The sequence below is a fragment of the Limnohabitans sp. genome, from assembly GCF_017848645.1.
Classification (GTDB): domain Bacteria; phylum Pseudomonadota; class Gammaproteobacteria; order Burkholderiales; family Burkholderiaceae_C; genus Limnohabitans_A.
Genome location: NZ_JAFEIF010000007.1, coordinates 1 through 115,343, shown reverse-complemented (window position 1 = coordinate 115,343; position 115,343 = coordinate 1). Strand labels below are relative to the sequence as shown.

97 protein-coding genes (1 of these 97 running past the window's edge) are annotated in these 115,343 nt (G+C 60.8%); 46 read left to right on the top strand and 51 right to left on the bottom strand.

Going from position 1 to position 115,343, the window contains the following annotated elements; genetic code table 11:
- From QZ190_RS02520 to QZ190_RS02475, 10 genes are all read right to left on the bottom strand, one after another.
- Positions 1–304, bottom strand: the 5' portion of a protein-coding gene (locus QZ190_RS02520; RefSeq protein WP_291913119.1) for a Dabb family protein. The gene continues 2 nt to the left of window position 1, outside the view; the window shows 304 of its 306 coding nt (coding positions 1–304); it begins with the start codon at positions 302–304; the stop codon is cut by the window's left edge — 1 of its three bases falls inside, at position 1.
- The gene (locus QZ190_RS02515; protein WP_291913118.1) at positions 304–2,145 is read right to left on the bottom strand and encodes an acyl-CoA dehydrogenase; all 1,842 of its coding nucleotides are present in this window, start codon (positions 2,143–2,145) and stop codon (positions 304–306) included. Before QZ190_RS02515 ends, QZ190_RS02520 begins: the two co-directional genes overlap by 1 nt.
- Before the next feature lie 89 nt (positions 2,146–2,234).
- Complete coding sequence (locus QZ190_RS02510; RefSeq protein ID WP_291913116.1) at positions 2,235–3,410, bottom strand: acetyl-CoA C-acyltransferase; 1,176 nt, start codon at positions 3,408–3,410, stop codon at positions 2,235–2,237.
- 20 nt (positions 3,411–3,430) lie between these two features.
- A complete protein-coding gene (locus tag QZ190_RS02505; RefSeq protein ID WP_090139080.1) occupies positions 3,431–5,542 on the bottom strand; it encodes a 3-hydroxyacyl-CoA dehydrogenase NAD-binding domain-containing protein in 2,112 nt (703 codons plus the stop codon).
- A 157-nt stretch (positions 5,543–5,699) separates the two neighbouring features.
- A complete protein-coding gene (locus tag QZ190_RS02500) occupies positions 5,700–6,395 on the bottom strand; it encodes an ABC transporter ATP-binding protein (protein WP_291913113.1) in 696 nt (231 codons plus the stop codon).
- Positions 6,395–7,165 (bottom strand): ABC transporter ATP-binding protein, encoded by a 771-nt coding sequence (locus tag QZ190_RS02495; protein ID WP_090139084.1) that lies wholly within the window; start codon positions 7,163–7,165, stop codon positions 6,395–6,397. Before QZ190_RS02495 ends, QZ190_RS02500 begins: the two co-directional genes overlap by 1 nt.
- Positions 7,162–8,454, bottom strand: a complete 1,293-nt coding sequence (locus QZ190_RS02490) for a branched-chain amino acid ABC transporter permease (RefSeq protein WP_291913109.1) — start codon at positions 8,452–8,454, stop codon at positions 7,162–7,164. Before QZ190_RS02490 ends, QZ190_RS02495 begins: the two co-directional genes overlap by 4 nt.
- Before the next feature lie 3 nt (positions 8,455–8,457).
- Positions 8,458–9,492, bottom strand: a complete 1,035-nt coding sequence (locus tag QZ190_RS02485; RefSeq protein ID WP_291913107.1) for a branched-chain amino acid ABC transporter permease — start codon at positions 9,490–9,492, stop codon at positions 8,458–8,460.
- Between the two features lie 196 nt (positions 9,493–9,688).
- Entirely contained in the window at positions 9,689–10,921 is a 1,233-nt protein-coding gene (locus QZ190_RS02480; RefSeq protein WP_291913105.1) for a branched-chain amino acid ABC transporter substrate-binding protein, read from the bottom strand.
- A gap of 139 nt (positions 10,922–11,060) precedes the next feature.
- Complete coding sequence (locus QZ190_RS02475; protein ID WP_291913104.1) at positions 11,061–12,689, bottom strand: 3-(methylthio)propionyl-CoA ligase; 1,629 nt, start codon at positions 12,687–12,689, stop codon at positions 11,061–11,063.
- 123 nt (positions 12,690–12,812) lie between these two features.
- Between QZ190_RS02475 and QZ190_RS02470 the strand changes: the two genes are divergently transcribed.
- From QZ190_RS02470 to QZ190_RS02440, 7 genes are all read left to right on the top strand, one after another.
- Complete coding sequence (locus QZ190_RS02470; RefSeq protein ID WP_291913102.1) at positions 12,813–14,360, top strand: YdiU family protein; 1,548 nt, start codon at positions 12,813–12,815, stop codon at positions 14,358–14,360.
- Positions 14,354–14,764, top strand: a complete 411-nt coding sequence (gene msrB, locus QZ190_RS02465; protein ID WP_291913237.1) for a peptide-methionine (R)-S-oxide reductase MsrB — start codon at positions 14,354–14,356, stop codon at positions 14,762–14,764. The genes QZ190_RS02470 and msrB overlap by 7 nt, the downstream gene beginning before the upstream one ends.
- Before the next feature lie 43 nt (positions 14,765–14,807).
- Positions 14,808–15,350 carry a septation protein A gene (locus QZ190_RS02460; RefSeq protein ID WP_291913100.1) on the top strand — a complete coding sequence of 181 codons (543 nt, stop codon included), beginning with the start codon at positions 14,808–14,810 and terminating at the stop codon, positions 15,348–15,350.
- Complete coding sequence (locus tag QZ190_RS02455) at positions 15,347–15,619, top strand: BolA family transcriptional regulator (RefSeq protein ID WP_291913099.1); 273 nt, start codon at positions 15,347–15,349, stop codon at positions 15,617–15,619. The genes QZ190_RS02460 and QZ190_RS02455 overlap by 4 nt, the downstream gene beginning before the upstream one ends.
- Before the next feature lie 90 nt (positions 15,620–15,709).
- Positions 15,710–16,483, top strand: coding sequence for a peptidylprolyl isomerase (locus tag QZ190_RS02450; protein ID WP_291913097.1), 774 nt, complete (start codon positions 15,710–15,712; stop codon positions 16,481–16,483).
- 287 nt (positions 16,484–16,770) lie between these two features.
- Positions 16,771–18,753 carry a U32 family peptidase gene (locus tag QZ190_RS02445; protein WP_291913095.1) on the top strand — a complete coding sequence of 661 codons (1,983 nt, stop codon included), beginning with the start codon at positions 16,771–16,773 and terminating at the stop codon, positions 18,751–18,753.
- Positions 18,754–18,875: 122 nt separating this feature from the next.
- Positions 18,876–20,282, top strand: coding sequence for an ATP-binding protein (locus QZ190_RS02440; protein ID WP_291913093.1), 1,407 nt, complete (start codon positions 18,876–18,878; stop codon positions 20,280–20,282).
- Between the two features lie 34 nt (positions 20,283–20,316).
- On the opposite strand, the gene QZ190_RS02435 is transcribed toward QZ190_RS02440, so the two are convergent.
- The 8 genes from QZ190_RS02435 to QZ190_RS02400 all read right to left on the bottom strand — a co-directional run bounded on the left by QZ190_RS02435 (position 20,317) and on the right by QZ190_RS02400 (position 32,634).
- A complete protein-coding gene (locus QZ190_RS02435; RefSeq protein WP_291913091.1) occupies positions 20,317–21,273 on the bottom strand; it encodes a DUF808 domain-containing protein in 957 nt (318 codons plus the stop codon).
- Between the two features lie 34 nt (positions 21,274–21,307).
- Positions 21,308–21,835 (bottom strand): PIN domain-containing protein, encoded by a 528-nt coding sequence (locus tag QZ190_RS02430; RefSeq protein WP_291913089.1) that lies wholly within the window; start codon positions 21,833–21,835, stop codon positions 21,308–21,310.
- Entirely contained in the window at positions 21,832–22,086 is a 255-nt protein-coding gene (locus QZ190_RS02425; protein ID WP_291913087.1) for a CopG family transcriptional regulator, read from the bottom strand. The genes QZ190_RS02430 and QZ190_RS02425 overlap by 4 nt, the downstream gene beginning before the upstream one ends.
- Positions 22,087–22,136: 50 nt before the next feature.
- Complete coding sequence (locus tag QZ190_RS02420) at positions 22,137–25,544, bottom strand: DEAD/DEAH box helicase (protein ID WP_291913085.1); 3,408 nt, start codon at positions 25,542–25,544, stop codon at positions 22,137–22,139.
- A 12-nt stretch (positions 25,545–25,556) separates the two neighbouring features.
- The gene (gene purL, locus QZ190_RS02415) at positions 25,557–29,543 is read right to left on the bottom strand and encodes a phosphoribosylformylglycinamidine synthase (RefSeq protein ID WP_291913082.1); all 3,987 of its coding nucleotides are present in this window, start codon (positions 29,541–29,543) and stop codon (positions 25,557–25,559) included.
- A gap of 195 nt (positions 29,544–29,738) precedes the next feature.
- Positions 29,739–31,082, bottom strand: coding sequence for a Gfo/Idh/MocA family oxidoreductase (locus QZ190_RS02410; protein WP_291913080.1), 1,344 nt, complete (start codon positions 31,080–31,082; stop codon positions 29,739–29,741).
- Positions 31,079–31,951, bottom strand: a complete 873-nt coding sequence (locus tag QZ190_RS02405; protein WP_291913078.1) for a phytanoyl-CoA dioxygenase family protein — start codon at positions 31,949–31,951, stop codon at positions 31,079–31,081. The genes QZ190_RS02410 and QZ190_RS02405 overlap by 4 nt, the downstream gene beginning before the upstream one ends.
- Positions 31,948–32,634: a GntR family transcriptional regulator gene (locus QZ190_RS02400; protein WP_291913076.1), complete on the bottom strand. Its 687-nt coding sequence runs from the start codon at positions 32,632–32,634 to the stop codon at positions 31,948–31,950. Before QZ190_RS02400 ends, QZ190_RS02405 begins: the two co-directional genes overlap by 4 nt.
- A 132-nt stretch (positions 32,635–32,766) precedes the next feature.
- Here QZ190_RS02400 and map point away from each other — a divergent pair, with 132 nt between their 5' ends.
- From map to QZ190_RS02370, 6 genes are all read left to right on the top strand, one after another.
- Entirely contained in the window at positions 32,767–33,588 is an 822-nt protein-coding gene (gene map, locus QZ190_RS02395) for a type I methionyl aminopeptidase (protein WP_291913075.1), read from the top strand.
- Between the two features lies 1 nt (position 33,589).
- Positions 33,590–36,256: a [protein-PII] uridylyltransferase gene (locus tag QZ190_RS02390; RefSeq protein ID WP_291913073.1), complete on the top strand. Its 2,667-nt coding sequence runs from the start codon at positions 33,590–33,592 to the stop codon at positions 36,254–36,256.
- Positions 36,257–36,604: 348 nt separating this feature from the next.
- The gene (locus QZ190_RS02385; protein WP_291913071.1) at positions 36,605–37,762 is read left to right on the top strand and encodes an LLM class flavin-dependent oxidoreductase; all 1,158 of its coding nucleotides are present in this window, start codon (positions 36,605–36,607) and stop codon (positions 37,760–37,762) included.
- Positions 37,759–38,685: an aldo/keto reductase family oxidoreductase gene (locus QZ190_RS02380; RefSeq protein ID WP_291913069.1), complete on the top strand. Its 927-nt coding sequence runs from the start codon at positions 37,759–37,761 to the stop codon at positions 38,683–38,685. The genes QZ190_RS02385 and QZ190_RS02380 overlap by 4 nt, the downstream gene beginning before the upstream one ends.
- A gap of 90 nt (positions 38,686–38,775) precedes the next feature.
- A complete protein-coding gene (locus tag QZ190_RS02375) occupies positions 38,776–39,306 on the top strand; it encodes a flavin reductase family protein (protein ID WP_291913066.1) in 531 nt (176 codons plus the stop codon).
- Positions 39,303–40,082, top strand: a complete 780-nt coding sequence (locus QZ190_RS02370; RefSeq protein ID WP_291913064.1) for a sulfite exporter TauE/SafE family protein — start codon at positions 39,303–39,305, stop codon at positions 40,080–40,082. The genes QZ190_RS02375 and QZ190_RS02370 overlap by 4 nt, the downstream gene beginning before the upstream one ends.
- Before the next feature lie 9 nt (positions 40,083–40,091).
- Here QZ190_RS02370 and QZ190_RS02365 read toward each other — a convergent pair whose 3' ends face one another.
- The 3 genes from QZ190_RS02365 to aroC form a co-directional block, all read right to left on the bottom strand.
- Positions 40,092–40,967, bottom strand: coding sequence for an alpha/beta hydrolase (locus QZ190_RS02365; protein ID WP_291913061.1), 876 nt, complete (start codon positions 40,965–40,967; stop codon positions 40,092–40,094).
- A 102-nt stretch (positions 40,968–41,069) separates the two neighbouring features.
- Positions 41,070–42,251 (bottom strand): MFS transporter, encoded by a 1,182-nt coding sequence (locus QZ190_RS02360; RefSeq protein WP_291913059.1) that lies wholly within the window; start codon positions 42,249–42,251, stop codon positions 41,070–41,072.
- Between the two features lie 3 nt (positions 42,252–42,254).
- On the bottom strand, positions 42,255–43,352 hold the full coding sequence (gene aroC, locus QZ190_RS02355; protein ID WP_291913057.1) for a chorismate synthase: 1,098 nt from the start codon (positions 43,350–43,352) through the stop codon (positions 42,255–42,257).
- A gap of 296 nt (positions 43,353–43,648) precedes the next feature.
- Between aroC and QZ190_RS02350 the strand changes: the two genes are divergently transcribed.
- Both QZ190_RS02350 and QZ190_RS02345 read left to right on the top strand, forming a co-directional pair.
- Entirely contained in the window at positions 43,649–44,167 is a 519-nt protein-coding gene (locus tag QZ190_RS02350; RefSeq protein ID WP_291913056.1) for a GIY-YIG nuclease family protein, read from the top strand.
- An 89-nt stretch (positions 44,168–44,256) separates the two neighbouring features.
- Positions 44,257–45,195 carry a hypothetical protein gene (locus tag QZ190_RS02345; RefSeq protein ID WP_291913055.1) on the top strand — a complete coding sequence of 313 codons (939 nt, stop codon included), beginning with the start codon at positions 44,257–44,259 and terminating at the stop codon, positions 45,193–45,195.
- 187 nt (positions 45,196–45,382) lie between these two features.
- Here the strand turns inward: QZ190_RS02345 and QZ190_RS02340 are convergent, their stop codons facing one another.
- The 4 genes from QZ190_RS02340 to QZ190_RS02325 form a co-directional block, all read right to left on the bottom strand.
- The gene (locus QZ190_RS02340) at positions 45,383–46,591 is read right to left on the bottom strand and encodes an HlyD family type I secretion periplasmic adaptor subunit (RefSeq protein WP_291913053.1); all 1,209 of its coding nucleotides are present in this window, start codon (positions 46,589–46,591) and stop codon (positions 45,383–45,385) included.
- The gene (locus QZ190_RS02335; RefSeq protein WP_291913051.1) at positions 46,588–48,771 is read right to left on the bottom strand and encodes a type I secretion system permease/ATPase; all 2,184 of its coding nucleotides are present in this window, start codon (positions 48,769–48,771) and stop codon (positions 46,588–46,590) included. Before QZ190_RS02335 ends, QZ190_RS02340 begins: the two co-directional genes overlap by 4 nt.
- The gene (locus QZ190_RS02330; protein WP_291913050.1) at positions 48,764–50,011 is read right to left on the bottom strand and encodes a TolC family protein; all 1,248 of its coding nucleotides are present in this window, start codon (positions 50,009–50,011) and stop codon (positions 48,764–48,766) included. The genes QZ190_RS02335 and QZ190_RS02330 overlap by 8 nt, the downstream gene beginning before the upstream one ends.
- 181 nt (positions 50,012–50,192) lie before the next feature.
- Positions 50,193–50,651 (bottom strand): CBS domain-containing protein, encoded by a 459-nt coding sequence (locus QZ190_RS02325; protein ID WP_291913049.1) that lies wholly within the window; start codon positions 50,649–50,651, stop codon positions 50,193–50,195.
- A 111-nt stretch (positions 50,652–50,762) separates the two neighbouring features.
- On the opposite strand from QZ190_RS02325, the gene QZ190_RS02320 reads away from it, so the two are divergent.
- Genes QZ190_RS02320 through QZ190_RS02300 form a run of 5 tightly spaced genes read left to right on the top strand, consistent with a single transcriptional unit; the run spans position 50,763 to position 55,025 of the window.
- Entirely contained in the window at positions 50,763–52,058 is a 1,296-nt protein-coding gene (locus QZ190_RS02320) for an O-acetylhomoserine aminocarboxypropyltransferase (protein ID WP_291913048.1), read from the top strand.
- Positions 52,059–52,063: 5 nt separating this feature from the next.
- Positions 52,064–52,483, top strand: a complete 420-nt coding sequence (locus QZ190_RS02315) for a GNAT family acetyltransferase (RefSeq protein ID WP_291913047.1) — start codon at positions 52,064–52,066, stop codon at positions 52,481–52,483.
- Between the two features lie 13 nt (positions 52,484–52,496).
- Positions 52,497–53,315 carry an alpha/beta hydrolase gene (locus QZ190_RS02310; RefSeq protein WP_291913046.1) on the top strand — a complete coding sequence of 273 codons (819 nt, stop codon included), beginning with the start codon at positions 52,497–52,499 and terminating at the stop codon, positions 53,313–53,315.
- Between the two features lie 40 nt (positions 53,316–53,355).
- Positions 53,356–54,684 carry a cytochrome P450 gene (locus QZ190_RS02305; protein ID WP_291913045.1) on the top strand — a complete coding sequence of 443 codons (1,329 nt, stop codon included), beginning with the start codon at positions 53,356–53,358 and terminating at the stop codon, positions 54,682–54,684.
- Positions 54,685–54,701: 17 nt separating this feature from the next.
- Positions 54,702–55,025, top strand: coding sequence for a DUF962 domain-containing protein (locus QZ190_RS02300; RefSeq protein WP_291913044.1), 324 nt, complete (start codon positions 54,702–54,704; stop codon positions 55,023–55,025).
- Positions 55,026–55,049: 24 nt separating this feature from the next.
- Here QZ190_RS02300 and QZ190_RS02295 read toward each other — a convergent pair whose 3' ends face one another.
- Positions 55,050–56,303, bottom strand: a complete 1,254-nt coding sequence (locus tag QZ190_RS02295; RefSeq protein ID WP_291913043.1) for a YihY family inner membrane protein — start codon at positions 56,301–56,303, stop codon at positions 55,050–55,052.
- 21 nt (positions 56,304–56,324) lie between these two features.
- Between QZ190_RS02295 and QZ190_RS02290 the strand changes: the two genes are divergently transcribed.
- From QZ190_RS02290 to QZ190_RS02275, 4 genes are read left to right on the top strand one after another with little or no spacing between them, the layout of a single operon-like run.
- Positions 56,325–56,756 (top strand): DUF2069 domain-containing protein, encoded by a 432-nt coding sequence (locus tag QZ190_RS02290; RefSeq protein ID WP_346308572.1) that lies wholly within the window; start codon positions 56,325–56,327, stop codon positions 56,754–56,756.
- A gap of 54 nt (positions 56,757–56,810) precedes the next feature.
- Positions 56,811–58,253 (top strand): FAD-binding oxidoreductase, encoded by a 1,443-nt coding sequence (locus QZ190_RS02285; RefSeq protein WP_291913040.1) that lies wholly within the window; start codon positions 56,811–56,813, stop codon positions 58,251–58,253.
- Between the two features lie 26 nt (positions 58,254–58,279).
- Positions 58,280–59,119: a thymidylate synthase gene (locus QZ190_RS02280; protein ID WP_291913039.1), complete on the top strand. Its 840-nt coding sequence runs from the start codon at positions 58,280–58,282 to the stop codon at positions 59,117–59,119.
- An 11-nt stretch (positions 59,120–59,130) separates the two neighbouring features.
- Positions 59,131–59,619, top strand: a complete 489-nt coding sequence (locus QZ190_RS02275) for a dihydrofolate reductase (protein WP_291913038.1) — start codon at positions 59,131–59,133, stop codon at positions 59,617–59,619.
- 49 nt (positions 59,620–59,668) lie between these two features.
- Here QZ190_RS02275 and QZ190_RS02270 read toward each other — a convergent pair whose 3' ends face one another.
- Positions 59,669–62,014 (bottom strand): tetratricopeptide repeat protein, encoded by a 2,346-nt coding sequence (locus tag QZ190_RS02270; protein ID WP_291913037.1) that lies wholly within the window; start codon positions 62,012–62,014, stop codon positions 59,669–59,671.
- Positions 62,015–62,225: 211 nt separating this feature from the next.
- Here QZ190_RS02270 and QZ190_RS02265 point away from each other — a divergent pair, with 211 nt between their 5' ends.
- Both QZ190_RS02265 and xth read left to right on the top strand, forming a co-directional pair.
- The gene (locus QZ190_RS02265) at positions 62,226–62,825 is read left to right on the top strand and encodes a methyltransferase domain-containing protein (protein WP_291913036.1); all 600 of its coding nucleotides are present in this window, start codon (positions 62,226–62,228) and stop codon (positions 62,823–62,825) included.
- Positions 62,826–62,926: 101 nt separating this feature from the next.
- Complete coding sequence (gene xth, locus QZ190_RS02260; RefSeq protein WP_291913035.1) at positions 62,927–63,709, top strand: exodeoxyribonuclease III; 783 nt, start codon at positions 62,927–62,929, stop codon at positions 63,707–63,709.
- 108 nt (positions 63,710–63,817) lie between these two features.
- Here xth and QZ190_RS02255 read toward each other — a convergent pair whose 3' ends face one another.
- The 3 genes from QZ190_RS02255 to QZ190_RS02245 form a co-directional block, all read right to left on the bottom strand.
- Complete coding sequence (locus tag QZ190_RS02255; protein ID WP_291913034.1) at positions 63,818–64,795, bottom strand: alpha-E domain-containing protein; 978 nt, start codon at positions 64,793–64,795, stop codon at positions 63,818–63,820.
- 15 nt (positions 64,796–64,810) lie between these two features.
- The gene (locus QZ190_RS02250; RefSeq protein WP_291913033.1) at positions 64,811–66,274 is read right to left on the bottom strand and encodes a circularly permuted type 2 ATP-grasp protein; all 1,464 of its coding nucleotides are present in this window, start codon (positions 66,272–66,274) and stop codon (positions 64,811–64,813) included.
- Between the two features lie 76 nt (positions 66,275–66,350).
- Positions 66,351–69,008, bottom strand: a complete 2,658-nt coding sequence (locus QZ190_RS02245; protein WP_291913031.1) for a ComEC/Rec2 family competence protein — start codon at positions 69,006–69,008, stop codon at positions 66,351–66,353.
- A 303-nt stretch (positions 69,009–69,311) separates the two neighbouring features.
- On the opposite strand from QZ190_RS02245, the gene QZ190_RS02240 reads away from it, so the two are divergent.
- The 8 genes from QZ190_RS02240 (at position 69,312) to QZ190_RS02205 (ending at position 78,727) form a co-directional block, all read left to right on the top strand.
- On the top strand, positions 69,312–72,740 hold the full coding sequence (locus tag QZ190_RS02240) for a DUF2126 domain-containing protein (protein ID WP_291913029.1): 3,429 nt from the start codon (positions 69,312–69,314) through the stop codon (positions 72,738–72,740).
- On the top strand, positions 72,733–75,576 hold the full coding sequence (locus QZ190_RS02235) for a circularly permuted type 2 ATP-grasp protein (RefSeq protein ID WP_291913027.1): 2,844 nt from the start codon (positions 72,733–72,735) through the stop codon (positions 75,574–75,576). Before QZ190_RS02240 ends, QZ190_RS02235 begins: the two co-directional genes overlap by 8 nt.
- 22 nt (positions 75,577–75,598) lie before the next feature.
- On the top strand, positions 75,599–76,516 hold the full coding sequence (locus QZ190_RS02230) for a transglutaminase family protein (protein ID WP_291913025.1): 918 nt from the start codon (positions 75,599–75,601) through the stop codon (positions 76,514–76,516).
- A gap of 138 nt (positions 76,517–76,654) precedes the next feature.
- A complete protein-coding gene (locus tag QZ190_RS02225) occupies positions 76,655–77,113 on the top strand; it encodes a RidA family protein (protein ID WP_291913023.1) in 459 nt (152 codons plus the stop codon).
- 9 nt (positions 77,114–77,122) lie between these two features.
- Positions 77,123–77,389, top strand: coding sequence for a DUF2164 domain-containing protein (locus QZ190_RS02220; RefSeq protein WP_108362741.1), 267 nt, complete (start codon positions 77,123–77,125; stop codon positions 77,387–77,389).
- Entirely contained in the window at positions 77,386–77,586 is a 201-nt protein-coding gene (locus tag QZ190_RS02215; RefSeq protein WP_291913019.1) for a hypothetical protein, read from the top strand. The genes QZ190_RS02220 and QZ190_RS02215 overlap by 4 nt, the downstream gene beginning before the upstream one ends.
- Before the next feature lie 7 nt (positions 77,587–77,593).
- On the top strand, positions 77,594–78,172 hold the full coding sequence (locus QZ190_RS02210; RefSeq protein ID WP_291913018.1) for a flavin reductase family protein: 579 nt from the start codon (positions 77,594–77,596) through the stop codon (positions 78,170–78,172).
- A gap of 39 nt (positions 78,173–78,211) precedes the next feature.
- A complete protein-coding gene (locus QZ190_RS02205; RefSeq protein WP_291913017.1) occupies positions 78,212–78,727 on the top strand; it encodes a DUF1993 family protein in 516 nt (171 codons plus the stop codon).
- A gap of 50 nt (positions 78,728–78,777) precedes the next feature.
- Here the strand turns inward: QZ190_RS02205 and QZ190_RS02200 are convergent, their stop codons facing one another.
- The 3 genes from QZ190_RS02200 to QZ190_RS02190 all read right to left on the bottom strand — a co-directional run bounded on the left by QZ190_RS02200 (position 78,778) and on the right by QZ190_RS02190 (position 84,580).
- A complete protein-coding gene (locus tag QZ190_RS02200) occupies positions 78,778–79,950 on the bottom strand; it encodes a hypothetical protein (RefSeq protein ID WP_291913016.1) in 1,173 nt (390 codons plus the stop codon).
- 187 nt (positions 79,951–80,137) lie between these two features.
- The gene (parC, locus tag QZ190_RS02195) at positions 80,138–82,501 is read right to left on the bottom strand and encodes a DNA topoisomerase IV subunit A (protein WP_291913015.1); all 2,364 of its coding nucleotides are present in this window, start codon (positions 82,499–82,501) and stop codon (positions 80,138–80,140) included.
- An 87-nt stretch (positions 82,502–82,588) separates the two neighbouring features.
- Positions 82,589–84,580 (bottom strand): DNA topoisomerase IV subunit B, encoded by a 1,992-nt coding sequence (locus QZ190_RS02190; protein ID WP_291913013.1) that lies wholly within the window; start codon positions 84,578–84,580, stop codon positions 82,589–82,591.
- A 101-nt stretch (positions 84,581–84,681) separates the two neighbouring features.
- On the opposite strand from QZ190_RS02190, the gene QZ190_RS02185 reads away from it, so the two are divergent.
- From QZ190_RS02185 to bamC, 4 genes are all read left to right on the top strand, one after another.
- Complete coding sequence (locus QZ190_RS02185; RefSeq protein ID WP_291913010.1) at positions 84,682–85,893, top strand: MFS transporter; 1,212 nt, start codon at positions 84,682–84,684, stop codon at positions 85,891–85,893.
- 135 nt (positions 85,894–86,028) lie between these two features.
- Positions 86,029–86,574, top strand: a complete 546-nt coding sequence (locus QZ190_RS02180) for a bifunctional 2-polyprenyl-6-hydroxyphenol methylase/3-demethylubiquinol 3-O-methyltransferase UbiG (RefSeq protein ID WP_291913008.1) — start codon at positions 86,029–86,031, stop codon at positions 86,572–86,574.
- 113 nt (positions 86,575–86,687) lie between these two features.
- Positions 86,688–87,584 (top strand): 4-hydroxy-tetrahydrodipicolinate synthase, encoded by an 897-nt coding sequence (dapA, locus tag QZ190_RS02175; protein WP_291913006.1) that lies wholly within the window; start codon positions 86,688–86,690, stop codon positions 87,582–87,584.
- Positions 87,585–87,628: 44 nt separating this feature from the next.
- Positions 87,629–88,732 (top strand): outer membrane protein assembly factor BamC, encoded by a 1,104-nt coding sequence (gene bamC / locus QZ190_RS02170; protein WP_291913004.1) that lies wholly within the window; start codon positions 87,629–87,631, stop codon positions 88,730–88,732.
- A gap of 80 nt (positions 88,733–88,812) precedes the next feature.
- Here bamC and QZ190_RS02165 read toward each other — a convergent pair whose 3' ends face one another.
- Both QZ190_RS02165 and QZ190_RS02160 read right to left on the bottom strand, forming a co-directional pair.
- Positions 88,813–89,004, bottom strand: a complete 192-nt coding sequence (locus tag QZ190_RS02165; RefSeq protein ID WP_291913001.1) for a hypothetical protein — start codon at positions 89,002–89,004, stop codon at positions 88,813–88,815.
- Positions 89,005–89,203: 199 nt separating this feature from the next.
- On the bottom strand, positions 89,204–90,325 hold the full coding sequence (locus QZ190_RS02160; RefSeq protein WP_291912998.1) for a cupin domain-containing protein: 1,122 nt from the start codon (positions 90,323–90,325) through the stop codon (positions 89,204–89,206).
- 86 nt (positions 90,326–90,411) lie between these two features.
- On the opposite strand from QZ190_RS02160, the gene QZ190_RS02155 reads away from it, so the two are divergent.
- Entirely contained in the window at positions 90,412–90,945 is a 534-nt protein-coding gene (locus tag QZ190_RS02155) for an FKBP-type peptidyl-prolyl cis-trans isomerase (RefSeq protein ID WP_291912995.1), read from the top strand.
- Positions 90,946–90,985: 40 nt separating this feature from the next.
- Here QZ190_RS02155 and dut read toward each other — a convergent pair whose 3' ends face one another.
- Positions 90,986–91,435, bottom strand: coding sequence for a dUTP diphosphatase (dut, locus tag QZ190_RS02150; protein WP_291912993.1), 450 nt, complete (start codon positions 91,433–91,435; stop codon positions 90,986–90,988).
- An 83-nt stretch (positions 91,436–91,518) separates the two neighbouring features.
- The gene (gene coaBC / locus QZ190_RS02145) at positions 91,519–92,733 is read right to left on the bottom strand and encodes a bifunctional phosphopantothenoylcysteine decarboxylase/phosphopantothenate--cysteine ligase CoaBC (protein ID WP_291912990.1); all 1,215 of its coding nucleotides are present in this window, start codon (positions 92,731–92,733) and stop codon (positions 91,519–91,521) included.
- Between the two features lie 290 nt (positions 92,734–93,023).
- On the opposite strand from coaBC, the gene QZ190_RS02140 reads away from it, so the two are divergent.
- From QZ190_RS02140 to QZ190_RS02115, 6 genes are read left to right on the top strand one after another with little or no spacing between them, the layout of a single operon-like run.
- Positions 93,024–94,670, top strand: a complete 1,647-nt coding sequence (locus QZ190_RS02140; protein WP_291912987.1) for a CTP synthase — start codon at positions 93,024–93,026, stop codon at positions 94,668–94,670.
- A 20-nt stretch (positions 94,671–94,690) separates the two neighbouring features.
- Entirely contained in the window at positions 94,691–95,545 is an 855-nt protein-coding gene (gene kdsA, locus QZ190_RS02135; RefSeq protein ID WP_291912985.1) for a 3-deoxy-8-phosphooctulonate synthase, read from the top strand.
- On the top strand, positions 95,542–95,829 hold the full coding sequence (locus QZ190_RS02130; RefSeq protein ID WP_108362725.1) for a DUF1330 domain-containing protein: 288 nt from the start codon (positions 95,542–95,544) through the stop codon (positions 95,827–95,829). Before kdsA ends, QZ190_RS02130 begins: the two co-directional genes overlap by 4 nt.
- Positions 95,830–95,879: 50 nt before the next feature.
- Positions 95,880–97,166, top strand: a complete 1,287-nt coding sequence (gene eno / locus QZ190_RS02125; RefSeq protein WP_291912979.1) for a phosphopyruvate hydratase — start codon at positions 95,880–95,882, stop codon at positions 97,164–97,166.
- 10 nt (positions 97,167–97,176) lie between these two features.
- The gene (ftsB, locus tag QZ190_RS02120) at positions 97,177–97,452 is read left to right on the top strand and encodes a cell division protein FtsB (RefSeq protein ID WP_291912975.1); all 276 of its coding nucleotides are present in this window, start codon (positions 97,177–97,179) and stop codon (positions 97,450–97,452) included.
- 34 nt (positions 97,453–97,486) lie between these two features.
- Positions 97,487–98,167, top strand: a complete 681-nt coding sequence (locus tag QZ190_RS02115; RefSeq protein ID WP_291912974.1) for an ATP-binding protein — start codon at positions 97,487–97,489, stop codon at positions 98,165–98,167.
- A 77-nt stretch (positions 98,168–98,244) separates the two neighbouring features.
- On the opposite strand, the gene QZ190_RS02110 is transcribed toward QZ190_RS02115, so the two are convergent.
- The 11 genes from QZ190_RS02110 to QZ190_RS02060 form a co-directional block, all read right to left on the bottom strand.
- Positions 98,245–98,892 carry an HAD family hydrolase gene (locus QZ190_RS02110; RefSeq protein ID WP_291912972.1) on the bottom strand — a complete coding sequence of 216 codons (648 nt, stop codon included), beginning with the start codon at positions 98,890–98,892 and terminating at the stop codon, positions 98,245–98,247.
- A gap of 14 nt (positions 98,893–98,906) precedes the next feature.
- Positions 98,907–99,962 (bottom strand): ABC transporter ATP-binding protein, encoded by a 1,056-nt coding sequence (locus QZ190_RS02105; protein ID WP_291912970.1) that lies wholly within the window; start codon positions 99,960–99,962, stop codon positions 98,907–98,909.
- 17 nt (positions 99,963–99,979) lie between these two features.
- Complete coding sequence (locus QZ190_RS02100; RefSeq protein WP_291912968.1) at positions 99,980–102,181, bottom strand: iron ABC transporter permease; 2,202 nt, start codon at positions 102,179–102,181, stop codon at positions 99,980–99,982.
- A 13-nt stretch (positions 102,182–102,194) separates the two neighbouring features.
- Positions 102,195–103,211 (bottom strand): ABC transporter substrate-binding protein, encoded by a 1,017-nt coding sequence (locus QZ190_RS02095; protein ID WP_291912966.1) that lies wholly within the window; start codon positions 103,209–103,211, stop codon positions 102,195–102,197.
- Between the two features lie 93 nt (positions 103,212–103,304).
- Positions 103,305–104,171 carry an alpha/beta hydrolase gene (locus QZ190_RS02090; protein ID WP_291912964.1) on the bottom strand — a complete coding sequence of 289 codons (867 nt, stop codon included), beginning with the start codon at positions 104,169–104,171 and terminating at the stop codon, positions 103,305–103,307.
- Complete coding sequence (locus tag QZ190_RS02085; protein WP_291912962.1) at positions 104,168–105,271, bottom strand: branched-chain amino acid ABC transporter permease; 1,104 nt, start codon at positions 105,269–105,271, stop codon at positions 104,168–104,170. Before QZ190_RS02085 ends, QZ190_RS02090 begins: the two co-directional genes overlap by 4 nt.
- 11 nt (positions 105,272–105,282) lie before the next feature.
- Complete coding sequence (locus QZ190_RS02080; RefSeq protein WP_291912959.1) at positions 105,283–106,269, bottom strand: branched-chain amino acid ABC transporter permease; 987 nt, start codon at positions 106,267–106,269, stop codon at positions 105,283–105,285.
- Complete coding sequence (locus QZ190_RS02075; protein WP_291913234.1) at positions 106,266–106,991, bottom strand: ABC transporter ATP-binding protein; 726 nt, start codon at positions 106,989–106,991, stop codon at positions 106,266–106,268. Before QZ190_RS02075 ends, QZ190_RS02080 begins: the two co-directional genes overlap by 4 nt.
- Positions 106,992–107,002: 11 nt before the next feature.
- Entirely contained in the window at positions 107,003–107,767 is a 765-nt protein-coding gene (locus tag QZ190_RS02070; protein WP_090141865.1) for an ABC transporter ATP-binding protein, read from the bottom strand.
- A gap of 87 nt (positions 107,768–107,854) precedes the next feature.
- Positions 107,855–109,042, bottom strand: coding sequence for a substrate-binding domain-containing protein (locus tag QZ190_RS02065; RefSeq protein WP_291912955.1), 1,188 nt, complete (start codon positions 109,040–109,042; stop codon positions 107,855–107,857).
- Positions 109,043–109,251: 209 nt separating this feature from the next.
- Positions 109,252–110,769, bottom strand: coding sequence for a sigma 54-interacting transcriptional regulator (locus QZ190_RS02060; RefSeq protein ID WP_291912952.1), 1,518 nt, complete (start codon positions 110,767–110,769; stop codon positions 109,252–109,254).
- Between the two features lie 132 nt (positions 110,770–110,901).
- Here QZ190_RS02060 and QZ190_RS02055 point away from each other — a divergent pair, with 132 nt between their 5' ends.
- Complete coding sequence (locus QZ190_RS02055; RefSeq protein WP_291912950.1) at positions 110,902–111,552, top strand: response regulator; 651 nt, start codon at positions 110,902–110,904, stop codon at positions 111,550–111,552.
- A 12-nt stretch (positions 111,553–111,564) separates the two neighbouring features.
- Here the strand turns inward: QZ190_RS02055 and QZ190_RS02050 are convergent, their stop codons facing one another.
- The 3 genes from QZ190_RS02050 to QZ190_RS02040 form a co-directional block, all read right to left on the bottom strand.
- Positions 111,565–112,428 (bottom strand): transporter substrate-binding domain-containing protein, encoded by an 864-nt coding sequence (locus QZ190_RS02050; protein ID WP_291912948.1) that lies wholly within the window; start codon positions 112,426–112,428, stop codon positions 111,565–111,567.
- Positions 112,388–112,960, bottom strand: coding sequence for a hypothetical protein (locus tag QZ190_RS02045; protein WP_291912946.1), 573 nt, complete (start codon positions 112,958–112,960; stop codon positions 112,388–112,390). Before QZ190_RS02045 ends, QZ190_RS02050 begins: the two co-directional genes overlap by 41 nt.
- A gap of 170 nt (positions 112,961–113,130) precedes the next feature.
- On the bottom strand, positions 113,131–115,343 hold a 2,213-nt coding region (locus tag QZ190_RS02040), incomplete at its 5' end, for an Ig-like domain-containing protein (RefSeq protein ID WP_291912945.1).

The following is a 115,343-nucleotide window of genomic DNA, read 5'->3' as shown; positions in this document are numbered from 1 at the left end:
ATTCGACGATGAAATCCATGCAGCGGCGCTCTTGCACAACCGCTTTCATGAAGGGTTTGATGGCCAAATGATCGGGGTGATTTTGGTAAGCCGCTAGCACCTGCGCGTCATCGAGCAGCATGTGGAGCACCAAATCATTGGTGCAGTCCATGCCGGGGGTGGCGGTGGCGACTTCGAAGGTGCGGATGCCGGGGACCACTTGAGCGCATGAGAGCAACAGTGTTTTCGCTTTTTGCACATTGCTGGCCTTGTCTGCCCCATCGGCGTGGTCTTTCAAATTCCACATGACGATGTGGCGGATCATCAGAAGGCCTCTTCGGGCAAGTCGGCGCAAGTCGCGTCGCGGCTGCGCACCACATTCAGCCAAGCCCCGATCTTGGGCAGCTCGTAGCGGAAGAAGTAGCGGCAAGCGGCGCGACGGCCCTGCGCGGCAGGACTGTTGTCTTGGGCTGCGCTGCAGGCCACATCGAGCCAGATCCAGGCGATCACGGTGTGGCCAAAGGCCTGCAAATAAGGCACAGCGTTGGCCAGCGCCTGAGCAGGCTGGGCTCCGTCCCAAGCTTGTTGGGTGGCTTGGCCCACTTGCTGAAGCGCATCGCGCAAGGCGGCGGCCTCTGGGCCCCAGCTTGGTTCGGCTTTGGTGGCCGTGGCCAGCATGCGTTCGGCCAGCAGCTGCAGGCCCCGGCCGTTTTCCATCAAGACCTTGCGGCCCAACAGGTCCATGGCCTGGATGCCGTGGGTGCCTTCGTGGATCATGTTCAGGCGGTTGTCGCGCCAGTACTGCTCGACGGGAAAATCACGCGTGTAGCCATAGCCGCCGTGGATCTGGATGGCCAGGCTGTTGGCCTCCAGGCACCATTCGCTGGGGAAGCTCTTGACGATGGGCGTCAGCACCTCCAGCAGCAGGCGCGCCACATCGGCGTCTTCGGCCGTGCCCGTGTGTTGCTCGTCCACCAGACGGGCGCAGTACAGGGCCAAAGCCAGAGCGCCTTCGCTGTAAGCCTTTTGCGCCAGCAACATGCGCTTGATGTCGGCGTGTTCGATGATGCGCACCTGCGGCTGGCTCGCGTCCTTGCCCCCTGCCCCGGTGGGCCTGCCTTGTGGGCGGTTTTTGGCGTAGTCCAGGCTGGCGTAATAACCGGCCATGCCCAGCATGGTGGCGGCCATGCCCACGCCGATGCGGGCCTCGTTCATCATGTGAAACATGCAGCGCAGGCCTTCGCCGGGCTTGCCGACGAGATAACCCACGGCGCCGCTTCCGGCGCCGTCTAAGCCTGCGCCTGTATCGCCTCTCACCGGGTATTTGCCCTCGCCAAAGTTCAGCAGCGTGTTGGTCGTGCCGCGCCAGCCGCATTTGTGGTTCAGGCCGGCCAGCGCCACGTCGTTGCGCTCGCCCGTCAGCTGTCCATTCGTGTCCACCATCTTTTTGGGCACGATGAACAGCGAAATGCCTTTGACGCCCGGCACCAGCTGGCCATTGGCGTCGGGAATTTTGGCCAACACCAAATGGATGATGTTCTCAGACAGCTCGTGCTCGCCCGAAGAAATCCACATCTTGTTGCCCTTGAGGCGGTAGCGAGCGCCCAAAGCGTCGGCCTCAAAGTCTTCGCCATCGGGTGTGGCGCGGGTGGTCACGTCGCTCAGCGACGAACCCGCTTGCGGCTCACTCAGACACATGGTGCCTGAGAAGCGCCCCGAAAATTCATTGGCCGCAAACACCTGCTTTTGCAGATCGGTGCCGTGCACCATGAGCAAATTGGCGTTGCCACTGGTGAGCATGCCCGAGCCGATGCTGACCGAGGCCATGGCAAAAAAGGCGTTGGCTGCGGCTTCGACCGTGTAGGGCAGCTGCATGCCGCCGATCTCGTAGTCTTGCGCAGCGCTGAGCATGCCCGACTCGGCATAGGCCTTGTACGCGTCGTGTGTGGCCCGGGGCAGGATGACTTTTTCGCCATCAAAGTGGGGTTCTTGTGTGTCCACCAGGCGGTTGAAAGGGGCGTATTTTTCCCGCGCAATGCGCTCGCAGGTGTCGAGCACCGCGTCAAAGGTTTCACGCGAGTGATCGGCAAAGCGCTCACGGCTTTGCAGGTTTTCGACCTTCAGCCAGTCGTGCAGCAAAAAATCAACGGTGGGACGCAAACTCATGACACTCATCCAGATCCAGAACATAAAAAAAGGCGGCAGGCACAAGCCAGCCGCCCTTCGCGTTGATCAAGCGTCAACGCGCAAGCGCATCACAGCACTTCAAAAATGCCGCATGCGCCCATGCCGCCGCCGATGCACATGGTCACCGCCACGCGCTTGGCACCACGGCGTTTGCCTTCGATCAGGGCGTGGCCCGTCAGGCGCTGGCCAGACACACCATAGGGGTGGCCCACGGCAATCGCGCCACCGTTCACGTTCAGGCGATCGGCTGGAATGCCCAGCTTGTCGCGGCAATACAGCACCTGCACGGCAAAGGCTTCGTTCAGTTCCCACAGGTCAATGTCTTGCACGGTGAGGCCCAAACGCGCCAGGGCCTTGGGCACGGCATAAACGGGGCCAATGCCCATTTCATCAGGCTCGCAACCGGCCACGGCAAAGCCGAGGAAGCGACCCAGCGGCTTCAAGCCACGTTGCTCGGCCAGTTTTTCGTCCATCAGCACGCAAGCGCCTGCGCCGTCCGAGAACTGGCTGGCATTGCCCGCTGACACCAAACCACCGGGCAGCGCAGAGCGCAGGCCGCTGATGGCTTCCACGGTGGTGCCTTCACGCAGACCTTCGTCCACGCTCACGGTCACTTGTTTGGTGGTCATGCCCATGACCTTGTCGATCACGCCTTGCGTGACGGTGATGGGGGCGATTTCGTCGTTGAACAAACCGGCGGCTTGCGCAGCGCAGGCTTTTTGCTGGCTGGCCGCACCGTAAGCGTCCATCACATCGCGGCCGATCTTGTAGCGCTTGGCCACTTGCTCGGCGGTTTGCAGCATGTTCCAGTAGATCTCGGGCTTCATCTTGGCCAGCGCCAGGTCTTGCAGCATGTGGGTGTTCATCTCTTGCTGCACACAAGAAATGCTTTCCACGCCACCGGCCACATACACCTGGCCTTCGCCCGCGATGATGCGTTGTGCGGCCAGGGCAATGGTTTGCAGGCCGGACGAGCAAAAACGGTTGACCGTCATGCCCGAGACCGAGATCGGCAGACCGGCCTTGAGGGCGATCTGGCGAGCGATGTTGGCACCTGTGGCGCCTTCGGGTGTGGCGCAGCCCATGATCACGTCTTCGACTTCGGCGGCATCAATGCCTGCGCGGGCCACGGCGTGTTGCACGGCGTGGCCACCCAAGGTGGCGCCGTGGGTCATGTTGAAAGCGCCCTTCCAGCTCTTGGCCAGAGGGGTGCGGGCAGTGGATACGATGACAGCATTCGTCATGATGTTGAACCTTTAGTGAATCAGTTGAATGTCTTGCCTTCGGCCACCAAGCGCGCCAGAAGGGGCGCGGGTTGCCAGAATTGGGCGTCGTCGTGCGGGTTCTTGGCAAAGCGCTTCATGGCTTCGGCCACATTGAACAGACCCACCGTGTCGGCGTAGTTCATGGGGCCACCGCGCCAGAACGGGAAGCCGTAGCCGGTGATGTAGACCATGTCGATGTCGCTGGCCTTGCTGGCAATGCCTTCTTCCAGAATGTGCGCCGCCTCGTTGACCAAGGAGTACACCAGGCGCTGCACGATTTCTTCGTCCGAAATCTTGCGGGGCGTGATGCCCATGGCCGCGCGGTGCTTCTCGATCATCTCGACCACCACGGCGCTGGGGATCGCATCGCGCTTGCCAGCTTGGTAGTCGTACCAGCCTGCGCCGGTTTTTTGGCCATAACGGCCCATCTCGCAGAGCAGGTCAGCGGTTTTGCTGTACTTCATGCCCGGCTTTTCCTGGTAGCGGCGCTTGCGGATCGCCCAACCAATGTCGTTGCCAGCCAAGTCGCCCATGCGGAACGGGCCCATGGCGAAGCCGAACTTTTCAACAGCCTTGTCGACCTGCGCGGGAGTGCAGCCTTCTTCAATCAGGAAACCAGCCTGGCGGCTGTACTGCTCGATCATGCGGTTGCCGATGAAACCATCACACACGCCCGAGACCACCGAGGTCTTTTTGATCTTCTTGCCGATGGCCATCACGGTGGCCAGCACGTCTTTACCGGTCTGGGCGCCACGCACCACTTCGAGCAGCTTCATCACGTTGGCCGGGCTGAAGAAGTGCATGCCGATCACGTCTTGTGGACGCTTGGTGAAGCTGGCGATCTTGTTCACATCCAGGGTGGAGGTGTTGGAGGCCAAAATCGCGCCGGGCTTCATCACTTCATCGAGCTTCTTGAAGACGGCTTCTTTCACGCCCATTTCTTCGAACACGGCTTCGATCACCAGGTCGGCCTGGCCGATCTCGTCGTAGCTCAGCGTGGTGGACAACAGCGCCATGCGCTCGTCGTACTTCTCTTGTTTGAGCTTGCCTTTTTTGACCTGGGCTTCGTAGTTTTTGCGGATGGTGGCCACGCCACGGTCCAGGGCTTCTTGCTTCATCTCCAGCATCTTGACGGGGATGCCCGCGTTCAAGAAGTTCATGGAGATGCCGCCGCCCATAGTGCCCGCACCAATGACGGCCACGGACTTGATCTCGCGCTTGGGCGTGTCTTCGGGCACGTCGGCAATTTTGCTGGCGGCGCGGTCGGCCATGAAGATGTGGCGCAAAGCCCGGCTTTCGGGCGTGAGCATCAGGTTCATGAAGATGTCGCGCTCGATGACCATGCCCTCTTCAAACTTCTTCTTGGTGGCGGCTTCAACCGCGTCCACGCACTTGACGGGTGCGGGCAGGTTTTTCGCCATGCCCTTGACCATGTTGCGGGTAAATTGGAAGTAAGCATCACCTTGGGGGTGCTTGCAAGGCAAGTTGCGCACCATGGGCATGGGCGAACCGTCTGCGTGTGCTGCGGCCACTTTGCGGGCCATGGCCAGTGCTTCTTCAGGCAGGCTCTCAGCCGACTGGGCCATGGCATCAAACAGCTTTTGGCCGGGCAACATGGCCAGCATTTCGCTCTTGATGGCTTCGCCGCTGACAATCATGTTGAGCGCGGGCTCGACACCGATCACGCGGGGCAGGCGCTGCGTGCCGCCCGCGCCAGGAATCAGACCCAGCTTGACTTCGGGCAGGGCCACGCTGGTGCCGGGTGATGCGATGCGGTAGTGGCAGCCGAGCGCCAACTCCAGACCGCCGCCCATGACCACCGAGTGGATGGCTGCCACAACGGGCTTGGCCGAATTTTCGCAAGCGCGGATGACGCTGAGCAAATTGGGTTCCTGGATCGCCTTGGGCGAACCAAATTCACGGATGTCTGCACCGCCCGAGAAGGCTTTGCCCGCGCCCGTGATGACGATGGCTTTGACCGATGCGTCGTTGTTGGCCTTCTCCAGACCATCGGTGATGCCGATGCGGGTGGACAGGCCCAAACCGTTGACGGGCGGGTTCATCATCGTGATGACCGCGACATCACCGTGGACTTTGTATTCAGCTGTCATGCTGGACTTCCTTTGCGTGAAAAGTTAAAAAAGAACGACCGTTCGTTTTTGTGCATTGTAGACACAAAAACCGCCCGCAAGGCAAAAATCTTGTCGCAACAGGGACGGTGACATGGACGGTTGGTGAAGGGGCAAGTGGACAGGCCCCAAGTCCGAATCAGACCTCCAGCCATTCCTTGCGGATGTAGGCGTTGGCCCGCAATTCGTCAGGCGTGCCCTGGAAGACGATGGCCCCATGACCCATGACCAGCGCCCTGTCGGAGATGCTCATGGCAATGGTGAGTTTTTGCTCGATCAACAAAACCGAGACCCCTTTGGCTTTGAGGCTGTGCAGGAATTGCCCCACCAGTTCCACAATTTTGGGGGCCAGGCCCTCGGTGGGCTCGTCGATGATGATCAGATCAGGATCGCCCATCAGGGTGCGGCACAGCGTGAGCATTTGCTGCTCTCCGCCAGACAACACGCCAGCTTCGGTGTGCTCGCGCTCTTTGAGGCGGGGGAACATGGCGAACATGTCCTCAAAGGACCAGCGCCCGTTTTGTCCGCTGCGTTTTTGACCCAGTTGCAAGTTTTGGCTCACCGTGAGCTTGGGGAAAATCTCGCGGTTTTCGGGCACATAGCCCAGCCCCAAGTGGGCGATTTCATAGGCCTTTTTGCCCTGGATAGGCTGGCCTTTCCAGTCGATGCGCCCCTCGCACTCCACCAAACCCATGATGGCCTTGGCGGTGGTGGAGCGGCCCGAGCCGTTGCGGCCGAGCAAAGCCACGATCTCGCCCTGCCCCACCTCGAAATTGACGCCATGCAGCACATGGCTTTTGCCGTAAAAGGCATGAAGGTTGTCGATTTGCAGCATCAGTGGCCTCCTGCTTGGCTGTCTGCGACCGGAGAGCCCAGATAAGCCTCCTGCACTTTGGCGTTGGCCCGCACGGCTTCGGGGGTGTCGAAGGCGATGACCTCGCCATACACCACCACCGCGATCTTGTCGGCCAGGCCAAAAACCACGCCCATGTCGTGCTCCACCGTGAGCAGGGTTTTGCCCACGGTGACGTCCTTGATGAGCTGGATGAAACGCGAGGTTTCGCTCTTGCTCATGCCGGCCGTGGGTTCGTCCAGCAAGATCACGTCTGAGCCGCCCGCAATGGTCACGCCGATTTCCAGCGCACGCTGCTCGGCATAGGTCAGGTTGACCGCCAGCACGTCGCGTTTTTTGTCCAGATGGATCATGTCCAGCAGTTCGTCGGTGCGATCGTTGGCGTCTTTCAAGTTGGATAAAAACTTGAAGAAGCTGTACTTGTAGCCGAGGCTCCAGAGCACAGCGCAGCGCAGGTTCTCGAACACACTCAACTTGGGAAAGATGTTGGTGATCTGGAAGCTGCGCGACAGACCCATGCGGTTGATCTCGTAAGGCGTCTTGTTCTGGATGGCCTGGCCACCCAGCAAAATCTCGCCGCTGGTGGGGCCAAAGCGGCCGCTGATCAGGTTGAACAAAGTGGACTTGCCTGCGCCGTTGGGGCCAATCACGGCCACGCGCTCACCGGCTTGCACGGCCAGGTTCACGCCGCGGATGATTTCGGTCTTGCCGAAGTTCTTGCGCACGTCCTGGAGTTCGAGGGCGTAACTCATAAGGCAGCTTCCCTTCGCTTGATTTCTTTTTCGATGTCGGTCTGGATTTCACCCCAATCGCGGGCAAACTGCCTGCGGGCCAGCTCAAACAAGCCCAGGCCGGTGAGCATGACAAAGGCCGAGCCGAACCAGCTGTCCAGGCTCTTGGCGTTGAGCGTGGCGCCCATGAACTTGACGGTGTCACCCAAGGCCGAATTGAGCTGCAAGTGGTAGACCATCTCGATCATGGCCCCGGCGCCCGCCAGCATCACGATGGCTGTGAGGCCCAGTGCCAGGTAACTGGTCCAGATCTGGCGCAGTTTGCCGAACTTGGCCACCCGCAGGTTCATCATGATCAGGCTGGCAATGCCGCCCGGCGCGTACATGACCATGAACAGGAACACCAGCCCCAGGTACAAAAGCCAGGCCTTGGTCAGCTCGGACAGCAGCACAAAGGCGATGATCATCAAGATGGCACCGATGATGGGGCCAAAAAAGAAGGTGGCTCCGCCCAAAAAGGTGAAGAGCAAATAAGCGCCCGAACGCCCGGCCCCGACCACCTCTGCGGTGACGATTTCGAAGTTGAGTGCGCCCAAGCCCCCGGCAATGCCTGCAAAAAAGCCCGCGATGATGAAAGCCATGTAGCGCACGCGCTGCGTGTTGTAGCCGATGAACTCGACGCGCTCGGGGTTGTCGCGCACGGCGTTCAAAATCCGGCCCAGAGGCGTTTGCGTGAAGGCGTACATGAGCGCCACACACACGAAGGTGTAGGCCGCGATCAGGTAATACACCTGGATTTGCGGGCCGTAGGTGATGCCCAAAAATGGCTGACCCGCCACCCGGTTGCCCGAGACGCCCGCCTCACCCCCGAAGAACTCCGAAAACATGAGCGACATGGCGAAAACCAATTCGGCCACGCCCAGCGTGATCATGGCGAAGGGTGTGCCCGATTTGCGGGTGGTGACCCAGCCCAGCAAAATGGCAAAGCCCATGCCCGCCACGCCGCCCACGATGGGCAGCAGGCTGACCGGTATGTTGAGCTTGCCGCCACTCACGGCATTGAGCGCGTGAATGGCCATATAACTGCCCAGCCCGGTGTACACCGCATGGCCAAAGCTGAGCATGCCGCCTTGCCCCAACAAGATGTTGTAGGACAGGCAGGCAATGATGGCGATGCCCATTTGCGCCAACATGGTCACCGACAGGTTGCTGGTAAAGACCAGCGGCGAAGCCAGCAGGACCAGGGCGAACAGGCTCCAGATGACCCAGCGGCCCACGTTGTAAGGTTTGAATTTGTATACAGCAGCCATGTCTTAACCCTCGCGTGTGCCCAGAAGACCCTTGGGCCGGAAGATCAGAATCAGCACCAAAAACAGGTAGGGCAAGATGGGCGCAACCTGCGACAGCGTGAGCTTGGCAAAGGAGTTTTCCTGGGTGGCGGCCGACAGGGCCCAGCCCATGTCCTTGGCCAGCGTCAAGAAGGAGTAGTCAATGGCCACGGCAAAGGTCTGGATCACGCCAATCAGGATGGACGCCAAAAAGGCCCCCGACAGCGAGCCCATGCCACCCACCACCACGACCACGAAGATGACCGAGCCCACGGTGGCGGCCATGGCAGGTTCTGTCACGAAAGTGCTGCCGCCAATCACGCCCGCCAGCCCGGCCAGGCCCGTGCCCGCACCAAACACCAGCATGAACACACGGGGCACGTTGTGGCCGAGAGACTCCACCATTTCGGGGTGAGTCAGCGCGGCCTGAATGACCAAACCGATGCGGGTGCGGGTGAGCAAGAGCCACAAAGACAACAGCATCAGCAGCGCCACCAGCATCATGAAGCCGCGTGTGGCCGGAAACGGCGAGCACACCACGCGAACAGCCGCATCGGCGGCACTGCACATCTCGGCAGGCGCTGCGCCCCAAACCACGCTCAGTCCGTTGACCGAATGGTTGATCAGGGTGAAAGCCGAACTGCGCAAAATCTCGGGCGGCGGAAACTCGACCGCCGTGCGGCCCCACACCAGTTGCACCAACTCCAGCACCACGTAGGACAGGCCAAAGGTGACCAGCAATTCAGGCACATGGCCAAAGGGATGGACTTTGCGCAGCGTCAGGCGCTCAAATAAAGCGCCACAAGCCCCGACCAGCAGCGGTGCAATGACCAGCGCAGGCCAAAAGCCAACCCACTGGGAGATGGTGTAGCCGAAATAAGCGCCCACCATGTAGAAACTGGCGTGCGCAAAATTGAGCACGCCCATCATGCTGAAAATCAGCGTCAGCCCGGAGCTGAGCATGAACAACAACAGCCCGTAACTGAGGCCGTTGAGCATGGAAATGATGAAAAACTCCATCACAAACTTTCCAGACCCTGTGGGGTCTAAAGCATTACCAAAAGTGGGTTGACCATGGCCAACCCGGTCTCAATGGGGCCGAACAGCCCAAAAAAAAGCCCGATGAACCCTCAGGTGATCGGGCCTTGGCCCAGCCGCCAAACCCTGAGCGCCCCAGACGGGACGCTCACAGGTCGGTAGCGGCAGGGGTGTCGCCTCAGCCTGGACGCTTCATCTGGCAGCTGGTGGGCGTGCTGGAGACGTAAGACGGGAATTCCTTGACCGGGGCCAAGGTCATGCCAGTGTTTTCGGGGCTGTAGGGGAACTTCTTGTCAGCCTTTTGCCAGACGGTCATCCACAGCGGCTGCTGCAGCTGGTGGTCGGCTTTGCGGATTTCCACATCACCGTGGTAGCTCTTGAACTTCAGGCCCGACATGGCGGCGGCCACTTTGACCGGATCGGTCGACTTGGCTTTGGCCATGGCTTCACCCAAGGCGCTGTAGATCGAGATCACAGAGCCCGTGTAGAAGTCGTCGTTGAACTTGGTCTTGAACTCGGCCATCCACTTGCCCATGTCGCCACCCATGTTGTAGTGGTTGTACGAGATTTGGTAGACGCGGCCCGCACCGGTTTGGCCCAAGGCCGTGGGCGTGCCTGTGACGCCGGTGTAATAAGTGTAGAACTTGCCATTGAAGCCGCCTTCGTTGGCCGCCTTGACCAGCAAGGCCAGGTCAGAACCCCAGTTGCCGGTGATCACGGTGTCGGCACCGGAGGCCTTGATCTTGGCGATGTAAGGCGCAAAATCGCGCACTTGCGCCAATGGGTGCAGGTCTTCACCCACGATCTTCACACCCGGCATCTTGCGTGCGATGTTTTCCTTGGCGAATTTGACGACCTGGTGGCCATGCGAGTAATTCTGGTTGAGCAGATAGACGTTCTTGATGTCATTCTGGTCCTTCATGAAGGTGGTCATGGCCTCGATCTTCATCGAGGTGTCAGCGTCAAAGCGGAAGTGCCAGAAACTGCACTTGCTGTTGGTGAAGTCCGGGTCCACTGCGGAGTGGTTCAGGAAAATGATTTCCTTGCCGGGGTTGCGCTCGTTGTGCTTGTTCACGGCCTCGATCAGCGCACCGGCCACGGAGGAGCCGTTGCCTTGGGTGATGTAACGCACGCCTTGGTCCATGGCGGCCTTGAGCGCGTTCAGGCTTTCAGCCGGGCTCAACTTGTTGTCGATGCCAATGACCTCGAACTTGACGCCAGCGGGGTTGGTTTTGCTGAACTTTTCGGCAAAAAACTGAAAGCTCTTGAGCTGGTTGCTGCCCACAGGCGCCATCAGGCCAGACAGAGGATCGATCCAGGCGATTTTGACGGTTTCGCCCTTTTGCGCGTAGGCGCCCAGGGAACAAGCGGCCAATGCGGCTGCGGCGATCAAACGGTGGGTGGTTTTCATTCAAGGTCTCCTGCGTTGTGAATCTGAACCATGTCAGCGTAACCGCTGCGGGCGCAAATGCGCTCGGGGTTTGCACCTAAGGCATATCACCCGCGCGACTTGCGCGGGGCACTCTTGGGGTATGTGGGCTTGACCCACATCAAAGGCCCGGCAGCACGTAGTCGGCCAATTGCTCGCGCAAACGGGTTTTGAGCATCTTGCCGGTGCCCCCCAAAGGAATGGCGTCGACAAAGACCACGTCATCCGGGATCTGCCACTTGGCCGTCTTGCCTTCGTAAAAAGCAATGAGCTCTTCACGGCTGACGTCAGAGCCGGGTTTCTTGACCACGCACACGATCGGCCGCTCGTCCCACTTGGGGTGGCGCATGCCGATGCAAGCGGCCATGGCCACGGCCGGGTGGGCCATGGCGATGTTTTCCACATCGATCGAGCTGATCCACTCGCCGCCGGACTTGATCACGTCCTTGCTGCGGTCGGTGATTTGCATGAAACCATCGGCGTCGATCGTGGCCACGTCGCCGGTGGGGAACCAGCCGTCCACCAAGGGGTTGCCGCCTTCTTGTTTGTAATACGAGGCAATGACCCAAGGGCCTTTGACCAGCAGGTCACCCGCCGCCTTGCCGTCGTGCGGCAAGGTTTGGCCTTGCGGGTCCACGATCTTCATGTCGATGCCGAAAATGCAGCGGCCTTGCTTCATGCGCAGCTTCATTTGCGCATCGGCGGGCAAGCTCAGGTGCTTGTTTTTCAGGGTGCATACCGTGCCCAAGGGGCTGAGCTCGGTCATGCCCCAAGCGTGCAGCACATCCACGTTGTAGTTTTGACGGAAGGCGTCGATCATGGCCGGTGGGCAGGCCGAGCCGCCAATGACGGTGCGGTTCAGCGTGCTGAACTTCAGGCCCGCTGGGGCCATGTGGCCCAGGAGCATTTGCCACACGGTGGGCACACCCGCCGCAAAAGTCACGCCTTCGGCTTCGATCAGTTCGTAAACCGATTTGCCGTCGAGCGCGGGGCCTGGAAAGACCAACTTGGCTCCGGCCATGGCCGCGCTGTAAGGGATGCCCCAAGCGTTGACGTGGAACATGGGCACCACGGGCAAGATCGAATCCCGTGCCGAGATGCACATCGAGTCGGGCAAGGCGGCGGCGTAGGCGTGCAGCACGGTGGAGCGGTGGCTGTACAAAGCGCCTTTGGGGTTGCCGGTGGTGCCGCTGGTGTAGCACAGGCTGCAGGCGGTGTTTTCATCGAACTGCGGCCAAGCGTAGGTGCTGGGCTGCTGGCCCATCCACGCCTCGTAGCTCACCAGGTTCGGGATGCCGGTATCGGCGGGCAGTTTGTCCGCGTCGCACAAAGCCACATAGTGCGTGATGGTTTTGCAGTGTTTGTGTACGGCCTGGACCAGCGGCAAAAACGTCATGTCGAAGCACAGCACCTGGTCTTCGGCATGGTTGGCGATCCAGGCCAGCTGCTCGGGGTGCAGGCGCGGGTTCATGGTGTGCAGCACGCGGCCCGAGCCGCTCACACCAAAGTACAGCTCCAGGTGGCGGTACCCGTTCCAGGCCAGGGTCGCGATGCGTGCGCCTTGCGGTACCTGCTGGGCATCGAGTGCGTTGGCCACTTGGCGCGAGCGGCGGGCCACATCGGCCCAGGCGTAACGGTGGATGTCTCCCTCCACGCGGCGCGAGACGATCTCGCTGTCGCCGTGGTGTTTTTCAGCAAAGTCGATCAAAGAAGAAATCAGCAATGATTGCTGTTGCATCAATCCCAGCATGGGGTGGTCTCCTGTCAAGGGGGTTGTTCTTAAACGGATCATTGTGCACCCGCACACCGGCGGGTTCGGGCCTAAAACCCGCCAAACCCAGGGTGCTTGTCAAGGGCGTGACAATCAGCAACTATGTCATCTGCCCCTTTGGAAACCCACGCCAGCTCCCCCCACGACTTGCCCGTGCTGGACTGGACGCACCGCCTGACCCAACTGGGCCCCCGTTTTTTCACCCCCCTGCAGCCCTCGCCCGTGGCAGCGCCGCGTTGGGCCGCCCGCAACGACGCCTTGCGCAACGAACTGGGCTGGCCTGCCGAGCTGTTTGACGACGACCACCTGCAAGCCTTCGCGGGCAATGCGCTCATGGTGGGCTCCCAGCCGCTGGCCACGGTCTACAGCGGCCACCAGTTTGGCCAATGGGCCGGTCAGCTGGGCGATGGGCGGGCCATTTGGCTGGGCGAGGCCCAATCTGCGCAAGGCCCTCAAGAGATTCAGCTCAAAGGCGCGGGCCGCACGCCCTACTCACGCGGCGGCGATGGCCGTGCCGTGCTGCGCTCGAGCATCCGTGAGTATTTGTGCAGCGAAGCCATGCACGGCCTGGGCATCCCCACCACCCGGGCGCTGTGCCTGGTGGCATCGCCCGAACCGGTGCGGCGCGAAACCCTCGAAAGCGCCGCCGTGGTGGCGCGGGTGGCCCCCAGCTTTTTGCGTTTTGGCCACTTCGAGCATTTTTCTGCCCAGGGCGACACCGACAGCCTGCGAACCCTGGCCGACCACGCGATAAACCACCACCTGCCCGAATGCAAGGAGCGCGCCGCGCTGTGGCAGGGCAATGTTTACGCGGCTTTGCTCGACGAGGTTCAGGAGCGCACCGCCCGGCTGCTGGCGCAATGGCAAGCGGTGGGCTTTTGCCACGGCGTGATGAACACCGACAACATGAGCCTCTTGGGCTTGACGATCGACTACGGCCCCTTCCAGTTCATGGACGGCTTTGACCCCGGTCACATTTGCAACCACTCGGACCACCAAGGCCGCTACGCCTATGGCCGCCAACCGAACGTGGCCTATTGGAATTTGTATTGCCTGGCGCAGGCGCTGACCCCCTTGATCGATGACCACGACATGACACTGCAGGTGCTGGAAGGCTACAAGAGCCAGTTTCCGCGCTTTCTCGGCGATGCGATGCGGGCCAAACTGGGCCTGGTCGGCGACTTGGCCCCCGAGTCCGAACGCGAAGCCGACTGGACTTTGGTCGAAGACGTGATGCAGCTCATGGCGGCCGAAAAAGTGGACTTCACCTTGTTTTGGCGGCAACTGAGCCAAGCAGTGGTGCAGCAGTCGCAAGCGACCACGCTGACCGCTGCGGGCTGGAGCACTGTGACCGACTTGGTCCTGGACCGCCCTCGCCTACTGGCTTGGTTGGCTCGGTACACAGCTCGGGCGGGTCAGGCCAATTTTTCGGCCATGGGCGATCAGATGCTGCGCACCAACCCCAAATTTGTGCTGCGCAACCACTTGGCTGAAATGGCCATCCGCCAAGCCCACGCGGGCGACTTCTCGGAAATCGAGACCCTCTACAACTTGTTAAAGTCCCCCTTTGACGAGCACCCGGGCATGCAAGCCTATGCCGAATTGCCGCCCGACTGGGCGGCTCAACTGGAAATCAGCTGTTCATCATGAGCAAAATCACCAAAACCGACCAGGAGTGGCGCGAGGTACTGGCCGCCAAAGGCGCCGAGCCTGTGGCCTACGCCGTCACACGCCAAGCTGCCACCGAGCGACCTTTCACCGGCAAATACGAGGGCCACTGGTCCAGCGGCATTTACCGCTGCATCTGCTGCGACGCGGAGCTGTTCAAGTCGGGCACCAAGTTTGACGCGGGCTGCGGCTGGCCGAGCTTTTACCAAGCGGCCTCCGAAGGGGCCATCGAAGAACGCGTGGATACCAGCCACGGCATGCGCCGGGTGGAAACCGTGTGCGCCCAATGCGGCGCGCATCTGGGCCATGTCTTCGAAGACGGCCCCGCCCCCACCGGCTTGCGCTACTGCATGAACTCCGCTTCGTTAGACTTCGAGCCTTCCTGACCGACCCCGGCTGCGCCCTGCGCGCAGCCTTTTGGCTTTTTCCATGAAACTTCTCCTCGACTTTTTCCCCATCCTGCTGTTTTTTGGTGCCTACAAGATGGCCGACATCTACACCGCCACGGCGGTGCTGATGGGCGCGACCGTGCTGCAAACCGCCATCATTTACAAAATGGACGGCAAGCTGCAGACCATGCACAAGATCACGCTGGTGCTGGTGCTGGGCTTTGGTGCCCTCACCTTGAGCCTGCACGACGAGCGCTTCATAAAGTGGAAGCCCACATTGCTGTACTCGGGCTTGGCCATTGCCCTGGCTGTGGCGCACTGGTTCATGAAAAAGAACTTTTTGCACATGCTGCTGGGCACGCAGCTGCAGCTGCCCCACGCTGTGTGGAACCGCCTGAACCTGTCGTGGATGCTGTACTGTGTTTTCATGGCAGCCATCAACGCCTATGTGGCCCACTACTTCAGCACCGAAGACTGGGTAAACTTCAAGCTTTGGGGCTATGTGTTTCCGCTGGTCTTCATCCTTGGGCAGGGGCTTTACATCTCGCGCTATTTGCCCAAAGACGAAGGTGACCAAAAATGAGCACCGGCACCCTGCCCCTGAGCGCGCAGATTCATGCTCGCCTGACCGAGCGCCTGCAGCCGACTGCGCTGCGCGTGATCGACGAAAGCGCCCAGCACGCGGGCCACGTCGGGGCCAACGACAGCGGGGAAGGCACGCACATGCGGGTGTGCATTGCTTCACCTTTGTTTACTGGCATCGGACGCGTTCAGCGCCATCGCCTTGTGTATGATGCGTTGCAAGATTTCATTGACCAAGGCTTGCATGCCTTGGCCATCGAGCTGATCTGATCTGAACCCGGGCGGTCACCCATCGGTGACAGCCCCTTTTTTTGAACCCTTCATTTCACACCTGACCTTTGGGTCTTTGAGGAAAATACGATGAAAAAGCAAATGCTCAGCGCCGCTTTGGTGGCCTTGCTGGCGTCCCCCGTTTTGGCGCAAAACCTGGCCGTGGTCAACGGCAAGCCCGTTCCTTCTTCGCGCGTCAAGGCGCTGCAGCAGCAAGTCGAGGCTTCTGGCCGTCCGGTCACGCCCGAAGTGCTGGCCCAGATCAAGGAAGAGCTGATCGCCCGCGAAGTGTTCATGCAAGAAGCCCGCAAGCGCGGCTTGGACGCCTCTGACGATTACAAAACCCAGCTGGAGCTGGCACGTCAGACCATCCTGATCCGTCAGTTGTTTGCCGATTTCCAGAAGAAAAATCCGGTCACCGATGCCGACATCAAGGGTGAGTACGACAAGTTCGTTGCGGCCAACGGTGGCAAGGAATACCGCGCTCGCCATATCTTGGTTGAGAAAGAAGATGAGGCCAAGGCCCTGATCGCAGAGATCAAAAAAGGCGGCAGCTTTGAAGAGTTGGCCAAAAAGGCCTCCAAGGACCCAGGTTCTGGCGCCAACGGCGGTGACCTGGATTGGGCCGCAGCAGGCAGCTACGTGCCCGAGTTCTCGGGTGCGATGGTGAAACTGGCCAAGGGCGAGATGACCGATGCGCCTGTCAAGAGCCAGTTTGGCTTCCACATCATCCGCGTGGACGATGTCCGCGATGCCCAGTTGCCCAAGCTCGACGAAGTCAAACCTCAGATTTCTCAGCAGTTGCAGCAGCAAAAACTGGCCAAGTTCCAGGAAGACCTGCGCGCCAAAGCCAAGATCCAGTGATCTGGTCTTTGCACCCCTGAAAAACGCGACTTCGGTCGCGTTTTTTGTTTTCAGATGTCTTGATGTGAAGGACTGGGCTTTTAAAGAGGTCACCTGGGGTGCTGGGGCAAAAGGCTTGGGCGCGGGCTGGGGTTCAGAGGCGCTTCGCTTTGCCACATCACCCCATCCCGCGCCCAAGCCTTTTTCCGGGCGTCTCTGGAGATCGCACCAAAAACAGTCGGAGCCTTCAGCCCCGCCGCTTCAGGGCTCCCCAACTCGATACCAGCAAGCTGGGATAATCCCAGCCCATGCAGCCTCACCACCTCGAACTCCTCGCCCCCGCCCGCACCTTCGACATTGGCATCGAAGCCATCAACCACGGCGCCGACGCGGTCTACATTGGCGGCCCCTCGTTCGGGGCTCGCTCGACGGCCGACAACTCGGTGCAAGACATTGCCAAGCTGGTGCAATACGCGCACCGTTTTCACAGCCGCATTTTTGTCACGCTCAACACCATCTTGCGCGACGACGAGCTCGAAGGGGCCCGCAAACTGGCCTGGCAGCTGTACGACGCGGGTGTGGATGCTCTGATCATCCAGGACATGGGCCTGCTCGAAATCGACATGCCGCCGATTCAGCTGCACGCCAGTACCCAGACCGATATCCGCACGCCTGAGAAAGCCAAGTTCCTGCAAGACGCAGGCCTCAGCCAAATCGTGCTGGCCCGCGAGTTGACGCTGCCGCAAATCGCCGCCATTCGGGACGCGGTGGACACCGAGCGCACGGTGATCGAGTTTTTTGTGCACGGCGCTTTGTGCGTGGCCTACAGCGGCCAGTGTTTCATCAGCCACGCCCACACCGGGCGCAGCGCCAACCGGGGCGACTGCTCACAAGCCTGCCGCTTGCCCTACGAAGTCAAGGACGCGCAAGGCCGCATCGTGGCGCATGACAAGCATGTGCTGAGCATGAAAGACAACAACCAGAGCGAGAACTTGCGCGATCTGGTGGACGCAGGCATTCGCAGTTTCAAGATCGAAGGCCGCTACAAGGACATGGCCTATGTGAAAAACATCACGGCGCATTACCGCAAGCTGTTCGACGAGGTGTTGGCCGAGCGCCCCGAGCTGGCCTCGTCCTCACACGGCCGCAGCACTTTCAGCTTTGAGCCGGACCCGAACCAGAACTTCAACCGCGAGTTCACCGACTACTTTGTGCAAGGCCGCAAGGAAGACATTGGCGCGTTTGACACGCCCAAAAACCCCGGCCAGCCCATTGGTTGGGTCAGCAAGGTCACGGCTGAGCACGTCGAAATCACCACCGACGACCCCGCCACCGAGCTGCACAACGGCGATGGCCTGTGCTACTACGACCTGCAAAAAGAGCTGGTGGGCCTGCAGATCAACCGCGCCGAAGCGGCCAAAGCCAAAGGCGTCTGGCGCTTGTTCCCCAAAGACCCGATGGACGGGTTCAAGGACTTGCGCCAAGGCGTTCAGGTCAACCGCAACCGCGACATGAGCTGGGTGCGCACACTGGACAAAAAATCCGCCGAGCGCCGCATGGGCGTGTGGATGCAGCTGGCCGAAAACCCAAATAGCCATGGTGACGGCCTGCAACTGACACTGACCGACGAAGTGGGCCACAGCGGCTCAGCACATTTGGCCATCGCCTGGCAAGCCCCCAAAGATGCGGCTCAGGCCGAGGACAAACTCAAAGTCGCCTTGGGCAAGCTGGGCGACACCTTGTTCGAGCCGCTGGATGTGCAGCTCTCTCTGCACCGCCCCTGGTTTGTGCCGCCTTCACAGCTCAACGCCTTGCGGAGAGACGCCGTGCAAGCGCTGGAGGCCGCCCGCGCTGAGGGCCTGCACCGCCTGCCGCGCGCTGTGCCCGTGGAGCCGCCTGCGCCCTACCCCGAAGACACCCTGACTTACTTGGCCAACGTGTTCAACCAAAAGGCCCGTGACTTTTATGCCAAGCACGGCGTGAAGGTGATCGCTGCTGCCTACGAGGCGCAAGAAGAGTTGGGAGAAGTCAGCCTGATGATCACCAAACACTGCGTGCGTTTCAGCCTCAGCCTGTGCCCCAAGCAGGCCAAGGGCGTGACGGGCGTGCAAGGCACGGTGAAGGCCGAACCCATGCAGCTGATCAATGGCAAGGAAAAACTCACCCTCCGTTTTGACTGCAAACCTTGCGAAATGCATGTGGTGGGCAAGATCAAGAAATCGGTGTTGAACGCTGTGCCCGAGAGCCCGGTGCAGTTCTACAAAACGCGTCCGGTGGTGGGTCTGCACTGAACAAGCTCAATGCATGCTTGTGTATTCAGAAAATGATCAAATCTACAATCATGTAGATTTTTGAAATTTAGTCGGATAAACCCGTGCAAAATTGACGGTCAAATCCCTCTTGCCCAGGTTCCATGGCCGCCTATTACGTACAAAGTCTGTTCATTTTCTTTGCCATCTTTTCGCTCTTGGGCGGTTTGGTGGCGTCTTTGTACTTTGCACGCCTGGACAGCTCCGCGCGTTACTGGGTGGTTGCAGCGCTGATCGGCGGTGTGATCAACATGGCCACGGTCTTTCGTGAGGACTTGCCCCCCCTTTGGTCCTACAGCATTCCCATCGGATTGGGCGGTGCCAGTTTCGTTTTGATGGGGCTGGGCATTGCCCGCCTGTACAACAAGGGGCCGCAATGGCGCAGCTTGCTCGGACTCGTGGCAGGCACCTTGGTCTTCATTGTGGTCATGGAATGGGCCCGCGTCCATGCGGGGCCCAAAGTCACTTTGCTCTTGTCTGGCGGACTTTTTGGCTTGACCTCGTTGTGGGGGGCCTACTTCGCCCATGTGCACTACCAAAGGTCCAGCAACCAATTTTCCATGCACATGCGCTGGGTCATGGTGAGTCTGGGTCTGTTCCATCTTTTGCGCACACAAGGTGTCATCACGGGCTGGGGCGTGCACACCTTTGGCCAAGAAGCCTGGACCTACGGCATCTGGACTGGGGCGTTCGTGATGGGCATGCTGCGCTACTTCGCCTACGTGGCGATCCGAATTCAGGAACAAGCCGAAGAACGTCTGAAAGTGGTGACCGCCCTGACCCGCGAAGAAGAAGGCCGCCGCTTGGGAACCCGCCTGGCGCACCAGGACCGTCAGCACAGTCTGGGCGTCATGTCGGCTTCTTTTGCACATGAGCTGAACCAACCTTTGGCTACCATCCTCAATTACGCCGAACTCCTGCAAGAGCAGCTGAAAAACGGCAACTTGGAGCGCCAAACCAGCCAGCGCGTGCTGGACGACATCATCACCAACAGCGTGCGAGCGGGCGACATCATCCGTCGCATCCGCAATTTCATTCAGCCTGCAGCATTAAAAAAAGAACTGGTCGACCTGCGTGGGGTGATCAACGAGGTCTGCGCCCTGGTCGAGCCCGAAGCCCGCCGGGCCAACATTGACATCGTCAAACCCGCCCTGACCAGCACACCGCTTTGGGTGCTGGGAGACCCGGTACAACTGTCTCAGGTCCTGTTCAATGTGGTGCGCAACGCCATGGAGTCGGTTGCGAAGGTTCAGACCCGCCGCATTCGCCTGGACATCCGGCAGGAACACCGCGATATCTGGCTGGAGGTTCACGACACAGGACCAGGCTTGTCAGAGGTGGCGGCGGAACAAGCCGGAGACCCTTTCTACACCACCAAGATTTCTGGCCTGGGCATGGGTCTGTCGATCTCCAAAACCATCCTCGCGCAGTTTGGCGGGCGCTTGTCGCTGCAAAACACCGACAGTGGTGCATGCGCGCGGATTGCCCTGCCTTTTGCCGAGGTCACATAAAAGCCGGCCCCTTGCCAACGGCAGTGCGCTGGGCTCAGCGCCGACCAAGTGCAATCAGTTGCACACACCCGACCACCAAGGCCCCGGCGACCAAGCCTGCCAAGCCGCCTGCCAGGCTGTTGAGCAAGGACTCCGCCCAAGCCCACGATTGCGCCCAGTGGGCCACAGCATGGCCAAGAGCAGGCACGCCGTGCAGCAAGATGCCCCCGCCCACCAAAAACATGGCGGCTGTGCCCAACACCGACAGGGCCTTCATGAGCCATGGCGCAAAAACCAACAGGCCTCGGCCCAAGGCTTGCAACGTGGGGCTGGCTTTTTGGGTCAGGTAAAGACCCGCGTCGTCGAGTTTGACGATGCCGCCCACCAAACCGTACACCCCCACGGTCATGACCACCGAGATGCCCACCAGCACGGCCACTTGCTGCGCAAAGCTGGCCGCAGCTACGGTGCCCAGGGTGATGACGATGATCTCGGCCGACAAGATGAAATCGGTGCGCACCGCGCCTTTGATTTTGTCTTTCTCGAAAGCCACCAGATCCACCTGCTCGTTGGCCACGGCCTGAAGCAGCTCAGCGTGGCGGACATGGGCATCTTCGCGGCTGTGCACCAAGGCGTGCAACAATTTTTCGGCCCCCTCAAAGCACAAAAACAAACCGCCCAGCATGAGCAAGGGCGTGATCAGCCACGGCGCGATGGCGCTGATGGCCAAAGCGGTGGGCACGAGGATGGCTTTGTTGAGCAAAGAGCCTTTGGCCACGGCCCAAACCACAGGCAGTTCGCGGTCGGCCTTGACGCCTGTGACTTGCTGGGCGTTCAGGGCAAGGTCGTCACCCAGCACCCCGGCGGTCTTTTTCGCGGCCATTTGTGTCATGGCGGCCACATCATCGGCCGCTGCTGCGCTTTGGCGGGCGGCCACTTTGGTCATGGTGGCCACATCGTCCAGCAAGGTGGCGATGTCGTCGATCAGGGTCAGCAAACTGGAGGCGGCCATAGGGATGTGTTCTTAAAAATGATTGGGTGACCCATCAGCGCAAAAGGTTTTGCAGGGCATGGCCCTTGGCATCGCGGTAAATGTCAAAGTCCTGGTCGATGGACACCACATACCGGATGGCCAGGCGCTCGGCGGCCTCGGCGATCGATGCATCGGCCAAGTCCAGCGGCAAGCTGGCAAAGCGCTGACAGATGGCCAGCACGCTGGTGAGGCTCCAGTCGGCTGGGGCGTCCAGCTGCACCGCGCCGCGCTGCACCCACTGCAAAAAGTCGAGCGCCGCGTCGTTGTGGATGCGCCGGGCCAGCAAGGCGCACACCTCGGTCATCACAGGCCAAGTGCTGTGCAGGCGCACTTGCGGGTTCGCTTGCAGCCAAATCCTTGTGGGGGCGTGCCATTTGTCATTGCGGTTGAACAGAGCCAAGAGCGGGCCGCTGTCAATGAGTGCGTCTTGCACTGGCAGCTGACGCACAAACTGAGCATGAGGCTCTTGGACCGACAGGGATAGAGGCTGCATAACGTCTGCATCCACCGCCGCTGTTCCCAAGTGGCTTTGGCCGCTCATGCGCGGTGCTCGTGCTTGACTTCCCAAGCATCAATCAGTTGGCTTTTACGGGTTTCGGCCAGATCCTCCGGGCCACTGAATCGCCCAAAAACGCCCTCGCCCAGCGCAAAGGCCGATGCGGTGACCGCTGGCTGGGCCAGGTAAGCGGTCAGCGCATCGCGCATGACCTCGCTGATGCTGCGGCCTTCTTGCGCGCAGCGCTGGCGCAAGGATTTCTCCAGCGGATCAGGCAGTTTCACGGTGGTGGTCATGGCAGGCTCCCTGGGTAATACGTTGATTATTACCCTGGGGGTCATGCTTGTCAATCTCCGCCCAAGGGCTTGAACAACTCGTTCAGATCGGACTCGCCAAACAAGGGCTCTTTGCGCTTCACAGCACCCGCATACATGTCTTGCGCGAGCTGCGCTTTGCGCTCTTGCAGGGCCAGCATGCGCTCTTCAATCGTGCCTTGCGCCACCAGTTTGAGCACCCACACGCTTTGGGTTTGACCGATGCGGTGGGCCCGGTCGGTGGCCTGGTTTTCAACGGCAGGATTCCACCACGGGTCGTAGTGGATGACGGTGTCGGCCTGCGGCAGGTTCAGGCCCACGCCCCCGGCTTTGAGGCTGATGAGGAACAGCGGCACCTGCCCACTGGTGAACTGGTCAATGATGGTGTCGCGGTTTTTGCTCTGGCCCGTGAGCTTGACCCAAGGAATGCCCAAGCGCGGAAGTTCTTGCTCGATCAGGCTGAGCATTTGGGTGAACTGCGAGAACAGCAAAATCTTGCGCCCTTCGGCCACCATCTCGGGCAGCATGTCCAGCAGTTGCTCCAGCTTGGCCGATTGCTTGACTTGGCTGGCCGCGCCCAATTTGAGCAAACGCGGGTCGCAGCACACCTGGCGCAGCTTGAGCAGCGCATCCAGAATGGTGATTTGCGATTTGGCCAAACCTTGGGCGTTCAAGGCATCGCGCACGGTTTTTTCCATGCCCAGGCGGATGGTTTCGTACAGGTCGGCCTGTTGGCCTTGCAAGGGCACCGGCATCAGGGTTTCGACCTTGGGCGGCAGCTCGCTGGCCACCACGTCTTTGGTTCGGCGCAGCATGAAGGGCGTGATGCGCTTACGCAGCTGGTCCATTTTGTCGCTGTTGCCTTGGCGCTCGATGGGGTTGCGAAACAGCTCGCCAAAGCGCTTTTGGCTGCCCAAGAAACCGGGCATCAAAAAGTGGAACAGGCTCCACAGCTCGCCCAAGTGGTTTTCCATGGGCGTGCCTGACAGGCACAGGCGGTGCGTGGCCGGGATGTCGCCCACGGTTTGCGCCGCGTGGGTGTTGGCGTTCTTGATGTTTTGCGCTTCGTCCAGCACCAGCAAGTGCCAGTCGATGGCCAGCCACAGCTCGCGGTCGCGGTGCAGCAAAGAGTAAGGCGTGAGCACGATGTCAAAACCGCTCAGGTCTTGCGCCGTCTCATGGCGCGACAGGCCATGGTGGATGTGGGTGCGCAGCCCTGGGCAAAAGCGGGCCGCTTCACGCTGCCAGTTGCCGAGCAAACTGACCGGGGCCACGATCAGTGCGGGATGGGTCAGGCGTCCGGCTTCTTTCTCGGTCAAGATGTGCGCCAGGGTCTGCAGGGTTTTGCCCAAGCCCATGTCGTCGGCCAAGATGCCCGCCAGCTGGTGCGTGCGCAAAAACTGCAGCCAATTCAGGCCTTGCTGCTGGTACGGGCGCAAAGTCGCTTGCAAGCTGGCGGGCGCAGGCACATCGGGCAGTCTGTCGATGCCGCGCATTTGCTGCACCAGGTTCATCAGGCTTTGGGCACCCGACCAGGCCACGCCCTCGCCCAGGGATGCGGCGGTGCGCAACGCATCCAGGCGGGACAGGCGCAGCCCATCGCCATTCCAATCGCGTCCACGCTCAGACACCAGCTCCATGAGCGTGTTCAGCCAGGGCGCGATCTTGGCAGTGGGCAGCTTCACAAAGCCATCGCCTTGCAACTCGGGCAGGTACAAAAACGGCGGCAAGCTGGCGGTCTCGCCTTCGGCCGTGGCCACGCTGATGCGGGCCAAGGTCGTGAGGATGGTGGGCACCCAAGGCAGGATGTTCACGCGCTGACCGTCGATGTCCATGCCCAGGGACAAATCAAACCAAGGTGATGTCTCGGGCGCATCGGCGTCGCCCGACAGGTCGATGTGCACATCGTCGGCCTGGCGCAGCCAACGGGTCTGGGTCGATTCGAAACGCACCTCGAAACCCGCCTCGCGCAGGGGGGCAAAATCGCTCTCCAGCCATTCGAGCCAGCGCTGTTGGGGTTGGGGCGGTGCAAAGCCCAGCATGTTCTGACCCATCAAAGACAGACCCCAAGTGTCAAGGACCTCCCAAACTTTGAGCTCACCAGGCAAATCGCGCACCAACATGCGGGCCTGTGAACCATGGCCCACCATGACGCGGATTTGCGGGCCGGCCCAAAACCCGCGTTGGCCCGCGTAATCAAAACTCAACTCGGCCTGGAACAAGCCGTGTGTGTCGCGGTCATGTGGCGGCACGGGCGTGATGTCGAGCACAGGCCGGGGCGGCACATCCCGGATTTCGGGCATCTGCGCGATCACGGGTGGCAAAGGCACGGGCCCCAGACGCGCCAACAACTGGTTCTGGAACTTGAACACCACGCTTTCGGGCAGCACGGGCGCGCAGGACATCACCTGCAGCTCGTTGGCGCTCAGCCCTTGTGTGTTCAGGGGGCCACAGTGGCCTTGCAGCGTGTCCATGTAAAAAGGCGGCTCGTTCAGGCCATAGACCACCCCCGCACGCTGGGGCTGCATGCTCAGCTTCCAGCCGCCGGGCAAGTTGTCTTGCGCAGGCACTTCCTGCCAAGCACCCACCAAGGCTTCGGCAGCGTCGCTCCACTCCAGGCTGACCGCAGCTTCGGCAGACATCAGGCGGCCGGTCTGGCTGCACAGCTTGAGCAGCAGTTGTCCGGGCATGCCGTGCAGCTTGACTTCGCCCTGAAACCCATAGGAGCTGAAACTGCTGGCCGCCGGACAGGCTTTCATCAGGTCAAAAATGTCACGGTCCAGGGGGCTGCTGCTGGACCAGATCGGATCATGCGGCGAGGGCTCGTTGCTGACTTTTTTGGGTTTGCCCCATTCGCCATTGCGCTTTTGCGCGGCCCGCTTGACGCTCAGGTGGAACAAGGGCTTTTGCCCCAAATAGGCCACTGACAGCAGGTAGACAAACTGGTCCTGTGTGGCCCCGGGCAAACTGTAAGCCGAGGGGCCGTTGGCGTTTTCCAGCCGGGTCAGCCAATCGCGGGCCTGGTATTCGGCGTGGCTCAGGGCCCGCTCTTTTTCCATCTGGCTGCGGCGCTCGATCACTTCAGCAGAAGGTCCATCGCTGCCCCATTCGTCGAGCAAAGCCAGGCCTTGCATGGACGCCAAAATGCCCAAGGCCGCGCCGTGTTTGCAATAGCGGCCCACGGGGCAGGTGCAGCCGCTGCGCCACTCGCTCAGGTTGCCGCCCGGGCTCACGCGCAGCTCGGCGTTCACGGTATAGGGGCGCGGCTCGCTGCCTTCCACCTGGCCTTGCAAACGCCAACCTTCGCCGTCGGGCGTGAGCTGCGACGAAACCACCTTGTTTTGCAGGTAAAGCGTGGTGCCCCGCGACCACGCACCCTGGTCAAAGTAAAAGGCCAGTTGCGAAGGGGGGAACCACTGCCGTGGCGTGTCGGACTTCATGCGTTCACGGTCTCAACCCACCCACTTGCGCGCGTTTTGCCACACGCGCAACCAGGGGCTGGTGGCCGAAATGTCGCCACTCGTCCAGCTCATCTGCACATTGCGGAACACCCTTTCAGGGTGCGGCATCATGGCCGTGAAGCGTCCATCGGCGGTGGTCACGGCCGTGAGGCCCCCCGCGCTGCCGTTGGGGTTGAACGGGTACGCCTCCGTGGCCTGGCCGTGGTTGTCCACAAAGCGCATGGCACCCAAAGCCTGCGCCGCGTTGCCACGGTGTTTGAAGTTGGCAAAACCTTCGCCGTGCGCCACGGCAATCGGCAAGCGACTACCCGCCATGCCTTGCAAGAACAAGCTGGGGGATTCGAGCACCTCGACCATGGACAGACGCGCTTCAAAACGCTCGCTCTGGTTGGTGGTGAAGCGTGGCCAGTCTTGCGCGCCTGGGATGATGTCGGCCAGTTCCGCAAACATCTGACAGCCGTTGCACACACCCAGACCAAAGGTGTCAGTGCGGCCAAAGAAGCCCTTGAACTGCTCAGCCAAAGCGGGGTTGAAGGTGATGGAGCGCGCCCAGCCGCTGCCTGCGCCCAAGGTGTCGCCGTAGCTGAAGCCGCCACAAGCCACCAGGCCTTGGAAGTCGGCCAAGTTGGCGCGGCCCGATTGCAGGTCGGTCATGTGCACGTCGTGCGACTCAAAACCGGCTTTGTGGAAGGCGTAGGCCATTTCCACATGCGAATTGACGCCCTGCTCGCGCAAGATGGCCACTTTGGGGCGCGACAAATTCAGGAATGGCGCGGCCACATTGTCAGCCGGGTCAAAGCTCAGCGCCACATGCATGCCGGGGTCGTCAACGCGGCCCGCAGCGGCGTGTTCGGCATCGGCGCAAGCGGGGTTGTCGCGCTGCTGGCAAATCTTCCAGCTCACGCTGTCCCAGACCTGGTGCAGGTCTTCCAGTTTGGCGGCAAACACCTCTTTGGTGTCGCGCCAGATGCTGAGTTCGCCCACGCCTTTTTGGATGGTCGATTGCACAGGGCGGGTCTTGCCGATCACATGCGTGTGTTTGGACAGGCCGTGTTCGCGCAGGGTTTGCAGCACCGCATTGCGCTCGGCCGTGCGCACCTGCAACACCACGCCCAGCTCTTCGTTGAACAAGGCTTTGAGGGTGAGTTCGTCGCGGCGGGCGCTGACTTGGCCTGCCCAGTTCTTGGCGTCGCCGTGATCTGCGCGGCTGTCGGTGATGCCGTCGCCCTCGGTCACCAACATGTCCACATTGAGGGCCACGCCCACATGGCCTGCAAAAGCCATTTCGGCCACAGCGGCGAGTAAGCCGCCGTCGCTGCGGTCGTGGTAGGCCAGGATCTGGCCTTGGGCACGCAAGGTGTTGATGGCCTTGACCAAATTGACCAGGGCTTGTGGTTCTTCCAAATCGGGCACGCTGTCGCCAAACTGGCCCAGCACCTGGCCCAGCACGCTGCCGCCCATGCGGTTGCGGCCTTGGCCCAGGTCGATCAAGAGCAAGCTGGTGTCATCGGTTTTTGCGTCCAGCTGAGGCGTGAACGTGCCGCGCACATCGGGCAGGCTGGCAAAGGCGGTGACGATCAAGCTGACCGGCGAGGTGACTTTGTGTGTTTCACCGTTGTCGGTCCACTGCGTGCGCATCGACAAGCTGTCTTTGCCCACCGGGATCGAGATGTCGAGCGCCGGGCACAGTTCCATGCCCACGGCCTTGACGGTTTCATAGAGTGCCGCGTCTTCGCCCGGCTCGCCGCAAGCGGCCATCCAGTTGGCCGACATCTTGACGCGGGGCAGCTCGATGGGCGCGGCCAGCAAATTGGTGATGGCTTCGGCCACGGCCATGCGGCCAGACGCTGCGGCATTGAGCGAAGCCAGCGGCGTGCGCTCGCCCATGCTCATGGCTTCACCCGCAAAGCCTTGGTAGTCGGCCAGGGTCACGGCCACATCGGCCACAGGCACTTGCCAAGGGCCGACCATCTGGTCGCGGTGCGTGAGGCCGCCCACGGCGCGGTCACCGATGGTGATGAGAAAACGCTTGGACGCCACGGTGGGGTGGCTGAGCACGTCGATCACGGCTTTTTGCAGCGAGACACCCGTCAGGTCCATGGCAGGCGACTGGCGCACCACGGTCTTCACGTCGCGGTGCATCTTGGGTGGCTTGCCCAGCAGCACGTCCATGGGCATATCGACGGGTGATTCACTGCCTTTGTCTTCCAGCACCAGTTGGCGCTCGTCGGTCGCCACGCCAATGACTGCAAACGGGCAACGCTCGCGTTCGCAAAAGGCCGTGAACTGTGCCAAAGAGTAGGGCGCAATCGCCAACACATAGCGCTCTTGGCTTTCGTTCGACCAAATTTCTTTGGGCGACAAGCCCGACTCTTCCAGCTTGACGGCGCGCAAATCAAAGCGTGCGCCTCGGCCCGCGTCGTTGGTCAATTCAGGGAAGGCGTTGGACAAACCGCCCGCGCCCACGTCGTGGATGGCCAGGATCGGGTTCTTGGCTCCCTGCGCCCAGCAGTGGTTGATGACCTCTTGCGCCCGGCGCTCGATCTCGGGGTTGCCGCGCTGCACCGAATCAAAGTCCAGATTCGCGGCGTTGGTGCCGGTGGCCATGGAGCTGGCCGCGCTGCCGCCCATGCCGATGCGCATGCCGGGACCGCCCAGCTGGATCAGCAAGCTGCCGGCAGGGAATTCGATCTTTTGGGTTTGCTCGGCGTCGATCTGACCCAGACCGCCCGCGATCATGATGGGCTTGTGGTAACCACGCACCACGCCGTCCACGGTTTGTTCGTATTCGCGGAAATAGCCCAGCAAGTTGGGGCGACCAAACTCGTTGTTAAAAGCCGCGCCACCCAAAGGGCCTTCGGTCATGATTTGCAGCGGGCTGGCGATGTGCTCGGGCTTGCCGCCCGCTTGGTCCGACATGCCGCCCCAGAGTTTGGACACGGTAAAACCGCTCAAACCGGCCTTGGGCTTGGAGCCGCGGCCTGTGGCGCCCTCGTCGCGGATCTCGCCGCCCGCGCCTGTGGATGCGCCGGGGAACGGTGAAATCGCGGTCGGGTGGTTGTGCGTCTCGACCTTCATGAGCACATGGTGCAAGGCTTGTTCGCTCTGGTAAGCCGCGCCATGCCCTGAAGTTCGGGCCACAAAACGCTCCACCGTGTGGCCTTCCATCACCGAAGCGTTGTCCGAATAGGCCACCACCGTGTGCTGGGGGCTGAGCTGGTGCGTGTTGCGGATCATGCCGAACAGGCTCTTGGGCTGGGCCACGCCGTCGATGGTGAACTCGGCGTTGAAAATCTTGTGGCGGCAGTGCTCGCTGTTGGCCTGCGCAAACATCATCAACTCCACATCGGTGGGGTTGCGCTTGAGACCCGTGAAGGCTTTGACCAGGTAGTCGATTTCGTCATCGGCCAGGGCCAGGCCCCAGGTCTTGTTGGCCGTTTCAAGTGCAGCGCGGCCACCGCCGAGCACGTCCACATGGTCCATGGGCGCGGGCTCCAGGGCGGTGAACAAGGCCGCTGCATCATCGCGGCTGGGCATGGCCGACTCGGTCATGCGGTCGTGCAACACAGCGGCCACTTGGCCCAGTTGCTCCGGAGTCAATTTGGCCGTGCTGAGCAGGCCCGATTTCATGGTCAAACGGTATTCGGTCAAGCGCTCGACCCGGCGCAGCTCAAAACCGCAGTTGTGGGCAATGTCGGTGGCTTTGGAGGCCCATGGGGAGACCGTACCGATACGGGGGCTGACCACAATCAGGGGGCCATCGACAGGGCCCGAATAAGGCTCACCGTAGGTCAACAAGGCCGACAAGGTTTGCTTTTGGCCGTCTTGCAGGGGTTCAGTGGTGGCGACCAGGTGCACAAAACGGGCTGAAATGCCCTGAATTTGCGGCGAAATGGCTGCCAAACGTGGCAAAAGCTGAGCAATACGAAAGTCGCTGAGGGCGCTGGCGCCTTCAAAAGTCGTGATGTGCAGGGACACGGGGTGGCCTTGTAAAGAGACAGAAAACCGTCATTCCGGGGCCGCTGACTGGGGCTGGCCGGCAAAGGCGGTATTTTAACGGGGGAAACCCTTATCTGGCGGCGAGATAGACAGACAAAGGATTGTCTTTTTCAACAAGGAAAAAGCCGCGCAGCACAAGCGGCACGGCTTTTAGATTAGAACGTGCAGGATCGATCACCCCAGCACCGAAGTCGCCTCCATTTCGCGCCGGATTTTGTAAGCATGGGTGCTGATGTCCATGGCCACATCGTCCCAAGTCAGGCTTTGGCCTTTGGCCACGGGGCGAATGACTTTGACGCCGTGGGCCAGGCCCAGTGGCACGCCGCCCATGCGCTTGGAGGTGGCGGCAGGCAGCAGCTTGCCCCAGACGGTGTAGCCGCCCTCGCCGTCCAGCATGTTGCCGGGTTTCAGGTCGCGCTTGGCGGTGGCCACCACGTCGGCGTTCCAGCCGATGGCCACGCCTGTGGGCTCGTTGCGCAGGGCAACGCTGGCCACACTCACGCCCACTTCGAGGCCAATCAAGTGCCAGCGTTTGTAGAGGGTGAAGTAGCGGCCCGACGGGTCGGTGTGGGCGTTGTACTCTTCAAAGCAGTTCTTGATGTAATCGGTCTCGGCCTCGACCGTGACCCACACGCCCATGCGGATGTCGTAGGGAATTTTGCGGCCATCGGTCTCCAGGCTCGAGATCACCTCGACCATGCCCTTGCGCTCCAAAACGCCGCCTTCCGAGATCGGGCGGGTGACATACGGAATGTCTTCCACGCTGGCGGGGGGGTAGAGCAAACCGTTGCTGGGCACGCCCAAACCTGTGGCATTGGACACCGCCGTGCTCTCGATCGAGGGCTTGGAGCCGTCCAGAAAACTGTTGAACATTTTGGGGTTCAGGCCCCCGCGCTCGGCCTGCTCGGGCGTGAGGCCGTAATAGCCCCACACCGTCTCGGGGGTGGATTCGCTGAAGTGCGGCAGCCATTTGTGACCCCGACCGGCTGCCACCACCGGAAAACCGCAGGTGCGTGCCCAGTCCACCAAATCGCAAATGAGCGCAGGCTGATCACCGAAGGCCAGCGAATAGACCACGCCTGCTGTCTGAGCGCGGGTGGCGAGCAAGGGGCCGCAAAACGCATCCGCTTCCACCGTCACGTTGACCACATGTTTGCGATGGGCAAAAGCTTCCAGAATGTGGTCCACCGCGTGCAGGGGCGAGCCCGTGCATTCCACGACCACATCCACCGCCGGATGGCGCACCAGACTCTGCCAGTCGTCACCTACATGGGTGGTTCCGTGTTTCACGGCATCGTCCAGACTCTTGGCGGTCAGGCGCTCAGCTTCCCAGCCCACGCGGGCCAGGTTGGCGCGGGCACCGTCGGGCGACAGGTCGGCAATGCCCACCAAGTGCACGCCGGGGGTGCGCGGAATTTGCGCCAAGTACATGGAGCCGAATTTGCCCGCACCGATCAGGCCGATGCGGATGGGGCGGTTTTCGGCGGCGCGTTGCAGGAGTTTGGCGTGCAGGTTCATGCGGCTTCTTTCAAGACATCGAGCGAGGTTTTCAGGGTGCTTTCGGGCATGCCGCCCTTCCAGGGCAAGTCCACCGGGTAGCTGTTCACCAGGCAGTCGTCGGGCAAGCAGCTGATGGGCGTGAAGTCGCGGTGGGCGATGTATTCGGGGCGCTTGTGGCGGCGGATGTGGTTGGACACGGCGCACAGGCTCAGGTAAACGCTCACCCGGTTCCATGGCGAGAGGTTGCTGGCCGAGGCGTGCACCAAGCAGCTGTGGAACAAGATCATGGAGCCGGCTGGCCCGGTGGGGCTGACGATGCCGCCTTCTTTGCCACCAGCGCGCTCAACCAACTGGGCGATCAGGTCGTTGTCCACCGTCCACAGGGGGTAGCTGGTGGTGGACAGGTCGTGTTTGGCCTCCACCACGCCCTTTTTGTGGCTGCCGGGGATGAACATCAGCGGGCCGTTGAAGGGGTTCACGTCGTCCAAGAAGATCGCCACGTTCATGGCGCGCTCGGTGGGCATCATGTCGTCGTTGAGCCAGGTGCCGTAGTCCTGGTGCCACTGCCACACATCGCCCTCAAAGGCCATCTTGCCGTTGATCTTGAACTGATGCATGTAAAGCTCTTCGCCAAACAGGTCTTGCACGGGCTCGATCATGCGGGGGTGGCGGGCCAGCTTGGCAAAGGGCTCGCTGTACATGTGGGCCGCAAAGTTGGTGCGCACGGCGTCGCTGCCTTTTTCGCGCACGTTGTAGGCCTCGCGGCGGCTGTACAGCTCGGGCACGGCATCGGTCAGGTTTTTGGTTTCTTCGGGGGTGAACAGACCGGGGAAAAACAAATAACCCTCGCGGTCAAATTGTTCGAGTTGTTCGGGGGTCAGTCTCATGCTTGTGCTCCTGTTTTGAGGTGTTGAATTTGTTCGGAAAGTCGGGCCGTGAGTTGCACGCTGGCCTCATAGGCGTGTTCTTGCACCAAGCGCACCGCCCCATCGGCGTCGCCTGCGGAGATGGCTTGCGCGATGGCTTCGTGTTCGTCCCACACGGTTTGCCGCTGGTGAGACGACTGCAGCACAGCGCCCATGACACGCTTGAGGTGGTGCCAATGCAGCGCAATGCTTTGGGCGATGAGCGGGTTGCCAGAGGCTTGGTAAATGGCACGGTGAAAGGCCAAATCGGCCTGGATCATGGCCTGCACATCGCGCCCGCTTTCGGCCAGGCGCCCTTGGCGCATCACGTCTGCATCAAACCGGGCCCCGCGCTCAGCCGCCAGCCGAACAGCCAGCGCATCCAGGCTGCCACGCACCTGGTAGACCTGGGCGATCCAGCCCACATCGAGTTGTGTGACGCGCACACCGCGGCCCGGCGCGTCCTCCACAAAACCGTCTTTTTTCAGCAAACGAAGGGCCTGCAGCACCGGCTGGCGCGACACGGCCAGTTGTTGGGCCAAGTCTTCCTGCGTCAGGCGCTCGCCCGGCAGCAAAGTCCCCTCGCTGATGGCGTCGAGCAAACGGCTGTAAACCTGCTCCACCAGGTCCGGGGCGGCAGTGAGTTGGAGGAGGGATGAATTCATGTCTGTATACAGAATACAAATGCACCAGCCCAGCCAGAATCGGTGTTTACCCGTGGGTCACTGAACAAGCTGCGCCGATGGTTTTCCAGCCCAACCATGGCGTTCACACGGCCCCAATGGGATAATCGCCCCATGACCATCACCATCAAAAATGCCGACGACATCGCTGCTATGCGCGTAGCTGGCCGCCTGGCCTCCGAAGTTCTGGACTTCATCACCCCTTACGTCAAGCCAGGTGTCACCACCAACGAACTCGACAAGCTCTGCCACGACTACATCGTCGATGTGCAGCAAGCCATTCCAGCCCCACTGAACTACGCGCCCGGGGGCTACAAGCCCTACCCCAAATCGATCTGCACCTCGGTCAACCACCAGGTGTGCCACGGCATCCCGAACGACAAACCGCTCAAAAAGGGTGACTCGGTCAACATCGACATCACCGTCATCAAGGACGGCTGGCATGGCGACACCAGCCGCATGTTCCATGTGGGCGATGCCTCGATAGCCGCCAAACGCTTGGCCACACTGACCTACGACGCCATGTGGAAAGGCATTGAGCAGGTCAAACCCGGCGCGTACCTGGGCGACATCGGGCACGCCATCCAGAAATTTGCCGAGGGCCACGGCTTTTCGGTGGTGCGTGAGTTTTGCGGCCACGGCATCGGTCAGGTTTTCCACGAAGAGCCGCAAGTGCTGCACTACGGCAAACCCGGCACCCTCACGCAACTGGTGGCAGGCATGGTCTTCACGATTGAGCCCATGATCAACGCCGGCAAACGCGACATCAAGGAAATGGGCGACGGCTGGACCATCGTCACCAAAGACCATTCGCTGTCGGCCCAGTGGGAGCACACGGTGCTGGTCACCGAAAAGGGCTACGAAGTGCTCACCGTGTCGGCAGGCTCCCCAGCCGTGCCCGCCTTTGTGAACGCGCCAGCCCTGGTCTCGGCCTGAGATGGGTGTCCCGGCCCCCTTGCCAAATTTGGCCGCTCCGGCCGACCTGGCTGATTTGGCCTCCCTGCGCGAGACCTACAAGCGCGACAAGGCGGCCGTGCTGCAAACCCTGGCCAACAGTGGCTCGGCCGTGCGGGGCCTCAAACAAACCCTCAAACAACTGGCCATCCTGGCCGATGGTTTGCTCATTCAGCTGTGGCAAAACGCGGGCTTCGCCCCCGAGCTGGCGCTGGTGGCGGTGGGCGGTTTTGGCCGCGCCGAGCTGTTCCCGCACTCTGACGTGGACGTGCTGGTGTTGCTGCCTCCCGGCCAAACCCCGGAGGGCGACCCGGCGCTGCAGGCGCAGCTCGAGCGCTTCATCGGCAGCTGCTGGGACACGGGCCTGGAAATTGGCTCCAGTGTGCGCAGCCTGGATGAATGCCTGGCCGAATCGGCCAAGGACATCACGGTGCAGACCTCTTTGCTGGAGTCGCGCCGTGTGACGGGCAACACCAAACTGTTCACCGAATTCCAAAAGCAATTTCAGGCGGCCATGGACCCGCAAGCCTTTTTGGTGGCCAAGACCCTGGAAATGCACCAGCGGCACACCAAGTTTGACAAAACCCCCTACGCCCTGGAGCCCAACTGCAAGGAGTCCCCCGGGGGCTTGCGCGACCTGCAGATGATTTTGTGGGTGGCCCGCGCCGCAGGCCTGGGCCACAGCTGGGACGAGTTGGCCCGCAAAGGCTTGGCCACGCCGCTCGAAGCGCGCCAAATCAAACGCAACGAAGCCCTGCTGGGCCTGATCCGCGCCCGCTTGCACCTGCAAGCCAAGCGCCGTGAAGACCGACTGGTGTTTGACCTGCAAACCAACGTGGCCGAAAGCTTTGGCTATGCCTCGGACATCACACCCGAGGGCCGGCTGGCCTTGCGCGCCAGTGAAAAACTGATGCGCCAATACTATTGGGCGGCCAAGGCAGTCACGCAGCTCAACCAGATCTTGCTGCTCAACATCGAAGACCGCCTCAAAACCGAGCGCGGCGAGAGCATTGACCACTTTCGCCCCTTGAACGAACGCTTTTTTGAAAAAGCCGGGCTGATCGAAGTGGCCAGTGACGACCTGTACCAAAAGCACCCGCACGCCATCCTCGAAACCTTTTTGCTCTACCAGGCCACCCCTGGCCTCAAAGGCCTGTCGGCACGCACGCTGCGGGCGCTGTACAACGTGCGCGCCATCATGAACGGCCGCTTTCGCGCCGACCCGGTCAACCGCCAGACGTTTTTGCAGATCCTGCAACAACCCCAGGGCATCACCCATGCGATGCGCCTGATGAACGAAACCTCGGTGCTTGGGCGCTACCTGTGGGTGTTTCGCCGCATCGTGGGTCAGATGCAGCACGACCTGTTCCACGCCTACACGGTGGACCAGCACATCCTGATGGTGCTGCGCAATGTGCGGCGCTTTTTCATGGCCGAGCACACGCACGAGTACCCCTTTTGCTCCCAACTGGCCAGCGGCTGGGATAAGCCCTGGATCTTGTACGCCGCAGCGCTCTTCCATGACATCGCCAAAGGCCGCGGCGGCGACCACTCGCAGCTGGGCTGCGCCGAAGTGCGCACCTTCTGCCGCCAGCACCAGATCGGCAAGGAAGACGGGCAGCTGATCGAGTTCCTGGTCAGCGAACACCTGACCATGAGCCGCGTGGCACAAAAAGAAGACCTGGGCAACCCTGAAGTCATCGCCCGGTTTGCCCAGCGCGTGGGCAACGAGCGCCGCTTGACGGCCCTGTACCTGCTCACCGTGGCCGATATTCGGGGCACCAGCCCCAAGGTCTGGAACGCCTGGAAAGGCAAGCTGCTGGAAGACCTCTACAAATCGAGCTTGCGTGTGCTGGGTGGCCGCGCCCCCGATGCCAATGCCGAAGTGGAAGCGCGCAAACGCGAGGCCCTGATCGAGCTGGCCCGCCAGGCCCAGCCCCACGAAGGCCACAAGGCGCTGTGGGACACGCTCGACTTGAGCTACTTCATGCGCCACGACGCCTCCGACATCGCCTGGCATGCGCGCCAGCTCTCGCGCCATGTGGCCCAACAAGCACCCGAACAGTCACGCACCATCGTGCGCGCCAGACACTCCCCGGTCGGTGAAGGATTGCAGGTGCTGGTCTACACGCCCGACCAATCGGATTTGTTCGCCCGCATCTGCGGTCATTTTGACCAAGCGGGCTTCAGCATTCTGGACGCCAAAATCCACACCACCCGCACAGGGTGGGCACTGGACACCTTCCAGATCGTCACGCCCATGCTGCCCGAGCATTACCGGGAGCTGATGAGCATGGTCGAGTCTGGCCTGACCCAGACTCTGGAGCAGCAAGGCCCCCTGCCCTCGCCGTCTCGTGGCCGGGTCTCGCGCCGCGTCAAGAGTTTCCCGGTCACCCCCCGGGTCACCCTGAACCCGGACGAGCAAGGCCAAAAATGGTTGCTCAGCATCTCGGCCAGCGACCGCATCGGTTTGCTCTACAGCGTGGCCCGTGTGCTGGCGCTGCATGGCATCCATCTGCACTTGGCCAAGATCAGCACCTTGGGTGAGCGGGTCGAAGACACCTTCCTCATCAGCGGCCCCGCCCTGCAGCACAACCGGGCACAAATCGAGATCGAAACCGAGCTGCTGCAAGCCCTGCAGCCCGCCTGATAACGGCCACATGGGGCCACCGCCCCGCCCACCCTGGGCTCCTGCGCGGTCAGTCATGGCACACCACCGTCTACAAGCCCATTATTGAAAAATTGGCCAACTGCTGGCGGCCATCACTCTGACGCGGTCGCGGTTAGAAGTTCAATCACTTGGCAAGTGGCTCAGCGGACCAGCCAGACGCTCTGCGCAATTGCACAACCGATCCGGACTTCCCGATGCAGCACTTGTTATTCAACTTGCACAACGTAGCCGCTTTTGAGCACGAAAAATTCAAAACCCGGGGAAACCCGGATGCCAACTCGCCTTGAATTCATATATCATTCATTCACTTTCAGTGAGGAGTCCCATATGAGCATTGTTCCCGTCAAAGGCGAAGACGTCCAGGGTGCCGAAGTGGCCTGGTTCGCCCCCTTGTGTTCCGATGATTTTCGCCACCTGGGCGTGCCCGAAGGTGATTTGCGCAGCAACTGGGCCAACACCAGCCGCATTGTCGAGCGCGCTGATGAATTGGGCTACCGCAACATCCTGTGCCCCTCCTCCTACCAAGTCGGCCAGGACACCTTGACCTTTGCCGCCGCTGTGGCCCACAAAACCAAGCGCATGAACCTGCTGGCAGCCATCCGCTGCGGCGAAACCCACCCGGCCATGCTGGCACGCACCGTGGCCACACTGGACCACATTCTGGAAGGACGCCTCACGCTCAACGTCATCTCGTCCGACTTTCCGGGTCAACAAGAAGACAGCGCGTACCGCTACCGCCGCTCATGGGAAGTGGTCGAAATCCTCAAGCAAGCCTGGACCCAGGACGAAATCAATTACGACGGCGAGATCTACAAACTCAAGGGCCTGTCTACCGACCCGGTACGCCCCTACCAGACCAACGGTGGACCCTTGCTGTATTTCGGTGGTTACAGCCCCGATGCCCTGGCCCTGTGCGGTGCGCATTGCGACACCTATTTGATGTGGCCCGAGCCCAAAGATGTGTTGGCCCAGCGCATGCGCGATGTGCACGCCCAAGCCGAAAAGCATGGCCGCTTGCTCGACTACGGCCTGCGGGTGCACATGATCGTGCGTGACACACAAGCCGAGGCGCGGGAATACGCGGCCGAACTGGTGTCGCAGCTGGACGACGAAAAGGGCCGCGAAATCCGCCGCCGGGCCCTGGACGCCACCAGCTTGGGCGTGTCGCTGCAAAGCGCCAACCGCGACCGCGCCGATGACGAAGGCTACATTGAGCCCCACCTGTGGACCGGCGTGGGGCGTGCCCGAAGCGGCTGCGGCGCAGCCTTGGTGGGCAGCGTGGACCAGGTGCTCAGCGAAATCGAGGCTTACCAGAAGATGGGCATTCGGGCCTTCATTTTTTCCGGTTACCCCCACCTGCAGGAATGCGAAATCTTCGGCACCAAAGTGTTGCCGCAGCTCAAAACCGTGTCCCTCGCCCAAGAATATGGCCGTGTTCCGGCCCAAACACCGCCCACACCCCTGGGCACAGGAGTTCGCAAATGAGTTCAAACGATATCGGCCGCATCACGCTGCCCAACGGCCGCAGCCTCAGCCGCATGGCCTATGGCGTGTGGCGTCTGTCCGAAGCCGCAGATCATTCGGTCAACGCCAACCTGGCGCGCATTGACGCCTGTCTGGCGCAAGGCATCACCACCTTTGACCATGCCGACATCTACGGCAATTACAGCTGCGAAGCATTGTTTGGTCAGGCCATCAAAGCCCGCCCCAGCCTGAAAGACCAAATAGAGATCGTCACCAAGACCGACATCATGCTGTTGTCGGACAAATGGCCGGACACCCGTGTCAAGCACTACGACACCAGCCCTGCACATGTCACCGCCAGTGTCGAGCGCTCGCTCAGCCGCATCGGCGTGGACGTGATCGACCTGCTTTTGATCCACCGCCCCGACCCCCTGATGGACGCACAAGCCCTGGGCGCGTGTCTGGACGGCCTGATCGACAGCGGCAAGCTGCGCGGCGTAGGCGTGTCCAATTTCATGCCCTGGGACGTGGATTTGTTGCAGTCATGCATGAAGCACAAGCTGCAAACCAACCAGATCGAGCTGGGCTTGCTGAACCCTGCCCCCTTCATCAACGGCCAACTGGCCCATGCCCAGCAGCACCGCATGCCGGTGATGGCCTGGTCCCCTCTGGGCGGCGGCCGCCTGCATTCGCAAGCGGGCACGCCTGGCACCGCGGCAGCACGCCTGGCCCCCAAGCTGGCCGAGCTGGCCCAAGCTGCAGGCACCGACACCACCGCCGTGGCCATGGCTTGGTTGATGCACCACCCGGTGCAGGTCTTGCCTGTCATGGGCACCAACCAGATCGAGCGCATCGAGCGTTTTGCCGATGCCGCCCGCGTGCCCATGGACCGCCAGACCTGGTACGAACTGTACGAATTGGCCAACGGCCACGAAGTGCCCTGATGGGCCAAGGCCTGCCCACCCCCCTGTTGGGGGGCGCAGCACAAGCTCTTTTTTTTCCCAAAATTTGACCCCGACTGTTTGAAAGTACCCATGCGCCACATGCCCGATGCCATGCCTGCCGCCGCTCAAGCCCCCTCGTCCGACCCGGCCGAATACCGCAAAGCCTTGTCCTGTTTTGCCACCGGGGTGACGGTGGTCACCTCCCACTGGCAAGGCAGCGACTGGGGCATGACCTGCAACTCCTTTTCGTCCGTCTCGTTGGAGCCCCGGCTGGTGTTGTGGAGCATCCGCAAAGCAGCCAGCAGCCTGGACGCCTTCACCCGCTCGGGCGGCTTCACGGTCAATGTCTTGTCCAGCGAGCAAGAAGCACTGGCCAAACAGTTCGCCACGGGAGACATGGCCGCACGCTTTGCCGGAGTGCCCACCACACGCCAAGACAGCCAGCGCCAACGTTTGAATGCGGCCGTAGCCTGGTTTGACTGCGAACTCCACCAACTGGTGGATGCGGGCGACCACCACATCGTGATCGGCCAGGTGCAAAGCTTCGGCTGGCAAGACGACGCCAGCGCCCTGACCTTCTGGCGCAGCCGCTTTGGCCAATTCGAGGCACTGCCTGCATGATCCCACTTTGGTTGTTGTTTGTACTGGTGGGCGCCGCTGGCGGCTTCACCGCAGGTTTGTTTGGTGTGGGCGGTGGCCTGGTCATCGTGCCCACGCTCTACTTTCTTTGGCACACCGACCCGGTGCTGGGCCCCGAAGTCATGCACTTTGCAGTGGCCACCTCGCTGGCCTGCATTGTCGTCACCTCATTGACCAGTTCCTGGACCCATTGGCGCGCCAAACGCCTGCAATTTGATCGCCTGCATTGGCTGGCCTTGGCCGTGAGCCTGGGCTCGATCACAGCGGTCTGGCTGGCCAACTGGCTGCCATCGCAATGGCTCAAACTGGGTTTTGGCATGTTTGCACTGAGCACCTGCCTGAGCTTGCTGCGCCCCAAAAAAGAATCTCTCGTCAAACCCATCCCCCAGCGCAACGAACTTTTGGGTGCCGGCGCTTTCATTGGCCACCTGTCGACTTTGTTGGGCGTCAGCGGCGGCGCCATGACCGTGCCTTACCTGGTGCTGCGCGGTGTGGACATGCGCCAGGCCGTGGTGGTCAGCTCGGCCGTGGCCATCCCCATCTCGCTGATCGGCGCGGTGGGTCTGGGACTGAGCGGCCCCAACGGCCCGCAGACCTGGGGCTATGTGCACGGCCCCGCGTTTGTGGGCATCAGCCTGGTCAGCATCCTGTTTGCCAACTGGGGGGCACGCTTGTCCCAGCGCATGGACAAACGCAAACTGCAAATGGCCTTCGCCGGGTTTTTGGCGCTGGTGGCCGCCCACATGCTGCTGTTTTGAGCGGGGCACTCACGCGCTGAGCGCATGGGGCAAAGCAGCCAGAAACGGGTGCGCCGCCTCGTACTGCACCCAGTGCCCTGCCCCCGGTACCACCTGCCAGTGGCCCCAATGACGGGCCATGTGGGGCATAGCCGCCGCCAACTCCCACAAGCGCCCCCGGTAGAGCGCATCGTGCTCGCCAAAAATCGCGCTCACCCGTGCAGACAACTGCGGCAAAGTCCGCGCCACGATGTCGGTCGATGACAAACGCCTGCGCGGCATGCGGTCGCGCTGCACATTGGCCGTGTGCAGGTGCAAGGCCAAATCGTCCAAGGCCTCGGGGGCGTGCAGCATGAGGGCCAAGAGGTTGTGGCGGTGCACGGCGTCCTGCGCTTCGGGCGTGGCCAAATGCCGCCAACCTTTGAGTGGGATGCGATCGGGCACCGTCAGGCCCATGCCAGGCGCGCCCACCAGAACCAAATGCGTGGCGTCTTGGGGGTGCGCGGCCAACCACAAGACCCCGGCCATGCCCCCAAAAGAAAAACCTGCCACGCTCACCGGTCCGGCGCACAGCCCAGCAGCTTGCAATTGCTGCAGACCCGCATGCAAGTGCGGGGGCAAGTCGTCCACGTCGGTGCAGCCCTCTGGCAAGTCCGAGTCGCCAAAACCCGGCAAGTCGGGCACCAGCACGCGCCAGCCCCCATCGCGCAGGGGGGCAATGCAGCGCAGCCAATGGGTCCAGCTGCCACTGCCGCCATGCAACAGGACCAACGTTGGCGCAGCGACATGCCCCCACGCATGCCAGACCATGCGGGCCGATGCCCAAGAGGTCTCGTGGCGCTCGGCCCCGGCCAAAGCCAGGGCCCATTCGGGCGGCAAAAAATCAGGCAAAACAGCAATGGACATAAGGCGGGAGGGCGTCAAAAAAAGTTGATGGTGGTTGAACAACAGGGTTAGCGCCAAGCACTCGGCCATGCCAACAAGCTCGAAGCTGACGGCCTCGCCGAATCAGCCGGGCACCTGGAGCTTGGGGTGTTGTAAACGCCAGACCTTCCATGCCGCGGCGGTGGCCACGGCGCTGGTGGCGATGCTGGCCACAAACACGCTTTGCAGTCCCCAGCGCTCACTGAGCAAACCGCCCAGCAAAGCCCCGATCACCCCCGGAAAGCCATAGGCCACCACGGTGTACAGCGCCTGCCCGCGTCCGCGCAAGCGGCCCGGAAAATGGTGCGAAATCATGGCGATGCAGACCGTGTGGTGTGTGGCAAAGGTGATGGCATGCAGCGTTTGCGCCAAAAGCAAAATCCACAGCACATCGGCCCAGGCGGCCGTCATGCCCATGCGCAGCAGCATCACCGCCGAGCATGCGACCAGCCAGCCGGTCAAGGGCACGCGCGGCAGCCAACGCGACTGGGTGAAAAACCAGACCACTTCCACCGCCACCGACAGCGCCCACAGCACGCCGATCATGGTCTTGCTGTAACCCAAAGAATCCAGGTAAAGCGAGAAGAAAACGTAGATGCCAATGTGCGAAAGCACATGGAAAAACGTGGACGCAAAAAACCATTGGACCGGTTTTTGCCGCAGCACGGGCATGACCGACACATGCTCGCGCACCTGGTGCGCCGCCTCCTTGATGTCGGGCATCCACCACACGCTCAGCAGTACGGCAGCCAGGCTGAACACCGTCCAGCCCGGGAAATGCTTCATGCCAAAGGCTTCAAACCAGGCCCCGGCCAAAAACACCGTGACCAGAAAACCCATGGACCCCCACAGCCGCACCCGGCCATAACGCTTGGTGTCAAACGCACCATTTTGGCTGACCAGGTGCGCCATGGCCGCCTCGCTCATGGGCATCATGGCGCTGGTGTGGGTGAACATCAGCAGCAACACCAGGCCCAAACCCACAGGGCCCCAGTCCCAAAACAGCAGGCAAGCCGTGGCAAATGCCACCCCTGCCCCGATGCGCAGCAGCTTGACCCGCTCGCCCGTGCGGTCGCTGATGGCACCCCAGGCATAAGGTGCAAACAAGCGGGTGGTGGCCTGCACGGCCGTGAGCACGCTGATGGTGAGCAGGCTCAGGCCCATGTCCTGCAGCCACAGCGGCAAATAGGGGTTGAAAAAACCAATGTGCGCGAAGTAACTGGCCGACAGCGCGGCAAAGGGCATGAGCTGACGGCGTGGCGTCATCCCTTAAGACTTGGCGGCAGCAATGGGCGGCAAATCGTGCGCCACATCGCCGCATTGGGCGCGGTGCTGCAAGGCGTGTTCCATGACCACCAAGGCCAGCATGGCCTCGGCAATTGGGGTGGCGCGAATGCCCACACACGGGTCGTGACGGCCTTTGGTGATGACCTCGGTGGGCTGGCCTGCTGAATCAATCGATTCACGGGCGATCAGGATGGAACTGGTCGGCTTGATGGCGATCGACACCTCAATGTCTTGCCCGGTGCTGATGCCGCCGAGCACACCGCCCGCGTTGTTGCCCACAAAGCCGCCCGGCGTGAGCGCGTCACCTGCGGTGCTGCCCTTTTGCGTGACGCAGCCAAAGCCCGCGCCGATCTCCACACCCTTGACGGCATTGATGCCCATCATGGCGTACGCAATGTCGGCGTCGATCTTGTCAAACAGCGGCTGGCCCAGGCCCACGGGCATGCCACGCGCCACCACGCGCAGGCGCGCACCACACGAGTCGCCCGACTTGCGCAGCGCGTTCATGTAGTCCTCCAGCGCCGACACATCGGGCACCGGGGCAAAAAACGGGTTGTTCGGCACATGGTCCCAGCTCTCAAAACCAATCGGCACGTCACCGATTTGGGTCATGCAGCCCACAAAGGTGGTGCCAAATTGTTCTTTGAGCCACTTCTTGGCCACCGCACCCGCAGCCACCATGGGGGCCGTCAGGCGCGCCGACGAGCGGCCGCCGCCCCGTGGGTCACGCAGGCCGTATTTGCGCCAATAGGTGTAATCGGCATGGCCCGGGCGGAAGGTCTGCAGGATGTCGCCGTAGTCCTTGCTGCGCTGGTCGGTGTTGTTGATCAGCAGGCAAATCGGGGTGCCGGTCGTCAGTCCTTGGTAGACGCCCGAGAGGATTTGTACCGCGTCGGGCTCGTTGCGCTGGGTGACGAATTTGCTGGTGCCCGGACGGCGTCGGTCCAGGTCGGGCTGGATGTCGGCCTCGGAAAGCGGCATGCCCGGGGGGCAGCCGTCAATCACGCAGCCAATGGCCGGGCCGTGGGATTCACCAAAGTTGGTGACCGAGAAAAGTTGTCCGAAGGTATTGCCGCTCATAGCTTCTATTATCACTGAGGGGAATGACCTGTTCTATGTTAGAGCTCGAAAGTGGCTTCTAAAGATGTGGAAGTGTTCATCACATGATCTGACGTCTTACCAGCACCAAGTTTCCGATTGGCTGATCTGAACACTCAAGTCGTTATGCCTTTGAAAACATGCTAAAGCCATTTCTAGCTGGTCGAATGTTGCGCAAGTAGAGAAGTAAGGCCATAGGCACCATAGGCACCATAGGCAGCAGCGTAAAAGTAGTCAAAATCAGCTAACATTGATATGAATTTAAAAGAGCTAAAAAGATGACCATCATTAAAAACTATGGATTTCTCTGGGATCGGAAACACTTCTTTCGAGGAGCTGGCAACATTTCTGGCCACATGCTGGGCTGGGCGAAGGGAAAAAAAGAGCTACTTGTCGATTTTAGAAAACAAATTGGTGTTTATGTTCTTTATGACAAAAACCAAAAAATCGTCTACGTAGGTCAAGCCGGAAACGGTAATGCGACTTTATTTGGGCGACTAAGAACTCATGAGAAAGATGCGCTCTGGAACAGGTGGGAATATTTCACGTGGATTGGGTTCAAGGAAGTAAACAACGATGGAACTCTCAGCGCTCAGCAAAGAGTCAAGTCAATGGTATCTGGGCTTAGTTATTCTGCAGCACTCAATGAAATTGAAGGTATCTTAATTGAAGTGATCGAACCTAAACTGAATAAACGATCTGGTAATTTAAAAAAAGCTGTCGAATATTTTCAACACACCGAACAAGAAGTGACGATGGCTGATCTTAAATCAATTCTAAATTCTTTAAAAAAATAATTGCAAAATAAATTAATTTACAAATTTATTAATGACACAAAAACCTCTCGAAATTAAAATACTCAATTAATTTAAAAAAGGAAAATATCTTGAAAAAATTTATTACCGTCTGCGCCCTTTTTTTTGGATTTACAACCAATGCAGCCACTCCCTTCGAAATCATAGATTTTTACCAAACAAAAAACCCAAGATTAAGTATCGAAAGCATCTGTAACGCCTTAAAGAATGATATTGAGAATCGTAAAGGGAATTTATTCGTAGTATCCAAAAATGGCTGGTCTGTTTCCGAATCCGAGGCGGCACTAAAAGAATGCCACAACCAAAGAATTACGGCCATTCCGCCAAGTCAACTCAAAAAAGTTATTGATCGGGAGTCAAAACGATGTGATGACCTACGAAACAAGGCAAACTCCAACTTTAACTCGCTTGCTATAACGCTTGGTCGGAAAGCTGATGCGGAAGCTGCTTACGCCAAATGCGAGGTAGAACTTCTTGCACATTTAGCAGAAATGAAAAAAACTCTTGCTGATTACGAGGCGGAAAAAGCACAAAAGGCTGCTGACTCCAAGGCTCATATTGATGCAAAAAATGAAAGTACTGAACTTCCTAATTTACCTCTCGCGTACTACAAAAAAGACCAAGCTCAAGCATATATGGCAGCAATGAACAAGGTAGTTGTTGCCGAGGTTTTGTCCCGCTCTTCATTCCGTCCGTTTCTTTCCGCTGGCAAGGGGGGACTGATCAACAGCTGGACACTCAACCTTAATGCTCCACGCAACATTTACGCACACGCCTTACGTATTCAATGCTTTCAGACAATTGCTGGAAATGAAAAACGTGTCGAAGTACGTGTAGGTGAAAAGGGCAGTGACACATACACAGGTCAACTCAACACTGGCGTTAATCAGATAATGGTAGATGTTTGGTTTGTTGATGACGAAACCTTCCCCGTCAGTAATTTAATTGAGAATGTCCGTTGTGTTGCATCCAATCTAGTCCACTCCAGTCAGTTTTCTTCTGAGAAATAAACCATCAAAATAACAATATTTTAATAATTATTAATTCATGAAAAAAATCAAACAGATCATTTATAAAGCTATATTGAGCCTGTTCGTTTAGTCATAAAGTAAACAACAGTAAGCCCTCTGGAAGTAGGCCTAAACGCATACCAATACCCCGCCCCACATATGGGGGGCACGGGACGCAATGGCCAACTCAGCGCTCGCCCAGCGATTGGTTCAAGGTCTTGATCACAGGCTTGGACAGGTATTTGAGCACCGTGTTGGAGCCGGTTTTGATCTCCACCATGCTGGTCATGCCCGGCTGGATGTCGAGCTTTTGGTCAGGGCGACCACTGAACTTGCGCCCGTCGGTCTTGACCTGCACCCGGTAGTACGGCTGCTCGCCTTGCTGCACGTTCAGGTTTTCGCTCAGGGTGTCGGGGCTGATGTAGGACAAGGTGCCGCTCAGGTCACCATAGATGGTGTAGTCATAAGCATCGATCTTGACCGTGGCCTTCATGCCGGTTTTGATGAAAGCGATGTCGGCCGGGCTGACCTTGGCCTCGATCACCAGGTCTTCTTCCAAGGGCACGATCTGCATGACTTCTTCCCCGGGGCGGATGACACCGCCGCGCGTGGTCACACGCACGTTCTTCACAATGCCATGCAAGGGCGCACGCAACTCGGTCTGCGTCAGCTGGTCCTTGCGCTGGGCCATGATCTGCTCCACCCCCGCCAGGTCCTCCAGGGCTTTGCTCAGTTCGGCCTGCGTGTCCTGAAAATACTTGTTTTTGCGGTTGGTGATCTGGGATTGCGTGTCGGCAATTTGCCGCTCCAGGCGTAACACCTCGGTGGCACTCACGTCGCCGGTTTTGAGCAGGGGCCGCGTCATGTTCAGCTCCTTTTGCACAATGGCTTTGATGTTTTCATAGGACTGCAACTCTTCTTTGATGGCCGATTGCCGCTTTTTGAACAGCATGGTTTGCGTATCGCGGAACTCGGGGTAGGCCTTGGCTTCGGGTGGAAACCGCGGCTCGCGCCCCAACACCTCGGCTTGCAAACGGGCCACCGTGATGGCCAGGCCTGCGGCCTTGGCACGGGTTTCCAGGTAACTGGACTGCTGGCGGGTGCCGTCAATCTTGACCAGAACCTGGTCACGCTGGACCACATCGCCCTCGCGCACCATCATCTCTTCAATCACCCCGCCGTCCTGAGACTGGATGATTTGCGATCGGGCACTGGAAATCACCGAGCCCGGTGCGCGGGTAATCTGGTCGATTTCGGCAAAATAAGCCCAGCCAAAAAACACCCCACAGGTCAGGAACAAGGACCACAGCGCCCAGCGCGATCCGCTGAGTGCACCTCTCAAGTCCTCGCGCTGGTGGTCGGGGTCAGAGGGGCCAAAAAACCAGAAAATTTTCATGCCAAAACTCCTGCGGCAGGTGCGGGCGAGGCTGTGGCCGTCTGGGTGCTGGCACTGGGTTGGCGCAAGCGGTTCAGGACCTCATCACGCGGCCCATCAAGGACAACACGGCCTTTGTCGACCACCACAATCCGGCTGACATAAGACAAGACCGAAGGTTTGTGCGTGACCACGACAATGGACGATTCAGTGGGCATATTTTCAAACAGGTGTTGCATCACGCGGTTTTCAAGTTTGGCATCCATGGAGGCGGTGGGTTCATCGAGCAGCAAGACTTTGGGCATGGCCAGCAGCATGCGGGTCAGGCCCACCAACTGGCGTTGCCCCCCCGACAAACCGCGCCCGCCTTCGGCAATGCTCAACTCCAGGCCCTGGGGGTGGTTTTGAATCACCTGATCCAGCCCGGTCATGGCCGCGGCTTTGAAGATCTGGCTGTCGCTGGGCAGGGGCAAGCCCAAGGTCAGGTTGTGCCGCAATGACCCATTGAACAAGCGCACGTCCTGCGGCAGATAACCCACATGCTCGCGCACAAATTCGGGTGCCAGATGCACCATGTCCACCTGATCAAGGTAAACCTGCCCCGAGGTGGGCTTGAACAGCCCCGACAGCAGTTTGATCAATGTGGTCTTGCCCGAACCCACCGAGCCCAGGATGGCGATGCGCTCACCCGGGGCGATGCTCAACTGGGGCACCTCCAGACCGGGCAGGTCCTTGGCATAGGAAAAATGGGCCTTGTTCAGACGGATCTCGCCTCGGCACAACTCCGGCACCACCAGGCGCTCGCTGTGCTCGCGCTCACTGGGCATGGCCATGATGCCGTTGAGCGATTTCAGCGCGATCTTGGCGTGCTGCCACTGCACGATCAGGCCAGGCAGTTGCGCCACGGGCGTCAAGGCCCGGCCCGAGATGATCGAGCAAGCGATCAAGCCGCCCATGGTCAAGTGCCCGGCATTGATGGCATAGGCCCCTGCGGCGATCATGCCCGCATAGCTCAGTTGCTGGATGGTTTGCGTCAGGTTGCTCGACAAGGTGGAGAACTGGCGCATTTTCAGCTCGCTGTCAGCCATGGTCGAGGTCATGCTGCGCCAGCGGTCCAGCATCTTCCACTCGGCATTGGCGGCCTTGACCGATTCGATGCCGTCGATGGCCTCGATCAGCAAGCCGTTTTTTTCGTTGGACTCCTTCATGTGAAGCCCTGTGTATTTTTCGATCGAGCCGCGAAATGCCATGCCCGCCAACACCGCCAAGGGCACCGCCACCAAGGGCACCAGGGCCACAGGTCCGGCAATGATGGCGATCACACCCACAAACAAAATGGCAAAGGGCAAGTCGGCCATGATGAACAGGCTCGACGAGGTCAGAAAATTGCGCACCGATTCGAAATGCCGGATTTGTGAGGCAAACGTGCCCACGGTGTTGGGCCGCGCGTCCATGCGGATGTCCAGCGCTTTGCCGAAAAACACCGCCGACAACTCCTGGTCGATCGCTTTGCAGGCGCGGTCCACCATGAAGGCCCGCACCTGTTTGAGCACCAACTCCATCACGATGGCAATGACCACACCAATGGTCAACACCCACAAGGTGGAATAGCCCTTGGTCGGGATCACCCGGTCGTAGACCTGCATCGAGTAGAGCGCCGCCACCAGCCCCACCAGGCTGATCACGCAGGTGGCCACCACGGCCTCCAGGAACACCGAGCGGTAGCGCCGAATCGAGGTGGCAAACCAGTCGGTCGCACTCAAGGCACGGTGCCCCGACTCCCCCGGGCGGGCGGGCATGATGCTCAGCTTCAACAAACGGCCCTGACGCGCATCGGCCATGGGCAATACGCAGGGGTTGCCCTCCGGGTCCTGACAGGTCAGGCGGTGACGGCCGGAGCCACCGCGCACCAGCAAGACCTGCTCGCCCTCGGAGCCCACCCAAAGCAGCGGAAAATCAGCAGGCTTGAGGTTTTTGGGCTCGACCGCATGGATGTGCGCGGTGGGAAAGCGTCCCAGCCACCAGGCCTTGAGGCGCTCTTCGCGGCTGAGGTGGTCCACCATCAGGCCGTCGGTGGTGCGCGACATCATGCCAAAGCGGTGCGCGGGCACTGCCTGGCCCAAGAGGCCCGCCAAACGCGACAAAACCACCGCCAGGTTGCGGTCCAGCATCATGCTGGAAGCGCTGTCGTGTTCAGTCATGGATTTGGCCGAGCGCTTGGGTGTTCATGGGCCCGGTCAGCAGCATCACACGCAGCTGCAGCGACTGTGTGCTGGAAGACACATCGAGAGCGCTGTAATGGGCCTGGGCGCTCTCGCGCAGGGCGTTGAGCACATCCAGCCAGTTTTTCTTGCCAATCTGGTACTGGCGCAAATAAGAGGCCACCACATCTTCGGTGGCCGTGACCAGCAAGCGGGCGGGTTCGACCTGTCGGGCCAGGGCATCGAGGTCGGCCAAAGCCGTGCGCACCTGCTGCTCGAGCTGGCGCTCAAACACCACGGTGTTTTGCAGGCTGTTTTCCAGGCGCGAACGCGCTGCGGCTGCCGCGCTGCGGGCCGACAAACCTGGGCCAGGCGAAAACTGCAGCGACAAATACGTGCGGTTGGGCAGCGCTGCATTGTCTTGGCCGCCTATATTCTGCCGATGGGCCAAGGCCACCGTCGGGTACAGACCTGCTTGAGCCATGTCGATTTGCGCTTGTGCAAGCTCTTGCTGGGTGCGCCAGCGCAGCAACTCGGACGAGTGGGTTTTACTCGCCTCGATGGCCACGCCAACGTCCTGCTGAGGCAGGGCCAAGCGGGTGGGCGCTTTCAAAGCCGTGTGGGGCTCGCCCACGAGCTGCTGCAGGGCCAGCTGCGCCGTTTGCAAGGAACGGCCAAACTGGATGCGCTCGGACACGGCTTGCTGTAAACGCGCAGAAGCCAACACCTGATCCGTCAAGGGGCTGATCTCGGCCACCACGCGGCGCTGGATCAACTCCAGCAGCTTGCGGTGCTCGTCCTCGGTTTTGCGGGCCACGTCCAGACGTTGGTGCCAGCGCAGCACTTCGAAAAACTGCTGCCCCGCTTGCTGCATCAGGCTGGTGCGGGTTTCCTGCAGACTGGCCTCGGCCAGCGTCAGCTGGGCTTGTGCCAGACGGTTTTGGGCATCAATCTTGCCGCCCGCCCACAGCGGTTGCTGCACCAGCAAGGCCGCTTGAGGTCGACCACCAGCGGCTGTGGCTTCGGTGCTCACGGTCGGATACCTCAACCATTTGGCTGTTTCCAGATCGGCCTGTGCGGCTTGCACCTCGGCCAGTTTGGCTTTCACGCTGGGGTGGTGGGTGGCAGCAAGGCTCAGGGCATCGGCCAGCCGTAACTCGGTGGCCATAGAAATCGAAGGCCAGCCCCCCAGCAGGGCCGCAAACACCAGACTGGTTTGCCAAACTTTGCGATGGGTCATTTGAGTAAAAATCACTTTTCAGTGTTTTATTAGTTTAGTACTCAAATATTATTGCACGAGAATACCCAATAAGCAGTAAAAAAATGCCCGCTGTCATCGAGACAACGGGCACACAAGGACTGGGGTCCTCAACCGCTGCTTGCTCACCCAGGGGTGGTGAACACCAAGACGGCGAAGCGGTTCAGTTGGCGGCCGTGGTGCTTTCCTGTCCAGGCCAGTCGCGGATGTAGGCCTTGAGCATCTTATTCTCGAAGTCCTGGCTTTCCACCACGGCTTTGGCCACATCGTAAAAGCTGATCACACCCATCAAGGTCGTCCCATCCATGATGGGCATGTAGCGGGCGTGGCGCTCAAGCATGATGCGGCGCACCTCGTCCAGATCGGTGTCGCTGCTGCAGGTCAGCGGCTGAGCGTCCATGGCGTCTTGCACCGTGGTCTGGCCCACCTGGCCGCCGTTTTTGACCACCTGCTGGATCACCTCGCGAAACGTCAGCATGCCCGCCAACTGGCCATGGGACATGACCACCAAAGAGCCGATGTCTTTTTCGGCCATGGCATTGAGGGCTGAAGCCAAGCGCTCATCGGGATTGACCGTGAACAGGGTGCTGCCCTTGACACGCAAAATATCACTGACTTTCATGGTGTGCCTCCTCTGGCGGATGTGTGACTGTCGACGATTTAATATAGCCCACAATGTCCGCCGTGCACAGCGATTCGCACACGCAGGCCTTTTCTTTTTTCGGAGACTCCCATGGCTGGTTACAGCGATCCCGGTTTTGACACTTTGGCCCTGCACGCAGGCGCAGCCCCCGACCCGACCACAGGCGCACGCGCCGTGCCCATCCATCTGACCACTTCTTTCGTGTTTGAATCCAGCGACCAGGCCGCGGCGCTGTTCAACCTCGAGCGCCCGGGCCACGTCTACAGCCGCATCAGCAACCCCACCAACGCGGTGCTGGAGCAGCGCATCTCAGCCCTCGAAGGCGGCATCGGGGCCATCACCACATCGAGCGGGCAGGCAGCCTTGCATCTGGCCATCGCCACGCTGATGGGCGCAGGCTCGCACATCGTGGCCTCAAGCGCTTTGTACGGCGGCTCACACAACCTGCTGCACTACACCTTGAGCCGCTTTGGCATCCGCACCACTTTTGTGAAACCCGGCGACTTGGACGCCTGGCGGGCCGCTGTGCAGCCCGACACCAAACTCTTTTTTGGCGAAACCGTGGGCAACCCCGGCATGGACGTGCTGGACATCGAGGCCGTGAGCGCCATCGCCCACGAAACGGGCGTGCCACTGCTGGTGGACTCCACCCTCACCTCGCCCTGGCTCATCAAGCCTTTTGACCACGGGGCCGATCTGGTCTACCACTCGGCCACCAAGTTCTTGTCGGGCCACGGCACGGTGGTGGGCGGCGTGGTGGTCGATGGCGGCAGTTTTGACTGGGACCAATCGGGCAAATTTGCCGAACTGAGCCAAGCCTATGAAGGCTTTCACAATATGGTGTTCAGCGAAGAAAGCACCGTGGGCGCCTTCTTGCTGCGTGCACGGCGCGAGGGCCTGCGCGACTTTGGTGCCTGCATGAGCCCGCACACCGCCTGGCTGATTTTGCAAGGCATCGAAACCCTGCCGCTGCGCATGGCCCGGCACATGGAGAACACCGCCAAAGTGGTCGAGTTTCTGGCCGCGCACCCGCTCGTCAGCCGCGTGGGACACCCCTTGCTGGAGAGCCACCCCTCGCACGCTTTGGCGCAAAAGCTCCTGCCACGCGGCGCAGGCTCGGTGTTCAGCTTCGACATCAAAGGCAGCCGCGCCCAAGGCCAAAAGTTCATCGAGACCCTCAAGGTCTTCAGCCACCTGGCCAATGTGGGCGACTGCCGAAGCCTGGTGATCCACCCGGCCAGCACCACGCATTTCCGCATGACAGACGAAGCACTGGCCGCTGGCGGCATCGGCCCGGGCACGATTCGGCTGTCGATTGGTCTGGAAGACCCAGCCGACCTGATCGACGACCTGAAAAAGGCGCTCAAGGCCGCAGAAAAGGCCTGAGCGCCATGCAGATCCGCGCCTACCAAAGTTCTGACGAAGCTGCCGTGGTGGCTTTGTGGCAAAGCTGCGATCTGACACGCCCCTGGAACGATCCCCACAAGGACATCGCCCGAAAGTTGCAAGTGCGCCCGGACCTGTTTTTGGTGGGCGAAGTGCAGGGCCGCTTGATGGCCAGCGCCATGTTCGGCTACGAAGGCCATCGCGGCTGGGTGAACTACCTGGCCGTCTCGCCGGACCACCAAAGACAAGGCCACGCCAAGGCCATGATGCAGCATGGCGAAGCCCTGTTGCTGGCCTCGGGCTGCCCCAAAATCAATTTGCAAGTGCGCGCCAGCAACGCCCAAGTGCTGGCTTTTTACGAATCGCTGGGTTACCGCGACGACCAAGTCGTCAGCATGGGCAAACGCCTGATCCCGGACCTTTGAACCTCGACCCACCATGCACATTCCACTGCCCACCCACACGCTCTACGCTTATACCGGCGGCAAGCCCTTCAACCCCGCGCAGCCTACCGCCGTGTTCATCCACGGCGTGCTCAACGACCACAGCGTCTGGATTTTGCAAACCCGCTACATGGCCCACCACGGCTGGAACGTGCTGGCGATTGACCTGCCCGGGCACTGCAAAAGCGAAGGCACACCGCCGCAAAGCGTGGAAGAAGCGGCCGACACCGTCATCGCCCTGCTCGATGCGCTGAAGATTGAAAAAGCCGCGCTGATCGGCCACAGCTTTGGCTCGCTCATCGCCCTGGAAGCAGCGGCCCGCGACACGCAAGCCCACCCCGGGCGCGTGAGCCACCTGGTCATGGTGGGAACGGCCTACCCGATGCGCGTGTCGCCTGCCTTGCTTGATCTGTCGGTCAGCGCACCCTTCAAGGCGATTGACATGGTCAACAGCTTTTCGCACTCCACGCTGGCACCGCCCCCTTCAGCCTTGGGCCCCGGCACCTGGCTGTATGGCGGCAGCAAGGCGCTCATGCGCCGCGTATTGGCAAGCAACACGCAGGTCAACGTGTTCCACACCGGCTTCAAGGCCTGCGACGACTACCGTGGTGCAGAAGCCGCCATGCCGCAAGTGGCCTGCCCCACCCTGTTTGTGCTGGGCAACGCCGACCAGATGACGCCGCCCAAAGCGGCGCAAAGCCTGATTGACCTGTGCAAGGAGCCCAAGGTGGTCAAGCTGCCCGCCGGCCATTCGCTCATGACCGAAGCCCCCGAGGGCGTCTTGCAGGCGCTCAAAGATTTTTTAAAACCGTGAGCGTGACAACCCTTCGCGCACAGCGGTACGCGCCTACAACATGAACTCACTGGCTGCCCACATCACCCCGCCCTTGTCGGCTGAAAGGGCCCGCGAGTTGGCCCAAGGCCTGGACCTGCGGGCCTTGCCGCGCGACTTTCTGGACAACCCGTACCCGGTCTACGCCGCGCTGCGCGAAGCCGAGCCCTTCAAGCGCATGCCCGACGGCTCGTACTTCCTCACGCGCCACGCCGATCTGGTGGCGGTGTACCGCGACGCCAAGGTCTTCAGCTCTGACAAGCAGGTTGAATTCGGCCCCAAATACAACCACGCGCCTTTCAACCAGCCACCCTACGCCACAGCAAGCGGTGTCTCCCCGCTGTTTGAGCACCACACGAGCAGCCTGGTCTTCAACGACCCACCCCTGCACACCCGGGTGCGCCGCTTGATCAGGGGCGCACTGACCCGCCGCGCGATTGAAGCCATGGAGCCGGGCCTGGTGCTGCTGGTGGACAGCCTGCTGGACAAGATCGAGGCGCAAGGCGGTGGCGACCTGATCGAAGACTTTGCATCGGCCATTCCGGTCGAGATCATCGGCAACTTGCTGGGCGTACCGCACGCCGAGCGCGAACCGCTGCGCGGCTGGTCGCTGGCCATTTTGGGGGCGCTGGAGCCCGCCCTGAGCCCTGAGCAGGAAGAGCGGGGCCACCGCAGCGTGAGCGAGTTTCTGGCCTATCTGCGCCAGTTGGTGGCGGATCGGCGATTGCATCCGGGTGACCCGGAGCACGACGTGCTGACCCGCTTGATCCAGGGTGAGGAAAATGGAGAAGCCCTGAGCGAAGTCGAGCTGCTGCAAAACTGCGTGTTCCTGCTCAATGCAGGGCATGAAACCACCACCAACCTGATTGGCAACGCGCTCATCAGCCTGCAGGAATGGCCTGAGCAGCGCGAACGACTCAAAGCCGACCTGAAGCAAGCCGCCAGCGATGAAGAACGTGATCAGATCATGGGGCTGGCCGTGGACGAGTTTTTGCGCTTTGAATCGTCCAACCAACTGAGCAACCGCCGCGCGGTTCAGGCCACACAGGTCAACGGCGTCGACTTGCCTGCGGGCGCACTGGTCACGCTGTGCATTGGCGCAGCCAACCGCGACCCTGCCGTTTACGACAACCCCGAACAGCTGGACCTGCGCCGCACTGGCAACAAGCATCTGGCCTTTGGCTTTGGCGTGCACCAGTGCGCGGGCCTGAGCCTGGCGCGACTGGAGGGCCGCATCGCGATTGGTCGCTTTTTGCAGCGCTTTCCCAATTACCAGCTCACGCAAGCGCCCCAGCGCGGCGGCCGGGCACGGTTTCGCGGCTTCTTGCACGCGCCGTTTTCGATCCAATAAACACCAGGAGACAAGCCATGAACACCACCGAAACACAAACGCCTCAGCACAACAGCTTTGCCGAGTTCTACCCCTTTTATTTGAGCGAGCACAGTGACCGGACCTGCCGCCGCATGCATTTTGTGGGCAGTACGCTGAGCCTGATGTGTCTGGCGATGTTGGCCGTGACTGGCAAACCGCAGTACTTTTTGTATGCCCTGCTTTGTGGTTACGGCTGCGCCTGGATCGGGCATTTTGTGTTCGAGAAAAACAAACCCGCCAGCTTCAAACGCCCGCTCTACAGCTTCATGGGCGACTGGGTCATGTACCGCGACATGTGGCGCGGTCGTGTGAGTTTTTGAGCGATCCGGCCCCGAACCGCCCCATCAAAGCGCGCGCGCCGGGGGCAGCAACTGCGCCACCCGGATTTGGTCCAACCCGGTTTTCACCCACAACGGGTCTGCTGCCGACCCGCGCAACACCAGCAAGCGGTCGGCCAGAGGGGCGACGCTGGCCTGGGCCGGGTCGATCAGCAACACCTGCCGGGCCTGGCCTTGGTCGTTTTGCTCGGTCAGGCGCCCTACCCAGTCGAGCCCTTGCAAGACCACCAAAACGTGCTGCAACTCGCCCAGCTCCACACGCAAGCGGGCAGCCAAAGCCCCGGCACTCCAGCCCCGCTGCTCCGTCATCTTGGCGGCATTCAACTCGGCCAGCACCTCCAGGGCCAGCCTGAAGGACCAGCCAGCCCCCTCAGGTTTTCGCCACTGCTCGCGCCCCAGCTCCGGCAAACTGGACGCCAGCACCGCCCCCAGCAAAACCAGCAGCCAGGTCACATAAATCCAGACCAGCAAAATCGGCACCGCCGCAAAGGCCCCGTAGACCAGCGAATAGGTGGGCACTTCCAGCAAATAGAAGGCCATGCCTTTTTTGGCCAGCTCCAGCGAAGCGGCGACCAGGAAACCAGCGGTGATGGCATGGCGCCAACGCACCCGGGTGTAAGGCACATAAAAGTAAAGGCCGCTCACGCAGGCGGTGAGCAAGAAAAACTCAAAACTGTCGAGCAACCACCGCACTGATCCCGGCAAGGCATCCACCACATCGCGCGACGCCGTGACCACATACGAGGTGATGGCCAAGCTGCCACCCAGAAGCAGGGGCCCCAGCGTGATGGCCGACCAATAAAGCAAGACCCGTTGGGGCAAGGGCCGCTGGCGTTGCACCCGCCAGATTTGGCCCAGGGTGCGCTCGATGGTCACCATCAGGAACACGGCCGACAAGAGCACCGCCACCAAACCCGCCGTGCCCAAGCGGCTGGCCTTGCGCGAAAACTGCGTCAAATAGCTCAGCACCTGGCGGGCAATGCTCTCGGGCACCAGGCTTTCGATCAGCCAGCGCTGGATCGTGTCCTGGAACTTGCCAAACACCGGAAAAGCCGAAAACACCGCCAGGCCCAGCGCAAACAAGGGCACCAAGGCCAACACGGTGGTGAAGGTGAGCGAGCTGGCACTGACGCCCAATCGCGCGTCGCGAAAGCGTTCGGCCAGAACGCCGCCCATCTGACGCCAGGGAAACACCGACAGCTCCTGCCACCACAAACGGGTGTGCTCGCTCAGGCCGGTCTTGGACAAGGTTGATTGCATGCCCGGTATGATGCCACCGCAATGAATCAGAACTCCGATATACCCCCTCTTTCTCCTCAAGACGCCTCCCCCGCCGGCTTGGACATGACACGCTGGCTGGCCGTGAGCAGCCTGCTCGGCCTGATCGCGCTGGGCCTGGCCTGGGAAATCTGGCTGGCCCCGCTGCGCGAAGGCGGCTCTTGGTGGGCCATCAAGGTGCTGCCTTTGTGCATCCCGGTGGCGGGTTTGCTCAAAAACCGCATGTACACCTACCGCTGGGTCAGCCTGCTGGTGTGGCTGTACTTCACCGAAGGCGTGGTCCGCGCCTGGAGTGATGCCTGGCCGTCTTCGGGATGGGCCGCGCTGCAAACGCTGCTGTGCACCACCTTGTTCGTGGCCTGCGCTTTGCATGTGCGCATCCGCTTCAAGGCCGCCAAAGCCACGGGTAACTTTGTGCCTGTGCCCCGCGACTGATCTTTTGCACAACGCGCAGTCATTGGTGCCCGTCTTTCCACCTTGCTTCTTCTCATGACCACCCTGACCTCGCCCCAAACCGATCTGATCGGCCAACTGCGCGCCATCTGCGGCACGGCCAACGTGCTGACCCACGAAGACCCCAGCGCCGACCTGAGCCCCTGGGAACAAGACTGGCGCAAGCGCGTGCATGGCCGCGCCCTGGCCGTGGTTCGACCCGGCGACACGGCGCAAGTGGCTGCTGTGGTCAAGGCCTGCGCCGCAACCGGCACATCCATCGTGCCCCAAGGGGGCAACACCGGGCTGGTGGTAGGCAGCGTGCCCGATGCCTCGGGCACCCAAATCGTGCTGAGCATGGCCCGCATGAACGCGGTGCGCGCCATCGATCCGGCCAACCTCACCATCACGGTCGAAGCCGGTTGTGTGTTGCAAAACCTGCAAGCCGCTGCAGAAAACGCCGGATTTTTGTTCCCCTTGAGTCTGGGCGCCGAAGGCAGCTGCACCATTGGCGGGAACCTTGGCACCAACGCTGGCGGCACGCAAGTCGTGCGCTACGGCAACACCCGCGAGTTATGTTTGGGCCTGGAAGTCGTTACGGCGCAAGGCGAGGTCTGGCACGGCTTGAGCGGCCTGCGCAAAGACAACACGGGTTACGACCTGCGCAACCTGATGATCGGCAGCGAAGGCACGCTGGGCATCATCACCGCCGCCACCTTGAAGCTCTACCCCCAACCCGCCGCACAACTGACCGCTTGGGCCGCCGTGCCCAGCATGGAAGCGGCCGTGCAACTGCTGGGCCTGGCCCACCAGCGCCTGGGCCCGGGCCTCACGGGCTTTGAGGTCATGAACCAGTTTTCGCTCAGCCTGGTGGACAAGCATTACCCGCAGCTGCGTGTGCCCCTGTGGCAAGGCACCCCTTGGTGTGTGTTGCTGGAAAACTCCGACAGCGAAAACGAACAACATGCCCGCAGCCAATTTGAAGCCCTGCTCGAAGCGGCCATGGACAGTGGCTGCGTGCGCGATGCCATCGTCGCCGAAAGCCTCTCGCAAGCGCGGGGCCTGTGGCACATCCGTGAAAGCATCACCTTGGCCCAGGTGCAAGAAGGCCTGAACATCAAGCACGACATCAGCATCCCGGTCTCGCGCATCCCGGACTTTGTGGCCGAGACCGACGCCTTGCTGGCGCGTGAAGTGCCGGGCGTGCGCATGGTCGACTTTGGGCACCTGGGCGACGGCAACCTGCACTACAACGTGCAAGCGCCTGAGGGTGGTGACGGCAAAGCCTTCTTGCGCGACTTCGAAGACAAGGTCAATACGCTGGTGTTTGACCAGGTCAAGCGCTTTGGTGGCTCGATCAGCGCCGAGCACGGTGTGGGCGAACTCAAAGCGGGCAAGCTGCCGCACTACAAAGACCCCACGGCACTGGCCATGATGCGGGCCGTGAAAAAAGCGCTGGACCCCAAAAACATCCTCAACCCGGGTCGCGTACTGACCTGATGCGTCAACATTTAAACTCCAGCTCCATGACCACATCCGCCAGACCCATCCGCAGCCAGTACGAAGACTTCATGCGCCATGTCTACACGACGGGCGTGCAAAAAGGTGACCGCACAGGCACGGGCACGCGCAGCGTGTTTGGCCACCAGATGCGTTTTGACCTGAACGAAGGTTTCCCGCTGGTCACCACCAAAAAGGTGTTTTTGCGGGCCATCATCGTCGAGCTGCTGTGGTTTTTGCGCGGCGACAGCAACGTCAAGTGGCTGCAAGAGCGCGGCTGCACCATTTGGGACGAATGGGCGCGCGAAGATGGCTCTCTCGGCCCCGTTTATGGGGTGCAGTGGCGCAGCTGGCCCACGCCGGGCGGCGGCCACATCGACCAGATGCAGCAGGTCATGGACACCCTCCAAAACAACCCGGACAGCCGCCGCATCATCGTGAGTGCCTGGAACGTGGCCGAGCTCGACCAGATGGCGCTCATGCCCTGCCATGCGTTCTTCCAGTTTTATGTGGCACCACCCCAAAAGGTGGGGGACAAGCCCAAGCTCAGCTGCCAGCTGTACCAGCGCAGTGCCGACATCTTTTTGGGTGTGCCTTTCAATATTGCCAGCTATGCGCTGCTGACCCATATGGTGGCCCAGCAGTGCGACATGGACGTGGGCGACTTCATCTGGACCGGGGGTGACTGCCACATTTACAGCAACCACCACGATCAAGTCGAGCTGCAGCTCAGCCGCGCGCCCATGGCGTACCCGACCTTGAATATCAAGCGCAAACCCGCTTCGATTTTTGATTACGAGTTCGAGGACTTCGAGGTCGTGGGCTACGAATGCCACCCCGCCATCAAGGCGCCCGTTGCTGTTTGAGTCCCGGTCTGATGAAGCTGCACCTGATTTACGCCCGCGCCCGCAATGGCACGATTGGCAAAGACAACCAGATGCCCTGGCACCTGCCCGAAGACCTGGCGCACTTCAAGCGCGTGACGCTGGGCCAGCCGGTCATCATGGGGCGCAAAACCTGGGATTCTCTGCCTGAGCGCTTTCGGCCCCTGCCCGGCCGCTTGAACATCGTCATCACCCGCCAGCCTGAATGGCAGGCCGATGGGGCCTTGCGTGCAGCCTCCATCGAAGGGGCCATGCGCCTGTGTGGTGACGCGCCCGATGCCTGGATCATGGGTGGCGCCGAGATTTACCGCCAGGCCGAACCCCTGGCCAGCACCGCGGTGGTGACCGAAATCGCGCAGGATTTTGAGGGCGACGCCTTCGCCCCCGTGTTGGGCTCAGATTGGCGCGAGGTGCAACGCGAAGCGCACACCTCGTCCAGCGGCATGGCTTATGCCTTCGTCCGCTACCAACACGACGTTTGAAGCAGCTTCAGAAGCACCCGCCTGAAGCCTCAGGCGGGTTGCCCCAAACTCAATCAGCTTGGGTTTTGCCTTTGGTTTTGCGTGTAGCCGCCCCCCGGCCTTGAGGTTCGGGAGCTGCTTGTTCCGGCTGTTGCGCGCCAGTTTGCCCTTGACAGTGCGCGACCCACATCTGGCGCAGCGCCCCTTCAAAGTCCCGGGTGTACTGGTCAATGTTCCAGGCCGGGCAAGCCTGCAGGCGCTCGCGCATGCCTTGTTTGAGCGTCAGGAGGGCCGCACGGTCGCGGGCCTTGGCCACGGCAATTTGCACATACTCGGTGTCAGTTGCGGCCACCCAATCTGTCAGACCTGCCGCGCTCATGAAACTGGCCCCCATGCGCGAGACAAAATTGTGGCCCGCCAGCGCCACCACCGGCACCCCCATCCACATGGCTTGCAAACTGGTGGTACCGCCGTTGTAAGGAACGGTGTCCAGCGCAATGTCCACATCGGCGTACTCGGCCATCATGTCTGTCAGGCCCACCGGCCCCCTGAACTCCAAGCGCTCGGCCGGGATGCCCAAAGCGGCAAAGCGCTGCGTGAACACCTCGACAGCCCCCAGGTCCTTGAAACTGGGCGCTTTGAGCAACAAGCGCGAGCCGGGCACTTGCTGCAGCACCTGGGCCCACAGGCGCAAGGTGTGCGGGGTGAGTTTGGGCACGTTGTTGAAGGAACCAAATGTCAAAGGGCGCTCGGCATGGGCCTGGCCATAGGCCGGATAGGGGTAATCGGTTTCCGGCGCATAGCAAAACACGCTGTGCGGCAAACGCAGCACCTGCTCACTGAACAAGGCCTCACTGCCTGGCGGGGCCACCACCGCATCCGCGACCAACCAATCGATGTTGGGCACGCCGGTTGAGCCGGGGTAACCCAAGAACGTGGCTTGAACGGGCGCTGCGCGTTGCCCGAACAGACTCATGCGCTGCATGCTGGTGTGGCCGGACAAGTCCAACAGGATGTCGATGCCATCGTCCTCGATTCGACGGGCCAATTGCCTGTCATTCCAGGCCGCCACGTCGACCCAGCGGGCCACCCGGCTCTTGGCCTGCTGGGTCTGGTCGTCGTACGACACACCTGTGAAGTACACCGTCACCTCCAGCGCCTGGCGGTTCAGACGGGCCAGCACGGGCTGCATGAAAATGTTCACCGGGTGCTGGTGGTGAAAATCTGCCGACACCAGGCCCAATCGCAAAGGGCGCTGTGGGTCAGGCTTGTTTTTGAAACTGCTGACCTGACGGGCATGGTCACCCAGATGCTTGAACAAATCGCGGTGCAGATCGGCCACCTCTTGGGCGCTCAGCCGGTCGCTGTAGAGCGAACTCATGGCCGCGCTCGAATGCATTTTGGAGCCCGGACCCTCCTCCTCCGCCAACTCTTTGTACAGCCGCAAGGCGGTATCGGCATCGCCCGTGCGACCTGCCACGCTGGCCATCATGGATTTGGCACCCGACTGGGGCGCGATGGCTTCGGCTTTGGCCAGCGACTCCAAAGCCCCTTGCATGTCCCAGCTTTCGGCCAGCGAATGGGCCAGGTTCCAATGCGCCGCACCACTGTCCGGGTGCAAAGCCACATTGCGCCGCAGCACCTCTTGCGCTTCTTGCCAGAGGTTGTAGCGAAACGACAAATCGGCCAAGCGCGACAAAGTGGGCTCTGCGGTCCCGACACTGGCCCGCTCAAAAGCTCGGTGCGCGTCTTGCGTCATGCCCAAACGCATGAAGATGTCGCCCAGGTCCATTTGCATCTCGGCGCGCTCGTTGTCATCCAGGGGCTCGGTAGCCAGACGCACAATCAGCAAAGCCTGGCGCATGGATTCCAGCGCCCTGGGCACATCGCCGCGCTCCAGTCTGAATTTGGCCATGCGCCAATGCAGCGTTCGGGCCTTGGCCGCACCACCCGACTGCAAGGCCCGGTGGTACTCCACGGCCCCTGCATCAAACTGCCCCAAGTCCTCCAGCAAGCGCGCCATGGACAAACGCGCCTCAAACCGGTCCGGCACCAAACCGATGGCTTTGGCATAACAAACCTGGGCTTGCTGGTGCTGGGCCTGTTGGCGACACAAGTGCCCCGCCTCCAACCACGCGCTGTAATTGTTCGGGAAATTTTTGAGCAGCTGGGCAAAACCCTCCCGTGCTTGCATCTGCAGCCCCTGCAAAACGAGACACCTGACCCATTGCAGGGCCGCAGGCTCCAGTTGTGGCACCTCTTTGAGCACCTGTTCGTAGCTGGCCTGCGCTTGCGCCCATTGGCCGGTTTTGAAAAATTCATGGGCTTGCTGAAAAGCTTGGGCCACAGCGGCCGACAACTCGATGGTGACTTGCTCGGCCGAGTTCTCATTCGAATCAAGGGATGGGCTGTTCATGGTGTTCCACGGGAAGATCAAGACAAGGATTTTCCATGCGTTAAGCCTCATTAAGACAACAATTTGTAAAAATTCATTGGTTTTTTCTCTAAAGATGACCCGTTGCCACACCCACCACCACAGCCCTACTTGGCACTGCTCCGCCCAAACAACGCCCCTTAAACTCTTGCATAGCCGCTCAACAGGGAGCGGCCAATATCAGGGCGTCAAAATGGAAAAAAAACAACTGCTGAATGTGGGGTGCGGCCCACTTGGACGCGAACACGGTTTTACAGGATTTGAAGATTGGCAAGAGGTTCGCCTGGACATCGATGCGTCCGTGCAGCCCGATGTCATTGGCACCATGACCGATATGTCAGCAGTGCCATCGGGCTCGATCGATGCGATCGTTTCAAGCCACAACATCGAACACCTCTACCCCCATGAGGTGCCTCTGGCATTGGCCGAATTTGTGCGGGTTCTCAAACCGGATGGCTTGGTTTTGATCACTTGTCCGGACTTGCAATCGGTCTGTGCGCAAGTGGCCCAGGGTGCTTTGGCATCGCCCTTGTACGAGTCCCCGGCTGGTCCCATTTCTGCTTTGGATATTTTGTATGGCCACCGTGGAGCCATGGCCGCTGGCAATTTGTACATGGCCCACCGCTGTGGCTTCACGCTCCAGGTGCTGGCCGACACCATGCGAGCCTGCGGTTTTGCCAAATCTGTGGGACGGGCGCGCCCTGCACACTATGACCTTTACCTGCTGGCCGCCAAACAAGCCATTTCCGACGATGCCATTCGCAAGTTGGCAGCCCGGCATTTGCCAGTGTAGGAACCCCGGCGAACGGGGTGAGAGGTTGTCGGGTCAATCCATCTTCGCCAAGCGCTCAGCTAAACTCAAAATCTACCCGACAGACCCACATAAAACTGATCATGAAAATTGCCACCTGGAACGTCAACTCCTTGTCTGTGCGCCTGCCCCAGGTGCTCGACTGGCTGGCCGCCAACCCGACCGATGTGCTGGCTTTGCAGGAGCTCAAACTCACCGACGACAAGTTTCCCGCCGCCGCCTTGGCCGAAGCGGGTTACCGGGCGCAATGGTTTGGCCAAAAAACCTACAACGGTGTGGCCCTGATTTCCAAAGACGAGGGCGCGGATGTGGTGAAAAACATCCCCGGCTTTGAAGACGACATGTCCCGCGTGATCGCGGCCACCTATCCTGATGGCGCAGGCGGCACGGTTCGGGTGATCGGCGCGTATTTTCCCAACGGCCAGGCGCCCGACAGCGACAAGTTTGTCTACAAAATGCGCTGGCTGGACGCGCTGCGCGAGTGGGTGGGCAGCCAGATGCAGCAGCACCCGAACCTGGTGCTGCTGGGCGACTACAACATCACCTTTGACGAACTCGATATGTGGGACCCGGTGGGCTTGGCGGGCACCATCCACTGCACCGACGCCGAGCGCGAGAAGCTCCAAGCCCTGATCGGCCTGGGCCTGACGGACAGCTTCAGATTGTTCGAGCAACCCGAAAAAAGCTACAGCTGGTGGGATTACCGCGAGTTCGCGTTCCGCCGCAACCGGGGCCTGCGCATCGACCACATCCTGATTACACAGGCCCTCAAGGCCCGCGCCAGCGCCTGCGTGATCGACCGGGCCCCGCGCAAAAACGAGCGACCCAGCGACCACGCGCCGGTGGTGCTGACGCTGAGCAATTGATGAACAGCCTGTAGGTCGGGGCCTTGAGGTCTGATATTTTTTCGAAGCGACATTTTCAAACGGTAAGCTGCGCTGTGTCGGACCTGAAGGCCCGACCTACCGCCCCACTTATGCCGCCTGCGGCATCAGGAACTCGCGGCTGATGCGCCCGCCCAGCACATTCACCCGCTCCAAAAACTGCGTCAGATAAGCGTGCAAACCCGTGGCCAGGATCTCGTCGATGCGGCCAAAGGCCAACTCCGAGCGCAAACGGCCTGCGTGGCGCAAGGTGTCGCTGTCTGCATCGTGCGAGACCAACTTGAGGTTGGCCACCACCTCGTTGAGGCTCGCGTGCAGTGAGCGCGGCATGTCCGGGCGCAAGATCAGCAACTCGGCCACGCGCTCGGGGCGAATCACATCGCGGTAAACCTTGCGGTACACCTCAAAGCCGCTGACGCTGCGCAAGATGGCACTCCAGTGGTAGAAGTCGTATTCCTGCGCACTCTCGGTCTCGGGTGCGCCGTATTGAGGTGCACCAAAAAAATCGTTTTGCATGGCGTGGAACTTCACATCCACCAACCGCGCCGTGTTGTCGGCCCGCTCCAAAAACGTGCCCATGCGCATGAAGTAGAGCGACTCGTCCATGAGCATGGTGCCCACTGTTACGCCGCGCGACAGGTGCGAGCGGAACTTGACCCACTCAAAGAACTGACCCGGATCGCGCTCGAACTCACCGCTTTTGAGCATGCGGTTGACTTCGAGCCAGGTCTGGTTTTGTGTCTCCCACACCTCGGTGGTGAGCGTGCCCCGCACGGCGCGGGCGTTTTCTCGCGCAGCGCGCAGGCACGACAGGATGGACGAGGGGTTGTTTTCATCACGGACCATGAAGGCCATCACATCGCGGGGGTTGATGGTTTTGTAGCGCGCCAGGTAGGACGGCAACAACTCGCTGATGGACAAAAGGCCCTCCCAGCCCGCCTCTACAGCGGCGGCCGACTGCGGCAAAAGCGAGGTCTCGTAGCTCACGTTCAGCATGCGGGCGGTGTTTTCGGCCCGCTCCATGTAGCGGGACATCCAGAACAGGTGATCGGCGGTTCTTGAAAGCATGTGTGTTCTCCCCTTTTAATCCTGCAAGATCCAGGTGTCCTTGGTGCCGCCGCCTTGGGACGAGTTCACCACCAAAGAGCCTTCTTTCAGCGCCACGCGAGTGAGACCACCGGGCACCATCTGCACCGTGCGGCCACTCAGCACAAAGGGCCGCAAATCAATGTGGCGCGGGGCGATGCCGCTGTCCACATAGGTGGGGCAAGTGGACAAGCTGAGCGTGGGCTGGGCGATGTAGCCCTCGGGGTTGGCCAGCAAGGCACCGCGAAAGCGCTCAATCTCTTCCTTGGTCGATGCCGGGCCGACCAACATGCCGTAGCCGCCAGCGCCGTGCACTTCCTTGACCACCAGGTCTTTCAGGTGGGCCAGGGTGTACTGCAGGTCGTCAGGCTTGCGGCACTGGTAAGTGGGCACGTTCTTCAGGATCGGCTCCTCACCCAGGTAGAACTTGATCATGTCGGGCACATAGGGGTAGATCGACTTGTCGTCGGCCACGCCCGTGCCCACCGCGTTGCAGATCGCCACATGCCCGGCCTTGTAGGCGTCCATCAGGCCCGCGCAGCCCAGGGTCGAGCTGGGGCGGAACACATTCGGGTCCAAAAAGTCGTCGTCCACACGGCGGTAGATCACGTCCACCCGCTTGGGGCCGCGCGTGGTGCGCATGTAGACGAACTTGTCTTTGACAAACAGGTCTTGGCCTTCCACCAGCTCCACACCCATTTGCTGGGCCAAAAACGCGTGCTCAAAGTACGCGCTGTTGTACATGCCGGGCGTGAGCACCACCACCGTGGGCTCGGCCGTGGTGGCGGGGCTGCTGGCACGCAGGGTCTCCAGCAGCAAATCGGGGTAATGCGCCACCGGGGCCACGCGGTGCTGACTGAACAGCTCAGGGAACAGGCGCATCATCATCTTGCGGTCTTCCAGCATGTAGCTCACGCCGCTGGGCACACGCAGGTTGTCTTCAAGCACGTAGTACTCGCCCTTGCCTGCGCTGTCGGGGGCGCGCACGATGTCGATGCCGCTGATGTGTGAATAAATTTGATTGGGCACATCCACACCCACCATCTCGGGGCGGAACTGGGCGTTGCGCTCGATCTGTTCGCGCGGCACCACCCCGGCCCTCAGGATGTCCTGGTCGTGGTAGACGTCGTGGATGAAGCGGTTCAGGGCGGTGACGCGCTGCACCAAACCGGCTTCCATGCTTTTCCACTCTTGAGCGGCAATGACGCGGGGGATCAGGTCAAACGGAATCAGGCGCTCTGTGCCGCCCTCGTCCGTGTTCGCGTCTTCGTCCTTGTCGCCATACACGGCGAAGGTGATGCCCACGCGCCGAAAAATCATCTCGGCCTCTTCGCGGCGAGAGGCCATGGTTTTCGGGTCCTGCGCAGCCAGCCAGCGGGCATAGGCCTGGTAATGGTCCCGAACTTCACCGCCCTGCCCGCCAGCGGGCAAGCGGCTGTACATCTCATCGAATTGGCGCATGGCTCTTCACTCCTGACATAAGCTTAGCAAGATGTATACCCAAACCGCTTGAACCAAATCGTTTGTACCGATTCGCTCAGGGCGCAAGGCGGTGGTGCCAGTAGCGTTGGCGCTGTGTCCGCTCGCACTGCACTTGACTTGGGGCCTCGCTGCGCCAGGTGGCCGCGCCACAGCGGGTGCTTTCCACCAAGGGGATGCCCAATCCTTGGTAGCGTGCCACGACCTCGGGGGCCGGGTGGCCAAAGCGGTTGCGGTAACCGGCCTGCACCAGCGCCAGCCGGGGTTGCAGGGCCTGCAAAAATGGCTGGCTCGACGAAGTCTTGCTGCCATGGTGGGGCACGAGCAAGACGTCGACAGGGCGCAGACCTGAGGCCAGCAAGGCCTGCTCTTGTGCCCATTCGATGTCGCCCGCCAGCAAAACAGAAGCCTGCGCCGCGCTGATGCGCAGGACACAGCTGACCTCGTTGGGTTGAGGTTTTCGGGGTGTTTTCGAGGAACTTGGCTGTCCGCCAGAGGCCAGCAGATCCAGTTTTTCTGGCGGGTGCAACACTTCAAAGCGCACCCCATCCCACACCCAGGCCTGCCCGGCCTGGCAGCGCGTCCAGCCCGGCCGCAAGGCGTGCAAGCCGTGTTCGTCTTCCAGCGAAGACCAAAGCGCCGCCTGCGGCTGCATGGCCAACACGGCCGCCGCGCCCCCGGTGTGGTCGCTGTCGCGGTGGCTGAGCATCAAGGTATCGATGCGCTCGCCCATTTGCGCCAGCAAAGGCACCAGCACCCGGTGCCCGGCGTCACTCTCGGCCGAGTAACGCGGCCCCGCGTCGTACAGCAGGCTGTGCGTGGCGGTGCGCACCAGCACCGCATTGCCCTGCCCCACATCGGCCGCCAGCAACTCAAAGCTGCCAGGTAAGGGGCGCGGGGGCGACCAAAACAGCACCGGCCAAAGCAGTGGCAGACACAAGAGCTTCCAGGACAGCGGCAGGCGCAGCACCAGGCCCACCGCCCCCAGCAGCGCCAGCAAAGCCAGGCCCCAGGGCGGCACGGCGCTCGACCAAGTGGCCATCGGCCAGGTCGCCAGCCAGCCCAGCACCGCCTGCAGGGGCTGCAAGGCCCAGGCCGCCGAGTCCCACGCTGCGGGCATACCCACGCCCAGCATGGCCAGCGGCGTGACCACCAAGGTCACCCAGGGGATGGCCAGCAAATTGGCGAGCAATCCCACCAGCGACACCTGCCCAAAAAACAGCAGGGTCAAAGGGGCCAAAGACAAAGTGACGGTGGCCTGCTCGCGCGCCAACGCCAGCAACTTGGCCCCCAGCGTCAGCATCCATTTCCCCAAATGCCCAACCCAAACCGCCTGCGCCCATGCACCCCAACGGTGCTCGCCGGGCGCTGGCCCGGTGGCCACACGCCATGTTGGTGCGTTCTGCGCATCCCTTTGTGGTGCACCCGAGTTCGCATCACTCGCTCCCAAAGCCGATGGCGCATAGGCCATCAACACCCCCACAGCCACAAAGCTCAGCCAAAACCCAGGCTGCAGCAAGGCCCACGGGTCCCAGCCCAGCACCACGGCGCAGGCCGTCAACCACACCAGCGTCCCATGCCAATGGCGCACCGACAGGCGCAGCACCAACACCACCCCCAGCATGAGCAAGGTGCGCTGCGCAGGCACGCCCCACCCGCTGAACAGCGCATAAAAGGTGGCCAGCACCAGACCCGACCACGCCCCCACATGGCCGGCAGGCCAGCGCAAGGCCCCGCTAAAACCCCACAGGGCCGAACGCCGCCAAAGCCAGCCCACAAGTGCCGAAGCCAACCAGGCGAACATGGTCACATGCAGGCCCGAAATGCTCATCAGGTGCGCCACGCCCGTGGCCCGGAACACATCCCAGTCGCTGCGCTCAATAGCGGCCTGATCGCCTGTGACCAAGGCGGCCACCACCCCCGCCCGCCGGGCGGTCTCGGCATCGCTGCCGGGTGGGGACAGCTGGGTCAATAAGCGGTCACGCACCGACTGCCGCCAAGCCTCGATCGGGTGCGCCCAGGTGCTGCCCAGGCGTTGCGGTGCTGGGTCTTTGGCGCGGTTGCGCACGTAGCCGCTGGCCCGGATGCCCTGCTCCCACAGCCACAGCTCGTAGTCAAAACCACGCGGGTTCAGGTGCCCGTGCGGCGCTTTCAGGCGCACGCGCAAGCGCCAGCGCTCCCCGGGCTTGACCGGCTCGGGCGAGGCAGACAGGCTCCAGCCGCTGTCGTGCGTGCCCTCTTGCCCATACCAGCCCAGCACCACCTGCGCGGGCACATCAACATCGAGCTGCAGGTCGTGTCGGGCCCCCGATGTGTCCAGCAGCCAGGCTTGCTCAATGCGAAATCGAAAGCGCCAGCCCAGGTCTTGGCGCTGGGGCATGGCCTGCACCACGCCCACCACGTCCAAGTCTTGGCCTTCCAGCGCCGGGTCTATGGTGTGGGCCCTGGTCCAGGCGTGCAAGCCGGTCACATGGAAGGCCGTTGCCGCCCACAGCAAACCCCATAAGACCCACCGCGCTGAGAGGGTCAGGCGATGACCATTCGGGTACTGGCGTGCCCACCACCTCAGCAGCAAGGCAGTCGACATAACACACGCCAAGCCCAGCCCATAGGCCGCCACGGGCCACAAATCGGCTTGTTGCAACTGCAGCGCCACGCCCAGGCACCAGGCCAGCAGGCCCCCGCCCAGCCCTTGCGCCCAGCCCATGGACCTCATGGGCCACCTCGCAGTGCCTGCAAACACGCTCGCCGCTTCAAAGCATGTCCGACTGGCCTGTGGCTTGACACCCTCCCCCTCGCCTGCAGGGCAGGCGCACCGCATCGTTTCATCTCAGCCTCCCTGATTTGGCTGTTTTTGATCTCGTTCACTCTGGCGCTCTGTGTGTGGGGCTGCGTTGGTCTGAACCGAAAACGGTGGGTCCACCTTGTCCCGCTAGCCCCGCTGGCGCGTGTCTTGCTTGTTTTTAAACGCCCAAGCTGCATTTGTCATGCGTGCAGCCCCTGTTGCGCTGAACGAGATATGTCGATACACGTTGCCCTGCACCACGTCACCCACTACACCTACGACCGTCCCGTGCAGCTTGGCCCCCAGGTCATCCGCCTGCGCCCGGCCCCACACAGCCGCAGCCGCATCCTGAGCTACAGCCTGCAGGTCGAACCTGCAGAGCACTTCATCAACTGGCAGCAAGACGCCTTTGCGAACTACCAGGCGCGACTCGTTTTCCCGAAAAAAACCACCGCTTTCAAAGTCACGGTGGACGTGGTCACCGAAATGGCCGTGTTCAATCCCTTTGACTTCTTTTTGGAGCCCTCGGCCGAAGAAGTGCCCTTCAAATATGCCGACACGGTGCGCGAAGAGCTCCAGTCCTACCTGGTCAAGGATTCCAAAACGCCGCTGTTCAAGAAATACCTGGCCAGCATGGACCGAAAGCGCCAGCGCACCATCGATTTTTTGGTGCAGATCAACCAACGCCTCCACCAAGACATCCGTTACACCATCCGCATGGAGCCGGGCGTGCAAACGCCCGAAGAAACGCTGGCGCTCCAAAGCGGGTCTTGCCGCGATTCGGCTTGGCTGCTGGTGCAGCTGTTCCGCCACATGAACATCGCCGCCCGTTTTGTCTCGGGCTACTTGATCCAGCTGGCCCCGGATGTGAAATCGCTCGATGGCCCGAGCGGCACCGAAGTCGACTTCACCGACCTGCACGCCTGGTGCGAGGTGTATTTGCCCGGCGCGGGCTGGGTGGGGCTGGACCCGACCTCGGGCCTCTTGGCTGGCGAGGGCCACATTCCGCTGGCCTGCACGCCCCAGCCGTCTGCCGCTGCACCCATTGAGGGCCTGATGGACGAGGCCGAGGTCGAGTTCCACCACGAGATGAGCGTGACGCGCATCCACGAGTCACCCCGCGTGACCAAGCCTTACAGCGAAGAACAATGGGCCGATGTGCTGCAACTGGGAGAGCAGGTCGATACCCAACTGCAGGAGCAAGACGTGCGCCTGACCATGGGCGGCGAGCCGACTTTTGTGTCGACCCAAGACCGCGATGGGGCAGAGTGGAACACCGACGCACTGGGCCCGACCAAGCGGGGCCTGGCCACCGAGCTGGTGCACAAGCTGCGCCAGCAATACGGGCAAGGCGGCTTTTTGCACTTTGGCCAAGGCAAGTGGTACCCCGGCGAGCAGCTGCCGCGCTGGGCACTGAGCATCTACTGGCGCGCCGACGGCAAGCCCTGCTGGCAAGACCCGGCCGTGTTTGCCGACGAACGAGAGCCCAGTGCCTACACCCGCTTCGACGCGCTGCTCTTCATGCAAGCCTTGACGCAGCATTTGGGCCTACCGGGTGACACCGTGCTGCCGGGCTACGAAGACACCTGGTACTACCTCTGGCGCGAACGCCGCTTGCCCGTGAACGTGGACCCGTTGGACGCCAAGTTGGACGACGAGATGGAGCGCAACCGCTTGCGCCGCATCTTCAGCCAGGGGCTGGATGCGGCAGTGGGTTATGTGCTGCCGCTCCAACCCATCGATCCACCCGAGGGTAAGAGCCCCGTGCTGACCGGAACGCAGTGGCAAACCGGCCGCTGGTTTGTGCGCGACGAGCGCATGTACCTCATGCCCGGAGACTCTCCCATGGGCTGGCGTTTGCCGTTGGACTCGCTGCCTTGGGCAGCGCCCACGGAACGTTGGCAGATGATTGAGCAAGACCCCTTTTCGCCTCACCTCGCACAGCGCGGCGCCCTGCCCTCCCAAGTCCCTGTCACATTACAGCCGCGCCATGTCCCTGCCCAAACTGCATCGGTCGCGCCCCAAAAATTCAAGTCCGACCCGTCGGTGGTGCGCACCGCCTTGTGCGTGGAAGTACGCGACCCAAACCGCGCCAACGGCCCCAAAGCCGAAGCCGAAGCCGATGCCATGGCCAAGGGTGAAAAGTCCGGCGTGCTTTACGTGTTCATGCCGCCGCTGGCGCGCCTCGAAGACTACCTGGCGCTGCTGAGCGCCGTCGAAGCCACCGCCAAAACCCTGGGCCTGAAAATCGTCCTGGAAGGCTACCCGCCACCCCGCGATCCGCGCCTCAAACTCTTGCAAGTCACACCCGACCCCGGCGTGATCGAGGTCAACATCCACCCGGCCCACAACTGGACCGAGCTGGTTCAGCACACCGAGTTTTTGTACCAAGCCGCCTTCGAGACGCGCCTGTCGGCCGAGAAGTTCATGACCGACGGTCGCCACACCGGCACCGGCGGCGGCAACCACATGGTGATGGGCGGTGCGACACCCGCCGACAGCCCGTTTTTGCGCCGCCCCGAGCTGCTGGCCAGCCTGATCCTGTATTGGCACAACCACCCGAGCCTGAGCTATTTGTTCAGCGGCATGTTCATCGGCCCCACCAGCCAGGCCCCGCGTGTGGACGAAGCGCGCAACGACCAGGTCTATGAGCTGGAAATCGCTCTGCGAGAGATCACGCGCAACCGCAAAAAATTCGGCACCGACATGGCACCCTGGGTGGTCGACCGCACCCTGCGCAACATCCTGGTGGACGTCACCGGCAACACCCACCGCAGCGAGTTTTGCATCGACAAAATGTATTCCCCCGACAGCAGCACCGGGCGCCTGGGCTTGCTGGAGCTGCGTGCGTTTGAGATGCCGCCGCATGCCCGCATGAGCATCGTGCAGCAGTTGCTGCTGCGTGCGCTGGTGGCCCGTTTCTGGGACGAACCCTATTCAGCGCCCGTCACGCGTTGGGGCACCGAGCTGCACGACCGCTTCATGCTGCCGCACTGGATCCACAAGGACTTTGACGACGTGCTGACCGAGCTGGGTGATGCGGGCTTCCACTTTGACCCGAGCTGGTTCGCGCCGCATTTCGAGTTCCGCTTCCCGCTGGTCGGGCAAATCAAGGTCGATGGCGCGGTCGTCACCCTGCGCAATGCGCTGGAGCCTTGGCACGTCATGGGCGAAGAAAGCGGTGCAGGCGGCACGGCCCGCTATGTGGACTCGTCGCTGGAGCGCATCGAGGTGCATGTGACAGGCATCAACCCGGCGCGACACACGGTGACGGTGAACGGCCGCCCCCTGCCCCTGCAGCCCACGGGCGTGGTGGGCGAATACGTGGCCAGCGTGCGCTACAAGGCCTGGAACCCCCCTTCGTCGCTGCACCCGAGCATCGGCGTGCACGCACCGCTCACGGTGGATTTGGTGGACACCTGGATGAAGCGGTCTCTGGGCGGCTGCCAATACCATGTGGTGCACCCCGGTGGTCGCAGCTACGACAGCTTCCCGGTCAACGCCTACGAGGCTGAAAGCCGCCGCCTGGCGCGCTTTTTCCGAATGGGGCACACGCCCGGCGCGATGAAACAACTGCCCACCCTGCGGCCCAACGCCCAGCTGCACGCCAGCCCCGAGTTCCCGCACACGCTGGATTTGAGGCGACAATCCATTGATGAATGACCGCTCGCCCCGACCAGACGGTGCCCCAGCATCTGCTGCCCTGAAGGGGCTGGTGCTCGAACACGAAGCCGCGCCCACCGGGCATTGGGACGAGCTGCGGGGTGAAGTCTCCTCCCCCAAGTCGGACACAGCCCGCAGCATCAGTGCCCCATGGCAGCGCTTCCTCGCGCCCTTCCTCGCGCCTTTGGACCAGACGGCCCAAACCCACGAGGCCACCATGAACGCCGACCTGAACACCCGCATGGCCAACCTGCAGCGGCAGGTGCGCGACAACGGCATCACCTACAACGTGTACGCCAGCGCGGACCAGCCGCAGCGCCCCTGGTCGCTTGACCTGTTCCCGCTCATGCTCAGCCACACCGACTGGCAGCAGATCGAGGCGGGTGTGATGCAGCGCATGCAGCTGCTCGAACGCATCATGGCCGACGCTTATGGCCCGCAACAGCTGGTGCTGCGTGGCCAGTTACCCGCCGCCTTGGTGCAAGGCCACCCGGCCTATTTGCCCGCCATGCACGGCGTGGCCCCGGTGGGCGGACGCTATTTGTCCTTGGCCGCGTTTGACTTGGCGCGTGGGCCAGACGGCTGCTGGTGGCTGCTGTCGCAGCGTACGCAAGCGCCCTCGGGCCTGGGCTACCTGATCGAAAACCGGCAAATCGTCTCGCGCTTGTTTCCGCAGGCCTTTGAGGCGTTTCCGGTGCAGCGGCTGGCGAACACTTATCGCACCCTGATCGATGGCATCAAGGCCCGCAGCCCTGCAGGCGCTTCGGCGCACATCGCCCTGCTCACGCCCGGGCCCTACAACGAAACTTATTTTGAGCACGCGTACCTCGCCCGCTATCTGGGCCTGAGCCTGGTGCAGGGCAACGACCTGACGGTGCGTGACCAAAAGCTGTACCTCAAAACCCTGCAAGGCCTGCAACCGGTGCACGGTTTGCTCAAGCGGGTGGACGACGACTGGATTGACCCGCTGGAGCTGCGCGCCGACTCCACGCTGGGCGTGCCCGGCTTGCTGCAAGCGGTGCGCAGCGGCAACGTGTTGGTGGCCAACACGCCCGGCTCGGGCTTTTTGGAGTCGAACGCGCTGCTGGGCTTCATGCCCGGCCTGGCGCGGGAACTGCTCGGGCAAGAACTGCAACTGCCCGCCATCCCCAGCTGGTGGTGCGGCGAGGCCGCGGCGCTGCAAGATGTGCTGCCACGCATCGCGGATTGTGTGATCAAGCCCACCTACCCCCACCACACCGACCGCCACAGTTTTGAGCCGGTGCTCAGCCACCGCCTGTCGCCCCCAGAACAAGCCGAATGGGCCCAGCGCATCGCGCGCGACCCCGATGCCCACACCCTGCAGTCTTGGTTGCCGCTGTCGCACCAGCCCACTTGGCAAACCGGCCCTGATGGTGCCTTCAGCATACAGTCGCGCCCGGTGGTGCTGCGCGTGTTTGCGGTGGTCGACGCCCAAGGCGGCTGGCAGGTTTTGCCCGGAGGCCTGGCCCGGCTGGGTACACGCGAAGGCATCGCCTCGATGCAGCGCGGTGGCTCCAGCGCCGACGTGTGGGTGCAGAGCCCAGCCGCGGCACCCCAGGCCAGCAGTCGAGGTCAGGGGCCATCGCCCATGACAACGGCAGCCCCGACGCAAACACAAAATCAGTCACAGTCCCAGTCTCAATCCCAAACACCCTCGCCACTTCAGCCCACAACGCCTGCCCAGCCCACCACAACCGCCACCACCAGCACCCCGGCCGCCAGCGACGCCGTGGCGCAGCGCCAACGGCTGGTCACCAGCCGCGCCGCAGAAAACCTGTTCTGGATGGGCCGCTACACCGAGCGCACCGAAAACACCTTGCGCTTGGTCCGTCTGAGCCTGGAAATTCTAGGCAGCGAAAACCAGAACTTGCCCTGTTTGCTGAACTTCATCACCCGCTTGGCCACGCGCCACGGCCTGGTGCGCGCAGGCGTGCCTGCCGCGGCACAAGCGCACCGCGTGTTCGAGCGCTCCTTGATCGCTGGTTTGTGGGACCAGGAACTGGCCACCAGCGTGGGCTTCAACCTGCGCTCGGTGCGCCTGGCCGCCGCCTCGGTGCGCGAACGCCTCTCGCCCGAACACTGGCGATTGCTGGAACAAGCCGAATCGCGCTTTTTCCAGCAGGCCAAAAGGCCCGGCTTGGCCCAATCCACCCCAGACGCCTTGCCCGACACCGTGGCGGTGCAGCGGCTTTTGGCCGACACGAGCCAGATGCTGGCCGCGCTCACCGGCGCACAAACCGACCGCATGAGCCGCGACGACGGCTGGCGCTTGCTCTCCATGGGCCGCCACATCGAGCGGCTGGAATTTTTGTCGCACGCCTTGAGCGAAGCCGTGCAGCTGGGCCTGATCGAAGAACAAGCCGGGTTTGACGCAGTGCTCGACCTGTTTGACAGCACCATCAGCTTCCACGCCCAGTACCAGCAAAGCCGTACGCCCCATGCCCTGGTGGACCTGCTGGTGACCGACCCGGACAACCCCCGCTCGCTGGGCTGGGTGGCGCACACGCTGCGCTCACGCTTGAAGCGCATGGGCCATCTGGCCGATGGGGCAAGCTTGCCTTTGGCCGAGCGCCTGCCCGCGCTGATCGAGCTGCGGCCCGAGGCGCTGTGGCCCTTGGACAATTCACAAGACGACACTTCACGGGGCGCGGGCTCAAAAACCAGCCCCGGCGCCACGACCCCAGCCATGGGCCAAACATGGCCCCTGCAGGCCACACTCGGCCAGTGCCAAAGCGCCGCACGCGAGGTCTCGGACCAGCTGTGCAGCCTGTTTTTCACGCACAGCGGCGAAGCCCGCTACAGCGTGGGCGCTTGAAGTTCAGAGCACAAGACACCCCATGCGCCTGGCCATCACACACGACACCCGCTACCACTACAGCCCCTCGGTGCAAACCGCGCAACATGTGGCCCACCTGCAAGCGGCCGACACGCCTTGCCAAAACGTCCTGCGCCACACGATGCAGATCTCGCCCGAGGCTTCGGTGCAGCACAGCATCGACGCTTTTTTGAACCACCGCGCTTATTGGGCGCTGACGCACCCGCACGAAGGCCTGAGCGTGCGGACCTACACCGAGGTCGAAACCCGCGCCATCGCCCCCATCGCACCCATCGCACCTGCCAGTGCCCAGCAAAGCTGGGAAGCCGTGCGCGAGCACTTCCGCTACCGGGGTGGCCAGGCGGGTGATGTGCATGCAGGCATGGTCTTTGGCTCGCACCATGCGCCGGTGCACACCGCCTTTGCGGGCTATGCACAAAGCAGTTTCACGCCCGGGCGCTCGCTCATGCAAGCGGCCCAGGCCCTCACGGCCCGCATGCACCGCGATTTCCATTACGAAACGGCCAGCACCGACATCAACACCCCCGCTCTTGAGGCGCTGCAAAACAAACGTGGGGTTTGCCAGGACTTTGCCCACATCCTGGTGGCCTGCCTGCGCTCGCTGGGCTTGCCCGCCCGCTACGTGAGCGGCTACCTGCTCACCCAGCCGCCGCCGGGTCAGCCCCGCCTGGTGGGCAGCGACGCCTCGCACGCCTGGGCCTCGGTTTATGTGCCCGAGCTGGCCAGCCACGCCAGCCAAGGCTGGCTGGACCTGGACCCGACGAATGACCGCTGCGGCCTGGCCAGCCCGGGCGAAGACTACGTGCGCCTGGCCGTGGGACGCGATTTTGCCGATGTCTCGCCCCTGCGCGGCGTGCTGCAAGGCGGCGGCGCGCACACCCTCGAGGTCGCCGTGACGGTGGCGCCTCTGGACATTTGATCTTGACGTTTGATCTGGACCAGTGATCTGGGCGTGTGAAATCGGCAGCCATCCACCCGCCCCTTCAGCGACAATCTCCCTTTTGCCACTCCTGCACAGGCGGGAGTCCCTCTTCAACCCGCGACCGAGAACACCACCATGAGCGTTTACGACACCCTGAAAGCCCTGAACATCGAACTGCCCCCCGTGGCCGTGCCTGCTGCGGCCTATGTGCCCTTTGTGCAGACCGGCAACCTGGTTTTCCTGTCCGGCCACATTGCCAAAAAAGACGGCAAAGTCTGGGCCGGCCAACATGGCAAAAACATCAGCACCGCCGAAGGCCAACAAGCCGCCCGCGCCGTGGCGATTGACCTGATGGGCACCCTGCACGCCGCTGTGGGCGACCTGAACAAGGTCAAGCGCATTGTCAAAGTGATGAGCCTGGTCAACTCCACAGGCGACTTCACCGAGCAGCACCTGGTCACCAACGGCTGCAGCGAACTGCTGGGCCAGGTGTTTGGTCCCCAGGTCGGCGCGCATGCCCGCAGCGCCTTTGGCGTGGCGCAGATTCCCATGGGCGCTTGCGTCGAGATCGAACTGATCGCCGAAATCGGCTGATCCACGGCCATGCCCATTGAGCTGAGCAAAGAAGACCGCGCTCAGGCGATTGCCAGCATCGAGCGCTACTTTGAGGCCAACTTCGAGCAAAAGATCGGCAACATTTCTGCCGGTGCCCTGCTTGGTTTTGTCCTGGAAGAAATCGGCCCCAGCATCTACAACCGCGCCGTGAGCGATGCCAAAGAGCGCATGCTCATGCGCGTGGAAGATCTGGAATACGAAGTTCGTGCGGACGAGTTTCAGTATTGGCAGAAGTTCAATAAACGAAAACCATGAACAAGGCCCTCATCGCGCTGACCCTGCTGGGGAGCCTGTCGGGTTGCGGCCTGATTTCAACGCAAGGCGTGTACGAAGAAATCCGTGCCCAGGAAAGGGCCAAGGCCGTGGGCAGCGGCACCGCCCCAGGAACCCCGCTGCCGTCCTACGATCAATACCAAAAAGAGCGCTCAGTGCTCTCACCCGAACCCCGTTGAACACTGCATGCACACTGTTGAACTGAAACACGCTTACCGTTTGCTCAACCACGGCCCCACGGTGCTGGTGGGCAGCCATCATGCGGGCCGCGCCAATGTCATGGCGGCAGCTTGGGCCATGCCCTTGGACTTTGACACGCCCAAGATCGCGGTGGTCATCGACAAATCCACCCTCACACGGGAGCTGATCGACGCCTCAGGCGTGCTCAGCCTCAACGTGCCCTGTGTGGCCATGAAAGACCAGGTCATGGCCGCTGGGGGGTTGAGTGGCAAGGAACACACCGACAAGCTGGCCCGTTGCCAGATCAGCACTCAGCCCGCGCCACTCACCGGTGTACCGCTGGTCGATGGATGCACCGCACAGCTGGAGTGCCGTGTGCTGCCCGCGACAGCCCATGTGGCCGGGCCGCACGATTTGATCCTGGCCGAGGTCGTTGGCGCGTGGGCCGATGAACGCGTGTTCAGCCAAGGCCGCTGGCACTTTGAAGACGCAGCCCCCGAACTGCGCAGCTTGCACCATGTGGCAGGCGGTCACTTTTATGCCACTGGCGAGGCCTTCCAGGCTTTGCCTATGGCCAACCCCTGAATTTCCAACCCTTGACCTTTCACCCCCCAGGAGACTTTGATGACCCTTTCCATGTCCCGTGCCAGCCTGCCCGTGTGCACCCGCATGCTCACCAACCTGAGCCACATCCTGAGCAAAGCCGATCAGTTCGTCGAAGCCAAAAAGATCGACCCCACGGCGCTCACCACCTACCGCCTGGCGCCTGACATGTTCCCCTTGACCCGTCAGGTGCTGATTGCGTGCGACGCCGCTAAAAACGGCTTGGCGCGGCTGTCCGGCGTCGAAGCGCCCAAGTTCGAGGACACCGAAACCACGCTGGCCCAGTTGCAAGAACGCATCCAGAAAACCCTGGCCTTCATCGCCACCGTGCCTGCAGCGGCCTTGGACGGCACCGAGGACAAGGAAATCACCTTCCCCGCAGGCCCGGGCAAAACCCGCACCCTCAAAGGTGAGGATTACCTGTGCCACTGGATTCTGCCCAACCTGTACTTCCACATCACCACGGCCTACAACATCCTTCGCCACAACGGCGTGGAGGTGGGCAAGTTGGACTACCTGATGGGCTCCGCCCACTGAGGCGATCACTACCCGGCCATACAGGCCACTGCCCGATCACCTGATCTGGGCTAAGGCTTGGACTGCGCATCGCGCAGGGCGTCCCGTGCAGCTTCGGCCAAGGCAGTGCAATCTTGGGCCGACTGTTGAGCGCCGGCACACCAAAAACTCTCCTCAATGGCCTGCGCCAAAAACGTCAAGCTTTCTTCAGTGGAATGCCTTTGCTGGCCACGGCCCAGGGCTTGCAAGCCATAAAGCCGAATGTTCAATGTGTCAGGACCGATCTGGCGGCGAAGGTATTGCCGAACATACGCTTGTGCCTCACCCTGACCAAGCTCCCCCAGCAAGACCAACGCATTGGTCTGAACCGGCAGGCTCGGTCTTGTTGCCGCGGCATTGACAGCTGTGGGTTCTGGCTCCAGCAGTGGGACCAGACTCAATAAGGCCGCATCGTCCAGATGCGCCAACTGGCCCAAGGAAACACCATGAGGCCCCGCATCTTGGACCAAAGGCAACAACTGCTCTGCGTTGATGCGTGCCGCCGAGAAAGGCAGCATGCCCGTTGCCGCGTGCATTCTTGGCATGTTGACGATGGAGCCCAATTGCGCAAAATTGGCCGACTCGTAGGTGGCCAGTACCGACGATTGCGGCATGGGCATGTAGGTCATGATCCGCTCAGGCACCGTGGCCAAACCAGGCGCATCGGGGTGGTACAAAGCGGCGGCGTGCCCCATCTCATGCGCCCAAATCACCCATTCGGGTGCACGGTCGTTGAAGGAGTCGTGTCTTTTGACATATAAAACAGGACGACCCAATTGAGGGGTACACCCCAGGATGTAACCCGCCGCATCCCCACACTGCGCGATCGCATCCACGATCACCAACTTGAGTTGCCCTTCCGCGGCCTGAATGGATTGCATCAAGTGGTTGTTGGCCCGACCCAAGCCCGTGTGGATTTGCACCGAGCCCAGCACCTCGAAACGCAAATTAACCCCTTGAGTCAACAACTGTCGACTGACGTCCTCAAGGCGTTGGCAAACATGGCCCACCCCATAAGCCAACAGGCTGTCTTCACGCCCCCGCCACACTTCCACCTGAATGACACGCCCCGCCGCCTGATCGCCCACACTGCAAGCCAAGGCCCCGGGGGCTGCGTTTTCCACCACCTTGGGTGCTGTGCTGTTGCAGCCAGTGATCAAGGCAACGATGCAACTGAACAGAATCCCTTGAAATCTGAAGCGCATGAATACCCCCTGTAAAAGATATTTACAAAGTATTCATTCAATGAACCAAGCCGTCAACTGTTGTGAAAGATTCAATTGTCCCCAAACCCCGTGCCCAAAGCTGTGGACAAGTGCTTGAACAAGCCGCCAAAGCCCCACCCCGCAAGGGTTGGCGAGGCGTGCTTAAAAAAGCATCACTTCCCCCGGATCACTCCACCCGCGTCACCCGGTTCGGCTTGAAGCCCAGATCGGCCACTTTGCCTTTTTTGGCGCGAGCGGTTTTGGCGTTGTTCAGGCTGCGGATTTCAAGCGTTTCTTCGCGCTCTTTGCCGCCTCGGCCGATGCCTTCGATCTTGACACTGCGGGTGTAAGCCGCAGCTCCGGCCAGGCTGTCTTTGGCTTCCAGGTCAATCAGCATCAGGCCCCGGCCACCTTTTTCCATGGTCTTGAGTTCGCTGATCTCAAAGGTCAGCACCCGACCGCCGGTGCTCGCGCAGCAGACGCTGGTGGCGGCGGGCATGGGCTGTTTGTCGGCAGGCACGGTGGCACTGCTGCCGCTCGCATGGCTGGGGGCACAGATGGTTTCACCCTCGCCCAGGCTGATGAAGGCCTTGCCCGCTTTGTTGCGCGAAATCATGTTCTCGACCGAGGCCATGAAGCCGTAGCCACCCGAGCCGCTGAGCAGCAGCGTGGCGTGGGCGGGGCCTGCAAAGTAGTGGGCAATTTGCGTGGTGGGTTCCAGCTCGATCAGCGTGGTCACGGGCTGGCCGTCGCCGCGTGCGCCGGGCAGTGTGGCCACAGGCACACTGTAGATGCGGCCGTTGCTGCCAAAAATCAGCAGCGTGTCCACCGTGCGGCATTCGAAGGTGCCGTACAGACCGTCGCCCGCCTTGAAGGCAAAACTCGTGGCGTCGTGGCCGTGGCCCGTGCGGGCACGCACCCAGCCTTTTTCCGAGACGACCACCGTCACGGGCTCATCCACCACCTTGACCTCGGCCACGGCTTTTTTCTCTTCCTGGATCAGCGTGCGGCGTGGATCGGCAAAGGTCTTGGCATCCTGTTCGATCTCCTTGATCATCAGGCGGCGCAGCGCTGCAGGGCTGCCCAAAATCTCTTCGAGCTTGCCCTGCTCTTCGCGCAGCTCGCTGAGCTCTTGTTCGATCTTGATGGCTTCGAGCCTGGCCAGTTGGCGCAGGCGGATCTCCAGGATGTCTTCGGCCTGGCGGTCACTCAACTTGAAGGCTTCGATCAGCGCAGGCTTGGGCTCGTCGCTCTGGCGGATGATGCGGATCACCTCATCGATGTTCAGCAACACCAGCTGGCGGCCTTCCAGAATATGGATGCGGTCCAACACCTTGTTCAGGCGGTGCTGGCTGCGGCGGGTGATGGTGGTCTGGCGGAAGCTGATCCACTCCACCAGCATCTGGCGCAGTGATTTTTGAATCGGTTTGCCGTCGATGCCCACCGAAGTCATGTTGATGGGCGCAGATGTTTCCAGGCTGGTGTGGGCCAGCAAGGCTGTGATGAGTTCTTGCTGTTCAATGCGGCTGGTTTTGGGCTCGAACACCAAGCGCACGGCAGCGTCTTTGCTCGATTCGTCACGCACCACATCGAGCACAGCCAGCATGCTGGCTTTGAGCAGCACCTGGTCAGCGCTGAGCGCTTTTTTACCGGCTTTGACCTTGGGGTTGGTGAGTTCTTCGATCTCTTCGAGCACGCGCTGCGAGCTGACGCCTTGCGGCAACTCGGTCACCACCAGTTGCCATTGGCCACGGGCCAGGTCTTCGATCTTCCAGCGGGCACGCACTTTGAGGCTGCCGCGCCCGGTGCGGTAGGCGTCGGCAATGTCGCTGGCCGGGCTGATGATCTGGCCGCCACCGGGGTAGTCGGGGCCGGGAATGATGGCCATCAGCTCGCTGTCGCTCAGCTTGTCGTTGCGGATCAAGGCCACGCAGGCGTCGGCCACTTCGCGCAGATTGTGGCTGGGGATCTCGGTGGCCAGACCCACAGCGATGCCGCTGGCACCGTTGAGTAAGCTGAAGGGCAAGCGCGCAGGCAGCTGGCGCGGCTCTTCGGTCGAGCCGTCGTAGTTGGGGATGAAGTCCACCGTGCCCATGTCGATCTCATCCAGCAGCAAGCTGGTGATGCGCGACAAGCGTGCCTCGGTGTAACGCATAGCGGCCGCGCCGTCGCCGTCGCGCGAGCCAAAGTTGCCTTGGCCGTCGATCAGCGGGTAGCGCTGCGAAAAGTCTTGCGCCATGCGCACCAGAGCGTCGTACGCAGCGGTGTCACCGTGCGGGTGGTAACGGCCCAGCACATCGCCCACCACACGGGCGCTTTTAACCGGCTTGGCGGCGGTGTTGTTGTTGGGGCCGCTGTAAGACAAACCCATGCGGTCCATCGAATACAAAATGCGGCGCTGCACCGGCTTTTGGCCGTCGCACACATCGGGCAAGGCGCGGCCTTTGACAACGGACAGCGCGTATTCCAGATAGGCCCGCTGGGCGTAGGCACCCAGATGGTCGCCTTCGGGGGCGGCGGTGGGTTCGGGGGTTAACAGGTCAATGGTCATCAGGTTCTTTCAGGGTAGGAGCCTGCCTGCGGGCGTTGGATTTGCTCAGACATTTCGCCCGCGGTGTGGGCTCCTACGGGGAATTCGTCAAACGTCGATTTCGATGCTGTCGCCGTGCAGCTCCATCAGCTCGCGGCGGGCGGCGGCTTCGCCTTTGCCCATGAGCTGGGTCATGAGGTTTTCGGTGCCCGCGTTGTCCAGCGGGCCCAGCTCGATGGGCAGCAGGCGGCGCGTGTCGGGGTTGAGCGTGGTGTCCCACAGCTGTTCGGCGCTCATCTCGCCCAGACCCTTGAAGCGGCTGATGCTCCAGCCGCCTTCTTTCACGCCGTCTTTGCGCAGCTTGTCGATGATGGCGGTGAGCTCGCCCTCGTCGAGCGCGTAGGCTTTGGAGGCAGGCTTTTTACCGCGTGCAGGCGCATCGACGCGGAACAGCGGAGGCCTGGCCACATACAAATGCCCCGCTTCGATCAGCTTGGGGAAATGGCGGAAGAACAAAGTCAGCAACAGCACCTGGATGTGCGAGCCGTCCACGTCCGCGTCGCTCAAGATACAGACCTTGCCGTAGCGCAGGTTGCTCATGTCGGGGTTGTCGTTGGGCCCGTGCGGGTCCACCCCGATGGCCACCGAGATGTCGTGGATTTCGTTGTTGGCAAACAAGCGGTCGCGGTCGACTTCCCAGGTGTTGAGCACCTTGCCGCGCAGAGGCAAGATGGCCTGGCTCTCTTTGTTGCGGCCCATTTTGGCGCTGCCTCCGGCCGAGTCGCCCTCGACCAAAAACACCTCGTTGTGCAAGATGTCTTTGCTCTCGCAGTCGGTCAGCTTGCCGGGCAACACGGCCACGCCCGAACTCTTGCGCTTTTCGACCTTCTGGCCGGCTTTCTGACGGGTTTGCGCGGCCTTGATCGCCAACTCGGCCAGTTTTTTGCCGTAGTCCACATGCTCGTTGAGCCACAACTCCAAGGCCGGGCGCACAAAACTGGACACCAGCCGCACGGCGTCGCGCGAGTTCAGCCGCTCCTTGATCTGGCCCTGAAACTGCGGGTCGAGCACTTTGGCGCTCAGCACATAGCTGGCGCGGGCAAAAACGTCTTCGGGCATCAGCTTGACGCCCTTGGGCAGCAAACCATGCAGCTCGATGAAACTTTTGACGGCGGTGAACAAGCCGTCGCGCAAACCGCTGTCGTGCGTGCCGCCTGCGCTGGTGGGAATCAAGTTCACATAACTTTCGCGCACCGGCGCACCGTCTTCGGTGAAGGCCACAGCCCAGCTTGCGCCCTCGCCTTCTGCAAAGCTCTCGCTGTTGCCGTCGGCAAAGCCTTCGCCTTCAAACAAAGGGATCACCGGGTCGCCGTTCAGCGTTTGCGTGAGGTAGTCACGCAAGCCCGCCTTGTATTGCCACTGCTGGGTTTCCTTGGTTTTCTCGTTCACCAAGGTCACCGTCACGCCCGGCATGAGCACGGCTTTGCTGCGCAGCAGGTGCGTCAGCTCGTTCATCGGCAAAGCGCTGGATTCGAAATATTTGGCGTCGGGCCAGGCGCGCACCGTGGTGCCTTGCTTGCGGTCACCCTCGCCTGTGGCGCGTTTGACCAGCGGCTCGGTCACGTCGCCACCTGAAAACACCAAGGTGGCCACTTGGCCTTCGCGGTAGCTGGTGGCTTCGAGCCGCTTGGACAGTGCGTTGGTCACGCTCACGCCCACACCGTGCAGGCCGCCCGAGAAGCTATACGCCCCGCCCTTGCCCTTGTCGAACTTGCCGCCCGCGTGTAGCCGGGTGAACACCAGCTCGATCACCGGGGCGTTTTCTTCAGGGTGCAGGCCAAAGGGGATGCCTCGGCCATCGTCTTCGATGCTGACAGATCCGTCAGCGTGCAGGACAACTTTGATTTTTTTGCCGTAACCCGCCAACGCCTCGTCGGCAGCGTTGTCCAGCACTTCCTGGATGATGTGCAGGGGATTGTCGGTGCGGGTGTACATGCCCGGGCGTTGCTTGACGGGCTCTAAGCCCTTGAGGACGCGGATCGAGCCTTCGGAATATTCGCTCGAGGCGTTGGAGGTTTTGACAGTTGATTGGGTGGCCATGGTGGCGGATTGTAGTGGGATTTGATCGGGTTTACTGGATGCAAAGACAGTGGTTTTAACTTCTCGCCGGGAATGCCAAGGAGATTGGTTAAAGTCAGGGGATGCAACACAAACCCCTATCCCTGAACCAGGTGCTGATTTGCGGCGCGGCCATCGTCACCCTCTCCATGGGCATACGCCACGGCTTTGGCCTGTGGCTGCAGCCCATCACCCAAGCCCAAGGTTGGGGCCGAGAAGAGTTCGCCTTTGCCATGGCGATCCAGAACCTGGCTTGGGGCTTCATGGGCATTTTTGCGGGCATGCTCGCCGACAAATTTGGCGCGTTCCGCGTCATCACGGCCGGCGCCTTTCTCTACGGATTGGGGCTGGTGGGCATGGCCCAGGCCCAAACGCCCTGGATGTTTGCGCTGTTCACGGGCGTCATCATCGGCACCGCGCAGGCGGGCACCACCTACGCCGTGATTTATGGCGTGATCGGGCGCAACGTGCCGGCCGAGCGCCGATCATGGGCCATGGGCATTGCGGCAGCGGCCGGCAGCTTCGGGCAGTTTTTGATGGTGCCGGTAGAAGGCATGCTGATCAGCCAAGCGGGTTGGCAAAACGCCCTGATGATTTTGGCCGCCGCCACCGTGCTCATCATTCCGCTGGCTTGGGGGCTGCGCGAGCCGGCTTTACACGCACCGGGCCAGGTCAAACGCGAACAGACCATCCTCCAGTCGCTGCAAGAAGCCTTCAAATACCCGAGCTTTCAGCTGCTGATGGCGGGCTATTTTGTGTGTGGCTTCCAGGTGGTGTTCATCGGCGTGCACATGCCCAGCTACCTGAAAGACCACGGCATGGCACCCCAAGTGGCCAGTTATGCGCTGGCCCTGATTGGTCTGTTCAACGTGGTGGGCACCTACATTGCGGGCACCATGGGCCCACACATCCCCAAAAAACACATCCTGGCCACCATTTACATCTCGCGCTCGGTGGCGATCACGCTGTTCTTGCTGGTGCCGCTGTCGCCCACCAGCGTTTACATCTTCTCGGCCGTGATGGGTTTGCTGTGGCTGTCCACCGTGCCGCCCACCAACGCGGCGGTGGCGCATATTTTTGGGGTGGCACATTTGTCCATGCTCAGCGGTTTCATCTTTTTCGGCCACCAGATCGGCTCCTTCATGGGCGTGTGGCTGGGCGGCTATTTGTACGACAAAACCGGCAGCTACGACATCGTCTGGTACCTGGCCATAGCGCTGGGCGTGTTGGCTGCGCTGGTGAACCTGCCGGTGCGTGAGAGCCCCATCGTGCGTCCATCGCCCCAAACCGCATGAACACCCGAAGCACCCTTTGGCTGCTGGCCGCCTTGCTGCTGGCCATCACCTTCGGGCTGTATGCCCAACCCGATGTGGTGGTCATGCTGGCTGACCAGCTGTGGTCGTGTTTTTAACTTTATCCCCTGAATGAACATGCACGGCACCGAAAACCCCTCTGTCTGGCTGCAACGCTGGGTGCACCTGATCGCCCCGGGCAGCACCGTGCTCGATGTGGCCTGCGGCGCAGGCCGCCACCTGCGTTATCTGGCCGCGCTGGGGCACCGCGTTACTGGCGTGGACCACAACCCCGAAGCCGTGGCCGTGGCCCAAGCCAGTGGTCCGGTCATTTGCGCCGACATCGAAAACGGCCCTTGGCCCTTTGTCGGTCAAACATTCGCTTGCGTGGTGGTCACGAATTACCTCTGGCGGCCCTTGCTGCCCACCCTGGTGGCCAGCGTGGCCCCGGGCGGCGTGTTGATCTACGAAACCTTTGCCGCAGGCAATGAAAGCGTGGGCAAACCCTCGCGGCCCGACTTTTTGCTGCAACCGGGCGAGCTGCTCCAAGCCACCGAAGGCTTGCGCACCGTGGCTTATGAGGACGGTTTTGAGGCCTCGCCCGAGCGTTTTGTGCAGCGCATCGCAGCCGTGCGCGCCGGTTCATCCGGGGCCATCGAACGCTGGCCCTTGCAAGCCGCCTGAAATCTCGTCGGCCTGGTGCGTTTGGATGGCTTGGCCCCCGTGAAAGGCATGCCAAACGCGCCTTGACTTGCACTCGTTAGAATGGTTCTTTTTCCTGCTCAGAAACCCCTGACATGACCACCGAATTTCGCCCCATCCGTGGCAGCATCCCTGCCTTGATCACCCCCATGCTCGCAGACGGCAAAGTGGATTACCCGACTTTGCGAAAACTGATCGACTGGCATGTGGCCGAAGGCACCGATGCCATCGTGGTGGTGGGCACTTCGGGAGAATCCCCCACAGTGACCGTGGACGAGCACTGCGAAATCATCCGTGTCTCGGTCGAACAAGCGGCCAAACGCATCCCCATCATTGCCGGCTGTGGCGCCAACTCCACCGCCGAAGCGATCAATCTGGCCAAATTTGCACAAAAAGTCGGCGCTGACGCCCAGCTGCAGGTGGTGCCGTACTACAACAAGCCCACCCAAGAAGGGCTTTACCAGCACTTCAAAGCCATTGCCGAGGCGGTACCTGGCCTTCCCGTGATTTTGTACAACGTGCCAGGCCGTACCGTAGCTGATTTGCAGCACGAGACCGTGCTGCGCCTGGCCCAGGTGCCGGGCATCATCGGCATCAAGGAAGCCACCAGCAACATCGAGCGCGCGCAATGGCTCATCCGTGAGGTGCCCCCAGAATTTGCCGTCTTCTCTGGCGATGACGCCACCGCCGTGGCCCTGATGTTGTGCGGCGGCGCCGGCAACATCAGTGTGACCGCCAACGTGGCACCCCGCCATATGCACGAGCTGTGCATGGCCGCCCTGCGAGGCGACGTCCAAGAAGCCATGCGCATCCAGTTCAAATTGCTGCCCGTGCACAAAAACCTGTTTGTCGAAGCCAACCCCATCCCCGTCAAATGGGCCATGCAGCGCATGGGCCTGTGCGGCCCCACGCTTCGCTTGCCCATGACCGAACTGTCCCAGTCGCAGCAACCCGTGGTCGAAGCAGCCCTGAAGGCCAGCGGCCTGATTTGATGGACTCCCCAAGGAAATTTGTGAACCCTCTGTTTTTCAACGCCATGTCCTCTGCCCCTTTCAAGCGCACAGCCACCGTGCTCGCCTTGGCCAGCTTGCTCAGCGCCTGCTCAGTGCTGCAAGAAGACAAGATCGACTACAAAAGCGCGGCCAAAGCGCCCACACTGGAGGTGCCCCCGGACCTGACGCAGTTGCGCAAGGAGTCGCGTTACGCCATCGAAAGCACTTCAGCCACCGCCTCAGGCTTTCAAAATGCAGGCAGCCGAGTGGTCGATGCGGGCACTGCAGCCAATGCACTGGGTCCTGTCAGGATTGAGCGCCAAGGCAACCAGCGTTGGCTGGTGGCCAGCTTGCCCGCCGACAAAGTCTGGGAGCCGCTGCGTGAGTTCTGGACCAGCAATGGCTTTGTGCTGGTCACCGATGCCCCCGATGTCGGCATCATGGAAACCGAATGGGCAGAAAACCGGGCCAAACTGCCCCAGGACTTCGTCCGCAGAACCTTGGGCAAAGTGCTGGATTCCTTTTACTCCACCGCTGAGCGCGACAAATTCAGAACCCGTGTAGAGCGCAATGCGCAAGGGGGCGTCGAAATCTATATCACCCACCGGGGCATGGTAGAAAACTATGCCGATGTCCAAAAAGACCGCACCATTTGGCAACCTCGCCCCAGCGACCCCGAGTTGGAAATCGAATTCCTGCGCCGCCTGATGGTCAAGCTCGGCAGCTCACCCGAAGCGGCCAAAACCGCCACGGTCACCGCCAGCGCGGCAGATACGGGCAGCCAAGTCAGCAGCATCAATGGTCAGCCCGTGATCGTGCTGCAGGACAACCTGGACCGCGCATGGCGCCGCACCGGCGTTGCCTTGGACCGCAGCGGTTTCACGGTGGAAGACCGCGACCGCTCCGCTGGCGTTTACTTTGTGCGCTATGTGGCCGCTGGCACCAGCTCAGAACCCAAGGGATTCCTTGGGCGTCTGTTTGGCAGCAAGAAAGACACCCCTTCGACGCTCACCAAATACCAGATCAGCCTTGTTGCCTCTGGCGAAAACCAAAGCAGCTTGCGCGTGCTGACCGCCAGTGGTCAACCTGAACCGTCGGCCCAGGATGCCGAGCGGATTTTGAAGTTGATTGCCGCCGAATTGCGCTGAACTCGTTGATTACCAGACGAAAAAAACCCCGCAAAGCGGGGTTTTTTGTGCGCCATCCGGTTTGCACCGGATGCATGCGATCACTTGGAGGCAGAAGCGTCAGCAGCAGGAGCCGAAGCGTCAGCAGCTGGAGCTGCAGCAGGAGCCGAAGCGTCAGCAGCTGGAGCTGCAGCTGGAGCGGGTGCAGGAGCAGGCGCTGCAGCTTCTTTTTTGCCGCAAGCGGACAGAGCAGCTGCAGCGATGATGACGGCCAGAACGAGGGACTTGTTCATTTTGATTTTCCTAAGGTGTGAATGTGAAAACAATTTCCGGAAATTGTTTCAACGGTTATTAACGCCGTTGAAACTGAGCCAAAAGCACTCGAGCTCTTTTGTGCTCAGCCTCGGATTATAGCGTTTTCCCTAGTCGATCAAATGCAGGCTTACCGCTAGCTTGCATTTATTTGGTGCGAAAACAGTTTGAGAAACCCACTCAAAGACCCCTCAACCAGCCGGCACATGACCAATCGAGCAAGGCATCCTTGGCATCTGCGCTCAAAATTTTGAATTTTTGTGCCGTTATGGCCCGATCGTCGGCCAATTGACGCAAAACAAGAGCATCGCGTCCGCCGACCTTGAAGCTCTCACCATTGATGAACACGTGTTTGTCGTCGTACATCATTTTGGTGCGCCGGTCGAGTTGTACGCCCGCTGACAAATCAACCTCGGCCTGTGCGCCATCGAACCAGACGTGGGCTTTGGGTTCGGTCAAGTACTCCCCCAGCAAACTGTCGAGCAAATGAGGGTTTTTCAGTGCTTTATCTACCACTTGACGTGCGAAGCCAGCCAAAGCCGGCGGAATGGCGGCAGGTGAAGCCACCGCCGCTTGTTTCGGATCGCGGTAAAGCGCGTCGCCCACACCGTCAAAAGCCTCATCGGCCAAGCCCAGCAACAACTCACGGGCCAACTCGCCCTCTTGCGGAGCCCGAAAGCCCATCGACCAGGTCATGCACTCGCCCTCGGCCACGCCGTCATGGGCGTATTTGGGAGGCAAGTACAGCATGTCACCAGGGTTGAGCACGAACTCTTGTTCTGCTTCAAAGTTTTGCAAAATCTTGAGCGGCACGCCCGGCTGCAGGCTCAGGTCTTTGTTGCGGCCAATGCGCCAGCGGCGCTGACCATGGGCTTGCAACAAAAACACGTCGTAGCTGTCAAAGTGTGGCCCCACGCCGCCGCCATCGGTGGCGTAGCTGATCATCACATCGTCCAGCCGGGCATCGGGCACAAAGCGGAACTGCTGCATCAGGGCGTGCACGCCATCGTGGTGCAAATCGACGCCTTGCACCAGAAAAGTCCATTTTTTCTGGCTGAAGGGTGGCAGACTCCGCTTGGTGAACGGGCCGTGCTTCATCTTCCAGCCCTTGGGTGAATCCACGATCAAACGCGACTCCACCCCCTCCTCGCCCGCCAGCGCCACCAAGTCGGCGCGGCCCACACAGGGCACAAAACCCGGGATGGCGTTGCGCACCAGCAAGGGCTTTTTTTGCCAATGGCGCTTCATGAATTGGCTGGGCGTCAGGCCGCCGAGCAGGGCCAGGGGTTGTTCTGTGTTCATGGGGTGATCCGGTTGCTCAGGCCGAAAGACCTGCGCTCAAAAACAAGGCGGCCAAAAACAGGCCGCCAAACTGCGACAATTGTCCTATGGAAATCAAGACACCTTCTGTGGTCGCACTGACCTGGACACTCAAAGACACGCTGGGCGAAGTTCTGGACACCCTGGACGAGCCCGTGGAATTTTTCATTGGCGGCCAGGACCTGCTGCCCAAGATCGAGGTAGCCCTGCAAGGCCACGAAAAAGGCGCCAAGGTCGACCTGCATCTGGAGCCCGAAGACGCCTTTGGCGACTTCAATGAAGAGCTGCTGTTTCTGGAACCGCTGGCCCTCTTTCCCGAAGGACTGGAGCCCGGCCTCACGATCGAAGGCACCGCCTTACCCGAGGGCTGCCACCCCGACGCCCCGCGCAATGTGCTCTACACCGTGACCGAAATCTACCCCGAGCATGTGGTGCTGGACGGCAATCACCCGCTGTCGGGCATTGCGCTGCGCCTGCACCTGAAGGTGGAATCGGTGCGCGAGGCGACCGAAGCCGAAGTGGGCAGCGGCAGTTGCGGCACGGGCTTTTTCAAAATCGAAGTCGGCGACGAGGGCAGCCTGACCATGCCCACACTGCACTGAGCCCCTTGAACAGCGCCCTTAACAGCGCCCTGCGGGGCGCTTATTTTTTGCCAGTCGAGCCGTAACCGCCCTCGCCGCGCTCGCTGGGTGCATCAAAATCCGCCACGACATTGAATGCGGCTTGCACAACAGGCACGATGACCATCTGCGCGATGCGCTCCATCGGCTCGATGGTGAAGGCCACGTCGCTGCGGTTCCAGGCGCTGACCATCAACTGTCCTTGGTAGTCGCTGTCAATCAAACCCACCAAATTGCCCAGCACGATGCCATGTTTGTGGCCCAAACCAGATCGCGGCAACAGCATGGCGGCATAGCCCGGATCTTTCAGGTGGACCGCAATGCCCGTAGGCACCAATTGCCAGGCGTTGGGCAGCAGGGTCAAAGGCTCATTCAGGCAGGCGCGCAAATCCAGGCCTGCGCTGCCAGATGTGGCATAGGCAGGCAGCTGATCGGCCATGCGGGCGTCGATGATTTTGAGGTCGATGTTCATGTGGGCTTGAGCGTTAGGAGTTAGGGGTTGACGGTTGTTTTCAGGCTTTTCTCTCAGCACTGAACGCTGAACCCAGACTTGACTTATCGGGTTAAACGGGCTGCGATGTCATCGATCAGCTGCACCGCCAAGGCCTGCTTGCTGGCATGGGGCAGCTCGCGTGCACCCGATGCATCCACCAAGAGCAAGGCATTGTCGTCCTGGCCGAAAGTGGCCGGACCAATATTGCCCACCAACAGCGGCACACCCTTGCGAAGGCGCTTGACCGTGGCGTGCGCCAGCAGGTCATGGCTTTCAGCCGCAAAACCCACACAGAACAAGCCGCCCGATGCGCCACGCGGAGATTGTGCGATGGTGGCCAGGATGTCCGGATTTTCGACAAAACTCAGCTCGGGCGTGTGGCCTGAGCCGTCTTTCTTGATTTTTTGATCGGCCGAATGGGCTGGCCGCCAATCGGCCACGGCGGCGGTGGCAATGAACACGTCAGCCGCATCTGCATGCAGCACCGCAGCATTGAGCATCTGACGGGCCGAACGCACATCGAAGCGCTGCACGCCTCGCGGTGTGGGCAAATGCACGGGCCCCGCGACCAGGGTGACGCTCGCCCCCGCCATGCGGGCCGCGCGCGCAATGGCAAAACCCATCTTGCCGCTCGACAAGTTGGTGATGCCGCGCACCGGGTCGATGGCTTCGTAGGTGGGGCCTGCCGTGACCAGCACCGCTTTGCCCGCCAGCACCTTGGGGGTGAAAAACGCCTCCAGGTCTTCCAAGATTTCATCGGCTTCGAGCATGCGCCCGTCGCCCGTCTCGCCACACGCCTGATCGCCCTGCCCCACATCCAGCACATGGATGCCATCGGCTTTGAGCTGGGCCACATTGCGCTGCGTGGCCGGGTTGGACCACATTTCTCGGTTCATGGCCGGGGCTACGATGAGCGGCACTTGGTCAATGGGCCGCGCCAGGCACATGAGGCTGAGCAGTTCGTCAGCGCCGCCGTGCAGCAGTTTGGCCATGAAGTCGGCACTGGCCGGCGCCACCACAATCGCATCGGCCTCGCGGCTCAGGTTGATGTGTGCCATGTTGTTGGCCTCGCGCGGGTCCCACTGCGAGGTGTAAACCGGCCGACCCGAGAGGGCCTGCATGGTCACCGCCGTCATGAATTGCTCGGCCGCCTCGGTCATGACGACCTGCACCGTCACGCCCGCCTTGACCAAGGCGCGGCAGAGTTCCGCCGACTTGAAGGCCGCAATGCCGCCCGACAAGCCCAGAACGATGTGTTTTCCAGCCAATTTGCTCATGGCTGGGGAATGTAGCAGACCGCTGCGCATTCAGTGCGAATCAGCTTGAACACGATGACCGGAGAAATGGACAGCAACGCAGCGCTGGGGCCAGGGCTGGCCGGATCGGGCGATTTGGCGAGCGAAGCGAGTTATGAGCCCGACCGGTCAGCCCTGGCCCCGGCGCGGAAAACGACCACCACCTCGTCAAGGAAACCCACAAGAAACGGCTGCAGACCGGGAAAACCCCGAACCCGACTGTCTATAATCACGATTTCCACCTACCGGGAGCCACAGCTCCCGTCTTGGACATGACCAAATTCGTCTTCGTCACCGGCGGTGTGGTGTCTTCCCTGGGCAAGGGAATCGCCTCCGCCTCGCTCGCCGCCCTTCTTGAATCACGCGGCCTCTCCGTCACCCTCATCAAGCTCGATCCCTACCTCAACGTGGACCCCGGCACCATGTCGCCGATCCAGCACGGCGAGGTGTTCGTGACCGACGACGGCGCAGAAACCGACCTGGACCTGGGCCACTACGAGCGCTTCATCAACACCCGGATGAAGAAGGCCAACAACTTCACCACCGGCCAGATTTACAAAAGCGTGCTCGAAAAAGAGCGCCGTGGCGACTATCTGGGCAAGACCGTGCAAGTCATCCCCCACGTCACCAACGAAATCCAGGACTTCGTCAAGCGCGGTGCGGGCTACGGCACCCCCGAAGCAGTCGACGTGGCCATCGTCGAGATCGGCGGCACCGTGGGCGACATCGAGTCCTTGCCATTTTTGGAAGCGGTGCGCCAGCTCAGCCTGCGCCTGGGTCCCAACAACACCGCCTTTGTGCACCTGACTTACCTGCCCTGGATCGCCACTGCGGGCGAGCTCAAGACCAAGCCGACCCAGCACACGGTGCAAAAACTGCGCGAAATCGGTATCCAGCCCGACGCCCTACTGTGCCGCGCCGACCGCTACATTCCCGACGACGAGCGCGACAAAATCTCTCTGTTCACCAACGTGCAAAGCTGGGGCGTGATCTCCATGCCCGACGTGGACACGATTTACAAAGTGCCCCGCGTGCTGCACGAGCAAGGCCTGGACGGCCTGATCTGCGACAAGCTGCGCCTGAACACGCCACCTGCCAGCCTCAAGCGCTGGGACGATCTGGTGTACGAGACCGCCAACCCCAAGGGCGAAGTGACGATTGCCATGGTGGGCAAGTACGTCGAGCTGACCGACAGCTACAAATCGGTCAACGAAGCCCTCAAACATGCGGGCATGCGCAACCATGTGCGCGTGAAAATCGAGCACATCGACTCCGAAACCATCACCCCCGAGACCGTGGCCAGCTTGGCCAACTACGACGGCGTGCTGGTGCCCGGCGGCTTTGGCAAACGCGGTGTCGAAGGCAAAATCGAGACCGCGCAATACGCCCGCACCCACAAAGTACCTTATCTGGGCATTTGCTTGGGAATGCAGGTCGCGACCATCGAATACGCCCGCCATGTGGCCGGCATGAAGGACGCCAACAGCACCGAGTTCGAACCCGAAACGCCCTTCCCCGTGATCGCCCTGATCAACGAGTGGAAAGACGCCGACGGCTCCATCCAAAAACGCGACGCCAACTCCGATTTAGGCGGCACGATGCGTCTGGGCGCACAAAGCTCCGACGTGGCCAAGGGTACTTTGGCCCACCAGATCTACGGCGACGTGGTCACCGAACGTCACCGCCACCGCTATGAGGCCAACGTCAATTACCTGGACGACCTGCGCAAAGCAGGCCTGGTGATCTCGGCCTTGACGCAGCGCGAGCAGTTGACCGAAATCGTCGAGTTGCCACAAAGCGTGCACCCTTGGTATGTGGGCGTACAGTTCCATCCCGAGTTCAAGTCCACGCCTTGGGATGGTCACCCCTTGTTCAACGCCTTCGTCAAGGCGGCGGTTGAGCACCAAGCCGCTGCCTGAAACCCCCATTGAGGTCCTCCATGAAACTGTGCGGATTTGATGTTGGCCTGAACCAACCCTTCTTTTTGATCGCGGGCACCTGCTCCATCGAAGGCCTTGAGATGTCCCTCGAAGTGGCCGGTCGCCTCAAAGAGGCCTGCACCGCCTTGGGTATCCCCCTCATTTACAAAGGCTCGTTCGACAAAGCCAACCGATCCTCGGGCAACACCCAGCGCGGCGTGGGCATCGACGCGGGTCTGAAAATCCTGGACGAAGTGCGCCGCCAGATCGGCGTGCCGATCTTGACCGACGTGCACGACGAATCGCAGGTCAAGACCGTGGCCAGCGTGGTCGATGTGTTGCAAACCCCCGCCTTTTTGTGCCGCCAGACCGACTTCATCCGCGCCGTGGCCCAGTCGGGCAAGCCGGTCAACATCAAGAAGGGGCAGTTCTTGGCCCCTTGGGACATGAAAAACGTCATCGACAAAGCCCGCAGCGCGGCACGCGAAGTCGGCCTGCCCGAAGACAACTTTTTGGCCTGCGAGCGCGGCGTGAGCTTTGGCTACAACAACTTGGTGGCCGACATGACGAGTCTTGCCGAAATGCGCAAGACCGGCGCCCCCGTGGTGTTTGACGTGACCCACTCGGTGCAAAAGCCTGGCGGCCAGGGCACCAGCAGCGGCGGCGCGCGCGAGATGGTGCCGGTGCTCGCCCGTGCAGGCGTGGCCGCTGGCGTGGCGGGTCTTTTCATGGAAACCCATCCCAAACCTCAAGAGGCCTGGTCTGACGGCCCCAACGCCGTGCCGCTGGGCAAGATGAAAGCCCTGCTGGAGACGCTGGTACAACTCGATTCCGTCACCAAAAAGAACCCCTTTTTAGAGGATGATTTCTCATGAGCGGCTATATCATCGCCCACGTCCAGGTCACCAACCCCACCCAGTACGAAGAGTACAAAAAGTGGTCCACCGCCGCCATGAAAACCGCAGGTGCCGAAGTCTGCGTGCGCGGCGGCCAGGTGCAAGTGCTCGAAGGTGACTGGGCCCCTGAGCGCATCGTTGTCCTGAAGTTCCCCTCGTTCGAGGCCGCCAAGGCCTTCTACGAACTGCCCGAATACCTCAAAGCCCGCGAAGCCCGCGAAGGCGCCGCCATCATGCGCATGGTGGCCGTCGAAGGCGTCTGACACGCCAGCTTTGAAGACCCGTTTTGTTTTTAAATTGAGAGAGTTCAAAAATGAGTGCAATCGTTGATATCGTCGGCCGTGAAATCCTCGACAGCCGTGGCAACCCCACCGTCGAATGCGACGTGTTGCTGGAGTCGGGCGTCATGGGCCGCGCCGCTGTGCCGTCCGGCGCATCGACCGGCAGCCGCGAAGCCATCGAGCTGCGTGACGGCGACAAGAGCCGATACCTGGGCAAAGGCGTGCTCAAAGCCGTCGAGCACATCAACACCGAAATCAGTGAGGCTGTGCTGGGTCTCGACGCCTCCGAGCAAGCCTTTTTGGACCGCACCCTGATTGACCTGGACGGCACGGACAACAAGAGCCGCCTGGGTGCCAACGCCATGCTGGCCGTTTCCATGGCCGTGGCCCGCGCTGCGGCCGAAGAGTCTGGCCTGCCCCTGTACCGCTACTTTGGCGGCATGAACGGCAACCAGCTGCCCGTGCCCATGATGAACGTCATCAACGGCGGCGCTCACGCCAACAACAACCTGGACTTGCAAGAGTTCATGATCATCCCCGTAGGCGCACCGTCGTTCCGCGAAGCCGTGCGCTGGGGTGCTGAGGTCTTCCACGCCCTGAAGAAAATCATCCACGACAAAGGCATGAGCATTGCCGTAGGCGACGAAGGCGGCTTTGCCCCCAACGTCGACAGCCACGAAGCCGCGATCCAGATGGTGCTCGATGCAATTGCCGCAGCCGGTTACACCGCTGGCGAGCAAATCGCCATTGGCCTCGATTGCGCGGCCAGCGAGTTCTACAAGGACGGCAAGTATGTGCTTGAAGGTGAAGGCGGCATCAGCCTGACATCCGAGCAGTGGACCGACATGTTGGCAACTTGGTGCGACAAGTACCCCATCATCAGCATCGAAGACGGTATGGCCGAAAGCGACTGGGACGGCTGGAAAGTGCTCACCGACCGCTTGGCCAAAAACGTGCAGATCGTGGGTGACGACCTGTTCGTGACCAACACCAAGATCTTCAAAGAAGGCATCGACAAAGGCATCGCCAACTCGATCCTGATCAAGATCAACCAGATCGGCACCCTGACCGAAACCTTCGAAGCCATCGAAATGGCCAAGCGTGCCGGTTACACCGCCGTCATCTCGCACCGTTCAGGCGAGACCGAAGACAGCACCATTGCCGACATCGCCGTGGGCCTGAACGCTGGCCAGATCAAGACCGGCTCCATGAGCCGCTCGGACCGCATGGCCAAGTACAACCAGCTGCTGCGCATCGAAGAAGACTTGGGCGAAGTGGCGGTGTACCCCGGCCGCAGCGCGTTTTACAACCTGCGCTGAGCATTGAGCCATGGGCAACCGCCTGGTCCCGATCGTGCTTTTCGCCTTGTTGGCGATCGTGCAAGCCCAACTGTGGTTCGGGCCGGGCAGCTTGCCGCATGTGAGTGAATTGCGCCAGGAATTGGCGCAACAAAAACAGGCCAACGAAGATGCACGCCGCCGCATGGAGCAACTGAGCGCCGAAGTCAACGACCTCAAAGAGGGCCTGAACATGGTGGAAGAGCGTGCCCGCCATGAGCTGGGCATGGTCAAAGCCAACGAAATTTTCGTGCAGATCGCCAAATGAGCCCCCAAGCCTTCGGGTGGGTGACAGCGGGACCATGAAGCCACTTCGCGTGGCCGTGGTGGGTGCCGAAAGCACCGGCAAAAGCTGGCTCACCCAAACCCTGGCAGGCGTTTTACGCGCTCGTGGCCAAGCGGTGCACACGGTGGATGAAGTGCTGCGTCATTGGTGCGACCGTGCAGGCCGCACGCCCCAGCGCCACGAGCAAATGGCCATTGCGCAGCAGCAAGCCCTAGCCGCGTGTCCACCGGGCCAGCCAACGCCAGAATCCTGGCTGTTGTCGGACACCACGCCCCTGATGACGGCCATCTACAGCCATCTGCTGTTTGAGGACGAGAGCCTCTACCCCATGGCTTTGGCGCACCAGGCGCTCTACGACATCACCTTGGTCACGGGCCTGGACCTGCCCTGGGTGGCCGACGGCCTGCAACGCGACGGCCCCCAGGTGCGCGGCCCAGTCGACACCTTGGTGCGGCAAGCACTGGAGCGCTCGGGCATGGCCTACCGTGTGGTGTACGGCCAAGGGCCACGGCGCTTGAACAACGCCTTGGTGGCCTTGGGCTTGGAAGGCGAGGATGCAGCCGCGCAAGAGGTCCGTGAGCAAGGCCAGTTTGCCATCAACCAGGGCCGCAGCGTGTGGCAATGCAACGACTGCAGCGACCCCGGTTGCGAACACACACTGTTTACCCGACTCGTGAAACAGCGCTCAGCTTCTTGACAAACGATGCCGAACAGAAGCGCATTTGAACCGGGCGCGCCACGGCTGCCCTGGCAAAACGATTGAATTCACGACCTCTACAGAGACCCGCTTGATCCCACATCCAAGCAATGCAAACCGACCAAGGCTGACCTCACTTGCTGGGGTGTTTCAAATCGAATCGGTCGCCAGCCATGCAAGGCTGCAGCATCGATGTTGTGCTGGACATCATCAATAAATACAGGCGCTCCCCGCAACGGCCAACGCGCTTGGGCTGTGGCAAAAATGTCCGGCAGCGGCTTGATCTGCTTCACATGCGCTGAAAAAATACCTTCTTCAAACAGCGCAAAAAAATCGTTCTCTCGGACCAAATGATCTGCATAGCCCGCTGGCATGTTCGACAAAAAGTACAGACGATGGCCTTGCGCTTTCAGTTCGTGGATCAAGTCCACCGTGCCAGGAATGGGTTGCAGGTGCGGGGGAATGTTGCGCATCAGGTGCAGCAAGTCGGCTTCGGCCAAACCGGTGCGGGCAGCGATGCGCTGGGCCAGAGGTTCGGGCTCTATCGCGCCCAGATCGAACAAAGCCCAATCGGCATCTGGGTGAAAGGTCTGAAAAATCTGGCTGGCCCATTCGCGGGCCTCAGCCTCATTGCGCACTTGCCTGGGGAACAACTCTTGCAACAAGACCAACGGCTGCCAGCGAAACACCACACCCCCCAAGTCGAACACCACATCTTGGCTCATGATTTCACTTTCTTTCAAACCGCCACCACCGAGACACCACGCCCCGGCAAGCTCAGGGACAGCACTTGGCCGATGCGCCAGTCGCGCTCAACCTCGGGCGAAACCACAAACACCTGTCCCAGCTCGGTGTCAAAGCTCAGTTCCACAAAGCTGCCCAGGTAAGACCATTGCTTGAGTTCTGCACAGAGGCTGCCCGGCAGACTTTCGCCACCCGACAATTCGCGCCCCACCCCCCAGGCCTCGGGTCGCACCGCCGCACGCACAGCGCCCGCCGCAACCGCGTGGCGCGGCACCAAGCGCAGTGGGCCCAGCTGCACCGAACCATCTGCGAGTGACAGCCCATCAAACAACACCGCTTCGCCCATGAACCCGGCCACAAAAGCCGAGGTCGGGCGTTCGTACAGGTCTTGCGGCGTTCCTGCTTGCGCAATGCGCCCGGCCTCCATGACGATGATTTGGTCGCTCACAGCCAGAGCTTCACTTTGGTCGTGTGTCACATAGGCCACCGTCAAGCCAAGGCGCTGCTGAAGCTGGCGGATTTCATCCCGCATGGACCTGCGCAGGCGGGCGTCCAAGTTGGACAGCGGCTCGTCAAACAACAAAACAGAGGGTTCCAGCACCAGGGCGCGGGCCAAGGCCACGCGCTGCTGCTGACCGCCCGACAGTTCACTGGGCAGGCGCTCTTCGTAGCCAGCCAGCCCCACCAGAGACAGGCTTTTTTGGGCGCGCTCCTGGGCTTCGGCTTTGTGCACACCGCTCACGTCCAGCCCATAGCGCACGTTGCCGATCACATTCATGTGAGGGAACAGCGCATAACTTTGAAACACCATGCTCACATTGCGCTCAGACGGGCCCAGGTGCGTCACATCCACACCGTCAATCAAAATCTGGCCACCCGTGGGCGCTTCAAGACCCGCAATCATGCGCAAGGTGGTGGTTTTACCGCAGCCCGACGGCCCCAGAATCGTGGTCAAGCTGCCCTTGGGCACGACGAAGTCAATGCCTTGCACCACCAGCGGCGAGTGGTTGCCGCCATAGCGTTTGGTGACTTGTTTGAATTGAATGCCCATGTTGTTGAATCCTTTTATCAAGCCGCTGGGGTGGCTGTGGCCCGTCGCCCCAGCTGTCGCTCACCCACCAGCTTTTGAATGCCCCAGGTGATGACGGACATGAGCACCATCAGCACCGTGCAGTAAGCCAGCGCCACGCCATAGTCGCCATTGCCCACCCGGCCAATGATGTAGGTGGTGGCCAGCTCATACTGCGCCGTGACCAGAAAAATCACCGCCGACACCGTGGTCATGGAGCGCACAAAGCTGTAGACCAGCGCCGCCACCAGCGCAGGCTTGAGCAGCGGCAGCACCACACGGCGCAATGTGGTCAGCGTGCTGGCCCGCAGCATTTGCGAGGCTTCATCGAGCGAGCGGTCCAGCTGCTTGAACGCTGCTGTGCCCGCCCGCACGCCCACCGGCAAATTCCGGAAGACAAAGCACAGCACGATCACCAGCCCGGTGCCGGTCAGCTCCACGGGCGGCACGTTGAAGGCCAGGATGTAACTCACGCCCAGCACCGTGCCCGGAATGGCAAAGGTCAAAAGCGCAGAAAACTCGAAAGCCGCCTTGCCCCGGAACTCGGTGCGGGCCAGCAGCCAGGCGATCAGCAAACCCACCCCGGCGCAAATGGGCGCGGCCATGGCCGACAAACTGAGCGTGGTGAAGAGCGACTTCCAGGCCGTGCCCGCAAACACCCAGCCAAACTCGCCCTGCTGCACATCGAACGCGGTTTTGAAGTGCACCAGCGTGAACGTGAAGTCGCGCCCCCAGGTCTGCACAAAGCCGCCCGCAAACGCAAACAGGTACACCACCACCGTGAACAAGAGCCACGGCCCTGCAACGACCCGGCACACACGCAGCACCGCTGGCGGCAAAGCCATGGCCACGCCCGCATCGCCCTTGCCCGAGACGGTGGTGAAACTGCTGCCCGAAAGCACACGGCGCTGCACCAAAAACACCGCCAGCGCAAAGCCAGTCAGCACCAGCGCCAGCGCTGCAGCCATGCCGGGGTCGAGCGCTGCACCAACGATGGCAAAAAAGATTTCTGTGGACAGCACCGCGTACTGCCCCCCCAAAATGATCGGGTTGCCGAAATCGGCCATGCTCTCGATGAAACCCACCAAGAAAGCATTGGCCAGACCGGGCTTGAGCAGGGGCAGCGTCACCGTCCAGAATGTTTTCATGCGGCTGGCGCGCAGGGTTTGTGCAGCCTCTTCCATGCTGGGGCTCACCCCCTGCACCACGCCACGCATGATCAAGAAAGCAATGGGGGTGAAGGCGAACATCTGCGCCAACCAGATGCCAAACACGCCATAAAACCAGCGCCCGGGCTCGATGCCGAAGGCCCACTCCAAGGCTTGGTTGAACAAGCCCGCACGGCCAAACAACAAAATCAAGCCCAACCCCACCACAAAGGGGGGCGTGATGATGGGCAGCATGGCCAAAATGTTGAGCGGTTTGGACAAACGTGTACCGCCCCGCTCGGCCCACAAGGCCAGCAAAGTGCCCATGATGGTGGTGCCAGTGGCCGTGAAGAAAGCCAACCACAGTGTGTTCCAGGCCACGCCGCAGCGGCCTTCACCTTGCACGCAACCCAGACCCCAAACCCGCTCTGTGGCCACGCGGTCAAACAGATGCGTCCAGGCATAAGCGCCCAGATCGTCCACCCAGGCCGCCACCAATGATCGCAGGACCGGGTACACCACAAACAGCACCAGCAGCGCCGTGCAGCCAACTACCGCAGCGGCCACAAACACATCGCCCCGAAAACCGCCCAATCGCGCCAGCGCTGCACCCAGCAGCACCAGCAAGCTGAGCAGGGTCACTGCAGCGCCCCAGCCCATGCCGTATTGACCCACTGGCAAAGCGCCCCACCAAGATTCGAGCAATGCGAAAGACCATCCAGTGGCCCCAATGGCAAAACCACTGCCCAGCAAGCCCAGCAAGCCTGTCAAACTGCCCAGCAACAAAAGCGTGCCTTGCAGGCGTGCAGGCCAGGGACGCATGACGGCGAGAGTGCACACACCCAAACCAAGCGCAGCCGACCACAACCAAGGCCGACCATGTTGCAGGGCTTGCACCCAGCCGCTGGCCGTTTCGGCTGTCGCCCAAACACCGGGCAAGGCCGCCATCAGGGTCGATTGTTGCAAGAAATACCAAGGCAGCAGCACAAAGCTGAGCAAGCCCAAAAGGACCCACCCTTGCAAAGCGCGCTGCAAACGCAGCGCTGGATTCATCTCAAGGTCTCATTCAGCGCGGCAAGCTGTTGACTTCTTTTTCCCAGCGCTGGATCAGGCGGCGGCGCTCGGCCGTCTGGCCGTATTTGGCGTAGTCGTAATTGATCATCTTGATCTTGCGGAAGTCCGGCACACGCGGGTCCACTTTGGCCTCTTTGTGCGAAGGCAGCTGGAACTGCAAGGTGGCTGCCGCCAGTTCTTGCGCCGCTGGGGTCAAGGCCCACTCGTAAAACTTTTTGGCGGCCTCCAGATTGCGGCTGCCGCGCACGATGGACATGGAGCCGATTTCAGCCCCTGTGCCATCGGACGGGGTGATGGTTTCGATGGGAAAGCCCTGGGCTTTTTCACCGGGGCCGTCGTGCACAAAGCTGATGGACACCGCCGTCTCGCCCCGCGCCACCGCCTTGATGGGGCCGGTGCCCGATCGCGTGTAAGTGCCAATGTTTTTGTGCAAACCCTTGAGGTAGTCAAAGGCTTTGTCTTCGCCCATGAGCTGCACCAAGGTGGCGATCATGGTGTAGGCCGTGCCGCTCGACGCCGGATTGGCCGATTGGATTTCACCCTTGTACTCGGGCTTGAGCAGGTCGCCCCAGGTTTTGGGCACGGGCAGCTTTTTCTTGGCCAGCAGCTCGGTGTTGTAACCAAAACCCAAAGGACCGGAATAAATGCCCACGGTTTTGAAACCCGCCTGAGCTGCTTGCTTTTGTGCCCAGTCGTGCAACTTGGGCAACGTGGGCGACTTGTATTCGAGGCTCAGGTTTTGCTCGGCCGCCTGCAGGTGGGGGTCACCCGTGCCGCCAAACCAGATGTCGGTCTTGGGGTTGGCTTTTTCTGCGGCCAGCTGGGCAATGGCCTCGCCCGAGCCCTTGGCTGTCATGTTGACCTTGATGCCTTGGCTTTTCTCGAAGGTGACCGCAATCATGCTGCACCAAGCGGCTTGGGCCGAGCAGATGATGTTGACCTCGCGGTTTTGGGCTTGGGCGCTGGTCGCCACCAGGGCCAGCAGTGGCAAAATTTTAAATGCCTTCATGGGTTACTCCAGAAAATAATCCCCCTATTTTGCAGCCTTATCAAGCCATCCAACAGAGTGAAAACACCCATGAGCCAACACCGTCAAATTCGTTCACACCGATTCAATGAAGTCGGTCACCCATTCGAGTTGTTGCAGCACATTCAGCGCCGGGGCATGACCACAGCCGGGCACCTCGATGTGCTTGAGCAAGCCGCGTGCGCCCGGGCCCCGGCGGCGCATCTCCGCAGCGGTTTCGGGCAGCACCAAGTCCGACGTCACCCCGCGCAGCAGCAGCACGGGCAGATTCAGTGCGTCGTAATGCGGCCAGATCAGGTAATCGTCAGGGTGCACCGTCAGCTGCAAGGCCATGGCCGGGTCGTAATGCGGTGTGATGCGGCCATTGGGCAAGCGGCGCACAGAGGTCTCGGTCAGGCGACGCCATTGCGCCTCACTGAGCCAACCAAAGGGCTGATAGACCTGCCGCAAAAAAGCCTCCAGCTCGGTCACTGTGGCAAAGCTCGGCGGGCTGCCCGCGTAGGTTTTGATGCGCTCAATGGCTGCGCCAGCCAACTCGGGCGCGTTGTCGTTCAGCGTCAAACTCAAAATGCGGTGCTTGAGCGTGGGCTCCAGCAAGCCGGAGGCGCACACCGTGCCGATCGCCCCGCCCATGGAGGTACCCACCCAATGCACCGCCCGCAGTTGCAGCTTGTCCATCAGTTCACGTGCCAGACGGGCGTAAAAGGTCAGGCAGTATTCATTTTCAGGATCGGCGCTCCACTGCGACAAACCACGGCCCACGGTGTCTGGGCAAATCACGCGCCAGCCGCGTGCGCTCAAGTGCGCAGCCAGCTCGTCCATGTCGCGGCCGGTGCGGGCCAAACCGTGCCAGGCGATCACCGTGCCCTTTTCCGCCTGACCCCAATCGGTGTAATGGATTTCCAAGCCGGCGCATTGAATGTATTGGGATGTGAAGCTCATGACGCCTCCTCAAGGCCGGGCTTGGGGGACGACGACTTCAAGGCGGCACGGGTGCGCAAACGCCCGACCACGCCGGTCGGGAAGTAATAAACCGACAACACAAACAACAAGCCCAACCACAGCAGCCAACGGTCGGGCGACAACAGTGCCGACAACAAAGGCAGCGCCGTTGTGGCCTCACTGGCCAGACGCAACAGGTCTTGCAAATAGCTTTGCGCCAGCAAAAACAACACCGATCCGATGGCCGCGCCATAGACCGTGCCCATGCCGCCGATCACCACGATCAGGAGCACGTCCATCATGATTTCAAAACTCAGCGAAGTGTCAGGCCCGTTGTAGCGCAGCCAAAGCGCCAGCATGGCCCCGGCCACACACGCAAACAAGGCCGACAGCACGCTCGACAGCGTGCGGTACACCACCACCCGGTAGCCAATGGCTTCGGCCCTGAACTCGTTTTCGCGGATGGCCTGCAAGACCCGCCCAAACGGCGAGTTGACGATGCGCAGCATGGCCAGCAGCATGCCCAAAGCCAGCACAAACAGCAGGTAATAAGACAGCAAACGCCCGTCAAGCGACACGCCCCAAAAAGGCTCGTCGCTGAACTCGGTGCCCGGCGACAAAAGCTCGGGCACCTTGAAACTCAAGCCGTCTTCGCCCCCTGTGAAGTCCGACAGCTGAGAAGCCAGGGTCTGAAAAGCAGCGGCCACGGCCAGCGTGATCATGGCGAAAAAGATCGCCCGCACGCGCAGCGAAAACAGGCCAATGACAAAAGAAAAAACCAGCGTAACGCCCAGGGACAACACAAAACCCAAGCCGATGGCACCCCAGGTCGGCCCCCAGGTGTTCGACGAGATCGCGATGCCATAGGCCCCAATGCCAAAGAACATGGTGTGGGCAAAACTCACGATGCCGGTGTACCCCAGCAACAAATCAAAGCCGACCACCAGCACCACAAAAATCAGCACCTTGGCCGCCACCGACAAGGCCTTGACCCCCGGAAACAAAAACGGTGCAAAGGCCAGGCCCAACAAAATCACGACCAGCACCGCTGCGAGCAAACGGCTGCGCGGCGGGTCGTTGGAAATCAAACGGTTCAACATGCCCTGCCCCTTTAGCGGTTGGCCACGGGGTAGACCCCCTGAGGACGCCACAGCAAAATCGCCGCCATCAGCGCGATGTTGGAAAACAACGCGACCTTGGGGGCCAAAAAACCGGTGTAGTTGGCCATCAGGCCCACCAGCAAAGCGCCGATCAAGGCCCCGCCCGTGGAGCCCAGCCCGCCAATGATGATGACGATGAAGATCAACACATTGACCTGCGCACCCATTTGAGGCACCACGTTTTGCTGGTACAGGCCCCACATCACGCCGCCCAGGCCCGCCAGCGCACTGCCCACCACGAACACGCCCACGAACAGTCGCTGAATGCGGTAACCCAGCGACTCGACCATCTCGCGGTTTTGCACCCCGGCGCGAATCAGCAAACCGATCTTGGTGCGACCCAACACCCACATCTGCAAAGCCAAGACAGCCAAACCCACCACCACGGCCAGCAATCGGTATTTCTCAATGGCCGCATCGCCCCACAACACCGAGCCGCGCATGGCTTCGGGCAAAGGCAAGGCGATCTGCAGCGGCCCCCAGATGACCTTGATGAGTTCTTCGCCAATGATCATGCCACCCATGGTGATCAGGATCTGCTTGAGGTGCTGGCCATAAACCGGCCGCACGATGAAACGCTCAAACGCCAGACCCACGGCGGCTGCCACGGCCATGGCGATCAGCATCGCTGGCAGCACGGCCACCATGTTGCGCCACCACTCGCCCGAGCCGGTCCAGTCGCCCATAGCGCCCAGCACGCTGGTCGCCACAAAAGCCCCCAGGGCGATGAACAGGCCGTGGCCAAAGTTCAGCACGTCCATCAGGCCAAACACCAGCGTCAGGCCCGAAGCCATGATGAAAATGATCATGCCCATGGCCAGACCCGCCACCGTGAGCGTGAGCCAGGTGGAGCCCGAGCCGATCAAGGGAAACGCCAGCAAAGCCAGCAGCGGCACCAGCAGCAAAGGACGGATGTCCACGTCTTGAAACAACTTCATAAAGCCAGCCCCAACAAGGATTGTTGCAAGGCCGTGTCTTCGGCCAGCGCCTGCATGCGGCCCGCATGCACCACACGGCCGTTGTCCATCACCGCCACGCTATCGCCCAACTGCTGGGCAAAGTGGATGTTTTGCTCCACCAACAAAATCGTCACACCACTGGCCTTGAGCTGCTGGAAGGCGTCGATCATGTTCTGGATGATGGCCGGGGCCAGACCCTTGCTGGGCTCGTCGATGATGAGCAAATCCCGCGGCTCCACAATGGCCCGTGACACCGCCAACATCTGCTTTTGCCCGCCCGAAAGCTTGCCCGCCGGGTGGTTCCAGAACTTCTCCACTGCGGGGAAGAGTTTGAAAATCCACTGCAGCCGGGCTTCGTCCATTTGGGCCGCGTGCTGGGCGCTGCGGGCGGCCAGCAGCATGTTTTCCTTCACGGTCAGGTCCGAGAAGATGCCCATGTTTTCAGGCACATAGGCGATGTTTTTTTGCGCAATGGCGGGCGTATTGAGCTGCGTGATGTCTTCACCGCCAAAGCTGATGCGCCCTTGCGAGGCGGGCCACAGGCCCATGATGGTGCGCAGCGTGGTGGTTTTGCCCGCGCCGTTGCGGCCCAGCAGCAAAGTCAGCTCACCACGCGGCACGACCAAATCCACCCCATGCAGGATGTGGTAAGCCCCGATGTGCGTGTGCACGCCTTCGAGTTTCAGCAAATGCGTACTCATGTCAGGCTTGTTCATGCGGCCACCTTCGCTTTGCCCATGTAAGCCTCTTGCACGATGGACGAGGCCATCACCTCACCCGGTTCGCCATCGGCCACCAGCGCGCCGTTGTGCAGCACGATGATGCGGTCGGCCAGTTCACGCACCACGTCCATCTTGTGCTCCACCAACAAGATGGTTTTGGTTTTGTCTTTTTTCAGCTGGCGAATCAGGTCGAGGATGACCGGTGCTTCGTCGTGGCTCATGCCGGCTGTGGGTTCGTCAAACATGTAAACCGCCGGTTCAAGCGCCATCAAGAGCGCCACTTCGAGCTTGCGTTGGTCGCCGTGCGGCAGACTGGCCACCGGGGCGTCCTGCTGCGCGCTCATCGACACGGATTGCAAAATCTCCAAAGCACGCTGAGTCAATGCCGCGTGGTCGCTCCAGATGCTCCAGAGGTTCAGGCCCCGGCGGTGCGCACCCTCTTTCGTGGCCTGCACCGCCAAACGCACGTTCTCCAGCACCGACAGGTTCGGGAACAAATTGGTCAGCTGAAAGGCACGACCCAAACCTGCGCGGGTGCGCGCCGAAGCACTCAAACCGCTCAGCTCGCGCCCGTTCAGATGAACCGTGCCCGCACTGGCAGGCAACTGCCCCGAGATCAGGTTGAAGTAAGTCGTTTTGCCTGCCCCGTTGGGGCCGACGATGGCCGTGAGCGTGCCGGGCGCAAAGCGGCACGAAACCGCATTCACGGCCACATGACCGCCGAACCGCACAGTCAGGTTTTGGGTTTCGAGCATGAGATCAATTTAAAAAACAACAAGCACCGCCATCGCGTGCAAAGCGTGGCGATCCAAGGCATCGCCACGCCCATGAAACGAACCCGATCAGCGCTTGTTGCGGATCGGCACGTTCATTTCTTCGGGCTTGATCTCACGAATGAGCTCAGGCACGCCCCAGGCAAAAGCCGGATCGATCTTGATCTTGAAGTGGTACATGCTCTGCATGGCCTGGTGGTCTTCCTTGCGGAAGGTCATCTTGCCTTTGGGCGTGTCAAAGCTCATGCCTTCCATGGTGCTGATGAGCTTGTTGGTGTTGGTGTCGCCGTTGGTCTTTTTCAACGCTGTGACCAAAGCCATCGCAGCCGAGAAGCCACCTGCGGTGAAGAAGTCAGGTGGCGACTTGAACTGCTGGTAGTGCGAAGCCACCATGGCGTCGTTCACCGGGTTCTTGGGCATGCCAAAGTAATAGTAGGCCGCGCCTTCCATGCCTGGGAACTGCTTGTAAGCCACCATGGCGGGCAAGATGTTGCCGCCTGTAGCGATTTCGATGCCGTGGCGCTTCAAGTCCATGTCAGCGATCTTGAAGGGGTTGCCACCGGCCCAGATGATGAAAATGATCTTGCGGCCGGGCAAACCCTTGAGCTTGTCGATCATGCGCTGCGCTCCAGCCGTGAAATCGGTGGTGGCGGGCGGCAGGTACTCTTCGTGAACGACCTTGGCTTTCTTGATCGCGTCTTTGTAGGCTTTGACGCCGTCACGTCCAAAGGCCGAATCCTGCGCCATGGTGACGATGCTCACGCCTTCCTTGTCCACTGCCACCGCATTCGAGATGGCGTCCTGGCTGCTGTTGCGTCCGGTACGGAAAATGTATTTGTTCCACTTGTCGCCCGTGATCGAGTCGGCCACGGCAGGCTCAACCAACAAAATCTTCTTGTACTCCTCGGCCACCGGCAGCATGGCCAGCGCAACAGGCGAAGCGGTCGGGCCTACAGCCAGGTCCACCTTGTCGTCGCCGTAGGCTGCAGCCAATAAATTCTTGCCCAGGTCTGGCTTGCCTTGGTCGTCTTTTTCGATCACGACGATCTTGCGGCCATTGATGGTCATGCTGCCACCCGTGGCGTAACTCAGACCCATCATCAAACCGGTTTGGGTTTGCTTGCCGTAGGCTTCCAGTGGACCGGTCTTGCTGTAAATGTGGGCGATCTTGATGTCTTTGCCTTGGGCCATGGCGGCGGGCATCCCAACAGCACTGACGGCCAGAGCGGCCAAGGAAATGAGGTGTCGACGGAACATGCGAGAGTCTCCTTGTAAGTCGTCCGCTGGTTTGCGGCGCACAGATACCTTGCATATCGCATGCCAATCCTATCTGACCCGACAAAGCCATGCAAACCCTTGTCAAAGCTGACGAAAAAGACCCACAGAAATAAATACAGCCTCAGGTGTTCGAAATTTATACACTCATATTGACTGTTAAAAATACACATGCATTTTTAACAGACACATTACAAAAGGCATTGGTACAGCTTGGCCCGGGATATGCCCAGCAAATGGGCCGCTGCTGCTTTGTTACCCCGGGTTTGGCTCAAAGCATCTTGCACTGCCTGCCGCTCCATGGCTCGGATGCGGGGTGCCAATGCCCAGTGCGCCCCCAATGGCTCCCCCGATGGCTTCTGATCCGAAAGCGCCACGCCTATGGAAGGAGAACCAACAGGCTCGGCTCGGGCCGGAACGATCTGACTCAGGCCTGAATCACGCAAAACAGCCTCAACCGCTGAGGCATCCACAAAACCCGATTCACAGCGCAAGAGCAATTGCTCGATCACATTGCGCAGTTCTCGGACATTGCCCCGCCAAGGTTGAGCCGTCAGAAGCGCCACCGCTTGACCCTGAAACTCGGGCTGCGGCACAGCACTGCGCAAAGCCAACTCCTCCGACAACACTTCAACCAAGTTCGGGATGTCCGAGGCACGATCACGCAAAGCCGGCACGCGCAGAGGCAAAACATTCAGACGGTAAAAAAGGTCTTCTCTGAACAAACCTTCGCGCACCAGCCGGGCCAGATCACGAGAAGTCGCCGCAATCACCCGCACATCAAAAGGCACCAGTTGGTTGGAGCCCAAGGGTTCGATTTCACCCTCCTGCAAGGCACGCAACAACTTGGCCTGCAAGCCCACGGGCATGTCGCCGATCTCATCCAAAAACAAAGTACCACCATCGGCCAACTTGAATTTGCCGTCGCGCCCCTTGCGGTCCGCGCCCGTGAAGGCGCCCGGTGCAACACCAAAAAACTCGGCCTCCAGCAAAGTTTCTGGCACAGCCGCAATGTTGACGCTGACCAAAGGCCCCCTGGCCCGAGGCGAGCTGGCATGGATGGCATGGGCCAACAACTCTTTACCGGTACCCGTTTCACCCAACAGCAAAATCGGGCTGTGGGTTTGGGCTGCGCGCCTGGCTTGGCGTTTCAGATCGGCCACGACGGCACTGGCACCCACAAAACTGGCAAAACTGTAACGGGCCTGACGCAGAGCGGGCCCTGTTCTGCGCTGAGCGGCCAAAGCATTGCGAGCTTCGTCCAACTCCCGTTGCATCAAGGCAAATTTGGCCATCAAGGGCCTCAAGTTGGTTTCGGGTTGGTCAAACAACACCACACCCAAAGCGCCAATCACCACCCCGGCGTCGTCACGCAAGGGAAAGCGGCTGACCAGGAAAGTACCGGCCCTGTTGCTCAGCAAATCGATCAAAATGGGTTTTCCCGTCTCCATCACCTGGCCCATCTGGGTGTTTTGCACCACCTCCACCACGGGCCGCCCCACAAAGTCTTCCTCCTTCTCGAAGCCCAAGGCGGGCAAGTAACGGCGGTAATGGTCATTGATCCAAACCACACGTCCAGAGCGGTCCACCAACAGCATTCCTTCGCTGGCATTGGCAAAAACATCAAACAAGGAACGAGCGGCCAGGCTCAAAATACTCTGACCATCGGTCGGCAAGCCCGTCAAATATCCTAAACTGTCAGTCTTCATGAAGAAATACCATCCTCGGTGACTCCAATTGATTTAAATATAATTTACACTTTAGTATCTACAAAGCGGGGAACGAAGTTTTTCAACGATAAAATTTGAACTTCTGTACAACCAATTCAACACGGGTGATGAATGAATTTTGATGACTTCAAAGGTCACATCTATCTGATCGATGACGACCCATCGATCCGTAGAAGTCTGGCCTTCAGTCTCAGCTCCTTACGTTACTCCATTCAGAGCTTCGAAAACCCAGCAGCCTTCCTCAGAGACGCCTTGCCCATCAGCCCAGCGGTCATTTTGCTCGATATCTGCATGCCTGAATCAAACGGCTTGAGTCTGCAAAACGAATTGATCCAACAAGGTCGCACCACCCCCATCATTTTCATTTCAGGGGAGAGTCAACCATCAGAAATTATCGAAGCGCTGAAAAAAGGAGCAGTCGACTTCCTGCTCAAGCCTTTTGGGCTGCACGCGCTGGTACAAGCCATCGATTTGGCCCTGGAAAAAGACAGAGCTGGATTGAACCAAAGAATCAAGACCAAGAATGCACAGCAAAGGTTTTCAAGTTTGACCGACAAAGAGCGCGAAATTTGCTGGTGGATGATCAAAGGTTACGGCAACAAGGAAATCGCCAACTTGAATGGTTCAGCCGCATCGACCGTCAAGCTTCACAGAAGCCGGGTTCTTGAAAAAATGGGATGCACTTCACTTTCCGAACTTCTGGATTTGGCCATGGATGGTGATCGTCGAATTTTGAACATCTTCGAACCGCCCCGGGCTTGAACATCAGCTCCTCTATCGGGGCAAAGACGTATGACTGACACTGGGTCGGCTGACATCGTAGCCAAACCATTTGGCTGAAATCGGCTTGAAAGAGCCATCGCTGAGGAGCGTCTGAACAGCCTCTGACAGCCTTTGAGCCAATACCTTGTTGCCCTTGCGCACAACCCAGCCCGCTGACAGAGGGGGCGCGAAAGGCGAAGTGACTTTGATGGGCAAACCATCTCGCTCTATGTAGAAATCGGCAATCAAACTCTCTTCGAGCACGGCATCCAATTTCTTCTCTGCCAATTGCTTGAAAGCCAGATCGATACTGGCAAAAGCCAAGACAGACTTGCCCAAAGCACCACGCGCTTGCTCTTCAACGCCAGTGTTGGCCAACACCCCCAGTTTTTTACCCAACAGATCGTCCAGGCTCAAAAAGTCACGCGAATCATCCTCGTGCTGGACACAAACGAGTTGATTCGCGGCATACGGGCGCACAAAATCAAACTGACGACGGTTTTCTGGCGTGGTCAGCAGCTGATTGGCAATGACCGCTATCTCACCTGTGATCAGTTTCTTTTGCAGGTTGGCCATGCCCTCTGGCTGGATTTTCAACTCCACCTTCAAGATGGCCGCCAAGCGCTTGAGCACATCGACGTCAAACCCCTGCAATTGACCCTCGACAAAACTGAAAGGCTTGTAATGGGTCAATACGCCCACCCGCAAAACGCCCCCCTCCAATTCAGGTGTTTGAGCCAAAACAGACAACGCAGTGGCTGGGGCACATAGAGCCAGCGGGACAGTCAAAAAATTTCTGCGCCTCATGCTCCTTCTCCCTGCATAAACGGGCTGATCAATCATGAAAAGCCCCCTCAAAACAATGACGAAGCTCATGACCCACATAGTTGTAACCCGTGACCAAGGGCGTGACAACCGTGCATTCCTTTCTGCGTACGTTCCAGAAAGCACAGGCCATGGGTCTTGAGGTTGGGGTCACGGGAATACCTGTGATGCGAGCACAGTATTCATACCCGTCCTGACGCACCAAATATTTGACCTTGGGCTGTGCAATCACGCGTTTGGCGTCCGGCATGGGCGTGAAGCGCACGGTGTCAACCTGTGGTGGCCGCATGGTCGTGGTCTCGCAGCCTGTCAAAAATAGCCCACTCAAAAGCGCAAAACCCAGTCCCAAAGAACGGAACAGGGTTTTGGAAAAGCGGCCGTTGACAGGAGAGAACATCAACGGGCCTGCAAACAATGCACAAACAAATGCCCCAACTGCGAATGCGTGGTCTGCCCTGTGGTCACAATGGTGCAGCGTGACGCCTGCAGTTGCCAATAAACACAGCCCTCTGGACGGCTGACAAAACCATCTTTGGGCTGCGCCTGCTGGCAAAAACTGCTGGCATTGGGCCTGACCAGCCAACTGACCTCAGGTTCAGGCAGGCGCCGCTGAGAAAGCTCAGGGGGACTGAACAAGGCGAAATCCAACAAGGGGTCTGCTGTTGCAGCCCCCCCGAAAAGAGTGCAAAAGACAAGCACCCCCCAGTGCATCAAGTATTTGGATGTCAGCGTCAAAAAACTGTCCGTTGATGTTTAAACCAAGTTAATTTGCACACCTTGATGCACAAACAGGCTCAGACCAAGGCCTTCGTGCGTGAACACTCGGTACTCCTGTCCATCCAAAGTGACACGTGAATTGTTGGTATTCCAATCATGATCGATCGTGCCCACCAAATCGTCGAGCACCACTTTATCACCGGCATCGCCATCAATGCGCATCTGCAGGCGACCTTGGTGGGCCGTTGCGTTGGAGAAACTGTTTTTGACGCCCAGCTCCAATACATCACCCATGGTCAATTTGAGTGTGTGATCCCCTTTGCTCAGGTCTACGTGGTTGATGGCAGCCACATCACCCAAATCAGAAATGCCGTCGTACAACGATGCCATGTCCAACTCTTTGGGAGAGGTGGTGTCCAGTGTCAACTTGCCGATGGATCCGACCAATTGGTTGTTGCTGAAACCAGGCGATGGCAACACCGCGGGTGTGGTGGCATCCGGCGTGGCCATCGTCGCCTTGCTAAAGTCCATGCGCACATCGTCATTTTTGATCGTGAAGACATTGCCAGCCCTGTCCGTGAACTCCAGACTGAACGCCCCCTTTTCAAACGTTTTGCCTTCCAGATCTTTCAAGTCAAAAAGCCCCCCGGTGTAGGTTTTAACCCCCGATCCCGTGTACTTGTAAGACCCTTGCTCATCTGTAGAAAACTTGATGGTCGAATAGGTCCAGAGGCCCGCTTCTTTTTTGGCTCCGGATCCATCAAAAATCGACACTGAACGGTCAATGACAAAAGACTGGTCGGTTGCTTGCAGCGTGTTGCCAGCAGCATCGACCAATACAGACTTGACTGTGTAAGTGGTCGATTTGGTGTCAGTTCCCAATTTGGTCAAATTTTCGAATTCCCAAGTTTTGCCGGATGGCAACACGTATTGGGGAGAAATGACCAGACCGTCAGCACCGAAGACCTGAACCAAGACACGATCGCCGTTGTTGACGAAGTCTTTGTCAAATCCGCCTTTGAAGGTCAGAAATTGGTCGTTTGTGAGGTAGTCCGTTGGACTGGCACCCGTGTCATCCGCAAAAGTTACCGGCAGCATCTTGAGTGATGCGTTGGGATCGACCTTGCCCCCGTTCTCTCCTGCGCTGTTGTCAACAGAAATCAGCTGCGTGTCCACTTGAATCGGATTGCCCGCCTTATCCACCAAACTGGCTTGCAAGCTGTACTCACCATCAGGCAGCGCGTTGGCGGTCTGATCCCAAGACCATGTCCACACACCGGAGTCCTGCTTGGGGGAGACATGTTCAGTCGCAAGCACCTTGCCACTGGCATCTTTCAGCGTCAACTCAACGGAGGCGCCATTGTTGGTGAAAGCGCTCAATTTGCCTGTGTAAACATGCGTCCGATCCTTGGTGATGAAATCGGTACTGCTGTAACCGGTGTCCTGCGAAACGGCCACGATGTCGACGGTACTGGACTTGTTGGGGTCCACCTCCTTGTTGGGGCCGAAATTGTTGTCTTTGTCCGTGTCAATGGTGATGGCCTGAACGTCGGAGACCCGGGAATTACCACTGCCCACCACGTTGTCTGCACCATCGACGACAACAGCAGACAGGGAATACTGGCCATCGACCATTTTTTCTTTGGCGGTGCGATCCCAACTCCAGTCCCACCCTGTTCCGTTGGCCACAGGTTTGACATAGGCAGAGTCCATCACCTTGCCACTGGCATCTTTGAGTTCAAGTTTGACCCAGTCGCCGTTTTGAGTGAAGTTTTTCAATGTGCCATTGAAAAGCAGCTGGTTGTCATTGGTGTAGAAATCGGTCTTGTTTTGGCCGGAGTCCACCGTGATACTGACAATGTCAATCAACGAAGCCGAATTCGGATCGGTTTCAGGCTCATTTTTATCAGGGCTGGTGTCTACCTTGAACGGCGTTCCATCGAACACGGCCGACTTGTTTTTCGCAGCATCTGTGGCCGTCACTTTGGGTGTATAAGGACCATCCTTCAAAGCATCCGCATCGGGCACCTGGATCACGAAAACACCATTGGCATCGGCTTTGCCCGTGTAGGTTTTGCCATTCACCTCGACCGACACATCGGCATTGGCCTCGGTTTCACCGGTGATGCGAGGTGTTTTGTCACTTGTCACATTGTCTTTGGCACCCGTGTCATCGTCGACATGCAATTTGGCAGATTTGATGACAGGCGGGGTGGTGTCTATTGTTCCTCCGCCACCGCCGCCTCCAC

Excerpts from the sequence above, each read along its gene's own strand:
- QZ190_RS02265 (WP_291913036.1), top strand. The coding sequence starts at position 62,226 with ATGGAAAAAAAACAACTGCTGAATGTGGGGTGCGGCCCACTTGGACGC.
- QZ190_RS02110 (WP_291912972.1), bottom strand. The coding sequence starts at position 98,892 with ATGAGCCAAGATGTGGTGTTCGACTTGGGGGGTGTGGTGTTTCGCTGG.
- QZ190_RS02405 (WP_291913078.1), bottom strand. The coding sequence starts at position 31,951 with ATGAGACTGACCCCCGAACAACTCGAACAATTTGACCGCGAGGGTTAT.
- QZ190_RS02180 (WP_291913008.1), top strand. The coding sequence starts at position 86,029 with ATGCACGGCACCGAAAACCCCTCTGTCTGGCTGCAACGCTGGGTGCAC.
- QZ190_RS02055 (WP_291912950.1), top strand. The coding sequence starts at position 110,902 with ATGAATTTTGATGACTTCAAAGGTCACATCTATCTGATCGATGACGAC.
- QZ190_RS02155 (WP_291912995.1), top strand. The coding sequence starts at position 90,412 with ATGGAAATCAAGACACCTTCTGTGGTCGCACTGACCTGGACACTCAAA.
- QZ190_RS02070 (WP_090141865.1), bottom strand. The coding sequence starts at position 107,767 with ATGCTCGAAACCCAAAACCTGACTGTGCGGTTCGGCGGTCATGTGGCC.
- QZ190_RS02220 (WP_108362741.1), top strand. The coding sequence starts at position 77,123 with ATGCCCATTGAGCTGAGCAAAGAAGACCGCGCTCAGGCGATTGCCAGC.
- QZ190_RS02460 (WP_291913100.1), top strand. The coding sequence starts at position 14,808 with ATGAAACTTCTCCTCGACTTTTTCCCCATCCTGCTGTTTTTTGGTGCC.
- QZ190_RS02400 (WP_291913076.1), bottom strand. The coding sequence starts at position 32,634 with ATGAATTCATCCCTCCTCCAACTCACTGCCGCCCCGGACCTGGTGGAG.
- QZ190_RS02360 (WP_291913059.1), bottom strand. The coding sequence starts at position 42,251 with ATGACGCCACGCCGTCAGCTCATGCCCTTTGCCGCGCTGTCGGCCAGT.
- QZ190_RS02085 (WP_291912962.1), bottom strand. The coding sequence starts at position 105,271 with ATGTTGAACCGTTTGATTTCCAACGACCCGCCGCGCAGCCGTTTGCTC.
- QZ190_RS02100 (WP_291912968.1), bottom strand. The coding sequence starts at position 102,181 with ATGAATCCAGCGCTGCGTTTGCAGCGCGCTTTGCAAGGGTGGGTCCTT.
- QZ190_RS02280 (WP_291913039.1), top strand. The coding sequence starts at position 58,280 with ATGACCACATCCGCCAGACCCATCCGCAGCCAGTACGAAGACTTCATG.
- QZ190_RS02165 (WP_291913001.1), bottom strand. The coding sequence starts at position 89,004 with ATGAACAAGTCCCTCGTTCTGGCCGTCATCATCGCTGCAGCTGCTCTG.
- map (WP_291913075.1), top strand. The coding sequence starts at position 32,767 with ATGACCATCACCATCAAAAATGCCGACGACATCGCTGCTATGCGCGTA.
- QZ190_RS02445 (WP_291913095.1), top strand. The coding sequence starts at position 16,771 with ATGCAGCCTCACCACCTCGAACTCCTCGCCCCCGCCCGCACCTTCGAC.
- QZ190_RS02385 (WP_291913071.1), top strand. The coding sequence starts at position 36,605 with ATGAGCATTGTTCCCGTCAAAGGCGAAGACGTCCAGGGTGCCGAAGTG.
- QZ190_RS02420 (WP_291913085.1), bottom strand. The coding sequence starts at position 25,544 with ATGAAGTCCGACACGCCACGGCAGTGGTTCCCCCCTTCGCAACTGGCC.
- QZ190_RS02200 (WP_291913016.1), bottom strand. The coding sequence starts at position 79,950 with ATGCGCTTCAGATTTCAAGGGATTCTGTTCAGTTGCATCGTTGCCTTG.
- QZ190_RS02060 (WP_291912952.1), bottom strand. The coding sequence starts at position 110,769 with ATGAAGACTGACAGTTTAGGATATTTGACGGGCTTGCCGACCGATGGT.
- QZ190_RS02330 (WP_291913050.1), bottom strand. The coding sequence starts at position 50,011 with ATGACCCATCGCAAAGTTTGGCAAACCAGTCTGGTGTTTGCGGCCCTG.
- QZ190_RS02240 (WP_291913029.1), top strand. The coding sequence starts at position 69,312 with ATGTCGATACACGTTGCCCTGCACCACGTCACCCACTACACCTACGAC.
- QZ190_RS02255 (WP_291913034.1), bottom strand. The coding sequence starts at position 64,795 with ATGCTTTCAAGAACCGCCGATCACCTGTTCTGGATGTCCCGCTACATG.
- QZ190_RS02380 (WP_291913069.1), top strand. The coding sequence starts at position 37,759 with ATGAGTTCAAACGATATCGGCCGCATCACGCTGCCCAACGGCCGCAGC.
- aroC (WP_291913057.1), bottom strand. The coding sequence starts at position 43,352 with ATGAGCGGCAATACCTTCGGACAACTTTTCTCGGTCACCAACTTTGGT.
- QZ190_RS02325 (WP_291913049.1), bottom strand. The coding sequence starts at position 50,651 with ATGAAAGTCAGTGATATTTTGCGTGTCAAGGGCAGCACCCTGTTCACG.
- QZ190_RS02320 (WP_291913048.1), top strand. The coding sequence starts at position 50,763 with ATGGCTGGTTACAGCGATCCCGGTTTTGACACTTTGGCCCTGCACGCA.
- QZ190_RS02480 (WP_291913105.1), bottom strand. The coding sequence starts at position 10,921 with ATGAAAACCACCCACCGTTTGATCGCCGCAGCCGCATTGGCCGCTTGT.
- QZ190_RS02410 (WP_291913080.1), bottom strand. The coding sequence starts at position 31,082 with ATGAACCTGCACGCCAAACTCCTGCAACGCGCCGCCGAAAACCGCCCC.
- QZ190_RS02430 (WP_291913089.1), bottom strand. The coding sequence starts at position 21,835 with ATGAGCGGCCAAAGCCACTTGGGAACAGCGGCGGTGGATGCAGACGTT.
- QZ190_RS02435 (WP_291913091.1), bottom strand. The coding sequence starts at position 21,273 with ATGGCCGCCTCCAGTTTGCTGACCCTGATCGACGACATCGCCACCTTG.
- QZ190_RS02475 (WP_291913104.1), bottom strand. The coding sequence starts at position 12,689 with ATGCTGGGATTGATGCAACAGCAATCATTGCTGATTTCTTCTTTGATC.
- QZ190_RS02300 (WP_291913044.1), top strand. The coding sequence starts at position 54,702 with ATGAACACCACCGAAACACAAACGCCTCAGCACAACAGCTTTGCCGAG.
- QZ190_RS02245 (WP_291913031.1), bottom strand. The coding sequence starts at position 69,008 with ATGAGGTCCATGGGCTGGGCGCAAGGGCTGGGCGGGGGCCTGCTGGCC.
- QZ190_RS02470 (WP_291913102.1), top strand. The coding sequence starts at position 12,813 with ATGTCATCTGCCCCTTTGGAAACCCACGCCAGCTCCCCCCACGACTTG.
- QZ190_RS02455 (WP_291913099.1), top strand. The coding sequence starts at position 15,347 with ATGAGCACCGGCACCCTGCCCCTGAGCGCGCAGATTCATGCTCGCCTG.
- QZ190_RS02295 (WP_291913043.1), bottom strand. The coding sequence starts at position 56,303 with ATGCAATCAACCTTGTCCAAGACCGGCCTGAGCGAGCACACCCGTTTG.
- QZ190_RS02340 (WP_291913053.1), bottom strand. The coding sequence starts at position 46,591 with ATGAAAATTTTCTGGTTTTTTGGCCCCTCTGACCCCGACCACCAGCGC.
- QZ190_RS02250 (WP_291913033.1), bottom strand. The coding sequence starts at position 66,274 with ATGCGCCAATTCGATGAGATGTACAGCCGCTTGCCCGCTGGCGGGCAG.
- QZ190_RS02130 (WP_108362725.1), top strand. The coding sequence starts at position 95,542 with ATGAGCGGCTATATCATCGCCCACGTCCAGGTCACCAACCCCACCCAG.
- QZ190_RS02335 (WP_291913051.1), bottom strand. The coding sequence starts at position 48,771 with ATGACTGAACACGACAGCGCTTCCAGCATGATGCTGGACCGCAACCTG.
- QZ190_RS02515 (WP_291913118.1), bottom strand. The coding sequence starts at position 2,145 with ATGAGTTTGCGTCCCACCGTTGATTTTTTGCTGCACGACTGGCTGAAG.
- QZ190_RS02115 (WP_291912974.1), top strand. The coding sequence starts at position 97,487 with ATGAAGCCACTTCGCGTGGCCGTGGTGGGTGCCGAAAGCACCGGCAAA.
- QZ190_RS02490 (WP_291913109.1), bottom strand. The coding sequence starts at position 8,454 with ATGGCTGCTGTATACAAATTCAAACCTTACAACGTGGGCCGCTGGGTC.
- QZ190_RS02370 (WP_291913064.1), top strand. The coding sequence starts at position 39,303 with ATGATCCCACTTTGGTTGTTGTTTGTACTGGTGGGCGCCGCTGGCGGC.
- QZ190_RS02225 (WP_291913023.1), top strand. The coding sequence starts at position 76,655 with ATGAGCGTTTACGACACCCTGAAAGCCCTGAACATCGAACTGCCCCCC.
- QZ190_RS02230 (WP_291913025.1), top strand. The coding sequence starts at position 75,599 with ATGCGCCTGGCCATCACACACGACACCCGCTACCACTACAGCCCCTCG.
- QZ190_RS02075 (WP_291913234.1), bottom strand. The coding sequence starts at position 106,991 with ATGAGTACGCATTTGCTGAAACTCGAAGGCGTGCACACGCACATCGGG.
- QZ190_RS02315 (WP_291913047.1), top strand. The coding sequence starts at position 52,064 with ATGCAGATCCGCGCCTACCAAAGTTCTGACGAAGCTGCCGTGGTGGCT.
- QZ190_RS02390 (WP_291913073.1), top strand. The coding sequence starts at position 33,590 with ATGGGTGTCCCGGCCCCCTTGCCAAATTTGGCCGCTCCGGCCGACCTG.
- xth (WP_291913035.1), top strand. The coding sequence starts at position 62,927 with ATGAAAATTGCCACCTGGAACGTCAACTCCTTGTCTGTGCGCCTGCCC.
- eno (WP_291912979.1), top strand. The coding sequence starts at position 95,880 with ATGAGTGCAATCGTTGATATCGTCGGCCGTGAAATCCTCGACAGCCGT.
- QZ190_RS02160 (WP_291912998.1), bottom strand. The coding sequence starts at position 90,325 with ATGAACACAGAACAACCCCTGGCCCTGCTCGGCGGCCTGACGCCCAGC.
- QZ190_RS02365 (WP_291913061.1), bottom strand. The coding sequence starts at position 40,967 with ATGTCCATTGCTGTTTTGCCTGATTTTTTGCCGCCCGAATGGGCCCTG.
- QZ190_RS02065 (WP_291912955.1), bottom strand. The coding sequence starts at position 109,042 with ATGTTCCGTCGACACCTCATTTCCTTGGCCGCTCTGGCCGTCAGTGCT.
- QZ190_RS02310 (WP_291913046.1), top strand. The coding sequence starts at position 52,497 with ATGCACATTCCACTGCCCACCCACACGCTCTACGCTTATACCGGCGGC.
- QZ190_RS02505 (WP_090139080.1), bottom strand. The coding sequence starts at position 5,542 with ATGACAGCTGAATACAAAGTCCACGGTGATGTCGCGGTCATCACGATG.
- QZ190_RS02215 (WP_291913019.1), top strand. The coding sequence starts at position 77,386 with ATGAACAAGGCCCTCATCGCGCTGACCCTGCTGGGGAGCCTGTCGGGT.
- dapA (WP_291913006.1), top strand. The coding sequence starts at position 86,688 with ATGACCACCGAATTTCGCCCCATCCGTGGCAGCATCCCTGCCTTGATC.
- QZ190_RS02290 (WP_346308572.1), top strand. The coding sequence starts at position 56,325 with ATGAATCAGAACTCCGATATACCCCCTCTTTCTCCTCAAGACGCCTCC.
- QZ190_RS02425 (WP_291913087.1), bottom strand. The coding sequence starts at position 22,086 with ATGACCACCACCGTGAAACTGCCTGATCCGCTGGAGAAATCCTTGCGC.
- bamC (WP_291913004.1), top strand. The coding sequence starts at position 87,629 with ATGTCCTCTGCCCCTTTCAAGCGCACAGCCACCGTGCTCGCCTTGGCC.
- QZ190_RS02375 (WP_291913066.1), top strand. The coding sequence starts at position 38,776 with ATGCGCCACATGCCCGATGCCATGCCTGCCGCCGCTCAAGCCCCCTCG.
- QZ190_RS02140 (WP_291912987.1), top strand. The coding sequence starts at position 93,024 with ATGACCAAATTCGTCTTCGTCACCGGCGGTGTGGTGTCTTCCCTGGGC.
- QZ190_RS02275 (WP_291913038.1), top strand. The coding sequence starts at position 59,131 with ATGAAGCTGCACCTGATTTACGCCCGCGCCCGCAATGGCACGATTGGC.
- QZ190_RS02205 (WP_291913017.1), top strand. The coding sequence starts at position 78,212 with ATGACCCTTTCCATGTCCCGTGCCAGCCTGCCCGTGTGCACCCGCATG.
- QZ190_RS02450 (WP_291913097.1), top strand. The coding sequence starts at position 15,710 with ATGAAAAAGCAAATGCTCAGCGCCGCTTTGGTGGCCTTGCTGGCGTCC.
- QZ190_RS02105 (WP_291912970.1), bottom strand. The coding sequence starts at position 99,962 with ATGGGCATTCAATTCAAACAAGTCACCAAACGCTATGGCGGCAACCAC.
- QZ190_RS02095 (WP_291912966.1), bottom strand. The coding sequence starts at position 103,211 with ATGAAGGCATTTAAAATTTTGCCACTGCTGGCCCTGGTGGCGACCAGC.
- QZ190_RS02495 (WP_090139084.1), bottom strand. The coding sequence starts at position 7,165 with ATGAGTTACGCCCTCGAACTCCAGGACGTGCGCAAGAACTTCGGCAAG.
- QZ190_RS02440 (WP_291913093.1), top strand. The coding sequence starts at position 18,876 with ATGGCCGCCTATTACGTACAAAGTCTGTTCATTTTCTTTGCCATCTTT.
- QZ190_RS02510 (WP_291913116.1), bottom strand. The coding sequence starts at position 3,410 with ATGACGAATGCTGTCATCGTATCCACTGCCCGCACCCCTCTGGCCAAG.
- QZ190_RS02210 (WP_291913018.1), top strand. The coding sequence starts at position 77,594 with ATGCACACTGTTGAACTGAAACACGCTTACCGTTTGCTCAACCACGGC.
- QZ190_RS02090 (WP_291912964.1), bottom strand. The coding sequence starts at position 104,171 with ATGAGCTTCACATCCCAATACATTCAATGCGCCGGCTTGGAAATCCAT.
- QZ190_RS02500 (WP_291913113.1), bottom strand. The coding sequence starts at position 6,395 with ATGCTGCAAATCGACAACCTTCATGCCTTTTACGGCAAAAGCCATGTG.
- coaBC (WP_291912990.1), bottom strand. The coding sequence starts at position 92,733 with ATGAGCAAATTGGCTGGAAAACACATCGTTCTGGGCTTGTCGGGCGGC.
- QZ190_RS02305 (WP_291913045.1), top strand. The coding sequence starts at position 53,356 with ATGAACTCACTGGCTGCCCACATCACCCCGCCCTTGTCGGCTGAAAGG.
- QZ190_RS02235 (WP_291913027.1), top strand. The coding sequence starts at position 72,733 with ATGAATGACCGCTCGCCCCGACCAGACGGTGCCCCAGCATCTGCTGCC.
- QZ190_RS02350 (WP_291913056.1), top strand. The coding sequence starts at position 43,649 with ATGACCATCATTAAAAACTATGGATTTCTCTGGGATCGGAAACACTTC.
- QZ190_RS02485 (WP_291913107.1), bottom strand. The coding sequence starts at position 9,492 with ATGGAGTTTTTCATCATTTCCATGCTCAACGGCCTCAGTTACGGGCTG.
- kdsA (WP_291912985.1), top strand. The coding sequence starts at position 94,691 with ATGAAACTGTGCGGATTTGATGTTGGCCTGAACCAACCCTTCTTTTTG.
- parC (WP_291913015.1), bottom strand. The coding sequence starts at position 82,501 with ATGACCATTGACCTGTTAACCCCCGAACCCACCGCCGCCCCCGAAGGC.
- QZ190_RS02185 (WP_291913010.1), top strand. The coding sequence starts at position 84,682 with ATGCAACACAAACCCCTATCCCTGAACCAGGTGCTGATTTGCGGCGCG.
- QZ190_RS02050 (WP_291912948.1), bottom strand. The coding sequence starts at position 112,428 with ATGAGCTTCGTCATTGTTTTGAGGGGGCTTTTCATGATTGATCAGCCC.
- QZ190_RS02285 (WP_291913040.1), top strand. The coding sequence starts at position 56,811 with ATGACCACCCTGACCTCGCCCCAAACCGATCTGATCGGCCAACTGCGC.
- QZ190_RS02270 (WP_291913037.1), bottom strand. The coding sequence starts at position 62,014 with ATGAACAGCCCATCCCTTGATTCGAATGAGAACTCGGCCGAGCAAGTC.
- dut (WP_291912993.1), bottom strand. The coding sequence starts at position 91,435 with ATGAACATCGACCTCAAAATCATCGACGCCCGCATGGCCGATCAGCTG.
- QZ190_RS02190 (WP_291913013.1), bottom strand. The coding sequence starts at position 84,580 with ATGGCCACCCAATCAACTGTCAAAACCTCCAACGCCTCGAGCGAATAT.
- ftsB (WP_291912975.1), top strand. The coding sequence starts at position 97,177 with ATGGGCAACCGCCTGGTCCCGATCGTGCTTTTCGCCTTGTTGGCGATC.
- QZ190_RS02080 (WP_291912959.1), bottom strand. The coding sequence starts at position 106,269 with ATGAAGTTGTTTCAAGACGTGGACATCCGTCCTTTGCTGCTGGTGCCG.